Origin of the sequence: Pseudoruegeria sp. SK021, from assembly GCF_002119405.1 — a bacterium.
Taxonomy (GTDB): Bacteria; Pseudomonadota; Alphaproteobacteria; order Rhodobacterales; family Rhodobacteraceae; genus Meridianimarinicoccus.
Genome location: NZ_MTBG01000013.1, coordinates 1 through 93,623, shown reverse-complemented (window position 1 = coordinate 93,623; position 93,623 = coordinate 1). Strand labels below are relative to the sequence as shown.

92 protein-coding genes, 1 tRNA gene and 1 pseudogene are annotated in these 93,623 nt (G+C 60.8%); 59 read left to right on the top strand and 35 right to left on the bottom strand.

The window, feature by feature from the left end:
* A pseudogene (locus BV911_RS19765) lies at window positions 1-202 on the bottom strand (transposase); the annotation flags it as partial.
* A 981-nt stretch (window positions 203-1,183) separates the two neighbouring features.
* On the opposite strand from BV911_RS19765, the gene BV911_RS10155 reads away from it, so the two are divergent.
* From BV911_RS10155 to BV911_RS10110, 10 genes are all read left to right on the top strand, one after another.
* Entirely contained in the window at window positions 1,184-2,287 is a 1,104-nt protein-coding gene (locus BV911_RS10155) for an Mrp/NBP35 family ATP-binding protein (RefSeq protein ID WP_086053498.1), read from the top strand.
* 568 nt (window positions 2,288-2,855) lie between these two features.
* On the top strand, window positions 2,856-3,377 hold the full coding sequence (locus BV911_RS10150) for a division/cell wall cluster transcriptional repressor MraZ (RefSeq protein ID WP_086053497.1): 522 nt from the start codon (window positions 2,856-2,858) through the stop codon (window positions 3,375-3,377).
* A 3-nt stretch (window positions 3,378-3,380) separates the two neighbouring features.
* Entirely contained in the window at window positions 3,381-4,361 is a 981-nt protein-coding gene (rsmH, locus tag BV911_RS10145; RefSeq protein ID WP_086053496.1) for a 16S rRNA (cytosine(1402)-N(4))-methyltransferase RsmH, read from the top strand.
* Between the two features lie 4 nt (window positions 4,362-4,365).
* Entirely contained in the window at window positions 4,366-4,746 is a 381-nt protein-coding gene (locus tag BV911_RS10140) for a hypothetical protein (RefSeq protein ID WP_086053495.1), read from the top strand.
* On the top strand, window positions 4,743-6,575 hold the full coding sequence (locus BV911_RS10135) for a penicillin-binding protein 2 (protein ID WP_086053494.1): 1,833 nt from the start codon (window positions 4,743-4,745) through the stop codon (window positions 6,573-6,575). Before BV911_RS10140 ends, BV911_RS10135 begins: the two co-directional genes overlap by 4 nt.
* Window positions 6,576-6,593: 18 nt before the next feature.
* Window positions 6,594-8,084, top strand: a complete 1,491-nt coding sequence (locus BV911_RS10130; protein WP_205963831.1) for a UDP-N-acetylmuramoyl-L-alanyl-D-glutamate--2,6-diaminopimelate ligase — start codon at window positions 6,594-6,596, stop codon at window positions 8,082-8,084.
* Window positions 8,081-9,520, top strand: a complete 1,440-nt coding sequence (gene murF, locus BV911_RS10125) for a UDP-N-acetylmuramoyl-tripeptide--D-alanyl-D-alanine ligase (protein ID WP_086053493.1) — start codon at window positions 8,081-8,083, stop codon at window positions 9,518-9,520. Before BV911_RS10130 ends, murF begins: the two co-directional genes overlap by 4 nt.
* Window positions 9,505-10,590, top strand: coding sequence for a phospho-N-acetylmuramoyl-pentapeptide-transferase (gene mraY, locus BV911_RS10120; RefSeq protein WP_086053492.1), 1,086 nt, complete (start codon window positions 9,505-9,507; stop codon window positions 10,588-10,590). The genes murF and mraY overlap by 16 nt, the downstream gene beginning before the upstream one ends.
* A gap of 58 nt (window positions 10,591-10,648) precedes the next feature.
* Window positions 10,649-12,067: a UDP-N-acetylmuramoyl-L-alanine--D-glutamate ligase gene (gene murD / locus BV911_RS10115; RefSeq protein WP_086053491.1), complete on the top strand. Its 1,419-nt coding sequence runs from the start codon at window positions 10,649-10,651 to the stop codon at window positions 12,065-12,067.
* Between the two features lie 87 nt (window positions 12,068-12,154).
* Complete coding sequence (locus BV911_RS10110; RefSeq protein ID WP_086053490.1) at window positions 12,155-12,676, top strand: redoxin domain-containing protein; 522 nt, start codon at window positions 12,155-12,157, stop codon at window positions 12,674-12,676.
* Window positions 12,677-12,770: 94 nt separating this feature from the next.
* Here the strand turns inward: BV911_RS10110 and BV911_RS10105 are convergent, their stop codons facing one another.
* Window positions 12,771-13,763, bottom strand: a complete 993-nt coding sequence (locus BV911_RS10105) for a collagen-binding domain-containing protein (RefSeq protein WP_086053489.1) — start codon at window positions 13,761-13,763, stop codon at window positions 12,771-12,773.
* A gap of 440 nt (window positions 13,764-14,203) precedes the next feature.
* Between BV911_RS10105 and ftsW the strand changes: the two genes are divergently transcribed.
* The 13 genes from ftsW (at window position 14,204) to BV911_RS10040 (ending at window position 30,544) form a co-directional block, all read left to right on the top strand.
* Window positions 14,204-15,370 carry a putative lipid II flippase FtsW gene (ftsW, locus tag BV911_RS10100; RefSeq protein ID WP_086053488.1) on the top strand — a complete coding sequence of 389 codons (1,167 nt, stop codon included), beginning with the start codon at window positions 14,204-14,206 and terminating at the stop codon, window positions 15,368-15,370.
* A gap of 1 nt (window position 15,371) precedes the next feature.
* Entirely contained in the window at window positions 15,372-16,472 is a 1,101-nt protein-coding gene (locus BV911_RS10095) for a UDP-N-acetylglucosamine--N-acetylmuramyl-(pentapeptide) pyrophosphoryl-undecaprenol N-acetylglucosamine transferase (RefSeq protein WP_086053487.1), read from the top strand.
* Window positions 16,473-16,489: 17 nt separating this feature from the next.
* Window positions 16,490-17,893: a UDP-N-acetylmuramate--L-alanine ligase gene (gene murC, locus BV911_RS10090; protein ID WP_086053503.1), complete on the top strand. Its 1,404-nt coding sequence runs from the start codon at window positions 16,490-16,492 to the stop codon at window positions 17,891-17,893.
* A gap of 144 nt (window positions 17,894-18,037) precedes the next feature.
* The gene (locus tag BV911_RS10085; protein ID WP_139840065.1) at window positions 18,038-18,919 is read left to right on the top strand and encodes a hypothetical protein; all 882 of its coding nucleotides are present in this window, start codon (window positions 18,038-18,040) and stop codon (window positions 18,917-18,919) included.
* 158 nt (window positions 18,920-19,077) lie between these two features.
* Window positions 19,078-19,977 carry a UDP-N-acetylmuramate dehydrogenase gene (murB, locus tag BV911_RS10080; RefSeq protein WP_086053485.1) on the top strand — a complete coding sequence of 300 codons (900 nt, stop codon included), beginning with the start codon at window positions 19,078-19,080 and terminating at the stop codon, window positions 19,975-19,977.
* Window positions 19,978-20,077: 100 nt separating this feature from the next.
* The gene (locus BV911_RS10075) at window positions 20,078-20,992 is read left to right on the top strand and encodes a D-alanine--D-alanine ligase (protein WP_086053484.1); all 915 of its coding nucleotides are present in this window, start codon (window positions 20,078-20,080) and stop codon (window positions 20,990-20,992) included.
* On the top strand, window positions 20,980-21,879 hold the full coding sequence (locus tag BV911_RS10070; RefSeq protein ID WP_086053483.1) for a cell division protein FtsQ/DivIB: 900 nt from the start codon (window positions 20,980-20,982) through the stop codon (window positions 21,877-21,879). The genes BV911_RS10075 and BV911_RS10070 overlap by 13 nt, the downstream gene beginning before the upstream one ends.
* Window positions 21,876-23,207: a cell division protein FtsA gene (gene ftsA, locus BV911_RS10065; RefSeq protein WP_086053482.1), complete on the top strand. Its 1,332-nt coding sequence runs from the start codon at window positions 21,876-21,878 to the stop codon at window positions 23,205-23,207. The genes BV911_RS10070 and ftsA overlap by 4 nt, the downstream gene beginning before the upstream one ends.
* A gap of 170 nt (window positions 23,208-23,377) precedes the next feature.
* Entirely contained in the window at window positions 23,378-24,949 is a 1,572-nt protein-coding gene (gene ftsZ, locus BV911_RS10060; protein ID WP_086053481.1) for a cell division protein FtsZ, read from the top strand.
* 219 nt (window positions 24,950-25,168) lie between these two features.
* The gene (lpxC, locus tag BV911_RS10055) at window positions 25,169-26,089 is read left to right on the top strand and encodes a UDP-3-O-acyl-N-acetylglucosamine deacetylase (protein WP_086053480.1); all 921 of its coding nucleotides are present in this window, start codon (window positions 25,169-25,171) and stop codon (window positions 26,087-26,089) included.
* Window positions 26,090-26,214: 125 nt separating this feature from the next.
* Window positions 26,215-27,048, top strand: a complete 834-nt coding sequence (locus BV911_RS10050; RefSeq protein WP_256388249.1) for an outer membrane protein assembly factor BamD — start codon at window positions 26,215-26,217, stop codon at window positions 27,046-27,048.
* Between the two features lie 57 nt (window positions 27,049-27,105).
* The gene (gene recN, locus BV911_RS10045) at window positions 27,106-28,761 is read left to right on the top strand and encodes a DNA repair protein RecN (protein ID WP_086053478.1); all 1,656 of its coding nucleotides are present in this window, start codon (window positions 27,106-27,108) and stop codon (window positions 28,759-28,761) included.
* A 172-nt stretch (window positions 28,762-28,933) separates the two neighbouring features.
* Window positions 28,934-30,544 carry a chloride channel protein gene (locus BV911_RS10040; protein WP_086053502.1) on the top strand — a complete coding sequence of 537 codons (1,611 nt, stop codon included), beginning with the start codon at window positions 28,934-28,936 and terminating at the stop codon, window positions 30,542-30,544.
* A 4-nt stretch (window positions 30,545-30,548) separates the two neighbouring features.
* Here the strand turns inward: BV911_RS10040 and BV911_RS10035 are convergent, their stop codons facing one another.
* Window positions 30,549-31,238 carry a TetR/AcrR family transcriptional regulator gene (locus tag BV911_RS10035; protein ID WP_086053477.1) on the bottom strand — a complete coding sequence of 230 codons (690 nt, stop codon included), beginning with the start codon at window positions 31,236-31,238 and terminating at the stop codon, window positions 30,549-30,551.
* Window positions 31,239-31,424: 186 nt separating this feature from the next.
* On the opposite strand from BV911_RS10035, the gene BV911_RS10030 reads away from it, so the two are divergent.
* Both BV911_RS10030 and BV911_RS10025 read left to right on the top strand, forming a co-directional pair.
* The gene (locus BV911_RS10030) at window positions 31,425-32,624 is read left to right on the top strand and encodes an HlyD family secretion protein (RefSeq protein WP_086053476.1); all 1,200 of its coding nucleotides are present in this window, start codon (window positions 31,425-31,427) and stop codon (window positions 32,622-32,624) included.
* Between the two features lies 1 nt (window position 32,625).
* A complete protein-coding gene (locus BV911_RS10025) occupies window positions 32,626-34,173 on the top strand; it encodes a DHA2 family efflux MFS transporter permease subunit (RefSeq protein WP_086053501.1) in 1,548 nt (515 codons plus the stop codon).
* A gap of 32 nt (window positions 34,174-34,205) precedes the next feature.
* Here BV911_RS10025 and dtd read toward each other — a convergent pair whose 3' ends face one another.
* The 9 genes from dtd to BV911_RS09980 all read right to left on the bottom strand — a co-directional run bounded on the left by dtd (window position 34,206) and on the right by BV911_RS09980 (window position 42,060).
* Window positions 34,206-34,655 carry a D-aminoacyl-tRNA deacylase gene (gene dtd / locus BV911_RS10020; protein ID WP_086053475.1) on the bottom strand — a complete coding sequence of 150 codons (450 nt, stop codon included), beginning with the start codon at window positions 34,653-34,655 and terminating at the stop codon, window positions 34,206-34,208.
* Window positions 34,655-35,578, bottom strand: coding sequence for a carbohydrate kinase (locus BV911_RS10015; protein ID WP_086053474.1), 924 nt, complete (start codon window positions 35,576-35,578; stop codon window positions 34,655-34,657). The genes dtd and BV911_RS10015 overlap by 1 nt, the downstream gene beginning before the upstream one ends.
* A gap of 58 nt (window positions 35,579-35,636) precedes the next feature.
* On the bottom strand, window positions 35,637-36,740 hold the full coding sequence (locus tag BV911_RS10010) for a TFIIB-type zinc finger domain-containing protein (RefSeq protein ID WP_086053473.1): 1,104 nt from the start codon (window positions 36,738-36,740) through the stop codon (window positions 35,637-35,639).
* A gap of 51 nt (window positions 36,741-36,791) precedes the next feature.
* Complete coding sequence (locus tag BV911_RS10005) at window positions 36,792-37,916, bottom strand: SPFH domain-containing protein (RefSeq protein ID WP_086053472.1); 1,125 nt, start codon at window positions 37,914-37,916, stop codon at window positions 36,792-36,794.
* A gap of 1 nt (window position 37,917) precedes the next feature.
* Entirely contained in the window at window positions 37,918-38,907 is a 990-nt protein-coding gene (locus BV911_RS10000) for a DUF2927 domain-containing protein (protein WP_086053471.1), read from the bottom strand.
* Between the two features lie 12 nt (window positions 38,908-38,919).
* The gene (locus BV911_RS09995; protein ID WP_086053470.1) at window positions 38,920-40,086 is read right to left on the bottom strand and encodes a toxic anion resistance protein; all 1,167 of its coding nucleotides are present in this window, start codon (window positions 40,084-40,086) and stop codon (window positions 38,920-38,922) included.
* Between the two features lie 17 nt (window positions 40,087-40,103).
* Window positions 40,104-40,979, bottom strand: a complete 876-nt coding sequence (locus BV911_RS09990) for a 5-bromo-4-chloroindolyl phosphate hydrolysis family protein (protein WP_086053469.1) — start codon at window positions 40,977-40,979, stop codon at window positions 40,104-40,106.
* Entirely contained in the window at window positions 40,979-41,152 is a 174-nt protein-coding gene (locus tag BV911_RS19565; RefSeq protein WP_168184030.1) for a hypothetical protein, read from the bottom strand. The genes BV911_RS09990 and BV911_RS19565 overlap by 1 nt, the downstream gene beginning before the upstream one ends.
* A gap of 125 nt (window positions 41,153-41,277) precedes the next feature.
* Entirely contained in the window at window positions 41,278-42,060 is a 783-nt protein-coding gene (locus tag BV911_RS09980; protein WP_086053467.1) for a pseudouridine synthase, read from the bottom strand.
* Between the two features lie 77 nt (window positions 42,061-42,137).
* Here BV911_RS09980 and BV911_RS09975 point away from each other — a divergent pair, with 77 nt between their 5' ends.
* From BV911_RS09975 to BV911_RS09930, 10 genes are all read left to right on the top strand, one after another.
* Window positions 42,138-42,593, top strand: coding sequence for a nucleoside deaminase (locus BV911_RS09975; protein ID WP_086053466.1), 456 nt, complete (start codon window positions 42,138-42,140; stop codon window positions 42,591-42,593).
* A 3-nt stretch (window positions 42,594-42,596) separates the two neighbouring features.
* A complete protein-coding gene (locus BV911_RS09970; RefSeq protein ID WP_086053465.1) occupies window positions 42,597-43,187 on the top strand; it encodes a DUF5671 domain-containing protein in 591 nt (196 codons plus the stop codon).
* An 80-nt stretch (window positions 43,188-43,267) separates the two neighbouring features.
* The gene (locus BV911_RS09965) at window positions 43,268-43,921 is read left to right on the top strand and encodes a ceramidase domain-containing protein (protein ID WP_086053464.1); all 654 of its coding nucleotides are present in this window, start codon (window positions 43,268-43,270) and stop codon (window positions 43,919-43,921) included.
* Between the two features lie 102 nt (window positions 43,922-44,023).
* A complete protein-coding gene (gene alaS, locus BV911_RS09960) occupies window positions 44,024-46,681 on the top strand; it encodes an alanine--tRNA ligase (protein ID WP_086053463.1) in 2,658 nt (885 codons plus the stop codon).
* Between the two features lie 165 nt (window positions 46,682-46,846).
* On the top strand, window positions 46,847-48,478 hold the full coding sequence (locus BV911_RS09955) for an alpha-D-glucose phosphate-specific phosphoglucomutase (protein WP_086053462.1): 1,632 nt from the start codon (window positions 46,847-46,849) through the stop codon (window positions 48,476-48,478).
* Between the two features lie 411 nt (window positions 48,479-48,889).
* On the top strand, window positions 48,890-49,528 hold the full coding sequence (locus BV911_RS09950) for an ATP-dependent Clp protease proteolytic subunit (protein WP_086053461.1): 639 nt from the start codon (window positions 48,890-48,892) through the stop codon (window positions 49,526-49,528).
* Between the two features lie 134 nt (window positions 49,529-49,662).
* Window positions 49,663-50,928, top strand: a complete 1,266-nt coding sequence (gene clpX / locus BV911_RS09945) for an ATP-dependent Clp protease ATP-binding subunit ClpX (protein ID WP_086053460.1) — start codon at window positions 49,663-49,665, stop codon at window positions 50,926-50,928.
* A gap of 107 nt (window positions 50,929-51,035) precedes the next feature.
* Window positions 51,036-51,410 (top strand): NADH:ubiquinone oxidoreductase subunit NDUFA12, encoded by a 375-nt coding sequence (locus BV911_RS09940; protein ID WP_086053459.1) that lies wholly within the window; start codon window positions 51,036-51,038, stop codon window positions 51,408-51,410.
* Window positions 51,411-51,436: 26 nt separating this feature from the next.
* Window positions 51,437-51,880: an outer membrane lipid asymmetry maintenance protein MlaD gene (mlaD, locus tag BV911_RS09935; protein ID WP_086053458.1), complete on the top strand. Its 444-nt coding sequence runs from the start codon at window positions 51,437-51,439 to the stop codon at window positions 51,878-51,880.
* A complete protein-coding gene (locus BV911_RS09930; RefSeq protein WP_086053457.1) occupies window positions 51,877-52,248 on the top strand; it encodes a DUF2155 domain-containing protein in 372 nt (123 codons plus the stop codon). The genes mlaD and BV911_RS09930 overlap by 4 nt, the downstream gene beginning before the upstream one ends.
* On the opposite strand, the gene aat is transcribed toward BV911_RS09930, so the two are convergent.
* The 3 genes from aat to accB form a co-directional block, all read right to left on the bottom strand.
* Window positions 52,212-52,856: a leucyl/phenylalanyl-tRNA--protein transferase gene (gene aat, locus BV911_RS09925; RefSeq protein ID WP_086053456.1), complete on the bottom strand. Its 645-nt coding sequence runs from the start codon at window positions 52,854-52,856 to the stop codon at window positions 52,212-52,214. The two genes, BV911_RS09930 and aat, sit on opposite strands and share 37 nt — an antisense overlap.
* A 99-nt stretch (window positions 52,857-52,955) precedes the next feature.
* Entirely contained in the window at window positions 52,956-54,302 is a 1,347-nt protein-coding gene (gene accC, locus BV911_RS09920; RefSeq protein WP_086053455.1) for an acetyl-CoA carboxylase biotin carboxylase subunit, read from the bottom strand.
* 7 nt (window positions 54,303-54,309) lie between these two features.
* On the bottom strand, window positions 54,310-54,783 hold the full coding sequence (gene accB / locus BV911_RS09915) for an acetyl-CoA carboxylase biotin carboxyl carrier protein (RefSeq protein ID WP_086053454.1): 474 nt from the start codon (window positions 54,781-54,783) through the stop codon (window positions 54,310-54,312).
* 255 nt (window positions 54,784-55,038) lie between these two features.
* Between accB and BV911_RS09910 the strand changes: the two genes are divergently transcribed.
* On the top strand, window positions 55,039-56,397 hold the full coding sequence (locus tag BV911_RS09910) for an NAD(P)-dependent oxidoreductase (RefSeq protein WP_086053453.1): 1,359 nt from the start codon (window positions 55,039-55,041) through the stop codon (window positions 56,395-56,397).
* Between the two features lie 110 nt (window positions 56,398-56,507).
* On the top strand, window positions 56,508-57,812 hold the full coding sequence (gene preA / locus BV911_RS09905) for an NAD-dependent dihydropyrimidine dehydrogenase subunit PreA (RefSeq protein WP_086053452.1): 1,305 nt from the start codon (window positions 56,508-56,510) through the stop codon (window positions 57,810-57,812).
* A 22-nt stretch (window positions 57,813-57,834) separates the two neighbouring features.
* On the opposite strand, the gene BV911_RS09900 is transcribed toward preA, so the two are convergent.
* Window positions 57,835-58,239: a hypothetical protein gene (locus BV911_RS09900; protein ID WP_205963830.1), complete on the bottom strand. Its 405-nt coding sequence runs from the start codon at window positions 58,237-58,239 to the stop codon at window positions 57,835-57,837.
* A gap of 419 nt (window positions 58,240-58,658) precedes the next feature.
* Between BV911_RS09900 and BV911_RS09890 the strand changes: the two genes are divergently transcribed.
* From BV911_RS09890 to BV911_RS09855, 8 genes are read left to right on the top strand one after another with little or no spacing between them, the layout of a single operon-like run.
* Window positions 58,659-59,909: a Zn-dependent hydrolase gene (locus tag BV911_RS09890; RefSeq protein WP_086053500.1), complete on the top strand. Its 1,251-nt coding sequence runs from the start codon at window positions 58,659-58,661 to the stop codon at window positions 59,907-59,909.
* Window positions 59,910-59,919: 10 nt separating this feature from the next.
* A complete protein-coding gene (locus BV911_RS09885) occupies window positions 59,920-60,678 on the top strand; it encodes a class II aldolase/adducin family protein (RefSeq protein ID WP_086053449.1) in 759 nt (252 codons plus the stop codon).
* A gap of 47 nt (window positions 60,679-60,725) precedes the next feature.
* Complete coding sequence (gene hydA, locus BV911_RS09880; protein WP_086053448.1) at window positions 60,726-62,186, top strand: dihydropyrimidinase; 1,461 nt, start codon at window positions 60,726-60,728, stop codon at window positions 62,184-62,186.
* Window positions 62,187-62,193: 7 nt separating this feature from the next.
* Window positions 62,194-62,775, top strand: coding sequence for a hypothetical protein (locus tag BV911_RS09875; protein ID WP_139840063.1), 582 nt, complete (start codon window positions 62,194-62,196; stop codon window positions 62,773-62,775).
* 22 nt (window positions 62,776-62,797) lie between these two features.
* Entirely contained in the window at window positions 62,798-63,565 is a 768-nt protein-coding gene (locus tag BV911_RS09870) for an ABC transporter ATP-binding protein (RefSeq protein WP_086053446.1), read from the top strand.
* A gap of 33 nt (window positions 63,566-63,598) precedes the next feature.
* Entirely contained in the window at window positions 63,599-64,516 is a 918-nt protein-coding gene (locus BV911_RS09865; protein ID WP_086053445.1) for an ABC transporter permease, read from the top strand.
* 13 nt (window positions 64,517-64,529) lie between these two features.
* The gene (locus tag BV911_RS09860; protein WP_086053444.1) at window positions 64,530-65,375 is read left to right on the top strand and encodes an ABC transporter permease; all 846 of its coding nucleotides are present in this window, start codon (window positions 64,530-64,532) and stop codon (window positions 65,373-65,375) included.
* Between the two features lie 6 nt (window positions 65,376-65,381).
* Window positions 65,382-66,377 carry an ABC transporter substrate-binding protein gene (locus BV911_RS09855; RefSeq protein WP_086053443.1) on the top strand — a complete coding sequence of 332 codons (996 nt, stop codon included), beginning with the start codon at window positions 65,382-65,384 and terminating at the stop codon, window positions 66,375-66,377.
* A gap of 73 nt (window positions 66,378-66,450) precedes the next feature.
* On the opposite strand, the gene BV911_RS09850 is transcribed toward BV911_RS09855, so the two are convergent.
* The 6 genes from BV911_RS09850 to BV911_RS09825 form a co-directional block, all read right to left on the bottom strand.
* Window positions 66,451-66,729 carry a hypothetical protein gene (locus BV911_RS09850; protein WP_086053442.1) on the bottom strand — a complete coding sequence of 93 codons (279 nt, stop codon included), beginning with the start codon at window positions 66,727-66,729 and terminating at the stop codon, window positions 66,451-66,453.
* Window positions 66,730-66,837: 108 nt separating this feature from the next.
* Window positions 66,838-67,593, bottom strand: coding sequence for an ABC transporter ATP-binding protein (locus BV911_RS09845; protein ID WP_086053441.1), 756 nt, complete (start codon window positions 67,591-67,593; stop codon window positions 66,838-66,840).
* A 25-nt stretch (window positions 67,594-67,618) separates the two neighbouring features.
* The gene (locus tag BV911_RS09840) at window positions 67,619-68,377 is read right to left on the bottom strand and encodes an ABC transporter ATP-binding protein (protein WP_086053440.1); all 759 of its coding nucleotides are present in this window, start codon (window positions 68,375-68,377) and stop codon (window positions 67,619-67,621) included.
* Between the two features lie 12 nt (window positions 68,378-68,389).
* On the bottom strand, window positions 68,390-69,595 hold the full coding sequence (locus BV911_RS09835; RefSeq protein ID WP_086053439.1) for a branched-chain amino acid ABC transporter permease: 1,206 nt from the start codon (window positions 69,593-69,595) through the stop codon (window positions 68,390-68,392).
* 3 nt (window positions 69,596-69,598) lie between these two features.
* On the bottom strand, window positions 69,599-70,630 hold the full coding sequence (locus tag BV911_RS09830; protein ID WP_086053438.1) for a branched-chain amino acid ABC transporter permease: 1,032 nt from the start codon (window positions 70,628-70,630) through the stop codon (window positions 69,599-69,601).
* A 154-nt stretch (window positions 70,631-70,784) separates the two neighbouring features.
* Window positions 70,785-72,131, bottom strand: a complete 1,347-nt coding sequence (locus BV911_RS09825; RefSeq protein ID WP_086053437.1) for a substrate-binding protein — start codon at window positions 72,129-72,131, stop codon at window positions 70,785-70,787.
* 412 nt (window positions 72,132-72,543) lie between these two features.
* Here BV911_RS09825 and BV911_RS09820 point away from each other — a divergent pair, with 412 nt between their 5' ends.
* The 5 genes from BV911_RS09820 (at window position 72,544) to BV911_RS09800 (ending at window position 78,473) form a co-directional block, all read left to right on the top strand.
* Window positions 72,544-73,869 carry a helix-turn-helix domain-containing protein gene (locus BV911_RS09820; protein ID WP_086053436.1) on the top strand — a complete coding sequence of 442 codons (1,326 nt, stop codon included), beginning with the start codon at window positions 72,544-72,546 and terminating at the stop codon, window positions 73,867-73,869.
* Window positions 73,870-73,933: 64 nt separating this feature from the next.
* Window positions 73,934-74,302, top strand: coding sequence for a response regulator transcription factor (locus BV911_RS09815; protein WP_086053435.1), 369 nt, complete (start codon window positions 73,934-73,936; stop codon window positions 74,300-74,302).
* A complete protein-coding gene (locus tag BV911_RS09810; RefSeq protein WP_086053434.1) occupies window positions 74,299-74,601 on the top strand; it encodes a hypothetical protein in 303 nt (100 codons plus the stop codon). Before BV911_RS09815 ends, BV911_RS09810 begins: the two co-directional genes overlap by 4 nt.
* On the top strand, window positions 74,601-77,294 hold the full coding sequence (locus tag BV911_RS09805) for an ATP-binding protein (protein WP_086053433.1): 2,694 nt from the start codon (window positions 74,601-74,603) through the stop codon (window positions 77,292-77,294). Before BV911_RS09810 ends, BV911_RS09805 begins: the two co-directional genes overlap by 1 nt.
* A gap of 111 nt (window positions 77,295-77,405) precedes the next feature.
* Entirely contained in the window at window positions 77,406-78,473 is a 1,068-nt protein-coding gene (locus BV911_RS09800; RefSeq protein WP_168184033.1) for a FliM/FliN family flagellar motor switch protein, read from the top strand.
* A gap of 75 nt (window positions 78,474-78,548) precedes the next feature.
* On the opposite strand, the gene BV911_RS09795 is transcribed toward BV911_RS09800, so the two are convergent.
* The gene (locus tag BV911_RS09795) at window positions 78,549-78,977 is read right to left on the bottom strand and encodes a TIGR01244 family sulfur transferase (RefSeq protein ID WP_086053431.1); all 429 of its coding nucleotides are present in this window, start codon (window positions 78,975-78,977) and stop codon (window positions 78,549-78,551) included.
* Here BV911_RS09795 and BV911_RS19160 point away from each other — a divergent pair.
* Together BV911_RS19160 and BV911_RS09790 are read left to right on the top strand one after the other, a co-directional pair.
* Window positions 78,976-79,287: a hypothetical protein gene (locus tag BV911_RS19160; RefSeq protein WP_139840062.1), complete on the top strand. Its 312-nt coding sequence runs from the start codon at window positions 78,976-78,978 to the stop codon at window positions 79,285-79,287. The genes BV911_RS09795 and BV911_RS19160 overlap by 2 nt on opposite strands.
* A 24-nt stretch (window positions 79,288-79,311) precedes the next feature.
* On the top strand, window positions 79,312-79,521 hold the full coding sequence (locus BV911_RS09790) for a hypothetical protein (protein ID WP_086053430.1): 210 nt from the start codon (window positions 79,312-79,314) through the stop codon (window positions 79,519-79,521).
* A 3-nt stretch (window positions 79,522-79,524) separates the two neighbouring features.
* Here the strand turns inward: BV911_RS09790 and BV911_RS09785 are convergent, their stop codons facing one another.
* On the bottom strand, window positions 79,525-79,740 hold the full coding sequence (locus BV911_RS09785; protein WP_086053429.1) for a hypothetical protein: 216 nt from the start codon (window positions 79,738-79,740) through the stop codon (window positions 79,525-79,527).
* 122 nt (window positions 79,741-79,862) lie between these two features.
* Between BV911_RS09785 and BV911_RS09780 the strand changes: the two genes are divergently transcribed.
* Window positions 79,863-80,123 (top strand): DUF2312 domain-containing protein, encoded by a 261-nt coding sequence (locus BV911_RS09780; RefSeq protein WP_086053428.1) that lies wholly within the window; start codon window positions 79,863-79,865, stop codon window positions 80,121-80,123.
* A gap of 147 nt (window positions 80,124-80,270) precedes the next feature.
* Here the strand turns inward: BV911_RS09780 and BV911_RS09775 are convergent, their stop codons facing one another.
* A complete protein-coding gene (locus tag BV911_RS09775) occupies window positions 80,271-80,486 on the bottom strand; it encodes a DUF1127 domain-containing protein (protein WP_086053427.1) in 216 nt (71 codons plus the stop codon).
* A gap of 177 nt (window positions 80,487-80,663) precedes the next feature.
* Here BV911_RS09775 and BV911_RS09770 point away from each other — a divergent pair, with 177 nt between their 5' ends.
* On the top strand, window positions 80,664-81,920 hold the full coding sequence (locus tag BV911_RS09770; RefSeq protein WP_086053426.1) for a sodium:proton antiporter: 1,257 nt from the start codon (window positions 80,664-80,666) through the stop codon (window positions 81,918-81,920).
* A gap of 144 nt (window positions 81,921-82,064) precedes the next feature.
* The gene (locus tag BV911_RS09765; RefSeq protein WP_205963832.1) at window positions 82,065-82,667 is read left to right on the top strand and encodes a YceI family protein; all 603 of its coding nucleotides are present in this window, start codon (window positions 82,065-82,067) and stop codon (window positions 82,665-82,667) included.
* 74 nt (window positions 82,668-82,741) lie between these two features.
* Here BV911_RS09765 and BV911_RS09760 read toward each other — a convergent pair whose 3' ends face one another.
* Window positions 82,742-83,971 carry a cytochrome b/b6 domain-containing protein gene (locus BV911_RS09760; RefSeq protein ID WP_086053425.1) on the bottom strand — a complete coding sequence of 410 codons (1,230 nt, stop codon included), beginning with the start codon at window positions 83,969-83,971 and terminating at the stop codon, window positions 82,742-82,744.
* Window positions 83,972-84,148: 177 nt separating this feature from the next.
* On the opposite strand from BV911_RS09760, the gene fabD reads away from it, so the two are divergent.
* From fabD to BV911_RS09745, 3 genes are all read left to right on the top strand, one after another.
* Window positions 84,149-85,087, top strand: a complete 939-nt coding sequence (gene fabD / locus BV911_RS09755; RefSeq protein ID WP_086053424.1) for an ACP S-malonyltransferase — start codon at window positions 84,149-84,151, stop codon at window positions 85,085-85,087.
* A 53-nt stretch (window positions 85,088-85,140) separates the two neighbouring features.
* Window positions 85,141-85,878, top strand: coding sequence for a 3-oxoacyl-[acyl-carrier-protein] reductase (fabG, locus tag BV911_RS09750; protein WP_086053423.1), 738 nt, complete (start codon window positions 85,141-85,143; stop codon window positions 85,876-85,878).
* 198 nt (window positions 85,879-86,076) lie between these two features.
* Window positions 86,077-86,310 (top strand): acyl carrier protein, encoded by a 234-nt coding sequence (locus tag BV911_RS09745; protein WP_086053422.1) that lies wholly within the window; start codon window positions 86,077-86,079, stop codon window positions 86,308-86,310.
* A gap of 298 nt (window positions 86,311-86,608) precedes the next feature.
* On the opposite strand, the gene BV911_RS09740 is transcribed toward BV911_RS09745, so the two are convergent.
* The 8 genes from BV911_RS09740 to BV911_RS09705 all read right to left on the bottom strand — a co-directional run bounded on the left by BV911_RS09740 (window position 86,609) and on the right by BV911_RS09705 (window position 92,287).
* Window positions 86,609-87,715: a 2'-deoxycytidine 5'-triphosphate deaminase gene (locus BV911_RS09740; protein WP_168184032.1), complete on the bottom strand. Its 1,107-nt coding sequence runs from the start codon at window positions 87,713-87,715 to the stop codon at window positions 86,609-86,611.
* A 76-nt stretch (window positions 87,716-87,791) separates the two neighbouring features.
* Window positions 87,792-87,868 (bottom strand) — tRNA-Pro (locus BV911_RS09735).
* Window positions 87,869-87,940: 72 nt separating this feature from the next.
* On the bottom strand, window positions 87,941-88,870 hold the full coding sequence (locus BV911_RS09730; protein WP_086053420.1) for a MerR family transcriptional regulator: 930 nt from the start codon (window positions 88,868-88,870) through the stop codon (window positions 87,941-87,943).
* A gap of 17 nt (window positions 88,871-88,887) precedes the next feature.
* Window positions 88,888-89,190: an integration host factor subunit alpha gene (gene ihfA / locus BV911_RS09725; RefSeq protein WP_086053419.1), complete on the bottom strand. Its 303-nt coding sequence runs from the start codon at window positions 89,188-89,190 to the stop codon at window positions 88,888-88,890.
* 94 nt (window positions 89,191-89,284) lie between these two features.
* Complete coding sequence (locus tag BV911_RS09720) at window positions 89,285-90,256, bottom strand: beta-ketoacyl-ACP synthase III (protein WP_086053418.1); 972 nt, start codon at window positions 90,254-90,256, stop codon at window positions 89,285-89,287.
* Entirely contained in the window at window positions 90,253-91,368 is a 1,116-nt protein-coding gene (gene plsX, locus BV911_RS09715; protein WP_086053417.1) for a phosphate acyltransferase PlsX, read from the bottom strand. Before plsX ends, BV911_RS09720 begins: the two co-directional genes overlap by 4 nt.
* 23 nt (window positions 91,369-91,391) lie before the next feature.
* Window positions 91,392-91,598: a 50S ribosomal protein L32 gene (gene rpmF, locus BV911_RS09710; RefSeq protein ID WP_086053416.1), complete on the bottom strand. Its 207-nt coding sequence runs from the start codon at window positions 91,596-91,598 to the stop codon at window positions 91,392-91,394.
* 161 nt (window positions 91,599-91,759) lie between these two features.
* On the bottom strand, window positions 91,760-92,287 hold the full coding sequence (locus BV911_RS09705) for a DUF177 domain-containing protein (RefSeq protein ID WP_139840061.1): 528 nt from the start codon (window positions 92,285-92,287) through the stop codon (window positions 91,760-91,762).
* A 130-nt stretch (window positions 92,288-92,417) separates the two neighbouring features.
* Here BV911_RS09705 and BV911_RS09700 point away from each other — a divergent pair, with 130 nt between their 5' ends.
* Window positions 92,418-92,897, top strand: coding sequence for an outer membrane protein assembly factor BamE (locus BV911_RS09700; protein WP_168184031.1), 480 nt, complete (start codon window positions 92,418-92,420; stop codon window positions 92,895-92,897).
* A gap of 13 nt (window positions 92,898-92,910) precedes the next feature.
* Here the strand turns inward: BV911_RS09700 and msrB are convergent, their stop codons facing one another.
* Window positions 92,911-93,306, bottom strand: coding sequence for a peptide-methionine (R)-S-oxide reductase MsrB (msrB, locus tag BV911_RS09695; RefSeq protein WP_086053413.1), 396 nt, complete (start codon window positions 93,304-93,306; stop codon window positions 92,911-92,913).
* Between the last annotated feature and the right edge of the window lie 317 nt (window positions 93,307-93,623).

Sequence of the window (93,623 nt, the reverse complement as noted above, 5' to 3'; positions counted from 1 at the left end):
GGTACGGTTCCAGCTTGCCACGCCCCGGCGGACATCCCTGGGGTGCAGGCGAGGCGTGCCCTGTCGTCCTGACCTGCCGCGCCCAACGCGCGCCCGTCGCGGGCGAAAGTTTCAGACGCAAAGCCGCCGCACGTCCGCTTAACCCTTCTTCAATGTAACTCTGAAACCGCGCCCGAAGCGCAGATGGCAAAGGTGCTGACATGATCCATCCTCCAAAATAGGATGAATCACAAACACGACCCTATAGAAACCACCGATTCAGGTTTTCACAGAAACGCTTTAGGGTGCCGCTGTGCTGGCGCAACCGTTTCCAAAATAAAAAATACACAGATCCCCAGTTTACCCGAAATCCTCGCGCGCATGCCTTTGGGCTGTTGAGAATTTTGGCAAAAAAAAGCGGCGACACCAGGGAGGAGGGTGTCGCCGCCAAAATACAGAAAGCCTGGGGGAGGAGAACGGCTTTCTGAACCTAAAACTACTATCCGCCACAAACACACACGGCGGTTACACATAAACACTCGTTACACGAGCAAGTCGCGGCCAACGATCCCGGCGGGATCATCTGCACCACTCTCGCCTGTTCCTTATTTAGTACTATGCTGCACCTGCACAATAGGGGGGGAGGCATCTTTTTTCGCGACCACTGAAAATGTCACAGAACTGGTACAAATGGGCGGCGCTGTTGGCAGGGCTGATTTTGGCGTGTGCAAAGAAATGAAAAAGCGGCGACACCAGGGAGGAGGAAGATGTCGCCGCTAAACACAGAAAACCTAGGGAGGAGGAGGTTTTCTGATCTTTGTAATCTAAGTCAAATTTCACTCGGTACGTCGCCCCAAACACACGGGGCATTGTGCGATCGCGGCGGGGAGGACACCGGTCACGCGGAACTGTTGCTACGTCTTCAACTCAAACTTGGCAGTCGATGATTTTCTTCTGCCTATGAAATAAAGATAGCAGAATGCTGCGGGAGCACAATGGATTTGCCAGCAATGCTGCTATGCAGCATTTGCATGGGTATGCAGATGACCGTATGTGGTGCTCTGTCGTCCCGCCCGCGCGACCGTCCATGCGACAGCCTCGTGCGGCGCCCCGTGCATTTCCGCCGGGGTCAGACTATCTAAGCCACAAGGTGCCGACCAGACAGTGTGGCGGTCCGATGTTTCGACTCGCTGAAAGGGTATCTATGTCTCTTACCACTGACCAGATCATGTCCGTCTTGTCTAAGATCGCCTTGCCCCAGGGCGGCACGATCGTCTCGCAAGATATGGTGCGCGCTTTGACCGTGCGCGAGGGTGCTGTGTCTTTCGTGCTTGAGGTGGCCAGCCCCGAACAGGCGCAGGCGATGGACCCGGTCCGTCAGGCGGCAGAGGCCGCCGTGCGCGCGGTGCCCGAAGTCACGTCAGTTTCTGTGGTTTTGACCGCGCACGGTCCGCAATCCCGTCCCGCCGCGCCCGCACCGCGCACCGCGCCTGACGGTGCTCCGCCCAGTCTGAAGATTGGGCAGCACCCGAAGCCGCAGGCCGGGCCGCAGCACGTCTCTGGGGTGGACCGGATTTTGGCGATTGCTTCGGGGAAGGGGGGGGTGGGGAAATCCACGGTGTCCTCCAACCTCGCCGTGGCGTTGGCGCGTCAGGGGCGGCGGGTCGGGCTTTTGGATGCGGATATCTACGGCCCATCGCAGCCGCGCATGATGGGGGCCAGTAAGCGCCCGGCCTCGCCCGATGGCAAACTGATTATCCCGTTGCAGGCGCATGGGGTGACGATGATGTCCATTGGCTTGATGGTAGACCCAGATCAGGCCGTGGTCTGGCGTGGCCCGATGCTGATGGGGGCGTTGCAGCAGATGCTAGGGCAGGTGCAATGGGGCGAGCTTGACGTCCTGCTGATCGATTTGCCCCCGGGAACGGGCGACGTGCAGCTGACTTTGTGCCAAAAGACCCATCTGACCGGCGCATTGGTGGTGTCGACGCCGCAGGATGTGGCGCTGATGGATGCGCGCCGCGCGCTGAACATGTTTGACCGCCTGAAAACGCCGGTTATCGGGCTGATCGAAAACATGAGCATGTATGTCTGTCCCAGTTGCGGCAATGTCGACCACATCTTCGGTCATGGCGGCGTCGCGGATGAGGCGAAAAAGCTGGGGGTGCCGTTCCTTGGCGAACTGCCCTTGAATATTGACGTGCGTCTCGCTGGAGACAGTGGAACCCCGATCGCCGCTGGGGATGGTCCGCTGGCGGCGCCCTATGCGGCACTGGCTAAGCGCCTGATTGACGGTGGGCTGGCCTGAGCCTTCCCTTTGACGGTGGCAGGTTCGCTGCCGCCGTCACGTGCCAACCGAATCCCTGCGTGCGATTCGTCTTCTTCCTCTCATTTGCGTGAGCTTTCTGTGATCCGAGGGCGCGTTCCGTCGGTCAACGGCGCAGTTTTGTCTGACCTGTGCTTCGCGTAGGGGACGGCGTTAAAATCAACATATCGTGTCGAATTATGACTCTATGCCAATATGTGGGAAGGTTACATTAAACATTAACGCCAGATGTCCGCAAGTTCACAGAAATTCCATGAAAGACCATGAAAATCCTTGATCTGAGGGCGACCTCGTGGCACTTAATGATCACGGAAGAAACGAGAAAGGCTCCAACGAGGGCCGCGACTAAAACTAAATAAAAGACGGCAGTTTCATACAGGCAAATCGGTTCATCCGAACAAAAACGATCCACCGCGCGCACAAGCAGTCCCCCAAGGAAAGCGCGCAGGTGGGCATCCCCTTCGAGGGACAGAAAACGGCGGATTGAGCAGTGGCAGCGGCTTAATCCGCCGCTTTCATATTTGGGGCACAGGCAGTTGGGGCCAAGAATTTGGGTCGCAGGTTCAGAGGTGAACATACCCAGAAAGTTGATGCCAAGGGGCGCGTCTCGATCCCGGCCAGCTTTCGCAAGGTGATCGAGCAGTCGGATCCCGACTGGGTTGAAGGCCGTGCAGCGACCCTGATCATTGTCTATGGCGCTGCGAACCCCCGTGTGAACCGCAATTTCTTGGAATGTTACACAGTCGAAGCGATGGAGCAGATCGATGCCCTCATCGACAAGATGCCCCGTGGTTCGGAAGATCGCAAAATCGCGGAAGATTTCTTCAGTTCCAAAGCCGAAGAGGTCACGGTCGATGGGTCGGGCCGGTTGATCTTGCAAAAGAAATTGCGCGACAAAATCGGGATCGACGGCGACGATATGATGGTCTTCAAGGCCAGTGGCGACACCTTTCAGGTTTGGCGCGAAACCGTCTATCTGGCTGAACAAGAACAAACAATGTCGCGGATTTACGACGCGCTTCCCGAAGGCACTGACCCGTTGTCCGTGCTCGACAAGTATCAAGGTCTATGAGCGATGTCCGCCGGTGATCCCCCCCATATTCCCGTCTTGCTGGCGCCGCTTCTGCGCGCGGTTGCTCCCGTGTCCGGCGTCTGGCTGGATGGCACCTTCGGGGCAGGGGGCTATGCCAAAGGCTTGCTTGAGGCTGGCGCGGACCGGGTGATTGGTGTCGATCGTGATCCGTTGGCGATTGAAATGGCCGCGCCGCTGGCCGCCCAATGGGGCGACCGTCTGATCCTGAAGCCCGGGGTCTTTTCTGCGCTTGATGTTTTGGCCGATGGCCCGCTCGACGGGGTGGTGCTGGATCTGGGCGTGTCGTCGATGCAGCTTGACCGGGCCGAGCGCGGCTTTTCGTTCCTGCGCGATGGCCCGCTGGACATGCGGATGAGTCAGAACGGGCCATCGGCTGCCGATCTGGTCAACACCGCGTCCGAGGCCGTTCTGGCCGATATCCTGTTCCAATATGGTGAAGAACGCGCCTCACGGCGGATTGCCAAGGCGATTGTTGCCGCCCGCGCGGTCGCCCCGCTGACCACCACGGCAGATCTGGTGGCGGTCATTGCCACCTGTCTTCCCCGCGCCCGCCCAGATCAAAGTCATCCGGCGACCCGGTCGTTTCAGGCCCTGCGCATTGCCGTCAATGATGAGTTCCGCCAACTGATCGCCGGATTAGAGGCCGCAGAGCGCGCGCTGGTTCCGGGCGGGAAACTCGCCGTGGTCACCTTCCATTCCAGCGAGGACCGGGTGGTCAAACGCTTTCTTCAGGATCGCGCGGGCCGCGCCGCACGCGCCAACCGCTTTGCGCCGGAAGCCGTCGAAGAGATTCCGCAATTTACCCTGCCGAAAGGCGGGGCCATCGCCGCCGATGCGGACGAGCTTGATCGCAACTCACGGGCCCGATCCGCGCGGTTGCGTCTGGCGATTCGTACGGATGCGGCCCCAAAACCCGCAGACCGCACGGGCCTGGGCCTGCCCGGGCTCGCATTGAAGGACTAGAGAGATGCGCCTGTTTTTCAGCTTCTTCCTTGGTGCTGCGGTGCTTGCATTGGCGTTTTGGGCCTATCAGGAAAACTATCATACCCGCGAAACCATTGCCGAACAGCGGCGCATCCAAAGTGAAATCGGCAGGTTGCGCGAACAGTTGAGCGTTCTGCGTGCCGAATGGGCCTACCTGAACCGGCCTGAACGGCTGCGCGAACTGACCTCGTTGAATTTCGAGACGCTGCAATTGCTGCCGATGACCCCAGACCATTTCGGACGGCTGGAACAGGTGGCCTTCCCGCCGCGCGCAATTCCCCAAATGGTTGACGGCCAGACCCTGATCGAAGGAATTCTGCCGGTTAGCCAAGCCGAAACGCTTCTGACCGGAGCCGCCCAATGACCGCGCCACACGACCCACAGGATCCGTCTGTCCCGCACACGCCGCCCCGCCGGCCGTTGCGTCCGCTTGCGGCGGTTCTGCGCGCCCGGGAGCGGGGCGAGAACCCCGACCTGATTGAACGGGAAAACCTGCACCGCCGTCACGAGGCGATGCGCGACCGCTCGCGCTTGCAATCCGAGGGGCGGTTGCTGGTCATGGGGCTGTTTTTCGTCGCTGCCTTTACCGTTGTCGGGGTGCGCATGGGGGCCTTGGCGACCTCAATGCCGGAAGAGCCGCGCAGCGCCGGGGCCGCGATGGCGATCAATGGTGCGCGGGCCGATATCCTTGACCGGCGTGGCCGGGTTCTGGCGACCAACCTGACGACAGAAGCGCTGTATGCCCATCCACAAGACATGGTGGACAAGCCCGGTGCGGTGCGCGAACTGGCCCGGATTTTCCCCGATCTTGATGCCCCTGCGCTATTGGCTCAACTGTCTGGGTCGCGAAAATTCGTCTGGATTCGCAAGACCCTGTCGCCCGAGCAGATCCAACAGGTCCATGATATCGGCGATCCGGGGCTGTTGTTTGCCGGTCGTGACATGCGGATTTATCCCAACGGACGGCTCGCCGCCCATATTCTTGGCGGCGCCAGCTTTGGGGATGAAGGGGTCAGCGCCGCCGAGGTAATCGGCGTGGCCGGTGTTGAAAAGGCCTTCGACGAACGGTTGCGGGATCCGGCGCAACTGGATGATCCGCTGGTTCTGTCCATCGACGTGACCGTGCAGTCGGCGATGCGCGAAGTGCTGGCGGGCGGCATGACCTTGTTTAACGCCAAAGGGGCCAGCGCGGTTCTGATGGATGTGCATACCGGCGAGATCGTCTCGATGGTGTCGCTGCCCGACTTCGATCCCAACGACCGGCCGCAGGTGCTGACTTCGGGCGATCAGGCCGATAGCCCGCTGTTTAACCGGGCCGTGCAAGGGGTCTATGAACTGGGATCGGTGTTTAAGATTTTCACCGTGGCCCAAGCGCTGGATATGGGGCTGGTCAATCCTGAGACGATGATCGACACCAAGGGCCCGCTGACATGGGGCAAGTACCGGATCCGCGATTTCCATGATTACGGACCATCCCTGTCGGTCAGCAAGGTGATCGTGAAGTCGTCGAACATCGGCACGGCCCGGATCGCGCTTCAGGTCGGCAGTGACAACCAGCGCCAGTTCCTTGACAGTCTGGGTTTTCTGGAAGCGACACAGGTTGAACTGTCCGAGGCGCCGTCAGGCCGTCCGCTCCTGCCTGCCCGCTGGAACGACATCGCCACCATGACCATTTCTTACGGTCACGGCATTTCCACCAGCCCGGTGCATCTGGCAACGGCCTATGCGTCGCTGCTGAATGGCGGCACCCGGATTAACCCGACCCTTCTGAAGCAAGAAGGCATGGTCATCGGACCTCGGGTGGTGACACCAAGCACCTCGCTGGCGGCCCGCAAGATGCTGCGCGAGGTCGTGGAAAAAGGCACCGCGTCCTTTGGCGATGTCAAAGGTTATGCCGTTGCGGGCAAAACCGGCTCGGCTGACAAGCCAAAACCAAATGGCGGCTATTACCGCGACAAGGTTCTGGCCACCTTTGCCGGGGTGTTTCCGGCCCATGATCCGAAATACGTCTTTGTGCTGACCCTTGATGAAGGCGTCGAAACCACCGGGTCGATCCCGCGCCGGACTGCCGGTTGGACGGCTGTTCCGGTCACCGCTGAAATGATCCGCCGCGTCGCGCCGTTGCTGGGGGTCCGTCCCGAGATTGAACCCTTGGCCGCAATCGGGGTACGAGAAGCACGGAACGGCGGATGACAGAACAGGAACATGGGTATGGATACCGATCAGGCGGCGCGCACGATGACAGAGCTTGGTCTGCATCCCCATTCGGGCGGTGAGACCAAGATCACCGGGCTGGCCATTGACAGCCGGTCGGTCAAGCCGGGCTTTCTGTTTGCGGCCCTACCGGGCAGCAAGGTGCATGGCGCGGAATTCGTGACCTATGCCTTGCGGATGGGATGCGCTGCTATTTTGACTGACCGCGATGGCGCGAAAATTGCCGCTGAAGCGGTACAGGCCGCGCCGGTTCCGGTGGTCATCGCCGAGGACCCGCGCCAGACCCTGTCCTATGCCGCGGCGCTGTGGTTCGGGGCGCAACCGGAAACCTGCGTTGCGGTGACCGGCACCAATGGCAAGACCTCAGTCACCAGTTTCGCCCGTCAACTGTGGACCCTGCTGGGCCGGGACGCGGTGAATTTGGGAACCACCGGAATTGAGGGGGCCTACGCCGCGCCGCTGCATCACACCACACCGGACCAGATCACCCTGCATCGCCATCTGGCCGCCATGGCCCGCAACGGCGTCACCCATCTGGCGATGGAAGCCTCGTCGCACGGGCTGGATCAAAAGCGTCTGGATGGGGTGCGGCTGGCGGCGGCCGGCTTCACCAATTTCAGTCAGGACCATCTGGATTATCATCACACCTTCGAAGCCTATCTGGCGGCGAAATACGGTCTGTTCGACCGCATCCTGTCCGAAGACGCCATCGTGGTCACCAATCTGGATGACCCAAAAGGCCGGATGCTGGCGGATCTGGCCGAGGAACGTGGACAAGAGGTGATCGGCATTGGCCGCCACCCGGACGCGGCCCTGCGCATCGAAGGCCAACGCTATGATGCCAGCGGGCAGGACCTGCGCTTTTCGTGGCAGGGGCGGCCCTATCAGGCCCGGCTGGGGCTGATCGGCGGCTTTCAGGGGGCGAATGCCTTGATGGCGGCGGGGTTGGTGATCGCGGGCGGCGAAGACCCGGACGAGGTGTTCTCGCGGCTCAAGCTTCTGACCACGGTGCATGGCAGGATGGAACTGGCCGCAACCCGCGCCAATGGCGCGACGGTGTTTGTCGATTACGCCCATACGCCTGATGCCATCGCCACGGCGCTTCAGGCTTTGCGCCCGCATGTGATGGGGCGGCTGGTCATCGTGTTTGGGGCCGGGGGCGACCGCGACACCGGCAAACGGGTGCTGATGGGCAAGGCTGCCGCTGAATTTGCCGATGTGGTGATCGTAACCGATGACAATCCTCGCTCCGAGACCCCGGCAACGATCCGCGAAATGGTACGCCAAGGCTGTCCCGAGGCCAGCGATGTGGCCGACCGGGCCGAGGCAATCTTGCGCGGCGTCGATGCGCTGGGGACGGGCGATGCCTTGCTGATTGCGGGCAAGGGCCATGAGACCGGCCAGACCATCGGCGATGCAATCTTTCCGTTTGATGATGTGGAACAGGCCAGCGTCGCGGTCGCCGCGCTGGAAGGGCGCTGGACATGAGCGCGCCGCTTTGGACCTCGGCGGCGGCCGTCGCGGCCACCGGTGGCCATGCCACCACCGCGTGGCAGGTCGACGGCTTGTCGATTGATACCCGCAGCCTGCAACCCGGCGATCTGTTCGTCGCCCTGACCGATCAACGGGACGGCCATGATTTCGTGGCTGATGCGTTGCGGGCCGGGGCCGGGGCGGCGCTCGTGTCGCGGGTGCCCGAGGGCCTGCCGCCCGATGCGCCGCTGCTGGTGGTCGGCGATGTGCTGCACGGCCTCGAAGATCTGGCCCGCGCCGCCCGCGCCCGCACGCAGGCAAAGGTCGTGGCGATTACCGGGTCGGTGGGCAAGACCTCGACCAAGGAAATGCTGCGCACCGCTTTGGCTCCGCAAGGCCGGGTCCACGCCGCCGAAAAGAGCTTTAACAACCATTGGGGGGTGCCCCTGACGCTGGCCCGCTGCCCCGAGGATGCCGATTTTGCGGTGATCGAGATCGGCATGAACCATCCCGGCGAAATCGCGCCGCTGGCAGAATTGGCCCAGCCCGATGTCGCGGTGGTAACCATCGTCGCCCCGGCGCATTTGGCCGCTTTCGACGATCTGGCGGGCATCGCCCGCGAAAAGGCCAGCATCTTTTCCGGCCTGATGTCCGGCGGCACCGCCATTGTGAATGGCGATCTTCAGACCAGCCCGATTCTGACCGAAGCCGCAGGCGCGGCAACCGATCATGTGGTGGTTTTTGGCGCCGATGCCGCCGCGCAGGCCCGGTTGATCCGCGCCACGGTCACCCCGGACGCAACGGCGGTCGAGGCGGCGCTGAACGGGGCGCCGCTCAGCTTCACCCTATCCACGCCGGGGCGGCATTTCGCCATGAACGCCTTGGCCGCCCTCGCGGCGGTGGCGGCCCTTGGCGGCGATCCGGTTCAGGCGGCGGCAGCGCTGCGTGACTGGACCCCGCCGGAAGGGCGCGGCACCCGGGCCTCCTTTCCCCTTGGTCCCGACGGCGGCGCGACGTTCGATCTGCTGGACGACGCCTATAACGCAAACCCCACTTCCATCGCTGCCGCCCTTGATGTGCTGGCCGCTTGCACCCCCACCGGGGATCGCATCGCCGTGCTGGGGGACATGCTGGAACTGGGCCCGGACGAGGATGCCCTGCACCGCGGTCTGGCGTCGCATCCGGCGATGGCCGCCATTGCCCGGGTCCATTGCGTTGGACCCCGGATGCACCACCTTTGGCAGGCCTTGCCTGCTGCACAGCGCGGCCTCTGGGCACCGCAAGCCGTCGATCTGGCCGCACAGGTCACACAACTGGTCGGGCCGGGCGATACGGTGCTGGTTAAGGGCTCTTTGGGCTCAAAGCTGCGTCTGGTCGTTGACGCCCTCACGAAAATGGGCCATCGGCCTGACGACAACTTACAAGGACCCGGGGAATGTTCTACTGGCTGACCGCCTTCTCTGATGGCGGCGACGTTTTCAACCTGTTTCGTTACATCACATTTCGGGCCGGGGCGGCGTTCTTCACGGCGCTGGTGTTTGGCTTCCTGTTTGGTCGCCCACTGATCAACCTGCTGCGCAAGCGTCAGCGGTTCGGTCAGCCGATCCGCGAGGACGGACCCCAAAGCCATCTGGTCACCAAGGCCGGCACCCCCACCATGGGCGGCGTGCTGATCCTTGGGGCGGTGGTGGTGTCGACCCTGCTTTGGGCGCGGCTCGACAACCCCTATATCTGGATGGTGCTGATCGTCACCATGGCCTTCGGCGCCATTGGCTTTGCCGATGATTATGCCAAGGTCAGCAAGAACAACCACAAAGGCGTCTCTGGCCGGACCCGAATGGCACTCGGCCTTGCAATCTCGGCGGTGGCTGCCCTGTGGGCGGCGCATTTCCACCCGGCTGAACTGACCAACGAATTGGCCGTGCCGGTTTTTAAGAACGTGCTGATCGATCTGGGCATTCTGTTCGTGCCATTCGCCATGCTGGTGATCGTCGGGGCCGCAAATGCGGTGAACCTGACCGACGGGCTGGACGGGCTGGCGATCATGCCGGTGATGATCGCGGCCTCGGCATTGGGCGTTATCGCCTATGCGGTGGGGCGGATCGACTTCTCGGAATATCTGGACGTGCATTACGTGCCCGGCACCGGCGAGATCCTGATCTTCGTGGCCGGGCTGGTTGGCGGGGGCTTGGGTTTCTTGTGGTACAACGCACCGCCCGCCGCCGTCTTCATGGGCGATACCGGATCACTGGCCTTGGGCGGGGCGCTTGGGGCCATCGCGGTCGCCACCAAGCACGAGATCGTGCTGGCCATCGTCGGCGGCCTGTTCGTGGTGGAGGCCCTGTCGGTGATCATTCAGGTCGCCTATTTCAAACGCACCGGCAAACGGGTCTTTCTGATGGCCCCGATTCACCACCATTTTGAGAAAAAAGGCTGGGCCGAGCCACAGATCGTGATCCGATTCTGGATCATCTCGCTGATCTTGGCGTTGATTGGTCTGGCCACGCTGAAAATTCGGTGATTGGCTGGCGGGGCGGCGCCGCTGCCCCGCTGCTGATCCGGCCTGAAGGAGGGCTGCGATGATCCCTGTACGTGGATATGACGGTCGGACCGTTGCGGTCCTTGGATTGGGCCGGTCGGGCCTGACCGCCGCCCGGGCCTTGCGGGCTGGCGGCGCGGAACCCGTGGTCTGGGATGACAGCCTAGAGGGCCGGGCGCGCGGCATGTCCGAGGGCTACACCCTGCGCGATCTGACCAAGCCGGACGCGTTCAGCGATGTGGCCGCACTGATCGTCTCGCCGGGGATACCGCATCTCTATCCGACCCCCAATCCGGTGGTGGCGGCGGCCTTTGCGGCTGGGGTCCCGGTGGACAATGACATCGGTTTGTTTTTTCAGTCCTTCGCGGCCCCCGATTGGGACCAGCTTGAGGTGGTGCCCCGGGTCATCGCCGTGACCGGGTCGAACGGCAAATCCACCACCTCTGCCTTGATCCATCACTGCTTGCTGGAGGCCGGCAAGCCCAGCCAACTGGCGGGCAATATTGGCCGTGGCGTGCTCGACATCGATCCTCCCGGTGAAGAGGCGTTCGTGGTGCTGGAATTGTCCTCGTACCAGACCGAACTGGCCCGGGCGCTGACCCCGGATGTGGCGGTGTTTACCAATCTGACACTGGACCATCTGGATCGCCATGCTGGCTTGGGCGGCTATTTCGCGGCCAAACGGCGGCTCTTTGCCGAAGGCGGGCCGGACCGGGCCGTGATCGGCGTGGATGAGGCCGAGGGCCGGTTTCTGGCCGGTCAACTGGCCGAAGGTCCGACTGATCTGCGCGTCATCCGGGTGTCGGCGCAGCACAAACTGACCGGACCGGGCTGGTCGGTTCATGCCCATAAGGGGTTCCTGTCGGAAACCCGCAAGGGCAAACAGGTGGCCAGCATTGATCTGCGCCCGATCCGGGGTTTGCCGGGGCGTCACAACCACCAGAACGCCTGCGCCGCCTTTGCTGCGCTGCGGGCCGTCGGCCTGTCGCCCCGGATCATCGCCCAAGGCTTCGCCAGTTTCGGCGGGCTGCCCCATCGCAGCCAGATCGTGGCGGAACGGGACGGGGTCACCTACGTCAATGACAGCAAGGCCACCAATGTCGACAGCGCCGCCCAAGCGCTTCAGGCCTTTGCCAAAATCCGCTGGATTGCCGGTGGCTTGGGCAAGGATGGCGGCATCGCCGCGCTGGAGCCGCATCTGGGCGCGGTCGCCAAGGCCTATTTGATCGGGCATTCCGCCCCGGATTTCGCGCTGCAACTGGGCGAAACCCCCTATTCGATCTGCGAGACAATGGAACGCGCCGTGGCCCTTGCCGCTGCCGAAGCCCAGTCCGGCGATACGGTGCTTCTGGCCCCGGCCGCCGCCAGTTTCGACCAATATCCGAACTTCGAGAAGCGCGGCGATGATTTCATGGCCATCGTGGCGCGACTGGACGCGGTGCCTGATCCCGGGGCCTGATGCCTCCCTTCCGACCCCCCCCTTGCGACCAGCGGGTCGCCGTGACAGCATCGGCAGGCAATTCAGATCATCTTCAAAGGACCGATCATGCCGAAGAAACTGACCGCGGGCACTGCCCTTCCTGCCATGACTGTCCCGCGCCTTGGCGGCGGCGACCTGACTTTGGGGACCGGCAGTCCCGACTGGCAAATGGTGGTGGTCTATCGCGGCAAACATTGCCCGATCTGCCACACCTACCTCACCGGCCTGCAAGAGCTGCTGCCCACCTTCGCCGCGGCCGGGGTTGAGGTCGTGGCCGTTTCCGCCGATCCCGAAGACAAGGCGCAAGCGATCGTGGATGAGCTGGGGCTGACCCTGCCTGTGGGCTATGGCCTGACCCCGGCGCAGATGATCGAGCTGGGCATTTATGTCTCGCAGTCGCGCAAGGACAGCGACCCGGGCTGGCCCTTTGCCGAACCGGCGCTGTTCGTGGTCGATCAAAGCGGTGCGCTGAACATGATCGATCAGTCGAACATGCCGTTCGCGCGGCCCGATCTGGCGGCGATGGCCAAAGGCATCGCCTTCGTTCGCAGCGCCGACTACCCCCTGCGCGGCACCTATCCCGACTAAGCACACCGCCTGATCGGTCTGCCCATACGAAAAAGGCCGGGGATAATCCCCGGCCTTGTCGTTATATGCGGCCCCCGAATGGGGGCGTGCCGGATCAGGCGGCCTTGCGACGCGAGCGGCGCAGGGCGCCCAAAGCAATCACGCCGGACAGGGCCAGCGGCAGCGCAGCGGGCAACGGAACCGGGGCGATTTCGCCAGCAGGCAGGGTGCCGGTGAAGACGCTGTTAGACTGGAACGGACGGACCTCGAAGTTGGTCGCGACGAAGTCTTCGACGATGAATGTGCCGCGAACGTCGACGTTGGTTGTCAGCGTCGCATTCGTCGCCATGAGGGACGTGTTCCACGTGCTGTTCAACGACAGGGTGGTCGCCTCAAAGAAGTTGAACATAATGTTCTCAACGCCAGCGTTGTTGTTGAACGACTTGGTGATGTCGAACGCACTGCCCGCAACGTTGATGATGAAGGTCGACACGGAACCGTCGATGTCAAATTTCAGGTCGTTGCTGCCGGTGAAGAAGGCGCCTGCCTCGGTTTCATCCAGGTTGAGAACGGCCAGACCGTTCGCGTCTGCGGCGCCGGACACGAAGTTGTATTGGGCGTTTTGATCGCCGTCGAAGGACGCGCCGGTGGAGTCGCCCATTCCGGACAACGCTGTCGCCGTGGCGTTGAAGGCCGCAGAGACGCCGGCTGTGTCGATGGTGGCACCGGTGGTCAAAGGCACAGTGAGGTTCGATGTGTCACCGTTAACGGTGCCGCCGACAACGATGGACCCAAATCCGCCGGAATTCAGGTCACCGTTGTAATCGCCACCGACGACAAGTGCACCGGTAACATCGCCCACGGCAACATCTGACAGGTTCTTGTCGTTGAACGTCATGGAATTGGTGCCGGAGGCATTGCCGCCTGCGTAAACCGGGCCTTCAATGTGATTGATGCTGGTCGAGGTAAAGCTGTTCAGCGCGATAACGCCGAAACCATTTGCCATCGTGTTGATGTCAATGCTGGCAGCACTTGCGGCCAATGGGAAAGCAACAGGGGACAGGGCAACGCCGGCAATCAAGCCGGTAAACACGCGAGAGAAAGACATATGAATTTGGTACCTTCGAACTGAGTGGCCTAGAGATGTAGGGGTGTCGCTTGCCTCACAGGTTTAAGCACGAGTAAGGCTTTCGCTAGCGTCAACCATAGCAGGAAATAGCCCGAATTGTTGCGTTTCTAGGCGACAATTTCGCACATGCAGCGATCGTTGTGGAATATCCCGGTAACTATAGGAAATTCCTTCGAATTGTCGCGCGGTGGCCATCATCGGCCTGTGTCAGCATTTTATTTCCGTGATTTGGGCAAAATTTTCCGACCTGATTCGCGCATAGCGCAATCTGCGCAAAAAGCCGCTGATTGCTGGGCTTTCGCCCTCGGCCAAGGCGATCGGTCCCCGTTGTTTTACTGGCGCAGACACCGAAGATGCGCTACCGTATTCTCAGATCCGGTCAACCGGACAGGGCAGAACGAACAGAGACAGGCACTCTCATGACGGAAATGGTTCATGGCGCGCTTCCGGTTAATCGGGGCGAGCCGGTGCTGCCAAAGTGGTGGCGCACCATCGATCGCTGGACACTGGTTTGCGCCGTTGGGCTGCTGGCCGTTGGCCTGTTGCTGGGACTGGCCGCGTCGCCGCCTTTGGCGCAGCGCAATGGCCTTGATGCCTTCTATTACGTTCAGAAGCAGGCGATTTTCGCCGCGCTTGGCTTTATGGCGATGATCCTGTGTTCGATGCTGTCCACCCTTCAGGTGCGCCGGATCGGGGTGATGGCCTTTGGCGTGACCTTCGTGGCGCTGATCTTGCTGCCGGTCTTCGGGACCAATTTCGGCAAGGGCGCCATTCGCTGGTATTCGTTGGGCTTCGGCAGTCTGCAACCGTCAGAGTTCCTGAAACCGGCCTATGTCTTGCTGGCCGCGTGGCTGATGGCCGCCAGCCAAGAGGTCAACGGACCGCCGGGGAAATTTCTGTCGTTCTGCGTCGCGCTGATCGTGATCGGAGTTCTGGCAATGCAGCCCGATTTCGGACAGGCCAGCCTCATCGTGTTCTCGTGGGGGGTGATGTATTTCGTCGCCGGTGCGCCGCTGACCCTGATGGTTGTGGTCGCGGCGCTGGTCGCGGCAGGGGGCTTTGCCGCCTATAATTCCTCCGACCACTTCGCCCGCCGCATCGACGGGTTTCTGTCGACGGAAATCGATCCGACCACCCAGATCGGCTATGCCGCCAACGCCATCCGTGAAGGCGGGGTTTTCGGGGTCGGGGTCGGCGAGGGCGAGGTCAAGGTGTTCCTGCCCGACGCCCATACCGACTTCATCATCGCGGTTGCGGCAGAAGAATATGGCCTCGTGCTGGTCCTGTGTATCATCGCGCTCTACGCCACCATCACTGTGCGCTCGTTGCTGCGGTTGCTGCGGGAACGCGATCCGTTCGTGCGGATCGCCGGGACCGGGCTGGCGGCGGTGCTGGGGATGCAGGCGATGATCAACATGGGCGTGGCGGTGCGGTTGCTGCCCACCAAGGGCATGACCCTGCCATTCGTGTCCTACGGTGGTTCTTCGGCAATTGCCGCGGGGATCACGGTGGGGATGCTGTTGGCGCTGACCCGGACCCGTCCGCAGGGCCGGATGGCCGATCTTCTTCGGCGCGCGGCGAACTGAGATGACACAGCCATTGTTGATCATGGCCGCCGGTGGCACCGGCGGTCACATGTTTCCCGCACAGGCCCTGGCCGAAGCGATGATTGCCCGCGGCTGGCGGGTCAAGCTGTCTACCGACGCGCGCGGCGCGCGATATACCGATGGCTTCCCGCCGCAGGTCGAGGTGGCACAAGTCGCGTCGGCCACCTTCGCGCGTGGCGGGGCTTGGGACAAGGTGCGCACCCCGATGCGGATCGCCCATGGCGTCTGGTCCGCGCGGTCGCAGATGCGCGCGGATCGCCCGGCGGTCGTGGTGGGCTTTGGCGGCTATCCGTCGATCCCGGCGCTGGCAGCCGCAACCTTGCTGAAATTGCCCCGGATGATCCATGAACAGAACGGCGTGCTGGGCCGGGTCAACCACCTGTTCGCCACCCGCGTCGATGCCATCGCTTGCGGCACCTGGCCAACCGCCTTGCCTGATGGGGTCCGCAGCGTCGCCACCGGCAACCCGGTTCGCCAGTCGGTGCTGGACCGCGCCGGGGCACCCTATATCCCGCCCGGTGACTACCCGATGAGCCTGCTGGTCATCGGCGGCTCCCAAGGCGCGCGAATCCTATCGGACGTGGTGCCCGCAGCCATCGCGCGCCTGCCGCAAGACCTGCGCCGCCATCTGCGCATCTCGCATCAGGCCCGGGCCGAGGATCACGAGCGGGTCACGGAGGCCTATGCCGCCGCCGACCTACAGGCCGATGTGCAGCCGTTCTTCACCGATCTGCCCGCCCGGATGGCCGATGCGCAGCTGGTGATCTCGCGCTCGGGGGCGTCCTCCATCGCCGATATCAGCGTGATCGGGCGTCCGGCGATCCTCATCCCCTTCGCAGCGGCGGCTTCGGACCACCAGACCGCCAATGCCCGCGGTCTGGTTGCGGCCAACGCGGCCATCTTGATCCCCGAAGATCGCCTGACCCCTGACGCCCTCTCCGCTCAGATCGCCACCGTGCTGCAACATAAGGGCGGGGCGGTGAAAATGGCCCACGGCGCTTTGGAGCAAAGCCGGCCAGACGCCACCGCCCAATTGGTCGCCATGGTCGAAGACCTGGCCGCGACAGGACCCAACGCATGAAACACATGGATATCCGTATGAACGCTGCCACCAAATTGCCGCTGGAACTTGGCTCCATTCACTTCGTCGGCATCGGCGGCATCGGCATGTCCGGCATCGCCGAAGTGCTGCTGAACCACGGCTATACCGTGCAGGGCTCTGACGCGAAAACCAGCAAGATCACCGACCGCTTGGCCGCCCTCGGGGCGAAAATCTTCGAAGGCCAGCGGGCCGAGAACCTCGCAGATGCCGAAGTCGTCGTGATCTCCTCCGCGATCAAACCGGGCAACCCTGAACTGGACGAGGCCCGCCGCCTTGGCCTGCCGGTCGTGCGCCGCGCCGAAATGCTGGCCGAACTGATGCGCCTCAAGTCCAACATCGCCGTTGGCGGCACCCATGGCAAAACCACCACCACCACCATGGTCGCCACCCTGCTGGACGCGGGCGGCATCGACCCCACCGTGATCAATGGCGGCATCATCCACGCTTACGGCTCCAACGCCCGCATGGGGCAGGGCGAATGGATGGTGGTCGAGGCCGACGAGAGCGATGGCACCTTCACCCGCTTGCCCGCCACCATCGCCATCGTCACCAATATCGACCCCGAACATATGGAACACTGGGGCACGATTGAGGCCCTCCGCGCCGGTTTCCTGACCTTCGTCACCAACATCCCGTTCTACGGTCTCGCCGTCTGCTGCACCGACAATGCCGAGGTCCAAGCCCTCGTTGGCCGCGTCACCGACCGCCGCGTCCGCACCTTCGGCTTCAACGCGCAGGCCGATGTCCGCGCCGTCAACCTGACCTATTCCGGCGGGGCGGCGCATTTCGACATCAAACTGCAAACCGAAGACACCGTCATCGAGGGCTGCGTGCTGCCAATGCCCGGCGACCACAACGTCTCGAACGCGCTGGCCGCCGTCGCCATCGCCCGACACCTCGGCATGAAGCGCGATGAAATCCGCGAGGCGCTGGCCAGCTTCAAGGGCGTCAACCGCCGCTTCACCAAGGTGGGCGAGGTCAACGGCGTCACCGTCATCGACGATTACGGCCACCACCCGACCGAAATCGCCGCCGTCCTGAAAGCCGCCCGCCAAGCCACGGAAGGCCGGGTCATCGCCGTGCACCAGCCGCACCGCTATTCGCGCCTGCATTCCCTGTTCGAGGACTTCTGCACCTGCTTCAACGAGGCCGACGTGGTCGGCATCACCGATGTCTACGCCGCCGGGGAAGACCCGATCGAGGGCGCAACCCGCGAAGACCTCGTCGCGGGCCTGATCCAACATGGCCACCGCCACGCCCGCGCCGTGGTCTCCGAGGACGACCTCGAACGCCTCGTCCGCGAACAAGCGCGGCCAGGGGACATGGTGGTGTGTTTGGGGGCAGGGACGATCAGCGCTTGGGCGAATGCGCTGCCAGAGCGGTTGGCGAAGGGGGCCTGAAGCCCCCCGAAGCTGGCGCTGGTCAAGGGCCTTGCGACGCCAAACGCAACGGCGCGCCCAAGCGCCTAAGCTTTCGAATGGCACGCATCACGCCGACGTTGCCTTGTGCTTTTAGAGGATTTCTAACGGAGTGAGTGCATCGATATGCCGCTACTGAATGAACTTAGCGACAATCAATTACTGCGCCTTGTTGACCGAATAGATAGAGAAGAATTGGCTAACGGAGTGTCAATCAGAAACCGAGGATTTGCTGTTACAAGGCGAGTAATATCAGAATGCGGTGGAGTATTCATTCTTGGTGCTGATCGCAATCCAGACGTGGAAAGGGTCAGAGCAGCTCATCGCGCTTTCTATCGCTCCCACGACACCGGAGTGGGTGCCGTGAACACGGGGGTCGCGGTACACCTAGACATATTTTTTCGTGTGCATTTGCCGATGGTTTTTGGAGAAATTTGTGTGGATCCCTTCGGCTGGACCGACATGACGGATATGCAGAAGGCACGATTGGCGGCGGTGGAGGGGGAGGCCCAAGAGGTCCTTCAACAGATCATCGACGTGATCGATATCGGTTCCACACTCGGGCGTTTTGAGGGTTTCCAGAAACCGCCTGAAGTTGCTTCGCCATACTTCTCGATGGCAGCCTTTCATAACCAAGCTGCCGCGGCGATCTGCACAAGCGCTTTTGACCTGCGAGGTGCAATTATGTCGTCGCTACTTTGCGCAGAACTCGCCGCAAAGTCACTCGCGCTCGCTAGCGGGACAAGTAAAGAAAGACTTGAGAGAAAAATCGGTCACCACCTCCAAAAGTTAAGACCAGACCTTGAGAGGCTTGGTAGTTTCGATACTGAAGCATTTCTTGCTTTAGCAAAAAAGCTCCCAAATTTCGTGCAAAGCCGGTACGCGGAGAGGCGTTGGTCGCGAAGCGAGTGCGCGGAGGTTGTACTTGCTGCGCAAAAAATGCTCGCGATGACAGCGCGGCATTTCGCTCAAAACACATTTGCGAATTCAGTAATTCAGCAGCAGTAGGGACAGCGTCCCTACTGCTGCTGAATCATCACCTGAACGTTTATCGATGGTGCTCTACTGCCAGCAACTAGCCGCAGATGCACGGGCATCAATCGTTGCGCCTCCCCCCATTACACCGCCCCCTTGATGGTCCGACGAAAGTCCGACAAAAGTCCGACATGGTTCCGACGCAGCAAAAACTCCTTTCCGACCTGACTTGGCTCCGCGTTGGCGGCCCGGCAGAGCGATTCTTTCAGCCCGCAGATACCGCCGATCTGGCCCGGGAACTGGCCGCACTCGATCCTGCCGTGCCGGTGTTTCCGCTGGGCATGGGGTCGAACCTGATTGTCCGCGATGGCGGCATCCGGGGGCTGGTTGTCCGGCTGGGGCGCGGCTTTAATGCCATTGAAATTCAAGGGGATACAGTGATCGCCGGGGCGGCGGCGCTGGACGCCCATGTCGCCCGCAAGGCGGCTGACGCGGGGCTTGATCTGACCTTCCTGCGCACCATTCCCGGCGCGATTGGCGGCGCGATTCGGATGAACGCTGGCTGCTATGGCACCTATGTCGCGGATATTTTTCAATCCGCCCAAGCGGTTACCCGAGATGGTCGCGAAATTACCCTGACCGCCGCCAATCTGGGCTTCGCCTATCGCCACTCGAACCTGCCCGACGGCTGTGTCATTACCCAAGCGACCTTCAAGGCCCCGCGCGGCGAACCTGCTGATCTTGTTCAAAAAATGGACGATCAACTGGCCCGCCGGGACGCCACCCAGCCGACCAAGGACCGCTCGGCCGGGTCCACCTTCCGCAACCCGGCTGGGGCCAGTTCCACCGGCCTCGCTTCGGATACCCATGATCTGAAAGCGTGGAAGCTGATCGACGATGCCGGCCTGCGCGGCACCCGCCTTGGCGGTGCCCAAATGTCTGAAAAGCATCCGAATTTCCTGATCAACACCGGTGGCGCAACTGCCGCAGATCTGGAAGAATTGGGCGAGAGGGTGCGAAAAAGGGTTTTCGAGACGAGTGGCATCACGCTAGAGTGGGAAATTATGCGCATTGGTGAACCGGCCCTATAATCCGGACCCAAACGCAGGGGGCAACCCCAACATAACGCCGGGAAATTCCGGCATCGAGCAGGCAACGGGTCAGAGCAGACCCCGAAAGTTGAGGCAGGGTATGTCGCCAAAGACAGATCCCTTGGTCGCGGTCCTTCTCGGAGGTCCGTCCGCAGAGCGCGAGGTGTCGCTGTCGTCTGGTCGCGAATGCGCCAAGGCATTGCGGCAGGCGGGCTATGCCGTGACCGAGATCGACGCAGGTCCAGATCTGGCCGCGCAATTGCGCGCCGCCGGCCCTGATGTGGTGTTCAACGCCTTGCATGGTCGCTGGGGTGAGGATGGCTGCGTGCAAGGGCTGCTGGAATGGATGGGGTTGCCCTATACCCATTCCGGAGTGCTGGCATCGGCCTTGGCCATGGACAAACAACGCAGCAAAATGGTCTTTTCCGAGGCCGGACTGCCGGTGGTCGACAGTTGTATCGTCGCCGCGTCCGAGGTCCGCAAATGCCATGTTCTAGACCCGCCCTATGTGGTGAAGCCCAACAACGAAGGCTCGTCCGTCGGCGTCTATTTGGTGCAAGAAGCTGCCGACGCGCCGCCCCAGCTTGGGGCCGAGATGCCCGAAATGGTCATGGTGGAACGGTTCGCGCCGGGGCGCGAGCTGACCACCACGGTGATGGGGGATCGGGCCTTGACCGTCACCGATATCCTGACGGATGGCTGGTATGACTATGATGCCAAGTACAAACCGGGCGGATCTCGGCATGTGGTGCCTGCCGCGGTTCCTGAGACCATTCGCAACGCCTGTCTCGACTACGCCTTGCGCGCCCATGTGGCCTTGGGTTGTCGGGGGGTCAGCCGTACCGATTTTCGATGGGATGAGGCCCGCGGGCTGAGCGGATTGATCTTGCTGGAAACCAACACCCAGCCGGGCATGACGCCGACCTCTTTGGCACCTGAACAGGCGGCCCATTGCGGCATCGGGTTCGCAGACCTCTGCGCTTGGATGGTGGAGGACGCCTCATGCAACCGCTGAGGCGCGCCGGCATTCCGGCCCCGGAGGTGCGTCATGATCCGGCCCCTAGCCGAATCTCATATCGCTTGAACCGGATCTGGTTGTCGCCGGTGCTGCGCCGCATCATCACCTTCGTCGTGCCCTCGGTTCTGGTGATTGGTTTGATTGGGCTCTACATCTCCAACCCCAACCGACAGGCTGTGTTGCGCGGCTGGGTGGCCGATATCACCAGTTCGATCGAGGCGCGCCCGGAATTCCAGATCCGGCAGATGTCGATCACTGGCGCGTCTCCTGTGCTGGCCAATGCGATCCGCGAGCGGGTCGAGGTTGATTTTCCGGTCAGCTGGTTCCGAATCGAGCCGGCGGACATTCAGGCCCGGATCGCCGGTTTGGATGCGGTCGCCGACGTTCAGGTGACGGTGGAATTGGGTGGGGCGCTGAATCTGCGGGTGACCGAGCGGGAACCGGCCGTGATCTGGCGGCGTGCATTCTCTCTAGAAATGTTGGACGAAACCGGCGTCCGGATCGCCTATATCGACCGCCGTGATGGCCGCCCGGACCTGCCTTTGATTACCGGTGACGGCGCGGATGCTGCTGTCTTCGAAGCCATGACCCTGTTCGAAGCTGCCGCCCCGATCAACGATCGGCTGCGTGGGTTGACCCGTCGGGGCGAGCGGCGCTGGGACGTGGTTCTGGACCGCGATCAGGTGATTCAGTTGCCAGAGCAGGAGCCGCGCGTGGCACTGGAGCGAGTTTTGGCAATGCAGGCAGCGCAAGACATTCTCAATCGCGACATTCCCGTCATCGATATGCGCGACCCAGAGCGGCCGATCGTGCGTCTTGGGACTGAAGCCATCGACTATTTGCGTCTGACCAGAGCCTTTGAAAAAGGATTGGCGAAGAAATGAGTGACCTATACGAAACCCAGCGGGGGATGCGTCAAATCCGCAAGGCGGCGATGCAGCGCGGTATTGTGGCTATCCTCGATCTCGGGACATCCAAGGCAACGTGCTTGGTGCTGCGCTTTGATGGCGATGTGGGCGACATGGGCGACGGGGTTGGCCCCATGGCCGGTCAGTCGCAGTTCCGAATTATCGGTGCCGCCACGACCCGGGCGCGCGGGATGCGCCATGGCGAAATTGAAGTGATGCAGGAAACCGAACGTGCCGTGCGCACGGTGGTTCAGGCGGCACAGAAAATGGCGCAAGTGCGGGTCGATCACGCCATCGTCAGTTTTTCAGGGGCCAACCCACGATCCTATGGACTGACGGGTGAGATCGACATCAACGGTCAGGAAGTGACCGAAAGTGACGTGGCTGGCGTGCTGGGCAGTTGCGACATGCCTGATATCGGCAGCCACCGCGCCGTGCTGCACGCCCAGCCGGTGAACTTTGCGCTGGATCATCGGTCGGGGTTAAGCGATCCGCGCGGCCAGATTGGCAACAGCCTGACGACGGATATGCACCTTCTGGCCGTAGACCGGGATGTGGTCCGCAACATCCTGCATTGTATCAAGCGGTGTGACCTTGAATTGGCGGGGCTGGCGTCGTCGGCTTATGTCTCGGGCATCGCCGCTATGGTTGAGGACGAGCAAAAGCTGGGCGCGGCCTGTATCGATCTTGGCGCGGGCACGACCGGGGTGTCGATCTTCCTGCGCGGGCATATGATTTACGCCGACACCGTTCGGATCGGCGGTCTTCACGTCAGTCAGGACATCTCGCGCGGGTTGGGCATTCCGATGACCTTGGCCGAGCGTATTAAAACCGTACACGGTGGTCTGGTTGCCACCGGGCGTGACGACCGGGACATGATTGAACTGAGCGGCGAGACCGGCGATTGGGAGCATGATCGCCGTGAGATTTCGCGCTCCGAGTTGATCGGGATCATGCGTCCCCGGGTCGAAGAAATCCTTGAAGAAGTGCGCGAGCGACTAGACGTTGCGGGCTTTGACGATCTGCCAAGTCAGAAGATCGTGCTGACAGGTGGCGCCTCTCAGGTGCCGGGTCTTGCGGGTCTTGCGGCGCGAATCCTCGGCCAAAATGTGCGGCTTGGGCGGCCCTTACGGGTGCAGGGGCTGCCTCAGGCGGCGACCGGTCCGGGCTTCTCGTCGGCGGTTGGTTTGAGCCTGTTTGCCTCGCATCCACAGGACGAATGTTGGGATTTCGAGATCCGCGATGGGCGCTATCCCGCCCGCTCGCTGCGCCGTGCAGTGAAATGGTTCAAGGAAAACTGGTAACCACGGCGGATTTCTTCCTACTATTGTGTCTTTTTTGCCTTTGACGTCCATTTTTGGCGTGACCGAAGGCTATGGCATTGCTACAATTCCATCCAATGAGCAGCCGCGGGCGCAAAGTCCGCACGTACAACAGCGGACCGAATGTCCGCATACCCACAGGCGGACTTAAGATGGCATTGACTCTGACTATCCCAGATCAGGATGACCTGCGACCGAAGATCACCGTTTTCGGCGTCGGTGGCGCAGGCGGCAACGCGGTCAATAATATGATCGAGAAGCAGTTGGATGGCGTCGATTTCGTGGTTGCGAATACCGACGCGCAGGCCCTGTCGCACAGCCATTCGAAAGCGAAGGTCCAGATGGGGGTCAAAGTCACCGAAGGCTTGGGCGCGGGGGCGCGTCCAGCTGTTGGTGCTGCGGCTGCTGAAGAATCAATTGAAGAAATTGTCGATCATCTGGTCGGCAGCCACATGTGTTTTATCACTGCCGGAATGGGCGGCGGTACCGGGACGGGCGCTGCGCCGATCATCGCGCAGGCCGCACGTGAGCTTGGGGTTCTGACTGTCGGCGTCGTGACCAAACCGTTCCAGTTCGAGGGTGCCAAGCGCATGCGCAAGGCCGAGGACGGTATCGAGGCGCTGCAAAAGGTCGTCGATACGCTGATCATCATTCCTAACCAAAACCTGTTCCGGTTGGCCAACGAGAAAACGACCTTCACCGAGGCGTTTTCTCTGGCCGACGACGTGCTGTATCAGGGCGTCAAAGGCGTGACGGACCTGATGGTTCGTCCGGGTCTGATCAACCTCGACTTTGCTGACGTTCGTGCCGTGATGGACGAAATGGGCAAGGCGATGATGGGAACCGGCGAGGGCGAGGGCGAAAACCGTGCGCTGCAAGCGGCTGAAAAGGCCATCGCCAACCCGCTGCTCGACGAAATCTCACTGAAAGGCGCGCGCGGCGTGCTGATCAACATCACAGGCGGCTACGATCTGACCCTGTTCGAACTGGACGAGGCCGCAAACCGAATCCGCGAAGAAGTCGACCCGGATGCCAACATCATCGTCGGGTCGACCCTCGATCCCGAGATGGAAGGCCGGATGCGTGTCTCGGTTGTCGCAACGGGAATCGATGCGGCCCAAAATGTCGAAGAAGTTCCAGTACAGCGTCGCCGTCTGGCCGAGCCGCTGACCAATACCGTGCATGTGGAAGTGTCCGCTGAAGTCGCCGCGAAGGACTATCGCAGTGAAGATGCAGCGCAGACTCCCGCGGCGCAGAAACCTGCCGCCAAGGCCGAAGAACCGGCGATGTTCCACGATCTTGATCCGCTTCCGGCCGCGCGTCCGACCGCGGCGGATGACGATCTGCCGCCTCCGGCCTACATGCCGCAACCGGCTGCCCCGGCCATGGCGCAGCCCACGGCAGCCCAGCAACGGTCCGGTTTGGCTGGGTCTCCAACCCCGGAAACCCTGCGCCGCTTGGAAGCTGCTGTGCGCAAATCCCCCGAGGGTGGCGCGTCGTCCGGGTCGGACAACGCCTTCGGCTCGACTCAGCCGGCGGCAGACAAATCGCGGTTTGGCATCAACTCGTTGATCAACCGGATGACCGGCCATTCGCAAGACCCGCGCGCACAGGCCGGGCGGTCGCAGCCGCCGGTACAATCCTTGCCGCAAGAGAACCCGGAAGATGACGCCGAACTGGACCGGATCGAAATCCCGGCATTTCTGCGTCGCCAAGCGAATTAATTTACATTAATAAATGTGATCTGAAAGAGCCGGCGAACAGCCGGCTCTTTTCGTTTATAATCAACGGATTAACCCAATCTTTTGTCCCAAGGGGCGGATTTGCGCCGGTGGCCGAATTCGCATGTTTCAGACCGTTGTAATCTGTGTGTTGTGATGACGCAGGCCCCCGATTAGCTAAGGATCAACGCAGCGTTTCTGCGCAGAAAGTTGAGGGACGTCATGCAAACCACACTGAAAACATCGGTGGAATTCAAGGGGATCGGTCTTCATTCCGGTCGTCCTGTTCGCATGACCGTTCGGCCTGCTGCTGTGGATCATGGCATTATCTTTCACCGGACCGATGCGGCTGGCGACGACGCTTATCTGCCGGCTTTGTGGCACATGGTGGATCAGTCGCCGCTTTGCACCAAGCTGCGCACCGAAACTGGCGTGACGGTATCGACCATTGAGCATTTGATGGCTGCCCTTGCCGGTCTTGGGGTGCGCAATGCGCTGATCGATATCGACGGCCCCGAAGTTCCGATTCTTGATGGCAGCGCGGCACCCTTCGTGCGCAAGATCTTGCAATCAGGTCTTGAGGCGCAGTCTGGCGCAAGCTTGGCGATCAAGATTCTGCGCCCGGTCGAAGTTGCCCATAATGGCGCTGTCGCCCGGTTGGAGCCCGATAGCGGCCTGTTCATCGATTTCAGCATTGCGTTCGAGGACGCCGCCATCGGGACTCAGAGCCGCAGCCTGAACATGCGCAATGGCGCGTTTGTCCGGACGCTGTGTGACAGCCGGACGTTCTGTCGCCAGTCCGACGTGGATGCGATGCGCGAAGCCGGGTTGGCCCTTGGCGGAACGACGGCGAACGCGGTTGTGTTCGATGGCGATCTGGTCGTCAGCCCTGGCGGCCTGCGCCATACGGATGAACCGGTTCGCCACAAGATGTTGGATGCCTTGGGGGATCTGGCATTGGCAGGGGCCCCGATTCTTGGCCGCTACATTGGCGTCCGTGCCGGGCACACTATGACGAACCGGCTTCTGCGTGCGGTCTTCGCCGATCCGACGGCCTATGAAATCGTCGAATGCGATCCGGAAACGACGTATTCCTTGCCCGGTGCGGGGGTCAGTCAAGGTGATCTGGCTCTCTGTGCGTAGTCGGCGAAAACCCGTTCAACAATCATTTGATCCAGAAAAACCGGGAAAGGGCATTTTTCCCGGTTTTCTTTCATGCTAGTCCAACCCTGACGGGTAAGGAACCTCGTGATTTGGCAGGGTCTTCAGTGAATAAAGCCGGGCGATTAAAGCGAGTCGTTGCAGCAGGGTGTCTTGCCCTGCTTGTCGCTGGCTGTGGTGATGACAGCCCGCCGCCACTGGAGAACTTTACGCCCAAGGAAATTTATGACCGGGCGGAGTACGAGTTGGAGGTCGGCAACTACGTCGATTCCGCCAAGTACTTCAGCGAAGTCGAACGGCTGTATCCCTATTCTGAGTGGGCGAAGCGGGCGTTGATTATGCAGGCTTTTGCGTTGCATCGTGACAAGCTGTACGACGAAAGCCGGGCGGCAGCGCAACGCTACATCGACTTCTATCCCGCCGACGAAGATGCGGCTTATGCGCAGTATCTTTTGGCGCTTAGCTATTACGATCAGATCGACGACGTTGGCCGGGATCAGGGTCTGACCTTTCAGGCCTTGCAAGCCCTCCGGACAGTGATCGAACGCTATCCCGACAGTGAATATGCACGGTCGGCGATTCTGAAGTTTGATCTGGCCTTCGATCACCTTGCGGCCAAAGAGATGGAAATCGGGCGCTATTATCTCAAGCGGGGGTATTACGCAGCGGCCATCAACCGGTTCCGGGTCGTGGTTGAAGACTTCCAGACCACCAGCCAGACCCCAGAGGCGCTTCATCGCTTGGTGGAAAGCTATCTGTCGTTGGGCTTGGTGAATGAGGCGCAGACAGCCGGGGCGGTTCTGGGATACAACTACCAGTCTTCCGAATGGTATCAGGACAGCTTTACGTTGCTGACCGGGCAGGGGTTGTTGCTGGAGCCGGTGGGCGAAAGCTGGATCCGCGCCGTCTATCGGCAGTCGGTCAAGGGCGAGTGGATTTAATGGACGCACGGGCCCGATAAGGGCGCGTGGCGGTGTGGGAAGGGTTGGCGGTCGGAGATGCTCCGGGGGCTAGAGATTCGCGATATCCTGATCATTGAGCGGCTGGATCTTGAATTCCAGCCGGGCCTGAATGTGTTGACCGGCGAAACCGGCACAGGAAAATCCATCCTACTAGATTGTCTGGGATTCGTTCTGGGGTGGCGGGGGCGGACCGATCTGGTCCGGCACGGCACCAAGCAGGGCGTGGTCTCGGCCAGCTTCGATCTGTCAGCGGATCACGCGGCGCATGCGATTTTACAAGAAGCCGGATTGCCGGATGGCGATGAGCTGGTTCTTCGTCGCAGCATCGCACCCGATGGCCGGAAAACCGCTTGGGTCAACGACCGGCGCTGCACCGGAGAGGTGTTGCGCGGGTTGTCCGATTGTCTGGTCGAACTGCATGGCCAACACGATGACCGGGGCTTGCTGGATTCCCGTCAGCATTTGGCCCTTCTGGATAGCTTTGCCGCGCATCCCGATCTGCTGGACCGTGTGCGCGTTGCGTGGCGGCGGGTGGCTGCCGCCCGCAAGGCCCGCACAACTGCCGCAGAGACCTTAGAGGCCGCGCGTCAGGAAGAAGAGTTCCTGCGCCATGCCCTTGTCGAACTTGCTGCCCTGAACCCGCAACCGGGCGAGGATGCGGTGTTGGACAAGGCGCGGCGTCGGATGCAGGCGGCGGAGCGGTTGGGTAAAGACGTGCAGCAAGCGGCTGAGGCCCTTGGACCGGCTGGGGTAGAGCGGCTGTTTGCCGATGCGGCCCGGTGGCTGGAAGATGCGGCGCGTGGGCTGGAGGACCAGCTTCAAGCTCCGATTGCGGCGCTGGACCGTGCGATGGCGGAACTTGCCGAGGCACAATCCGGGATCGACGCCTGCCTTGACGCGATCAGCTATGATCCCTTCGAGTTGGAAAATACTGAAGAGCGGTTGTTCGCCCTGCGTGCCTTGGCGCGCAAGCATGATGTGTTGCCTGATGATCTGGCCGCTTTGGCGAATGCTTTTTCGGCACGGATCGACGGAATTGACCAAGGTGCCGACACGTTGACAGCGCTGGATGCGGACTTGGCGGCAGCACGGGCTGATCTGGACGCGGTTGCGGACGCGTTGACCCTGTCGCGGCAACAAGCGGCACGCCGGCTTGATGCGGCGATGATGGCCGAACTGGCCCCGCTTAAGATGGACCGTGCCGTGTTTACCACGGTGGTGGACCCTGGCCGGGACGGTCCCGATGGGCGCGATGTCGTGGCCTTCCGCGTGGCGACGAACCCCGGCGCTCCGGCGGGGGCATTGGAAAAGATCGCCTCTGGGGGCGAGTTGTCTCGCTTCCTGCTGGCGCTCAAGGTTTGCCTGACCTCGGACAGTTCCGGCGTGACCATGATCTTCGACGAGATCGACCGCGGCGTCGGCGGGGCCACGGCGGATGCGGTGGGACGCAGACTGGCGGCGTTGGCCAATGACAGTGGCGGTCAGGTTCTGGTCGTGACCCATTCGCCGCAGGTTGCCGCCTTGGGCGCGCATCATTGGCGGGTTGAAAAACGGGTGACGGATGGCGTGACAACCTCGACCGTTGTGCCATTGGCGCCGCAGGACCGCATTGATGAAATCGCCCGGATGATTTCTGGGGATCAAGTGTCGACGGAGGCGCGTCACGCCGCACGTGCGCTGCTGTCGGCATGATGCATGTCGGATGCGTCAGGATCGCGTCGGGCAGGAAAGGGCGGGGCAACGGGGTGATGAGCGCGAGTGGTGTCAGTGCGCCTAAAGGGTCTGCGTGACCGGCGCGAAGAACCTTGGCCCTGCCGAGACCCGGCCTGGAATCGGGTCGGTCGTGGTGCGGAATTGGCGGCGTATGCGCGTGCGATGGCCCGCCAAGCTGTGGTTTTGGTGTCTTGCATTGGTGATCGGCGCCGCAGCCGGGTTTGCAGCTCTGTTGTTTCGGCTCAGCATTGATCGGCTAACCTTGCTTGTCTACGGGACCGATGGCCGAACGCTGGCAACCGTCCTCAACGGTTTGCCGTGGTGGTGGCTGATCACGGTGCCGGTGGTGGGGGGGCTTGTTGTTGGGCTGATTTTGGATCGGTTCACCCCGAACGGGTCGGTTCACACGGTGGCAGATGTGATCGAAGGCGCGGCCCTGAATGGGGGCCGGGTGGCGGTCAAGGAGGGGGTCGCCTCGGCGGTGGCCTCTTTGATCACGGTGTCGACCGGTGGCTCCACCGGACGCGAAGGCCCGGTTGTGCATCTGGCGGCGACCATCTCAACCTGGGTGTGTGTGCGGCTGCGCTGCGATGGGGTCACGGGCCGCGATCTTCTGGGCTGTGCCGTGGCCGGTGCGGTTTCGGCGTCGTTCAATGCCCCGATTGCGGGGGCGCTGTTTGCGCTGGAGGTGGTGCTACGCCACTTCGCGCTGAACGCCTTTGCCCCGATTGTGATCGCGTCGGTAGCAGGAACCGTGATCAACCGGCTGGAATTTGGCGGCGTAACCGAGTTTGTCCTGCCAGAGCCGGGCAGTCTGGACTTTTACGTCGAACTGCCGGCGTTTCTTGTTCTTGGCTTGGTGAGCGGCTTGATTGCCATTGCTTTGATGCTGGCAGTGTTCTGGGCCGAGGATGTGGGTACCTACATCACCCGGCGGACCGGGATGAAACGCTGGTTGCGGCCCGCGTTCGCCGGATTGTTGATGGGGTTGGTTGCGATCTGGTTCCCGCATGTGATCGGGGTCGGGTATCAGACGACGGCCTCGGCCCTGACCGGGCAGTTGACCTTTCACGATGCGGTTCTGTTTGCGGTCATCAAATGCGTCGCTGTGGCCATCACGTTCGGCGGGCGTATGGGCGGCGGCGTGTTCTCACCGTCGCTGATGGTGGGGGCGTTGTCCGGTCTGGCCTTCGGAATGGTGGCCACCAGCATCTTCCCGCACGTCTCTGGCTCTGAGACGCTCTATGCGCTGGCAGGCATGGGCGCGGTCGCTGCGGCGGTGCTGGGCGCACCGATTTCGACCACGCTGATCGTGTTTGAACTGACCGGGGACTGGCAAACAGGACTTGCGGTGATGACAGCCGTGTCTTTGTCGACGGCGCTGGCCAGCCGGGTCGTCGAGCGCTCTTTCTTTTTGACCCAACTGGAACGGCGCGGGGTCCGCTTAAGCGCCGGTCCGCAAGCCTATCTCCTGGCAACCGTTCCGGTCTCTGAGGTCTTGCGCAAACGGTCCTATCCCGGTGCGCCGTTTCCGCCTGAAAGCGCTGCGTTGATCGGCGCGGGCCAATCTGTGGCGCCGGGCGCAACCTTGGAACAGGCTATGGTGCTGTTCCAACCGGATAGCGCGGATTACTTGCCGGTCATCGCTGCGCCCGCGCAGGGGGTGGGGCCACCGGTCTATGTGGGCACGCTGTACCGGGCGGATGCGTTCATGGCCTATGCGAACATGCTGGCCGCGACCGCCGCCGAGGAACATCGCTAACCGGTTAAACCGCGCCGGTGCCGCCCTGCCTGTCACCCACGGCATAGGCGGTGAGAAACATTGTGACCGCACTGTCGACCGTCGCCGCTATCCGGTCCGGGGCGGGGGGCAGCGGAGCTTTGCCGAGCAGCCGTTGCCGAAACGTCCCGGCAAGGCACAATTCAAGAAACTGCGACGCGCCAAGGGCGGGATCGGGAATGCGCAGATGGCCCAGTGTGATTTCGCGTTCGAGAAGCTTCAACAACCCCGCCTGACCACGGCGCGCGCCGGAATCGTAGAACCGAACCCCTAGTTCCGGAAGGGTCTCGACCGCACCGATCACCATGCGGTGGGTGCGGATCACCCGGTCGGAGCCAAGACTTTCTGCCACCTGTCGGCCAAAGATGGTCAGTTTCTCGGCCAAGGGTCGATCCGAGGTCAGCGTCGCCTCTAATCCCAGAAACAACCGGTCCCGTTCGCGCGAGACCATGGCTTCGAACAGTGCCACCTTGTCGGCAAAATAGACGTAGAGCGTCCCCTTGGATACGTTCGATGCGCGGCAGACATCGTTCATGCTGGTGCCGTCAAAGCCGCGACTGAAAAACGCGGTGACCGCACCATCAAGAATCTGGTCGCGCTTCGCCGGGTCAGCGCCGGCTGCATGGCGGCGCTTTTGTGGGATGTGGTCCGGCCCGGTGCAATCTAACTTATTCATTCAAGGCGAGCTCCAACAATTTCGCACAGGGACCTGTGCAGCATAATCGAACCAACCGGTTCGGTGAAGTCTTGATCGGCACGGTCGGCTGGCCTAAGTCGATCCTCGAACCAATCGGTTCGATCCGGCTGATCGCCAGCCCGCCCGCAGATGTACCCATCCGGGGATGCCGCAAGGACCACACAAATGACCCAAGACCCGACCACGACAGAGACACCGCGCGCCAGCTTGCCGCCGGTCAGCACGATCCGGGTTCCGGTCTCGCAGCCTCATGCCCGCCCTGAGGCGGCTTCGGTCAAACGCCGAGGCCTGAAACCGGTGATCTTCGGTCTGCTTGCCGCCGCCGTGATCGGGGCAGGTGGATATGAGGGGTATCAGTGGTGGACGACGGGCCGGTTCATGGTTTCGACCGATGATGCCTATGTCGACGCCGACATCACCCTGATTTCCAGCCGGGTCCAAGGCTATGTGACCGACCTTGCCGTACAGGCCAATGACCGAGTGGCCGCCGGTGACGTCTTAATCCGATTGGACGATGGCGATTACCGCAATGCGCTTGAAACGGCGAAAAGCCGGGTGGCGACGGCGGGTTTGACCTTGCAGCGAATCGACGCCCAGATCACCGCCGCCAAAGCCAGTGTGGCCGAGGCCGAGGCGATGCGCGATTCGGCGCAGGCGCAATTGCGAAACGCCCAGACCACTTTAACCCGGGTCCAAGGCCTGTCGGATCGCAAGGTGGTGGCGCAGGCGCAATTGGATGCCGCGATTGAGGATTTCGAGACCGCGACCGCCGAGATGGCCAAAGCGCGGGCCTTTGTCGCCAGTGCCGAAGCGCAGGTCGCGGTCTTGCAAGCGGAGCGGGCGGAATCAGACGGTGCACGGCGCGCGCTGGACATCGCGGTGGATCAAGCACAACGCGATCTTGATCTCACTGTCCTGCGCGCCCCTGTTGACGGCGTGATTGCCAATCTTGCCATCGAGACCGGCGATCTGGTCTCTGCCGGGGTGCGGTTGGCCGCGTTGGTCCCGCAAGACGGTCTCTATGTCGAGGCAAATTTCAAGGAAACACAGATGGATGGCATTGTGCCCGGCTCCACCGTGCATCTGTCGTTCGACGCCCTGCCGGGGCAAGACTTTGCCAGCACGGTGGCGTCGGCGTCCCCGGCCACCGGGGCGGTGTTTTCGCTGTTGCCAGCGGACAATGCCACCGGCAACTTCACCAAGGTGGTGCAGCGCGTGCCGGTGCGGATCAATGTGCCCGATGCGGCGCTGGCGACTGGCGGTATCCGCGCGGGCTTGTCCGTGACCGTCGAAGTTGACAGCCGGACCGGTGGGGCCGCTGCGACAAAGACGGCCGATATCGCCGCGCTTGCTGCGGCCCAGTGAGATGTCCGCCGAACCAGAGATGACACCGCGCCGACTGATCGCCTTTTTGGTGATGGTCGTCGGCATGTTCATGGCCATTCTCGACATTCAGATCGTGTCGGCGTCTTTGCCCGAAATTCAGGCGGGGTTGGCCGCCAGCCCGGATGAGATCAGCTGGGTTCAGACCAGTTACCTGATCGCCGAGGTTATCATGATTCCGCTGTCGGGGTTTCTGGCACGGGCGATGTCAACGCGGCTGCTGTTTTCCATCTCGGCTGCGGGATTTACTGCCGCCAGTTTCATGTGCGCGACTGCGGGATCGATCAATGAGATGATCCTTTGGCGCGGGGTGCAGGGCTTTCTGGGCGGCGGCATGATCCCAGCAGTCTTTGCGGCGGCATTTACGATCTTTCCACCCTCCAAGCGCAATCTTGTGTCGCCAATGATCGGGTTGATTGCGACTCTAGCGCCGACCGTTGGTCCGACCGTGGGCGGATATCTGAGTGCGACCCTGTCATGGCATTGGCTGTTTCTGGTCAATGTTCCACCGGGAATTGCCGTGGCGATCGGGGCTTATCTGTTGATCGACTTTGATAAGCCGGATTGGCCGCTGCTCAAACGCTTTGACTGGATCGGTCTGGCGGCGCTGGCCGGGTTTCTGGGCGGCATGGAGTATGTGCTGGAGGAAGGCCCAAACAACGACTGGTTTCAAGATCACCTTGTGGCCATTTTGGCCGGGGTGATGGTGGTCGGCGGTGTTGTCACCTTCTGGCGGGCCTTGACCCGTGATGAGCCCATTGTTGATCTGTCGGCCTTTACCAACGCCAACTTTTCCGTCGGCTCGCTGTTTTCGTTCGTGATGGGGATCGGGCTTTACGGGCTGACCTATTTGTACCCGCTCTATCTGTCGTCGATCCGGGGCTATGACAGCCTGATGATTGGACAGACGGTGTTTGTGTCCGGGCTGGCGATGTTCGCCTCAGCGCCGCTTGCTGGGATGTTGGCGTCGAAAATTGACCTGCGGCTGATGTTGCTGCTCGGATTTCTGGGGTTCGCCACGTCGACATGGATGCTGACGGGGCTAACCGCGGATTGGGATTTCAACGAATTGCTGGTGCCGCAAATCTTGCGCGGGTTGTCGTTGATGATCTGTATGGTGCCGATCAACAACCTTGCCCTTGGCACCTTGCCGGCCTCGAAAATGAAAGGGGCATCGGGCCTGTACAACCTGATGCGCAATCTGGGCGGTGCTGTGGGGCTTGCGGTCATCAACACCCTGCTGTCGAATCGCAATGTCCTGCATGCCGAGCGCCTGTCTGAGCATCTGAATTGGTCAAACCCGGAAGTGTTGCGGCAATTGTCGATGATGGAGGCAAACCTCGACGCACAGGGTCTGGAAGGGGCCACCGGCGCGTTGATGCAATTGAGCCTGCGGGTTCAGCAGCAAGCCACGGTCATGTCCTTCGTCGACATTTTCCTATTGATCACGGTTCTGTTTGCGGGATTGGCGATGGCGGCGCTGTTGATGAAGGTGCCCCCGAAGGACAAGACAGTTGATGCGCATGGCTAGGCCGGTACGGGAAATCTGTAAAGGCGCTGGGATCAGGCAGGCTTGGCGGTATCCATCCAGATGGTGACCGGTCCGTCATTGATCAGGTGCACCGCCATGTCGGCGCCGAATTCTCCGGTCTCGACCGGCACTGATAAGTCAGAAAGCGCGTGGACGAACGCCTCATAGAGCCGTTTGCCATCGGCGGGGGCGGCCGCATGGGAAAACCCGGGCCGGTTGCCGCTGCGGATGTCGGCGGCAAGGGTGAATTGGCTGACGACAAGGACCGCGCCGCCCGTGTCCAACACCGAGCGGTTCATCTTGCCGGCCTCGTCGCTGAAAATCTTCAGTTTGGCGATTTTGGCCGCCAAGGGGGCAACCGTGCTGTCACTGTCACCGGCCATGGCGCAGACAAGGATCACAAGGCCGGGACCGATTGCGCCGATGCAGGTATCTGCAACCCGGACCTCAGCAGAGCTGACCCGCTGAATCAACGCCCGCATCAGGCCAGTTCAGATCGGCGTGGTGGATTGGCCCCCTCGCGGGATACGGTAACGGCGGCCGCGTGGGTCGCCAGACGCACAGCGTCGCGGATGACCTCTTCGGACAGGGTGGCAAGCGTGCCACCGGCCAACGCCCCCGCCTCATGCAGCGCGGCCAGCACGCCTGCGTTGAAGGTGTCGCCGGCCCCGACAGTATCGACGGGCGTGACCTTGGTTGCGTTGACAAAAACGTCATGGTCGGCGGTGATGCCCCACGCACCCTTGGCGCCCTCGGTGATGCAGACCAATCGCGGGCCCATGGCCAAGACCTTGCGTGCCAGCTCACGACTATCGCCGATGCCCACCAGCCAATGCAGATCCTCATCTGACAGTTTCACGATGTCGGCTGCACGGATCATCCGGTCCAACCGCGCCCGATAGGCGCTTTCATCCTTGATAAAGCCGGGGCGGATGTTGGGGTCGATCATGGTGACCCGGGTTGTGCCCTCGGTCAGCATCAGATGCTCGTAGGTGGCGCCACATGGTTCGACCGCCAAGCTGATCCCACCGAAAAAGAGGGTGCTGACATCGGCAGGGATCGGGGGCAAGTCATCGACCGACAGCATCCGGCCAGCGGTGTTTTCGTCATAAAACGCATAGCGCGCCTGTCCGTCGGTCAATTCCACGAAGGCAAGGGTTGACGGGCGGTCGCTGCGCACGGCCAAATCGGTGTCGACGCCGCTATCGGTCAGGGTGGCGACCAATTGCGCACCAAACAGATCGTTGGACAGACCAGAGAACAGGCCCGCAGGCGCGCCCAAGCGGCCAAGGGCGATGGAGGTGTTGAACACCGCGCCGCCCGAGAAGGGTTGAAAACAGGCTCCGCCAGTGGTGGCTTGACGTGGCAGCATGTCGATCAGGGCTTCGCCGCAGCACAGGATCATCCGTTTCTCCCCTCAGATAGTCTGGGCGCACGCCGTCGCGGGTGCGCCAAGGTCGCCGCTATTGGCTGATAGCGTTAACATACGCGATGCCGCCAGCGATCAAAAGGCCCACAATCACGGCTGCCGCAATCTTCCAGACCGAGTAGGGGCGTTCGCCTTGGACCCGCCCGGTTTGCCCGTTCACGACAAACCGATAGCTTTTGCCGTTGTATCGGTAGGCCGCCACCCAGATCGGCAGCAAGACGTGTTTGAAGGTCACATCCGAGACCTGCGTGTCGATGCTGGTCACCCGCTGTCGGTCGCCGCCGATGTCAAAGCGCACGTCCCGCTCAATGGTGCGGTCCATCTCGGCGCGGGCGGTTCCAAAGGCTTCGTCAAGCTCGATCATATAGGCTTCAGCCCGCAACCCGGCCAGATATTCTGGCGCGTAGGGTTCAAGTTGCGACAGATCCCACGGCATCAGCCCATCAGTAAACTTGCGCGGCAACGACCGGCTGGCCAGCACCAGAACATCGTCGAACATCCGCGCAACTTGGCCCCGCGCTGAACGCCAGCGCACTTTCGCGACCCTTTCGGTATGCAACTTGCCGTCCCGACGCACAGTTCGGGTCTCATAATACACCGTGCCGTGCTGACCGGTATAGCGGCTGCGGGTCCTGGCATCGAAGGTCCAGTAGGGGACATAAATGCCGTCAAGTCGGCGGCCCTTGCGGGCATAATCTGCCAGTCCGGACGGGGCGAACCACAGGCGCCCCAACCAGTCGGTCATCGCCGATTTGGCGGCATTCTGATCCATCGCAAAGGGCAGCAGGCCCTTGGGTTTGATGTGGCGGCTGATGCCGGTATCGGTCACGACCGGAGTGGCGCAGAACGGGCATTCGGCGGCATGAATGCCCGGTTCAAATTCGACCTGCGCGCCGCAATTGCTGCAATTCAGGACCCGGGTTTCTTCCAGATCGACCTCGGGCAAGCGCCCGTCGAGGGCCGTCTTGAAATCCATCTCCCTTAGGGTGGTGCTTCCCCACGGATTGTTGCTGCGGTCGGTCAGCTCTTGCGTGTGGCCGCAATGGTCACAAATAAGCTGGCCCTGACCGGGATCAAACCGCAAGTCGGCACCGCATTGTTCGCACGGAAACTTGTGCTGTTCCATCTCGGTTGACATCACAAGTCCCGGTCGTAAACGAAAGGCAAGTTACGGCGCATCAAGGATCGCTCAGGCACCGGGTGGTGGCGGCGGCATCACCGTGAAAAGCTGCGCCAGTTCTGTGACGTCCTCGGCACGAATCCAGCCGTCCTGTCCCGCGGTCCAGACATGAGTTTCCCGCGTCAGCGCGCCATCCGTGACCATGCGGCCCATGGCGGCCTTTGAGAATGGCCCTTTGGTCGCGCCGCCTTCGGCAATGTGCCAGACATGTTCCACTGGCGGTGGCGGCGGGGGCTGCATCGGGGCAGCTTGGGCTGCGGGTTGTTGCGGGCGGGCGCCCCACGGGCCGGGCTGCGTCATCTGTGCCCCCATGCCCATGCCCATGCCGGCCCCGATTGATGCGCCCATGGCACTGCCGGGGGTGGCGGCTGCGGCGGTCATTGCCTCGGCGGCGGAATATTGGGTAAAGCGGCCCAAATCACCGGCAAGTCCCGCCGATGTGCGTTTGTCGAGCGCGGCCTCGACCGCTTCGGGCAGAGAGATGTTTTCGATATAGAGTTCGGGCATGGTCAGGCCATAGCCGGTCAGGGTCGCGCTGATTTCGGTTGCGATCAGCTTGCCAAGGTCGGCGGTGTTTGCCGCCATGTCCAGCACCGGAATGCCGGACGCGGCGATCACCCGGCTGAATTCCTGAACGATGATATTGCGGACCTGAAAGCTGATCTCATCCATGGTGAACTCACCGTCGGTCCCGACGATTTCAACCATGAACCGTGCCGGGTCAGACACGCGGATCGTGTAGGTGCCGAAGGCGCGGACCCGTACCGGACCGTATTCCGGATCGCGCAGAATGATCGGGTTCTTGGTGCCCCATTTCAGATTGTTGAACCGGGTCGTGTTGACGAAATAGATTTCGGACTTGAACGGCGAGCGAAAGCCATGATCCCAGTGCTGAAGCGTCGTCATCACCGGCATGTTGTTGGTTTCCAACATGTAAAGGCCTGGTGTGAACACGTCGGCAATCTGCCCCTCGTGGACGAATACGGCTGCTTGTCCCTCGCGGACGGTCAGCTTAGCCCCGTATTTGATCGCGTGGCCCTGACGTTCAAACCGCCACACCATGGTGTTCCGGGTGTCGTCGGTCCAATGGATGACGTCAATGAACTCTCCCGAGAGGAAATTAAATATGGACATGTTAGCTTTCTCTCGCCTCGTGGAAACTTGAAAGAGTTTGGGGTGGCAGTAGTTCGTTTGCAATCTGTTTGACGATCGGTTCCGCTTGCGCACGGGTCATGCCCGGAGACAAGCGCGGATCGTAGAGGATCGTCAACATCAGCCGGTCCTGCTTGGTCAACAGCGCGAATTCTTCGTCATCGTTGAAGATTGACGGTCGCGCCACCGGGCTGTCATTCGCTAGACCCATGCCTTGCGTGATCTCTTCGTGAAAGCACGAGGCCCGCAATTTCGACGGATGTTCGGCGCGCACAATGCTGACGGCGCGGCGGTAAATATACGGACTGTCGTCGCTGGAAAAGGCGATGACCATGCAGAACGTCGTGGGCGGCATGGTGGTGACCGTCTGAATGACGTCCGCGCTGATCCCCGGTATCAAAGCCCGCAGTCGGGGCGCAATCGCCTGCCGTTCGTCCTCGTTGATGACCAACACCACGAAATTTGGCTGATCGTCGGAGACCGAGATCGGGTGATCGGACGCCGAGACCAGATCCCTGACCAGCGCTTGAACGTCGGCCATATCCTTGCGCTTTTGCGTGTCGGGCACGGTGCTGCCAAATTCCATGGACAGGCGCACCGGGTCTTGCCAGCGGCGCAGACGACTGGCGGTTTCGCGTGCGATTAGCCCGCTACTACCCGGAACATATTCGTCATACAGCGCCACTTGGATAAAATTCTTGGCCAAAATGCGCGCGTCGAACGGAGTGTCAATGCCGCCGCCATCAGTGCGCAGCAGGCCGCGGGACAACAGATCTGATTCCAGCCCGGAATACCGCGCGGTCAGCGCTTTGCTTTCGTCCGATGCCTGAGGTGCCGGGCGCGGAATGGCCTCGGGTGGGGCCACAGGGACGGGCGCCGCAGGCGGCGCAATGCTTGGGGTTGTGCAAGCCGCGAGGCCCGCCATGACAGCGGCCCCCGTGACCCGTCGAAACAAAGCTGCGCCGGGGCGCATGGGATCACCTCACTATGCGGGCGGGTTGGATGCGGATGACGCCTTCGCGGCGGACAGGGTATCGCGCAAGTCGTGCTCCATCTTGACCAAGTCCTGTTCAGCCGCCTTGCGCTTGGCCTTGCCTTCGTCGGCAATGCGCAGGCTGTCTTCGATCGTGCCGATCAGATCGGCATTTGCCGCTTTGACCGCTTCAATATCAAACACACCGCGTTCCATTTCCTTGCGGACGGTGGCGTTGGCCTGCCGGAGGTTCTTGGCGTTGGCAGTGAGCAGCTCATTGGTCAGATCGCTGGCTTCTTTGACGGCCGACGCCGCTTCGGAGGAGCGCTGGATCGTCACGGCTTGTGCCAGTTGGGTTTCCCACAGCGGCACAGTGTTGACGAGCGTCGAGTTGATCTTGGTGACCAGCGACTTGTCGTTTTCCTGCACCAACCGAATTGAGGGCAGGCTTTGCATTGTCACCTGACGGGTCAGGCGCAGGTCGTGGACCCGCCGTTCCAGATCGTCCCGTGCGGCCCGCAGATCGCGCAGTTCTTGCGCAGCCATCACTTGCTGTTCCGGGGCTTGGGCGGCCACCGCGGCCTCTTTGGCAGGGATGTCGGTGCTGTCTAGCGCCGTCAGTTTCGCGTCACCTGCCGCGATATATACCGCCAACTCATCGTAGAAGGCCAAGGTCTTGGCGTAGAGCAGGTCGAGCGACTTGATGTCTTTCAACAGCTTATGCTCGTGCCCCAGCAGCGTATCGGTGATCTTGTCGATCTGGTCCTGAACATTCTCATACCGGGCCATGAATTGGGCCACGGGGGTCATCTTGCCAGTCAGCTTGTCCCACCAGGACCGCTTGCGATTCGGGTCTAATTCTTCGACGGAAAACCCACGAATGGTGGACACGATTTCCTTCAGGCTGTCGCCCGCCGGGCCGACATCCTTGTTGCGCACATCGGCCAGCATCGCCTGACTGATCTGCTGCAATTCGGCCTGCGCGCCCGATCCGAACGCGATGATCGAGCCGGTATTGGTCAGATCGATTTCGTCCATCCGGCGCCGGATTTCGTCGGCAACCGGCGCCTCGGCCTGATCCAGCGTCACGAGGTCGTTCTTTGGCATCGGCAAGGGAAGGGCGGCCTCTTCGACCTGAGTGATGGTCTGGGCAGCCTTCGCTTGGATCGTTTGGGACATGGAGGTTCTCCGGTAAGTCAGGTTTCGCGGTCCAGACGTTCGCGCAAGACCTCAATCTCAATGTTCAGATCGGTGCGGTTGTCCAGCAGAAGTGTCTCTGTTTTGGCGGCAAAATTGCGATCTAGATCATCCAAAAGCGCGACATAGTCGGTTCTGGCCTGCGGGTCGCGGTTTCGGGTGTAGAGATCGGCAAATTTCACGGTCGCGTCCCGTGCGCCTTGCAAATAGACGCCAAGGAACTTGCGGGCTGCCGTCAGGTCGCGCGGATCGTCCTCGACGGTGCGGAACATCTTGCGGGCCGTTGCCTTGAACTGGTCGACCCGACTTTCAAGGGTCCGGTCCCGGGTTCGACTGATCGCCTCGGACATGGCCGACAAATGGCCTTCTGCGCCGGTGATCGCCCGGGCGACCCGTTCAGAATCGTGCCGGTTGGCGCTGTCCATGCCTTTGTTAACCAGAGGATCGAGGCCGAAAGAAAACCCATGCAGCACGGCCCCAAGCCCACCGAAAATCACGGCATTGGACAGGCTGCCATCGGCCAGACCGGCCAGCGCCAGCCCCAGTCCGGTCAGCACCGACCCAAAGATTTTGCGGGGAATCGCGGGTTTGCGGGCGACTTTGCGGGCGTCATACGCGTCTTCGGCGCGCAACCCGTCCCGGGTCAGCCACGCCGCAAGGATCAGCAGCCCAAAGCAGCCGAGGTTCAGCGCAAGGCCGGTCGGCTCACTGCGGAAGGCTGAAATCAGAAACGGAAAGGGCAGTAGGAACAATGCGTTCGACCGAAACCCGGCACGGGCGACGGTTTTTCCGGCGAACGGACGCTCTGACGTCGCCTGCGAAGCATCGGGCCCGTTGCTGTCGGGGCTATACTTGCCGCCAAATCGTTGTGCCATCAAACCCCTCCGGTCACGGCGGCATAGAGCATCAGTCCAACAAGCAATGCGAAGGACAGCTTTTGCAGGCCCGTTCCCGACATAACGTCTCCTCTGCTTCCGGCCCATCGCACAAGCGACACGGCACCATAGACCACGGCGGCCACGACCATGAGGAACATGAGCAATCTCATGGCCAATAGCATTCTGGCGTGTCCCTTCGTGTTCGACCGTTTCGAGTATTAGGGCATCATGTGGGTGCTGCAAGCAAAGATGCTATGACAATGCCGGAGAAAACGGCCCCGCACGGGGAAATACCTTAGTTTCTGGTGCGTTTCGGGCGGGCTTTGGGATCTTGCGACGGGGTGGCGTTGCCCAGACCCAACTGATCACGCAGCACGCGGGCCTTCACCTCTTCCACAGCGCCGGGTTCCATATCGCCCAGACGGAACGGGCCATAGCTGACCCGGATCAGCCGGTTCACAACCAGTCCGATGCTTTCCATGGCGCGGCGCACTTCGCGGTTCTTACCTTCACGGATGCCAATGGTCAGCCACGCATTCGCCCCTTGCATGCGGTCTATGCCGATATCCATCGGCGCAAAGCGTTCCCCATCCACGACCACGCCTTTGCGCAAACCGACGAAATCGTCGTCTTTTGGATTGCCTTTGACCCGGACCCGGTATTTGCGCACCCAACCGGTGCTGGGCAGTTCCAGCCGCCGCTTGATCCCGCCGTCATTGGTCAGCAGCAACAGGCCTTCGGAATTGATGTCCAGCCGTCCGACGCTCAGCACCCGGGGCATATCTTCGGGCAGGCTGTCAAAGACGGTTTCGCGGCCCTTTTCATCTCGGGCGGTGGTGACCAGCCCGAGCGGCTTGTAGTACAGCCACAGACGCGGCGCTTCCGGCTCGGCCAAAGGTTTGCCGTCCAAGGTGATCTTGTCGCCGGGGCCGACATTCAGGGCCGGGCTGTCGATTCGCTTGCCGTTTACCTTCACTCGCCCTTCGGCGATGATGATTTCTGCACCGCGACGCGAGGCCACTCCGGCGCGCGCCAGCACTTTGGCGATCCGCTCGCCCGTATGTTCTTTATCGGTCATGTCTCAGGCTGTATCCGGTCCTGCGACAAAGCGAAAGCCTGTTGCGTGGCGGCGTCGATCCGGGCCATGACCGCTGTATGAAGCCGTTCGTCAGCCATATGGACCGTGCGCTGGGTCAAGCCCGCGCCGCCGCCGCCCGCGGCGAGGTGCCGGTCGGGGCTGTTCTGCTGGACCCCAAGGGGCAGGTGGTGGCCGAAGCTGGCAACCGCACCCGCGAATTGTCTGATCCGACCGCTCATGCCGAAATGCTCGTTATTCGCGCGGCCTGTGCAGCGCTGGGGTCCGAACGACTGATCGGTCATGCGCTTTATGTGACCTTGGAACCTTGTGCCATGTGCGCGGCGGCCATTGCTGCCGCCCGTATTCCGCGCTTGTATTATGCCGCCTCCGACCCCAAATCCGGCGGAGTAGCACAAGGGGCGCGCGTCTTTAGTCATGCGCAATCCCACCATGTGCCCGACATCTATGACGGAATTGGTGGGGTCGAAGCTGAGATGCTTTTGCGGGACTTCTTCCGGGACAAACGGAGATAGACCATGGCCCGCGAGCTTGCAGAATTTGTTCGTCACGGATTGATGGCGGGGCATGATCGCGGGGCGCTGCGCACCGCCATGATTGACGCCGGGTGGTCGGACAGTGAGGTCACCGAAGCGTTGGGCGCTTGGGCGGAGACGCCGTTCACGCCCCCGGTGCCGCGCCCGGGCAAGATCCTGTCGGCGCGGGATATGTTCACCTATGCGCTGATTACCGTCGCGCTGGCGATTTCGGTTGCCGATATCGTGCTGATTGCCCATCGGCTGATCGATTATTGGCTGCTGGATGGTCGGTTGCGCATCAGCTATCCGCTGTCGTCGCTGATTATCTTTGCGCCGTTGTTTGTTGTTCTGCAAACGCGTGAGACCCGATCCCGCCGGGCCGATCCGGCCCGGGACCGGTCGCTGGCCCGGGTCAGTACTGTGTATCTGGTGCTGTTCGTCGCGGCGATGGCACAACTGAGCCAGCTTACCGTGTTGGTTGAAGCGATCCTTGCTAGCGGGCTTAGTCTGGCCGTTGCCTTGAAGGCGGCGGTGGTGCTGGTCATGGGGGCAGCAGTCTTTATGGGCTTTTTGCCGCGTAACACCGACTGACACGTCGGGGCCGCCCTTGACGGGCTATGATGGTGCCATGGCGTGAAATGTGATGACCCAGCGACCCGGAGACGACCATAATGGACCTGACCACCGCGATTGATGGCTATTGCGAACGGCTTGATCCGTCATACTGGGCCGAGCCGGTGAACGCGCTGTCCAATGTGGCCTTTCTGGTTGCCGCTGTCGTGATGTGGCGGCGAACGCGGGGACTTGGGTCGGGCCTTGCCAACACGCTGGTCGGGCTTCTGGCGGCGATTGGCATCGGCAGTTTTCTGTTTCATACCCATGCGCAAGTCTGGTCCAGCTTTGCCGATGTGGGCTTTATCGCCCTCTTTGCCGTAGTCTATGTGTTTGTCGCGCATCGTGAGTATTGGGGGCTTGGCCTGTGGGCCGCGCTTGGGGCGACGGCCTTGTTCGTGCCCTATGTGGCGTTGACGGTGCCGGTCTTTCAGGCACTGCCGTTCTTTCAAGTATCCGCGATGTACTGGCCATTGCCGCTTCTGATGGTCGTGTACGGGGTGCTGTTGCGCCGCAGAGCGCCGGAAACGGCGCAGGGATTGTTGGTCTCGGCGGCTCTGCTGACAGTGTCGCTGACCTTCCGGTCGCTGGACCGGACGCTTTGCGGTCAGATCCCCTTTGGCACCCATTTCCTTTGGCACCTGCTGAACGGGGTGCTGTTGGGCGGCATGATCGAGGTCTATCGGCGGCACCGCCTGCGCCCTACAACCTGACGTTTGGTCGCGTCGCGATTCTGGACACCTCGCGCCCAGACCGCTACACGAACCCAGTCCCGATGCCAGAACGCTCCGAAAGCCCCAGAAAGTCCCGAAGCCATGGTCAGCCTGAACGATATCCGCTCTACCTATCTTGATTACTTTAACCGGAACGATCACCGGGTCGTGGACAGCTCTCCGCTGGTGCCGCGCAATGACCCGACCTTGATGTTCACCAATGCCGGTATGGTGCAGTTCAAGAACGTCTTTACCGGCGTTGAAACCCGCGACTATACCCGCGCCGTCACCAGCCAGAAATGCGTGCGGGCCGGGGGCAAGCACAATGACCTCGACAATGTGGGCTACACCGCGCGGCACCACACTTTCTTTGAAATGCTCGGCAACTTTTCCTTCGGCGATTACTTCAAGGACGAGGCGATCCCGTTCGCATGGGACCTGCTGACCAAGGAATTCGGGATCAACAAAGATAAGTTGCTGGTCACCGTCTATCATGACGATGACGAAGCCGCGAATATCTGGAAGAAATATGCTGGACTCAGCGATGACCGGATTATCCGCATCGCGACCGATGATAATTTCTGGTCCATGGGCGCCACCGGTCCCTGCGGGCCGTGCAGTGAGATTTTTTATGATCACGGCGATCACATCTGGGGCGGCCCTCCGGGCAGCGCCGATGAGGATGGTGACCGGTTCATCGAGATCTGGAACCTTGTCTTCATGCAGTTCGAGCAGTTCGAGGGCGGCCGTCGCGAGAATCTGCCCCGGCCATCGATCGACACCGGCATGGGGCTGGAGCGGATCGCGGCCTTGCTGCAAGGCAAGCACGACAATTACGACACCGATTTGTTCCGGGCCCTGATCGACGCCTCGGCGCAGGCCACGGGCGCGGATCCGGATGGGCCGGGCAAGATTCACCACCGGGTGATTGCCGATCACCTGCGGTCGACCTCGTTCCTGATCGCGGATGGGGTGATGCCGTCGAATGAAGGCCGCGGCTATGTGCTGCGCCGGATCATGCGCCGCGCCATGCGCCATGCGCATCTGCTGGGTGCCACCGATCCGCTGATGTATCGCTTGGTGCCCAAACTGGTGCAGCAGATGGGGCAAGCCTATCCTGAACTGGGCCGGGCGCAGGCGTTGATCGAAGAAACCCTGCGATTGGAAGAAACTCGCTTTCAGACCACGTTGGATCGCGGCTTGCGGTTGCTGGAGGATGAACTGGCCGGACTGCCAGACGGGTCCGACCTGCCCGGTGCGGCGGCGTTCAAGCTGTACGACACCTTTGGCTTCCCATTGGACCTGACGCAGGACGCGCTGCGGGAAAAAGGCCGTGCGGTGGATACCGCTGGCTTTGATGCGGCCATGGCGGCGCAAAAGCAAAAGGCGCGGGCCGCGTGGTCCGGCTCGGGCGAAACTGCCGATGCTTCGATCTGGTTTGATCTGGCCGAGACCCACGGCGTGACCGAATTCCTTGGCTATGACATGGAAGCCGCTGAGGGGCAGATTCTGGCCCTTGTGCAGGACGGCGCGGAAACCAAAGAAGCCGCCGCAGGCTCCAGCGTGCTGATCGTCGCGAATCAGACGCCGTTCTATGCCGAATCGGGCGGGCAGGTGGGTGACACCGGCCTGTTGAAAACGGCGACCGGAACAGCGCAGATCAGCGATACCCGCAAAACTGCCGGGATTGTCTTTCACGTCGCCGAGGTGACCGACGGGACACTGACCGCCGGCCAAGGCGCTGAACTGATCGTCGATCCCACCCGGCGCGGCGCGATTCGCGCCAACCACTCGGCCACGCACTTGCTGCACGAAGCGCTGCGCGAGGCGCTGGGCCCGCATGTAGCGCAGCGTGGCTCGTTGAACGCGCCGGACCGGTTGCGGTTTGATTTCAGCCATTCCAAGGCGCTGAGCCGCGAGGAACTGCGCAAGGTCGAAGCCGATGTGAATGCCTATATCCGTCAGAACGCCGCCGTTGATACCCGGATCATGACCCCCGATGACGCGCGTGCCTTGGGGGCGCAGGCGTTGTTTGGCGAAAAATACGGCGATGAGGTGCGGGTGGTGTCCATGGGGCAGCAGCCGGGCTCTGGCAAAGGTGCCGATGGCGAGACCTATTCGCTGGAACTGTGCGGCGGGACCCATGTGGCCCGCACCGGCGATATCGGCATGTTCGTGACGTTGGGCGACAGCGCGTCCTCGTCGGGTGTCCGGCGCATTGAGGCCCTGACCGGGGCAGCGGCGTTTGAGTACCTGTCAGCGCAGGACCACCTGTTGGCCGAGGTGGCGTCGGCGCTGAAGACCCAGACCTCTGAGGTGCCCGAGCGGATCAAGGCGCTGCTGGACGAGCGGAAGGCGTTGTTGTCCGACGTGGCCAACCTGCGCCGGGAATTGGCGATGTCGGGCGGCAGTGCGGCTCCGGCAGAAGCCAAAGTCATCGGCGGCGTGCCCTTCCTGGGCCAGGTCCTGTCGGGTGTAACTGGCAAGGATCTGCCGGGCTTGATCGATGCGCATAAGACGCAAATGGGATCGGGCGCTGTGCTGTTGATCGCGGATGCGGGCGGCAAGGCGGCAATTGCGGCGGGTGTCACGGCTGACCTCACAGGCCGGATCTCGGCGGTAGAGATGGTCAAGGCTGCGGCCGGTGTTCTGGGTGGTAAAGGCGGCGGTGGGCGCCCGGATATGGCCCAAGCCGGTGGACCCAGTGTGGACGGGGCCGACAAGGCCATCGCAGCGGTCGAGGCGTTGCTGCAAGAGTAAGCCTTGGGCGGTTTGACCGGAGAGTTCCGGGGCGTTGGACGGGGGGAGACCCCGGCCAGCGCCCTTTTTTTATCTGGACCGACTGCGCTGATATGATCGGTTTACCAAACGCGGTAGACTTGCCAGACCGATAAAGCAAATGGCTGCATCACCTTGGGGGATCGAATGGAACGCGTCACCGTACAGACTGCACCGATTGACGGGCAGAAGCCCGGCACGTCGGGATTGCGCAAGAAAACCCGCGTCTTCATGGGGCCGCATTATCTTGAGAATTTTATCCAGTCGATCTGGATCGGAATCGGCGGCGTCGCGGGTAAAAACTTGGTTCTGGGCGGCGATGGCCGTTATTTCAACACCAACGCGGCGCAGGTGATCTTGCGGATGGCCGCGGCCAGCGGTGCCGCAAAGGTGATCGTCGGGCAGGGGGCGCTGCTGTCTACGCCTGCCGCGTCCCATGTCATTCGGCAGCGCAAGACCGATGGCGGCATCATCATGTCGGCCAGCCACAATCCCGGTGGGATCGAAGAAGATTTCGGCGTGAAATTCAATATGCCAAATGGCGGACCAGCCCCGGAAGAGGTGACCAATCGGATGTTGGAGGCCACCAAGTCCCTGACCTCGTATGACATTCTTGAGGCGCAAGATGTCGATCTTGGCACCATCGGCACCCAGATGCTGGGCGAGATGGAGGTCGAGGTGATTGATCCCGTGACCGAGTATGTCGCGCTGATGGAGACCCTGTTCGACTTCGATAAACTGCGCCGCTTGATCGCATCGGGGTTCCGGATTCGGTTTGATGCCATGCACGCCATCACTGGCCCCTATGCGACGGCGATTCTTGAAGAGGCGCTTGGTGCACCCAAAGGTACGGTCGTGAATGCGGTGCCCAGCCCGGATTTCGGCGGCGGCCATCCTGACCCTAATCCGATCTGGGCGCATGAGCTGATGTCGACGATGATGGCGGCGGATGCGCCCGATTTCGGCGCGGCCTCGGATGGGGATGGCGACCGGAACATGATCGTCGGTCGCGGCATCTATGTGACGCCGTCCGACAGTTTGGCGGTTCTGGCGGCCAATGCCCATCTGGCTCCGGGATACGCGGCGGGCTTGGCGGGGGTTGCGCGCTCCATGCCAACCAGCCGGGCGCTTGACCGCGTCGCTGAGGCGCGTGGGCTGGCTTGCTATGAGACGCCCACCGGCTGGAAGTTTTTCGGCAACCTTTTGGATGACGGGCGGATCACCCTTTGCGGCGAAGAAAGTGCTGGCACCGGGTCGGATCACGTGCGCGAGAAAGACGGGCTGTGGGCAGTTTTGTTGTGGCTCAGCATTCTGGCTGAGACCGGAAAGTCAGTGTCGGATCTGTTGACCGCGCATTGGGCTGAATATGGCCGGAACTATTATTCGCGCCATGATTACGAAGCTGTGGACGCCGTTAAAGCGGAAGAGCTGATGGCCGGGATCCGATCCCGGCTAGGCAGTCTACCGGGGCAAACCTTTGAAGGCTTGACCGTGGTTGAGGCAGATGAGTTTTCCTATGACGACCCGGTTGATGGCTCGCGGTCAGAGGGTCAGGGCCTGCGGATCGCCTTCGAGGGCGGCGCGCGCGCGGTGTTCCGTCTGTCGGGTACCGGGACGGTCGGGGCAACTCTGCGGGTCTATCTGGAAGATGTCGAAGCCGACCCGGCCCGCCAGCATGCGGATCCGCAAGAGGCGCTTGCCACGATCATCGCTGCTGCGGATGCGATTGCGGACATCAAGGGCAAAACCGGGCGGGATGCGCCAGACGTGCGGACCTGAGGTAAGCGTGACACAGGTGGGCTCCGTCGTCTGCCGTCGGCGCTGAGCCTCAATTAGCCTCCACCATCGCCCGAAACGATCCTCGGGCGATGGTGCGATCCATATGAAACCACTCGACAAATGCCATTCAACACGCGGATGGCCGCGCCGTGCGTCGCCAGCGCTGCAACAGAATCCGGCGCCACGCGATCCCTCGGGGTGGACTGCCTCTTGAATATTCTCTCGCAGAGACCATCTGGAGAGAACCCGATGACAACGCCGTGTTTTTTGTTGTCCATTCCGTAATCTCCTGACGCTAGGACCATATTGCGCCGTAGGACAGAGTGCCTTCGGCCCCTTGCAGCCCCCTAGAGGGCAGACTAAGACTCAAGCCACAAGGCGCGAGACGCTCAGGACAAGAGGCAGACCGAGATGAATGACCCCCTCGATACATACATGAATACCCTGGTCCCGATGGTGGTCGAACAGACGTCGCGTGGCGAACGGGCCTACGACATTTTTTCGCGGCTGCTGAAAGAACGGATCATCTTTCTGTCCGGTCCCGTGCATGATGGCATGTCGTCATTGATCGTGGCCCAGTTGCTGCATCTTGAGGCGGAGAATCCGAAAAAGGAAATCTCTATGTACATCAACTCGCCGGGTGGTGTCGTGACCTCCGGTCTGTCGATTTACGACACGATGCAATATATCAAGCCGGCGGTTTCGACCCTGGTGGTTGGTCAGGCGGCGTCCATGGGATCGCTGCTGCTGACCGCCGGTGCCAAGGGCATGCGGTTCTCGCTGCCCAACAGCCGGATCATGGTGCACCAGCCCTCGGGTGGCTATCAGGGTCAGGCGACGGATATCATGATCCACGCCCGCGAGACCCAAAAGTTGAAAGACCGGTTGAACGGCATTTATGTCAAGCATACCGGGCAGTCGCTGGAAGCGGTTGAAGATGCTCTTGAGCGCGATAAGTTCATGGATGCGGAAGATGCAAAAGCGTGGGGGCTGATCGACCAAATCGTCGAGAACCGCGATGCGCTAGAGAAGCCCAAGGCGGAAAAATGACGCTAGGACCAAACCCCGATGGGGCCTTCAATTTGACATTGTCGGTCCTGTCATGCTCCCCTAAAGTGGCGAATAGCTTTTCGTGGGCAGGCGTAAACGAAAGACGGGCAGACTTGCCGCTTTGGAGGTGATGAATGGCGAACAACTCAAGCGGTGACGGTAAAAACACGCTTTATTGCAGCTTTTGCGGCAAAAGTCAGCATGAGGTCCGCAAGCTTATCGCGGGTCCGACCGTGTTTATCTGCGATGAATGTGTTGAACTCTGCATGGATATCATCCGTGAAGAGACCAAGACGGCCGGGCTGAAATCTTCTGAAGGTGTGCCGGCGCCCCGTGAAATCTGCGATGTCCTTGATGACTATGTCATCGGTCAGTCCCACGCTAAGCGGGTGCTGTCAGTGGCGGTGCACAACCACTACAAACGTCTGAACCATGCCGGAAAAACCGGCGAGGTTGAACTGGCCAAGTCGAATATCCTGCTGATCGGGCCGACCGGTTGCGGGAAAACGCTTCTGGCACAGACGCTTGCACGTATTCTGGATGTGCCGTTTACCATGGCGGATGCAACCACGCTGACCGAAGCCGGCTATGTCGGTGAGGACGTGGAAAACATCATCCTGAAGCTGTTGCAGTCCAGCGAATATAACGTTGAGCGCGCGCAGCGCGGCATCGTCTATATTGACGAGGTCGACAAGATTACCCGCAAGTCGGACAATCCGTCGATCACCCGCGATGTGTCGGGCGAGGGCGTGCAGCAGGCTCTGCTGAAGATCATGGAAGGCACGGTTGCGTCGGTGCCGCCGCAAGGCGGGCGCAAGCATCCGCAGCAGGAATTCCTGCAAGTGGATACGACCAACATCCTGTTTATCTGCGGGGGGGCGTTTGCCGGTCTCGACAAGATCATCTCGCGGCGCGGTAAGGGGTCGGGCATCGGTTTCGGTGCCGATGTGAAGGATGTCGATAGCCGGGGCGTCGGTGAGGTCTTCACCGAGTTGGAGCCTGAGGATCTGCTGAAGTTCGGTTTGATCCCGGAATTCGTCGGACGTTTGCCCGTGATCGCCACCCTGCGCGATCTCGACGAAGACGCGCTGATCACGATTCTGACGCAGCCGAAGAATGCCTTGGTTAAGCAGTACCAGCGTCTGTTCGAACTGGAGGACACCAAGTTGACCTTCACCGACGACGCCCTTGCGGCGATTGCGCGGCGGGCGATTGCACGCAAGACAGGCGCGCGGGGGCTGCGGTCCATCATGGAAGACATCCTGTTGGATACCATGTTCGATCTGCCAACCGCTGTTGGGGTTGAAGAAGTGGTGGTCAATGTTGAGGCCGTTACATCCGAAGCCTCGCCGCTTCTGATCTATGCGGATCGCAAAGGCGAACCGGTCAGCGCAAGCTGATCGGCCAATGCCGCAGGCTTCCCTGCGGCATTGGGGATTTTCTGCGCACTGGACGTTCTGGCAGGAATGCGGGATATCAAATCTAACGAGTAGCAGGAGCCGCCCCTATGAACATGCTTATCCGTGCCGTGACCTGGTGGAACAGCCAAACCCTTGGCACGCAATGGTTCACCAGCCGCAAGGGTGTCCGGGTCGGGGAAGATGATCAGGGCAATATCTACTATGAGACGCGGGACAAGGTCCGGCGCTGGGTGATCTTTAACGGCGAATGCGAAGCGAGCCGGATTTCCCCCGATTGGCATGGATGGCTGCACCACACGTGGGATCAGCCGCCGACCGCTCAACCGCTTGTTCACCGCACGTGGGAAAAACCCCATCAGGAAAACCTGACCGGAACCGCGTTGGCCTATGCGCCGGCCGGATCGATTCGCCGTGTCGCCCCGGCGAAACGGGCGGATTACGAAGCCTGGACGCCCGAGTGAGCGATCCCGGACGGAAAGGGTAGTCCATGGCCGAAAATAAGGCGGAACTGTTGGTCGGAGGGTTGGTGATTCTGGTTGCCGCCGGGTTCCTGACCTATGCCAGCCGCAGCGTCGGAGGCATGAGTGCGTCCAGCGGCTATGAACTGACGGCAAGTTTTCGCTCGGCACAGGGTATTTCTGTCGGCACGGATGTCCGTTTGGCTGGGGTCAAAGTGGGCACGGTCGCCGGACTAAGCCTGAACCCCCAGACCTTCCGCGCCGATGCGACAATCTCTGTCGCCGACGGGATCGTGTTGCCGGACGACAGTTCGATCATCATTGCATCGGAAGGCCTGTTGGGCGGAAATTTCGTCGAACTTCAGCCCGGTGGATCGCTCGATAACTTTAATCCCGGTGATGAAATTGAAAGCACGCAGGGCTCAATCAGCTTGATTGAACTGCTGTCCAAATTTGTTGGTGGTTCGGGATGATGAAGCCCCTCGGGCTTGGTTTGGCCGCACTTGCAGCCGCTCTGTCAGTGTCATCGGTGCTGGCCGAGGACGTGGCCGCCGGACGCGGGGCCAGTTTGCGTGTGCTGGACCGCATGTCCGGTGAATTGACCGATCTCGACGTTGCCGTTGGCGGCAGTGTCACTCTCGACCGGTTGGCGATCAGCTTGGTCGAATGTCGATACCCGGTGGAAAACCCCGTCGGCGATGCCTATGCATTTCTGCTCATCGATGAGCCAAGCAGCCCAAGACCGTTGTTCGAAGGCTGGATGGTCGCGTCATCACCCGCGCTGAATGCGTTTGACCATATCCGCTATGATGTCTGGGTATTGCGCTGCAACAACGCCTGAGGCGATGCAGGCAGGGGGGGCGTCGTGAAATCGGCCTTTGTGGCGATCGCCTCTTCCAGATAGTCATGAAACGTGCTGCGCGGGATTTCTATTCCGCCGAGCCGCTGAAGATGTGGCGTGATGAACTGGGTGTCGAACAGCAAAAATCCCGCCTGCTGGAGCCGGTCCATCAGATAGGCGAGGGCGATCTTCGAGCCATCCGTCCGGCGTGAGAACATGCTTTCCCCAAAAAACGCCGCGCCCAGCGTGACCCCGTACACGCCACCGATCAGCCCGCTCTCGTCGCGAATTTCCATCGAATGGGCATGGCCCAAGGCATGAAGCTGGGCGTAAATATCGAAAATCGTCTCACTGATCCAGGTCTCCGGCCGGTCGGCGCAGGCTTGCATCACCCCAGCGAAGTCTTCGTTGACGGAGACGCGAAAGCCGCCCTTGCGGATTCGACGGGCGAGGGATCGTGAAAAATGGAATCCACCGATTGGAATGATCCCGCGTTTGCGCGGATCGACCCAGAAGACGTCGGTATCGTCGCGCGATTCGGACATCGGAAAAACGCCGAGTTCATAGGCCTTCAGCAATACATCGACTGTAAGGGTTTCGCGGTCCATTCAGTAGCACCCAGCCTTTGTATCCTGATTGCTGACGCAGCCCCTGCCGTTCGTGAAGATCGGCAGGGGCTGCGCAATGCGATCATGCGGGCCGGCGACTTAGGCGCGCTTGGTTTTCAGCCACTCTTCCAGCCAGTGGATGTCATAATTACCGGTCAGAATATCGGGCTCTTCCAGCAGCGCGCTGAACAGTGGGACCGTGGTGTCGATGCCATCGACGATCAACTCTCCCAGCGCACGCTGCAGGCGGGCCAACGCCTCGGGACGGTCGCGCCCATGCACGATCAATTTGGCGATCAAGCTGTCGTAGTAGGGCGGGATTGAGTAGCCGTTATACAGCGCCGAATCCATCCGCACGCCCAGCCCGCCTGGGGCATGGTAGGCGCTGATGCGGCCGGGGCAGGGGGCGAAGTCGGGCAAACGTTCTGCGTTGATCCGGACCTCGATGGCATGACCGTTGACGCGCAACTCGTCCTGCGTAACCGACAGCGGCAGTCCAGCGGCGACGCGGATTTGTTCGCGGACCAAATCGACGCCGAACACGGCTTCCGTCACCGGATGTTCCACCTGCAAGCGAGTGTTCATCTCAATGAAGTAGAATTCACCGTTTTCGAACAGAAACTCGATGGTGCCTGCGCCGCTATATTTGATCTGCGCTATGGCATCGGCACAAACTTTGCCGATTCGCGCCCGGGTTTCTTCATCGATGGCGGGACCGGGGGCTTCTTCCAGAACTTTCTGGTGTCGGCGCTGCAACGAGCAATCCCGTTCGCCCAGATGGATCGCCCCACCTTTGCCATCGCCGAAGACCTGCACTTCGATATGGCGCGGCTGTCCGAGATACTTCTCAAGATAGACTTCGTCATTGCCAAAGGCGGATTTTGCTTCGGATCGGGCGGTTTGAAATGCGATGTCCAGATCGGCGGCGGTTTCGGCCAGTTTCATGCCGCGTCCACCGCCACCGGCAGTTGCCTTGACGATCACAGGAAAACCGATTTCGGCGGCCACCGTGCGTGCCGTTGCCAGATCCGGAACGCCGCCGTCAGAGCCGGGGACGCAGGGCACGCCAAGCGCCTTCATGGTTTCCTTGGCTGTAATCTTGTCGCCCATCATCCGGATATGCGCCGCCGACGGCCCGATGAAAGTCAGATCATGATCTTCGACCACCTGCACGAAATTGGCGTTCTCGGACAGAAAACCGTAGCCGGGATGAATGGCTTCTGCGCCGGTAATCTCGCAGGCAGAAATTAGGGCCGGCACCGACAAGTAGCTTTGGTTGCTGGGCGGTGGGCCGATGCAGACGGCCTCGTCGGCCATGCGCACATGCATGGCGTCGGAATCAGCCGTTGAATGGACCGCGACACTGGCGATCCCCATTTCGCGGCAGGCGCGGACGACGCGCAATGCGATCTCACCGCGATTCGCAATCAGGATTTTCTTGAACATGTCCGGCCTATTCAATGATCACAAGCGGCGCGCCAAATTCCACAGGCGAGCCATCTTCGACCAGAATGCGGGCAATACGTCCGGCTTTGGGGGATGGGATCTGATTCATCGTCTTCATCGCTTCGATGATCAGCAGCGTCTGCCCCTCAGTTACCGTGGCCCCAACCGCGATGAACGGCGTCGAATCCGGCTCGGGCTGCAGATAGACAGTGCCCACCATCGGCGATGTCACGGCGCCGGGATGCGCGGCGGGATCTGCCGACGGCGCCGATGCGGCAGGCGGCGCAAAGGTGATTTGCGCCGGTGCGCTGTGGGCAGGGGCGACCGATGCCGCGACGCCGCCGCGGCTGACGCGGACGTTCAACGCGCCTTCTTCGCCAAATTCGCGCTTGACGTGCAACTCTGTCAGGTCGTTTTCCCTCAGAAGTTCCGCCAACGCACGGATGAATGCGACATCATCGCTGTGGGACTTGTTGCTCATTTCAGCCTCGCTCGTGCTTGTTCGTCGCCAGCCGTATTTAGGGACGGTTATGACCCTTCTCTACATCGGATGATAAACGGTGAAAAGCGATGCAGACATAGAATTCATGATCCGTGAAGTTATCGTCAGGTGCGGTCAGGCCTTGATTTTTATAATTTGTGCGGCAAACCTTTGATTTCCGATGCGTGACAAAGCCAGAACCACCTGCGCGGCCTCTGCCATCGGACCAGACATCTAAGGTAGCAGGGGCAGGCCATGGCACATTCACCGACGACTCCGGGTATTGCGGCAGGACGTCTTGCCAAGGATGCCTATCGCGGCAACTTTGCGGATCTGTATGCGCCGCTTGGCCCGCATGAGGCAATCGTTGCGGCTGACCGCTGTTATTTCTGCCATGATGCACCTTGCATTACAGCGTGCCCCACTGAAATTGATATCCCCTTGTTTATTCGGCAAATTCAGACCGGTACAGCGGATGCCGCCGCCCGGACCATTTTCGATCAGAATATTCTTGGCGGCATGTGTGCCCGGGTGTGTCCGACAGAGACATTGTGCGAAGGGGCCTGTGTGCGCGAGGCGGCCGAAGGAAAGCCTGTTCAGATCGGCCAATTACAACGATTTGCGACGGACAGCCTGATGGCTGCGGACACCCATCCCTTTGTCCGGGCAACGCCGACCGGACGGCAGATCGCCGTTGTTGGAGCCGGTCCGGCTGGATTGGCTTGTGCGCACCGGCTGGCCCTGCGCGGGCATGACGTGGTGGTGTTCGACGCACGAAAAAAACCGGGTGGCCTGAACGAATATGGTATCGCGACCTACAAAGCGGCGGGAAATTTTGCCCAACGGGAAGTGGCGTGGCTGCTGTCCATCGGGGGGATCACCCTCAGAACCGGGGTGCGGCTGGGTCGGGAATTGTCCTTAGCAGAGCTTCAGGATGATTTCGATGCGGTCTTTCTTGGGGTCGGTCTGGCGGGGGTGAATGGCCTACAGATCGAAGGTGACGACTATGACAATGTTCATGACGCCGTCGATTTCATCGCGCGTCTGCGGCAGGCAACCGACAAATCGAAACTGCCGGTCGGACGGCATGTGCTGGTGATCGGCGGGGGCATGACGGCGGTGGATGCTGCGGTTCAGTCCAAGCTGCTCGGGGCGGAACATGTCACCATGGTCTATCGGCGCGGCCGCGACCGTATGGGGGCGTCCGACTATGAGCAAACCCATGCGACCTCGACAGGGGTTCGGATCATCACAGGTGCAAGCCCGGTTCGCATCTTGGCGCGGGACGGCAAAGTTGACGCGGTTGAGTTTGCCTATACTGAAGAAGACCGCTCGGGGATGCGCTTGGGCGATGAAACATTCTGCATTCCCGCCGATCAGGTTTTCAAGGCCATCGGGCAACGTCTGGACGACGCGCCTGCTGGTTTGACGCTGGACGGTGCGAAAATCGGAGTTTCTGCGGGCGGGCGAACATCTCTTCCCGGGGTCTGGGCTGGTGGTGATTGCGTGTCCGGGGGCGAGGATCTGACTGTGACAGCGGTGGCTCAAGGGCGCGACGCGGCAGAAGATATCCATGCCGCCCTGATGGGCTTGAACGCCTTGGCCGCCGAATAAACGATGCGACGGGCGCCGGAGTAACGCGGATCCTCCGCCCGGTGCCGTACCACCATCACCTGCAAACGTGCAGACACAGCCGGCGACGCCGCGCAATAGGGAGACCACCCATGGCAGATCTTTCCTCGGACTTTGTCGGGATCAAATCTCCCAATCCATTCTGGCTGGCCTCAGCTCCGCCGACCGATAAGGAATACAACGTGCGGCGAGCGTTCGATGCCGGTTGGGGCGGGGTGGTTTGGAAAACCCTGGGGCAGGACCCGCATGTCGTGAACGTCAATGGCCCCCGCTATGGTGCGATCTGGGGGGCCGATCGGCGGTTGCTGGGTCTGAACAATATTGAATTGATCACCGACCGGCCGCTTGAGGTAAACCTGCGCGAGATCAAGGCGGTTAAGCGCGACTATCCTGATCGCGCTATGGTCGTTTCACTGATGGTTCCGTGCGAGGAGCAGGCTTGGAAAGAAATCCTGCCTTTGGTGGAAGCCACTGGCGCTGATGGGATCGAGTTGAATTTTGGCTGCCCGCACGGGATGAGCGAACGGGGAATGGGGGCCGCGGTTGGGCAGGTCCCCGAATATATCGAAATGGTGGCACGCTGGTGTAAGCAGACGACCCGGATGCCGGTGATCGTCAAGTTGACCCCGAACATCACAGATATTCGCTATCCGGCAAGGGCGGCAAAAGCGGGCGGGGCCGATGCGGTCAGCCTGATCAATACGATCAATTCCATTACCAGCGTGAATCTGGACACCATGTCGCCGGAGCCAAGCATCGATGGCAAGGGATCGCACGGTGGGTTTTGTGGTCCGGCTGTCAAACCGATCGCCCTGAATATGGTCGCCGAAATCGCCCGCGATGCTGAAACGGCTGGCATGCCGATTTCAGGGATTGGCGGGGTCACCACATGGCGCGATGCGGCTGAATTTCTGGCGCTGGGATGCGGCAATGTTCAGGTCTGCACTGCGGCGATGACCTATGGCTTTAAGGTGGTGCAAGAGATGATTTCGGGGCTGTCTGAGTGGATGGACCAGAAAGGCTATGTCTCTGTCGCCGAAGTGTCCGGGCGTGCGGTGCCCAATGTGACCGACTGGCAGTATCTCAACCTGAACTACGTCGCCAAGGCGCGAATCGATCAGGCGGCGTGCATCAAGTGTGGGCGCTGCTATGCCGCTTGCGAAGACACAAGCCATCAGGCCATCGCGATGTCACCCACACGGGTCTTTACCGTCAAGGATGACGAATGCGTTGGCTGCAACCTGTGCGTCAACGTTTGCCCGGTCGAAGATTGCATCACCCTTGAGCCGCTTTCGGCAGGAACACTGGACGAGCGGACCGGCGAAGCCGTCAAACCGGGCTACGCCAACTGGACCTCGCATCCGAATAACCCGGCCTCGACCACCGCCGCGGAATAGGCTTGGCCGGGATTCTACCCCGCTATAAACGCCGGTCCAGCCGGGCGGTGGTATTCACCGCTGCGATCGCGGCGCCTTGCGCCGTGGCAGAGGTCAACGGCGCGCCGGTATTGTTCAAGCTGGTCTGGATCGCGGCAAGTTCTTGCATGATCCGGCCGAGCCGCGCCCTTTGGCTGAAAATCTCGGACATCTGGTGGGGGTCGGATGTGGGTGTCTGTGCGGGGGGCGGTTCAGCCTGAAGGCCGATCGCATGCCCCTCCGACAAGGCGCGACTGTTGGCAGTGACCTGCGACGGTTCTGACCCTTCGTGCGATTTGGCGTTGGCAAACGATTGGGACCAGCCACGCGACGGGTTCTGACCAGAGGTGTTGCCGGTGTCAGGACTGACGGCGGGCGCAAGGGCGACTTGGGTGTTTGGTGCGGACACTTCCATGGGCGGGGCAGGCGGTGCCGCCGCTGTTATAGGACTGATTAACGACATGTGTTCCCCCGCTTTTGGGGCCCCCACACAGGAACCGTCGACGAAAGGTCTTGCGATTGTGTTAATTCGGGCCGCGAAGATGACGCTGGCAGGGGCGGACGGCACGACATTTGGACCGGGGGCCGTCCGGTCGGGTCGCGTTGCGCCGGACGGGACAGGGTTGGGGTGTGATCGCCGGAATTTCCTGTGAGCGTCGGTGCTTGACTGTCTGGTCGCCTCTGTTAGCGTTCCCAAGAACAAGCTGCAGTCGTGGCAAGGATGTGCTCGTGGGGGGATGCCTTGTCTGGCCTGATCACAGATCAGTCCGCGCGTGCTGACCTATGGCTAAGCCGACTATTTTTAAGGAGCAACCCATGACCGCCGCAATGACCGCCCCCGGTGAGAATCTGAAGATTGACAGCGGGCGTCTCTGGGATAGCCTGATGCAGATGGCCAAAATCGGACCGGGCGTAGCAGGCGGCAATAACCGGCAAGCCCTGACTGACGAGGACGCCGAAGGTCGCGCCTTGTTCCAGCGCTGGTGTGAAGATGCGGGTCTGACCATGGGCCTTGATCAGATGGGCACCATGTTCGCCCGCCGCGAAGGCACCGATCCTGACGCCCTGCCAGTCTATGTCGGCAGCCACCTGGATACCCAGCCTACCGGCGGAAAATATGATGGGGTTCTGGGCGTATTGGGCGGGCTGGAGCTGATCCGCACCCTGAACGACTTGAACATCAAAACCCGCCATCCGATCGTGGTTACGAACTGGACCAACGAAGAAGGGTCTCGGTTTGCGCCGCCGATGCTGGCCTCCGGGGTATTTTCCGGGATGCATGAACAGGAGTGGGCCTATACCCGCACAGATGCAGACGGGCTGAGCTATGGCGACGAATTGGTGCGGGTCGGCTGGAAAGGTGACGAACCGGTGGGCGCCCGCAAGATGCATGCGTTCTTTGAACTGCATATCGAACAGGGCCCGATTCTCGAAGCCGAGGGCAAGCAGATCGGGGTTGTGACCCATGGGCAGGGTCTGTGGTGGCTAGAAGTCACCCTGACCGGGAAAGAGGCGCATACCGGCTCTACCCCTATGAATATGCGGCTGAATGCGGGTCTTGGCATGGCCCGGATCACCGAACTGGTACACCAGATTGCGATGGCGGCGCAGCCGAACGCGGTCGGCGCGGTGGGGCAGGCAAACGTCTATCCGAACTCCCGCAATGTGATCCCCAGCAAGGCGCTCTTTACCATCGACATCCGCTCGCCCGACCTGGAAAAATTGACCGAAATGCGGGCCCAGATCGAAGCCGAAGCGCCAATCATCGCACAAGAGCTTGGCCTTGGCATCAGCATCAAGCCGGTCGGCCATTTCGATCCGGTGACGTTTGATGCCGGTTGTGTCACGGCCGTGCGTGCCGCCGCAGACCGCCTTGGGTTGAGCCATATGAACATCGTCTCAGGTGCCGGGCACGATGCCTGCTGGATCAATCGTGTGGCCCCGACTGCCATGGTGATGTGTCCGTGCGTCGATGGGCTCAGCCATAATGAGGCCGAAGAAATTAGCCAAGAATGGGCTGCGGCTGGCGCCAATGTGTTGTTTCACGCGGTCGTCGAAACAGCCGGAATTGTAGAATAAGGTGGGAATTATGACCAATGAAATACGCCCGTCATCGGATGAAATCGACGAGCGTCAACTGCGCATCGACCTAGCTGCCGCACTACGCTTGGCGGCGCGCAATGATTGGCACGAGGGGGTGGCGAACCATTTCTCGGCTGCCGTGTCTCCGGACGGACGGCGCTTTCTCGTCAACCCGCGCTGGCGGCATTTTTCGACGGTTCGGGCGTCGGACTTGATCCTTGTGGATGCCGACGATCCAGACACCATGACCCGCCCGGATGCGCCGGACCCTTCTGCGTGGTCGATCCATTCGGCTTTGCACAAGCACGTGCCGCAAGCGCGTGTGGCCCTGCACATTCACCCCCCTTATGCCACGGCGATCGCTTGTCTGAAGGACCCGGTGATTAAGCCGATTGATCAGGTCACGGCGCGGTTTTTCAATCGGATGGGCTATGATCTGGATTTCGGCGGCGTCGCGATGGAAGAAGAAGAGGGCGCGCGGATCGCGGCTTCGTTCGGCAATCATGGCGCGGTGATGATGGGCAATCACGGGGTGACCACCGTTGCGGCCACCGTCGCCGAGGCGTTTGATGCGCTGTATCATCTTGAACGCGCGGCCCGGACCTTGTGGTTGGCCTATTCCACCGGCCAGCCGCTGTCGATCATTCCCGACAATGTGGCCGAGCAGACCGCCCAATCTTGGGAGGAAATGAAAGCCGCCGAATTCGTCCATTTCGACGAGATGAAGCGCATTTTGGATCGCGAGGATCCCAGCTACGCAGACTGACATGGGGCGTGCGCCTAGATGATCAACAGAACGGTAGGAGAGTACGGATGAGCAAGGTCATCAAGGGCGGCACAGTCGTCACCGCGGATCGACAATTTGTGGCAGATATCCTGATCGAGGACGAGAAGATCGTCGAGATCGGGCCAGATCTGTCCGGTGACGAGGTGATCGACGCCAGCGGCGCCTATGTCGTTCCGGGGGGGATTGATCCGCATACCCATCTGGAAATGCCGTTCATGGGCACCACCGCGGATGAAAGCTTTGAATCCGGGACTTGGGCGGCGGCAACCGGCGGCACCACTATGGTGGTGGATTTCTGTCTTCCCGGTCCGGACGGGTCGATCAAGAACGCCATCAACGACTGGCACCGGAAGTCTGCGCCGCAGATCTGTTCCGATGTCGGCTATCACATGGCGATCACCGGCTGGAATGAGACCATCTTCAACGAAATGGAAGATGCGGTGAAGATGGGCGTCAATTCGTTCAAGCACTTCATGGCCTACAAGGGCGCCTTGATGGTGCATGACGATGAAATGTACGCGTCGTTCAAGCGCTGCAAGGAATTGGGTGCGCTGCCCATGGTCCATGCCGAAAACGGCGACATCATCGCGGAATTACAGGCCAAGTATCTTTCCGAAGGCATGACCGGGCCAGAGGGTCACGCCCATTCCCGCCCGCCCGAATTGGAGGGCGAGGCGGCCAACCGCGCGATCATGATTGCCGATGCCGTGGGGACGCCGCTTTATGTGGTGCATGTGTCCTGCGAACAGGCGCATGAGGCGATCCGCCGGGCCAGACAAAAGGGGCACCGGGTCTATGGCGAGCCGCTTATTCAGTTCCTGACGCTGGACGAGTCTGAGTATTTCAACAAGGACTGGGTCCACGCCGCCCGCCGGGTGATGTCGCCGCCGTTCCGGTCGAAGGCGCATCAGGACGGCCTTTGGGCCGGGCTGTCAGCGGGTTCGTTGCAGGTGGTTGCCACCGATCACTGCGCGTTTGGCACCGAGAAAAAGAAGATGGGTCTGAACGATTTTACCCAAATTCCCAACGGCACCGGTGGGCTTGAAGACCGTATGGCGATGCTGTGGACCTTTGGGGTGGAAACCGGACGGATTACACCGGAAGAGTTTGTCGCCGTGACCTCGTCCAATATCGCGAAAATCCTAAATATTTACCCGACCAAGGGGGCGCTGGTGCCCGGGGCTGACGCGGATATCGTGGTGTGGGACCCCAAGATCAGTAAGACGATCTCGGCCAATTCGCAAAAGAGCATTATTGATTACAATGTGTTCGAAGGAATCGAGGTGACGGCACAGGCCCGCTATACCCTCAGCCGGGGTGAAGTGATCTGGTCGTGGGGTCAGAATAGCCAGCCGCAGCCGGGCCGGGGTCGGTTCGTGCCCCGCCCGGCATTCTCGTCGGCAGCCAAGGCCTTGAGCCAGTGGAAATCCCTCAATGCACCGCGCCGGGTTGAGCGGGACCCGCTGAACATCCCGTCCGGCGTTTGAGAGTGGAGTGTTGAATTCTAGAAAATCCGCGCTTATGGAAGTAGGCGCGTTTATACAACTGGCGGCACAGGTGGAATGTGCGATCGATAGAATTGCATATCTTTCACTTGATGTATTTGAAGAGTTTACTCTAGAGTTTTTCCCGCGATTTCCGCAGAATTTTCCTGATAAGATTAAGTTAATACAGAACCTATTGTCTGATGATGCGGCGTCACCTCTCGCTTCATTCGACATTAAAGGGGGGGCTGCTCTTCCAAAGCTGTTGGAGTCGATCATTGACCGCCGAAATTCAGTTTGTCATGGAAAGATGGCCAACTTTATAGACGGAAATGTAACGTACTCGGTTTCTTTTGTTAGAATTGGACGGGTTAGAAAAGGTACGGATGGGCGAAGTTATACGCCGAAAATAACGCAAAATTTTGATAGAGACGATATCTTTTCAGCAATGAAAGACTGTGGCTCTGCGCTCCATTCTTTAGAAGAATGTCGGATTGCGATTTGGCAGAGCAGCGAAGGGTGGCCTATGTCGCTTGCTAATCTTGAGGTCGGGGAGGGGCAAACTTTTGATGTGTTCGCAGCGTTGGGGTGATTGATATTTTGGTGGAAAAGCTGTGATAGACGCCCAAGGCCTGCAGTTGGTGTTCCCGTCGCAGGACGGGCCGGTCGAGGCTCTGAAGGATATCGATCTGACGGTGTCTCGCGGGGATTTCGTCAGTTTCATCGGACCGTCAGGCTGTGGCAAGACCACGCTGCTGCGGGCCATTGCCGGATTGGAACAACCGACAGGCGGTACGCTGACCATCAACGGCATGAGCCCCGACGCGGCCCGGAAATCCCGCGCCTACGGTTACGTGTTTCAGGCAGCGGGGCTGTATCCGTGGCGCAGCATCGCCCGGAACATCTCGCTTCCCTTAGAAATCATGGGGTTTTCTAGGGCCGAGCAGAATCGCCGGGTGGCCGACGCGCTGGAACTGGTTGAACTGGGCGGGTTTGGCCGGAAGTATCCGTGGCAGTTGTCGGGCGGTATGCAGCAACGCGCCAGTATCGCCCGGGCGTTGGCCTTTGATGCCGATATTCTGCTGATGGATGAACCCTTCGGGGCGCTGGACGAGATCGTTCGTGACCATCTGAACGAACAACTTCTGGAACTGTGGAAGCGTACCGGAAAGACCATCGTCTTTGTCACCCACTCTATCCCGGAAGCGGTGTTTCTAAGCACCCGAATTGTGGTCATGAGCCCCCGTCCGGGACGGATAACCCAAGTGATCGACAGCCCGTTGCCTCGGGATCGGCCCTTAGATATCCGCGATACGCCTGCGTTTCTGGACGTCGCGCATCAGGTCCGCGACGGCTTACGTGCCGAGCATGCCTATGACTGATCCGAGGCCTGCCAGCGCGACGGGGTCACGCCCATGAGATCGATCCTGCCGGTGCTCACTGTGGTCGCGGCACTTTTGGCGCTGTGGTATGCGGCGGTGGTGCCCATGAACATCAAGGCGGCGCTGACCGATGCCGAGCGGGCGGGCATGACGGTGCAGCCCGAGGGTGCAGCCGCCCGGCGCGACCTGTCGGCAATTCAACTGGTGCTGGACAACCCATCGGTGATTTCAGCGACGTTTCAGCAGGCCCGACCCCGACTGCCCGCGCCGCATCAGGTGGTGGTGGAACTGTGGAACACGACTGCCGGGCAAAAGGTGACTTCGAAACGCAGCCTGATCTATCACGGCTGGGTCACCCTCAGCGCGACCTTACTGGGTTTCGCCATCGGGACCATCGCGGGCGGCCTGTTGGCGGTGGGGATCGTCCATAACCGGGCGATGGACATGAGCGTGATGCCGTGGGCCATTGCCAGCCAGACCATTCCGATTTTGGCGATCGCGCCGATGATCATCGTGGTCTTGAACTCCATTGGGGTGCAAGGCCTGCTACCAAAGGCGATTATAAGCGCCTATCTGTCGTTCTTCCCAGTAGTGGTCGGCATGGTGAAAGGGCTGCGCAGCCCTGAGGCGGGGCAATTGGACCTGCTGAAAACCTATCACGCCAGCGCCGGACAATCCCTGTGGAAGTTGCGGCTGCCAGCGTCGCTGCCGTATCTTTTTGCCTCGTTGAAGGTGGCGATTGCAGCGGCATTGGTCGGGGCCATTATTGGTGAACTTCCCACCGGCGCGGTCAGCGGCCTTGGGGCGCGGCTGCTGGCGGGGAGCTATTACGGGCAGACCGTGCAAATTTGGGCCGCGCTGTTCGGCGCAGCGATTGCAGCGGCTGGGCTGGTCGGGCTGGTCGGATGGATCGAGCGGTTGGTGCTAACGCGCATGGGAATGGCCAAATGACCGGAGGCGACACATGATTTTGGTCCTCGGCGCATTGGCATTCTGGGTGCTGGCTTGGCTGGTGAATGTCGCGATCGCCAATAGCGGCTGGGCCGAGACCCGGATCGGGCGCTTGGCGGTCCCCATCCTATTCGGCCTGACATTGTTGGTGGTCTGGGAGGGGCTGGTGCGCGGCTTGAACGTGCCCGGTGTGATCCTTCCGGCGCCGACCGATATTGCGACGCGGATGGCCAGTTCGACCGGTATTCTCTGGCAGGACTTTCATCAGACTTTCCTGCGCGGCGCTTTGCGCGGCTATGCCATCGGCTGTGCCGCTGCCGTGCTGACTGCCATCGCCGTGGATCGGATTGATTTCCTGCGGCGCGGGTTGTTGCCGGTGGGCAGCTTTTTGGCGGCCCTGCCGATTGTCGGCACTGCGCCCATTTTGGTGATGTGGTTCGGCTTTGACTGGCAAAGCAAGGCGGCGGTGGTCGTGGTGATGGTGTTCTTCCCGGTCTTGGTGAACACGGTCGCGGGGCTTCAGGCTGCCGATTTGGCGCAACGCGATCTGATGCGGACCTATGGGGCGGGTTATTGGCCGACGCTGATCAAGTTGCGCTTGCCTGCGGCCATGCCGTTTCTCTTTAACGGGCTGAAGATCGCAACGACCCTTGCATTGATCGGGGCCATCGTTGCCGAATTTTTCGGCTCGCCGACGATGGGAATGGGCTTTCGCATCTCAACCAGTGTTGGCCAGCTTGCTTTGGACATGGTCTGGGCTGAAATTGCAGTAGCGGCAGTGGCCGGATCGCTGTTCTATGGCGTGGTGGCATTGATCGAACGACAGGTGACTTTCTGGCATCCATCACAACGGGGATAGAAAAAAATGACAATCAGACATTTGACGACCACGGCGCTGGCCGGTGTTTTTGGGCTGGTGGCAGGGGTTGCACAGGCCGCCGATGACGTGACGCTGCAGTTGCAGTGGGTGACGCAAGCGCAGTTCGCGGGCTATTACGTGGCGCTGGATAAAGGGTTTTATACGGACGAGGATCTGAACGTCACGATCAAGCCCGGCGGCCCGGACATTGCGCCGCCGCAGGTTCTGGCCGGTGGCGGGGCCGATGTGATGCTGAACTGGATGCCAAGCGCTTTGGCCGCGCGCGAGAAGGGGTTGCCAGTGGTCAATATCGCCCAGCCGTTCACAACCTCGGGGCTGATGCTGACCTGTTGGAAAGATACCGGCATCACCGGTCCGGAGGATTTCAAAGGCAGGACCATCGGGGTCTGGTTCTTCGGCAATGAATATCCGTTCCTAAGCTGGATGAGTCAGGAAGGGATTTCAACGGATGGGGGCGCTGACGGCATCACTGTGTTGAAGCAGGGCTTCAACGTCGATCCGCTCTTGCAACGGCAAGCCGACTGCATCTCGACCATGACCTATAACGAATATCTGCAAGTCCTCGAGGCCGGTGTCGACGCCGACGAATTGATCACGTTTAAATACGAGGATGAAGGCGTGGCGACGCTGGAAGACGGCATGTATGTGCTGGAGGACAATCTGAATGATCCAGCCTTCGCCGATAAGATGGTGCGGTTCGTTCGCGCGTCGATGAAGGGATGGAAATACGCTGAAGAGCACCCCGACGAAGCTGCGGACATTGTTCTGGATAATGACGCGACCGGCGCGCAGAGCGAAGCGCATCAGAAGGCGATGATGGGCGAAGTTGCCAAACTGACCGCCGGATCGAATGGGGCGTTGGATGAAGCTGCTTATCAGCGGACCGTCGATACCCTGTTGGCTGGTGGGTCGGATCCAGTGATTTCGAAGACGCCCGAAGGCGCGTGGACCCATGTCATCACCGACAAGGCGTTAAATTAAGCCATAGCCGACGGTCGGGTCGGATGCCCGGTCCCGGAGCAGGGTGGTACCTGCACCGGGACCGGGGTGGTTATCAGCAGTCTTTGACAGTCACAGTTTCGCCGTCACCGGTGTGGTAGGCGCATTCGTTCGTCTGTTCGTTACGTGCATAGAGCGCGCCGGCTGCGCCTGCCGCTGCGGCAGCGGCCAAGGTCCAGCCTGCATTGGCGCCAAGGGCTGTTGCCGCAATCGCGCCGATCGCTGCGCTGGCAGCACCGGTGCCAACCATGTTCTGGGTATCAGTGCTCGTGTTGCAAGCGGACAGGCCGAGCGTTGCGGCAAGCACGAGGCCGGCAAGAGGGCGAAAGGTCATAGAAGGCTCCTGTTAAATTGTGTTGTGGCAGACTAACGGTGCGTCAGGCTACCGCAAGCTGAATTGCCGCCGCAAGGGATGAGATAGGGCGTTTGGTGGCGAAGTTCCTTAAATCGCGAGGTATTCCGCCCGCAAGGCTTCGTTTTCCAGAACCTCTTTGGCGCTGCCATCGTAGACAACCTGACCGGTATCCAGGATCACGGCCCGATCCGCCAGTTTCAGCGCGGCAATCGCGTTCTGTTCGACGATGATCGTGGTGATGCCTTGTTCCTTGATCAGGTTGAGGGTCCGTTCGATTTCCTGAACGATGACCGGGGCCAGCCCTTCATAGGGTTCATCCAATAGTAACAGCTTGATGTTGCGGGCCAGCGCGCGGGCAATCGCCAACATCTGCTGCTCGCCGCCTGAGAGGGTGACCCCTTCTTGGGTGCGGCGTTCGCGCAGGCGTGGGAACAACTCATAGATACGCTCAAGGGACCAGCCGATCGGCGGCGCGATCTGGGCGAGTTTCAGGTTCTCTTCCACCGTCAGACCGGCAATGATCCGGCGATCTTCGGGCACCAGCGCACAGCCAGAGATGGCCGCCTGATACGAGGACATGTCGTGCAGCGGCTTCCGGTCCAGCCAGATCTCGCCATGCCGGGTTTGCGGGTTGTCCAGACGGGCAATGGCGCGCAGGGTCGAAGTCTTGCCCGCGCCGTTCCGGCCCAGCAGTGCCAAAATCTCGCCTTCATGGACGTTAAAACTGATGCCTTGAACGATATAGCTTTCACCGTAATAGGCATGCAAATCCCAGACCGAGAAAAAGGCGGGGGCGGTGGCTGCCTGATTGGCATTCTTCGAAAAGTCGGGCTTGATCGTCATTTGTCAATTCCTTGCGGCGTGGGGATCAGACCTCGGCGGTGCCGAGATAGGCTTCCATGACTTTGGGGTGGCCCTTGATCTTGGCGGGGATGTCTTCGACCAGTGGTGTGCCTTGTGCCAGAACGGTGATCCGCTCGGCCAGACTGAAGACCACATGCATGTCATGTTCGATGATGGCCATGGTGATCGGGCGCGTGGCCTTGATCTCTTTCAGCAGATCGATGGTGTTGTTGGTATCGGCCCGCGCCATGCCTGCGGTGGGTTCGTCCAGCAGTAACAGCTTGGGCTGCTGGACCAGACACATGGCCATTTCCAGCCGCCGCTTGTCACCGCGGGACAATGCGCTGGCCTGCATCTTTCGCTTTTCCAGCATATGCACATCGCCGAGCATCTGTTCGGCCATCTCGACCATTTCGGTTTCATTTGTCACGGTCTCAAAGGCGTGCATCCGAAAAGGCCCATCCCGCCGTGCGAAGCAGGGGATCAGGACGTTTTCCAATACTGACAAATCGCCGAAAATTTCAGGGGTCTGAAAGACCCGGCTGATCCCCATCTGGTTGATCTCGTGCGGGGCGCGCCCCAGCACCGACTGGCCATCAAACATGACCGACCCTGTGTCCGGGATCAGCTTGCCCACCAGCACATTCAGCAGGGTGGATTTGCCCGCCCCGTTCGGGCCGATGATGGCGTGAACGGTGCCCTCTGCGATTGACAGGTTCACATCAGAGAGGGCTTTCAGCCCGCCGAACCGCTTGCTGACATTCTTGATATCGAGAAGTCCCATTGGCATGGCTCCTTATTCGGCTGGGGTGGATGACGGGGCGGAATCGGGCGCGGGCTTGGCGGTGCGGCGACGAAACAGCCGCCCGATCCGTTGTCCGCCCTCGATCAATCCGCCGGGCAGGAAGATGACCACCAGCATGAAGGTAATGCCCAAGGTCAGCGACCAGCCCTTGCCGATGAAGGGATGCACCAAAAAGACCATCGCATCCTCAAGCCCATCGGGCAGAGCCGAAAACCATTGGTGCAGGATGGTGTCGTTGATTTTCGAGAAGATATTCTCGAAATACTTGATGAAACCCGCGCCCAGAACCGGCCCCAGCAAGGTGCCTGCGCCGCCAAGGATGGTCATCAGAACGACTTCGCCCGAAGCGGTCCATTGCATCCGTTCGGCCCCTGCCAGAGGGTCCATACAGGCCAGCAAGCCACCCGCCAGACCGGCATACATCCCCGAGATGACGAATGCGGCAAGGGTGTAAGGTTTGGTGTTCAGACCAGTATAGCGCAAGCGGTTCTGGTTCGATTTCACGGCCCGCAGCATCATTCCGAAGGGGGACCGGAAAATGCGGATCGACAGATAGAACCCCAGCAGCATCAAGACGGCGCAGAGGTAATAGCCGGTGTTGAACTGAAACAGCCAGCTTCCCACATGCATCTCATAGGTGCTGCGCATCTCAGCCCCGAACAGGTTGGTCACAGGGATGCCGCCGCTTTCGGTGCGGCTGACGCCAAGAATGCGCGGGTCATCGAGGGTGATTTGCAAGCCGGTTTCGCCGTTGGTAATCGGGGTCAGAACCGAATAGGCGAGGTTGAAGCTCATCTGTGCAAAGGCCAGCGTCAGGATTGAGAAGTAGATCCCCGAGCGGCGCAAGCTGATGAACCCGATCAACAGCGAGAACAGCGCCGCCACGATGACCGACAAGATGATCGCCGGGATCACGTTCATGCTGAGCAGCTTGAACATCCAGACCGCTGAGTAGGAGCCAACCCCAAGAAATGCGGCATGGCCGAAGCTGAGATAGCCGGTCAGTCCGAAGAGCAGATTGAAGCCGATGGCGAACAGGCCGTAAATCACGAACCGTTGCATCAGGTCAGGATAGCCGGCGTTGAACTGGGCCATGGCCGAGCCGCTTGGAAACGGGTTCAGCAGGAATGGCGCGGCCATGGTCAGGATCGCCACAACGATCAGAAGCAGGGTGTCTTTTTTGGTCAAACCGAACATGGCTTAGTCCTCCATCACGCCTTTGCGGCCCATCAGGCCACGGGGACGGGTCAGCAAAATGATGATCGCAACGAGATAGATGATGATCTGGTCGATGCCGGGAAGGATCGACTTGATCTCGTTCATCGATGCGAAGGATTCCAAGATCCCCAGCAGGAAGCCGGCCAGAACAGCGCCGGGCAGAGAGCCCATGCCGCCGACGACCACAACAACGAAGCTGAGCACCAGAAAATCCATGCCCATATGGTAGTTGGGCGAATTGATCGGGGCGTACATTACCCCCGCGACTCCGGCGACGGCGGCGGCGAGGCCGAACATAATGGTGAAGCGCTTGTCGATGTTGATGCCCAACAGGCCAACGGTTTCGCGGTCGGCCATGCCCGCGCGGACCACCATGCCGAAGGTGGTGAATTGCAAGAAGGCAAAGACGCAGCCGATAATCACCGCCGAGAATGCGAAGTAGACCAGCCGCCAGTAAGGATAGATGATCACGTTTGGATCAAAGCCAAGCAGGACGCCGAAATCGAACGATCCGGTGAAGGCGGGGGGGGCCGGGGTCGGGATCGGGTTGGCGCCGAAGAAATACTTGATGATTTCCTGAAGCACGATGGCCAGACCGAAGGTCACGAGAATTTGGTCGGCATGGGGGCGCTTGTAGAAATGCTTGATCAACCCGCGTTCCATGGCGAAACCGATGGCGATCATCACGGGAATGGCGAACAGGATGGCAAGCGGTACAGACCAGGCGATGATGCCATTGCCCGCGGCCTCGCCGAACCAAGAGACGACGTAGGGCGTCTTAACCTTGAGGGGGTTGCCAAGGAAATCCAGCCGGGTCGGGTCGACCACTTCAAAGCTGATGGTGAGGATCTTTTGCAGGGTGACGGCGCAGAACGCACCGAGCATGAACAGCGCCCCATGTGCGAAGTTCACGACACCAAGGGTACCAAAGATCAGGGTCAGTCCAAGGGCAATCAGCGCATAGGCCGACCCCTTGTCGAGACCATTGAGAACCTGAAGTAGGATTGCGTCCATCGGGGTCACTTTCCGGAAGGCATGAGGCCACAGGCCCCCGGCGGATCGGGGGAGGAAATGGCATTGTCCGGTGCCGGGTTGCCCAGACCGGAGGATGTTAGATTGAGAAGGACGCGATCCGGCCCGAAGGCCGGATCGTCAGTCCTGTCCCGGCTTAGGCGCCAGGGTTGCAGGACCCAAGTTCGCCGCCCGCGAACATCGGATGTTCGGGCGAATACTCGACCTGCGCACGCGGGGTCACTTCCACGATCTCCAACGCGTCGTATTCCGAGGTTGGATCTTGTTTGCCTTGCATCACCAGTACGTCTTTGAAGCACTGGTGATCTGCGGCGCGATAAAGTGTCGGGCCGTTGCCAAGGCCATCAAACTCAAACCCTTCCAGCGCCGCGCCAAGACCGCAGGGATTGAAGGTTCCGGCGCGCTCGGCTGCATCGGCGTAGAGCAGGGTTTGGGCATAGCAGGTCTGGGCCGCGTTCGATGGTGGGAAGCCGTATTTGGTGCCGAAGGATTTCACGAAGGCCTTGGTGCCCTCGTCCTGCAGCGTCCACGACCAGTTGGTCGAACCCAGAATGCCCTTGATCGACGCGCCGGCGCCTTTGGCCATCAATTCGGAATACAGCGGCACGACAATTTCGAACTGCTTGCCGTTGACCATCTTGTCCTTCAGGCCGAACTGCACCGCTTGGGTCAGCGAGTTGACCATGTTGCCGCCGTAGTGATTCAGGACCAGCACATCCGCGCCCGAGTTCAGAACCGGCGCGATGTAGGATGAAAAGTCCGTCGAGGCCAGCGGCGTCAGCACATTATTGACGGTCGACCAGCCAAGCGCCTCGGTTGCGGCCTGGATCGATTCCTGTTGGGTCCAGCCCCAGGTGTAGTCGGCGGTCAGGTGATAGGCGTTGCGATCCGCGCCGTAGTTCTTGACCAGCACAGGGGCGAGGGCGGCACCCGACATGAACGCGTTAAAGAAGTGCCGGAACCCGTTCGCCTTCTTGTCCTTGCCGGTGGTGTCGTTGGAATGGGTGAGGCCAGCCATGAAGATGACGCCAGCTTCTTGGCACAGGCCTTGTACCGCAACAGCAACGCCCGAGGACGAGCCGCCGGTGATCATGATCGCACCATCTTTTTCGATCATCGACTTGGCCGATGCCCGGGCGGCGTCGGATTTGGTCTGGGTGTCACCAGTGACGAACGCCACCTTTTTTCCCAAAATGCCGTTTCCGGTCAGCGCTTTGGACGTAAAGGTGTTCAGCATGCCGCCGTCGCCTTCACCGTTCAGGTGCTCAACGGCCAGCTCATAGGCGCGCAATTCGTCTGCGCCTTCGTCGGCGTAGGGGCCCGTTTGCGGCACGTTGAAGCCCAAGGTCACGGTGTTGCCGGTCGGCTCATTGGTATAGGCGGCCGCGGATGAGGCGGTGAAAATCGTCGGCACGGCAAGTCCAGCGCCGGCTACACTGCCGGTCTTAAGGACGCCGCGCCGAGTCAGGTGCGATTTAATCATGTAATCCTCCCAGATTGTGAGTCGGAGGCAGGCTTTCACCGGCATCCAAACCTTCGCAAAGGTGCTATGACTATCGCGCGTAACTGTAAAATCAGGCAACAACTATATATATAGAAACGATTTTACTGTAAATAACGCTACAAAAGGTGCCAATTATGTGTGAATTTATTTTCACGCAGGCGCAGAAAGCGTTTGAATTGGCGCGATAAAACAGCGCTGCGGTGGGTGCGTTTGTTGCGTGCGTACGGGTGTCGGCAAGGTCGCGGTCTCTTCCACGCCACGGATAAGGCCCGATTTCCTGTGACAGCTTTTGTAAATTCAGTCGCCACGCTGAAAATTTTCTGGCAAGTGTCTGCCATCCATATTCTGTTTTCGTCAGCGCTTGCAGCGAAAGCCGCAGGAGGAGCCCTTGATGCCACGCACTGCCCTGACCGGATCCCGCATTCGGGAAAGACGGACCATGTTGGGGCTCAAGCAGGCGGATCTGGCACGGATCGCAGGAATATCGCCGTCCTATCTGAACCTGATCGAACATAACCGTCGTCGGATCGCCGGAAAGCTTTTGGGCACGATTGCGCAGGCCTTGTCGGTGGACCTGTCCCTGTTGACGCAAGGTGCGGAAGCCGAGCATCTGGCCCAACTGACTGAAGCGGCGGCCAGCCTTCCCGATACAAACGCCGAAGTGGACCGGATCGACGAATTTATCGGCCGGTTCCCGGGATGGGCCGGGTTGGTCGTTGGACAACAGCGCCGGATCGCGGGTTTGGAGCAGCGGGTGGCGGGGCTGGCAGACCGGCTGGCGCATGACCCCTTTTTGTCAGCGTCCTTGCATGAGGTTTTATCGAAGGTCTCGGCGATTCAGTCGACGGCCTCGATTCTGGAAGAGACCGAGGATCTGGATCTGGTTTGGCAAAAGCGGTTCCACCGCAACCTTCATGCCGACAGTCAGAAATTGGCTGAAGGGGCCGCATCTCTGGTGGACTATCTGGAAACCGAAGGTGAACCGGATTTGGGGATGGTCAGCCCGCAGGAAGAACTCGAGGCCAGCCTGAACCGAACCGGCTTTCACGTCGCCGCGTTGGAGCGGGCCTTGCCTGACTCGATCGACCGGATCATCGCCCATGATCCACGTCTGAAATCGGACGCCGGAAAAGACCGGGCACGGGCCTATCTGGAACAATATCGGCGGGACGCGACGCAAATGCCGCTGGCCGCCTTCAGCGATGCCGCGGCGGCGGCGCGTTATGATCCGGCCGTCCTGTCGCACCGCTTCGGGACGGATGTCTTGGCGGTGTTTCGACGTCTGGCATCCTTGCCCGAAGTGGCAGGCGTCGGGCGGATCGGACTGGTGATTTGTGACGGGGCAGGCGCGTTGACCCTGCGCAAGGCGACCGAGTTGATGCCGTTGCCACGCTTTGGCGCTGCCTGCGCCCTCTGGCCGCTCTATCAAGCCATGAGCCGTCCAATGGCCCCTGTGCGGGCGGCGTTGGAGCATGCGGGGCGTCCGGGCCAACCGTTTCTAAGCTATGCCATCTCGCACCCCAGCTATCCGGGCGGCTTTTCCGGACCGGCGGTGTTTGAGGCCGCCATGTTGATCCTTCCCCCCGGACTGGTCGAGCCTGATGCAACTGTGGGGGTGCCGCAACTGGTCGGAACGTCCTGCCGGGTCTGTCCGGCGGTTGACTGTCCGGCCCGGCGTGAACCGTCGGTTTTGTCCGAAGGTTTTGACACCCGTTGAATTTGTGGTGATACTTACGTCCGGGTGCCCGGGTCTCGCGCACCGGCGCGGGGGGAAACGCGGAATGGGCCAGCACGTTCTTCTGATTGAAGACGAGCCAAATATCATCGAAGCCATCAGGTTCTTCCTGTCGCGAGACGGCTGGAAGGTCTCTTGTCACTCGGACGGGGCGTCTGCGGTCGCCGAGGTGGCAAGGGTGTCTCCTGATGTGGTGGTTCTGGATGTGATGCTGCCTAATCGCAGCGGTTTCGATATTCTTAAGGACCTGCGTGCCGATCCGGCGACGCAGGCCACGCCGGTTTTGATGCTGACGGCCAAAGGTCAAACCAAAGACCGAGAACGGGCGGCGCATCTGGGGACCAGCGCCTTTATGACCAAACCGTTTTCCAATGCCGACCTGCGCGAAATGCTGCGCAGTCTGATCCAGGCATGATCGACCGTCGAAAGCCGGTCTTTCTGGAACGCCAGACCTATCGCCGGCACCGTCTGATTGATGCCTCCCGGTTGGTGCCGCTGGCGGGGGCCTTTTTGTTCTTTGTACCGCTGTTGTGGGAATACAAAGTGGTCGCCCCGGACGAGCAGGGCTTTCTGGCCGAGCGCATGGTTTATCTGTTTGCGGTATGGTTCGGCCTTGTCGTTCTTGCCGCGCGCATCGCCGCCCGGTTGCGCCCCGAAGACTTTGACCGGGATCATGAGGTGGATGTGGACCCAGACAGCCGGGATCGCGGCTAATGCTGCCCTATAACATTCTGGTCGAGGTCTGTGTGATCTATGCGGCGCTGCTGTTCGGGGTGGCCTTTCTGGCCGAACGTCGGGCCAAGCGCGGCAAGCTGAGTTGGCTACGCTCGCCCTTAGTTTATACCCTGTCCTTGTCGATCTACTGCACCGCATGGACGTTTTACGGTGCGGTCGGTTATGCGGCGCGCTCGGGTCTTGAGTTTCTGACCATCTATCTCGGCCCGACCCTTGTCATGGTGGGCTGGTGGTGGGTGCTGCGCAAATTGGTGCGGATCGGGCGGCGTCAGCGCATCACATCGGTGGCCGATCTGATTTCCAGCCGATATGGAAAATCTGCGGTGTTGGGCGGGGTCGTGACTTGTCTGATGGTGGTCGCAACGACGCCTTACATCGCGCTTCAACTGCAATCGGTGACGCTGTCGTTTGGGGTCTTCGCCCGGCCCGCCCCCGAAGGGTTGGCGATGCCCACCCAATCGGTCACCACGATCTGGGTTGCGATTGGTCTGACCGTCTTTACCGTGTTGTTCGGCACCCGCAATCTGGATGCGAATGAGCGTCACCACGGCGTTGTCACGGCCATTGCCGTCGAGGCACTGGTCAAACTGGCAGCATTGCTTGCGGTGGGAGCATTCGTGGTCTGGGGGATTGCGTCGGGGCCGTCCGAGATCATGGCGCGGATCAATGCCTCGCCCATCGCCAAGGTTCCTGCCGATGGCAGCCGATGGTTCGCGCTGATTTTTCTGTCGGGGGCCGCGTTCTTATGTTTGCCGCGGATGTTTCAGGTCTTGGTGGTCGAAAATGAGGACGAACGCCATCTTGCCACCGCGTCTTGGGCCTTTCCGCTGTACATGGCGTTGATGAGCCTCTTTGTCCTGCCGATAGCGGTGATGGGCTTGGCGGTACTTCCTGCGGGATCAAACCCCGATCTGTTCGTGTTGACCCTTCCTCTCTCTATGGATCGGAACGCGTTGGCGATGCTGGCGTTTCTGGGGGGGTTTTCGTCGGCGACATCGATGGTGGTGGTCGCCTCGATTGCGCTGTCGACCATGGTGTCGAACCATCTGGTCATGCCGCTTTGGCTGGGGTTTCGGCGGGGCGGGGCCTCGATGTCGGGGGATGTTCGGCAGTTGGTTCTGATGTCGCGGCGGCTGAGCATCGCCGGGGTGCTGGCGCTGGGCTATACCTATTATCGGATTTCTGGCGGCGGCGAAGCCTTGGCTGCGATCGGCCTGATCAGTTTCGTGGGCGTTGTGCAGGTTTTGCCGGCGATGATTGGCGGCATCTTTTGGCGCGGCGCGACCCGGATCGGGGCCGCAGCCGGTATCCTGTCGGGCTTCGCGATCTGGCTTTATACCCTGTTTCTGCCCAGCTTTGGCCCCGATGTGCTGCTGTCGGCCGCTCTGTTAGATCACGGCCCAGGCGGGTTTGGCTGGCTGACACCGCAGGCGTTGTTCGGGCTCGGCAATCTTGATCCGGTGGTCCATGCCGTCATGTGGAGTCTGGTGATGAATACGACCGCCTTTCTGGTCGGCTCTCTGGCCAGTTTCCCGCGCCCCTTGGAGCGGCTGCAAGGGGCGCAGATCGTCAATGTGTTCGACTATTCGACGGGGCGGCACGGCTGGGCCCGCAGTTTTGTCGAGGCCGAGGATCTGCTGGTCATGTCGCAACGCATATTTGGCCCCCGTGAGGCGCAGGCGTTGTTCCTGACCGAAGCCCTCGCGCAGGGTAAGGATGGCTATCTACCCGATCCGACGCCGGAATTCATCGACCGGCTTGAGCGAGAGCTGGCCGGGTCCGTGGGCGCGGCCACCGCTCATGCCATGATTGGTCAGATTGTGACCGGCGCATCTGTCTCGGTGCAAGATTTGATGGCGGTGGCAGATGAAACGGCGCAGATCATGGAATATTCCAGCCAGTTGGAAACCAAGTCGCAAGAGCTGGCCCGAACGGCCCGGCAGCTGCGGGACGCCAACCAAAAACTGACCGCCCTGTCGGTGCAGAAAGACGCGTTCCTCAGTCAGATCAGCCACGAGTTGCGCACGCCGATGACTTCCATCCGGGCGTTTTCGGAAATTCTCATGTCTGAGGCCGATCTGACCGATGCGGACAAGGATCGCTATAGCCGAATCATCCATGACGAGGCGTTGCGGCTGACCCGGCTGTTGGATGCGTTGCTCGATCTCAATGTGCTGGAGCATGGTCAGGCAACTTTCAGGCCCGAGACGGTGGTTCTGCGCGACATGATCGACCGCGCGATCCTGTCAACATCGGGCGTAAGATCGGCACAACCGATCACGATTGTCCGCAACGATGCCAGCGAGGCGGTGATTCTGCACACGGATGTCGATCGGTTAAGTCAGGTTTTCATCAACCTCATCGCTAACGCGCGCAAGTATTGCGTCGCGCCTCAGGCCCGTCTGACCATTCGGGTGGTTCGGGTCGATGGCCAGACCGCGATTGATTTTATCGACAACGGGGCCGGGATTCCGATCGTCAGTCAGGGATTGATCTTTGAAAAGTTCTCGCGGCTGTCGGATCAATCGGCGGCAGGCGGGGCGGGCTTGGGGCTGGCGATCTGCCGTGAAATTATGGTGCGATTGGGGGGATCAGTTTCGTATCTTCCCGGGCAGGGCGGCGCGGCCTTTCGGGTGCTCTTGCCGCAAACTGCGATCATCCGTGCCGCCTGATTTCCGTCGGTGCATCGGCGCAAATCCTGTGTGGGCGTCGCCGAATTTCAGGATTTCGTAACCCTCGGCAGGTCAAGTAGATGTGATGTCGATAAGGTCTGGTTGATGCCCATGCAGGATCCTTCCCTTTCCATTTTACGCCGCAAGGTCGGCGCGGGGCGGGCCGAACCCGAATTCGGGATGGTGTCGCCCGCGAAAGCGTTGCGCCTTGGGGTGTCCAAAGCAGCCCAAGACGTTTTACGGACGCCGATGGCGGTGGATGGCGTCGATGAGGAGCGCGCGACCTTGCAAAGCATGGCGGCGATGTTTCCGGATCGGGCGCTGAATGTCCTGCTGCATGGCCCTGGCGACGCCCGCGGTGTCCTGTCGTTGGATCAGGCCTGTTTGGCCTCGGTTCTGCAAGCGCTGACGCTCGGGCGGTTCTCAGATGGGCCAGTGCAGGATCGTCCGCCAACGTCGACAGATGCCATGCTGACGCGGCGGTTTGTGGCTGTCCTGTTGCAGGCGTTCGGGGCGGCGTTGGCGGGGCGACCTGATGCCGCTTGGGCAACAGGGTTTGGCCCGCGGGACCGGATCGATGATCTGCGCCGATTGCCGCATTTGCTGGCCGATGTCTCGTTCCGGCTGTTTTCGATCACCATCGACATCGGCAGCGGCTTGCGAAACGGGCGAATCTGTCTGGCCTTGCCAGCAGACGGCAACGGGGTGGCGGACACCCCGCAACAGGACGTGGATGCGCGGGCGGACTGGTCCGGCCGGATCGAACGCAAGGTATTGGACAGCCCCGCCAATCTGGACGTGATTCTGGGGCGAGTGGTTTTAACCCTGTCCGACGTGGCGGCGTTGCGGCCCGATGATGTGCTGACATTGCCCGCGCGCTGTGTCGGCGAACTTTCACTGGAAACGGATGCGGGCGAGCCGGTCGGCTTCGCCCGGTTGGGGCAATTGGACGGAAGCCGGGCGGTCTGTCTGACCGGTCTCGCCCTACAAGAGCCGGTCACTCAGATGGATTCGGTCGGCCCCGAGGTGCGTGACAAAGCCATGCCGCCGGATGGGCCTGCACCGGAAGGACGTCTTAGTGCTGTCGCCGTAGGTCCAATGACGAGCGTGCCAGCCAGTGCCGTGCCACAATTGACGGGCGTGGAGACGCCCGCAGATCGTGAGGTACCTCATGCGTGACCGCTATGTCCGCATGCGCCTGCGCCGCCGAGCAATCTTAAATTTCGGCGGTTGGGCGGCGCGGCTGGCATCGTGTCAGCGGGCTTTGGCTGCCGCTTCGAAGCCAGCGCGCAATGGGCTGTGATCATAACCGGCGTTGCGGGTGGCTGTCAGGACCCCGTCCACGCCAAGGGTGGCTGCGTTCAGCATCGACCACACAATCGCCGACCGGTTGCCCGAGGCGCAATAGGCAAGGACCGGGCCATCAGAGCCGCCGATCGCGGCCTCCTGAGCATCCAATAACGCGGGCGAGAAACTGCCGGGAACGACGGGGTTCACCACGAAACGCAAGCCCTCGGCTTCGGCTGCAGCCCGGATTGCGTCGGCCTGCAACTCGGCCGGGACTTCTGGATCGGGGCGATTGCAGATGATTGTGGTAAATCCTGCTTGGCGGATTGCGGGCATGTCCTGAACCGCGATCTGCGGCGAGACGGCATAGGCGGGGGTGAGGGGGCGTATATCCATGGCGACCGGATTAGCCGCTTTGGGCCAAGGCGTCCAGATGGTGCCTGAGGGGCGGTATCACCCCGATTGCGGCTATCGTGGACGAGGTGAACTCCGACGCGGGACAGTGATCCGTGGCGGCATTCGTCCGAAAGGGCAGCCATCTGCGGCAATGGCCTCGGTCAGACACTATGTGTTGAGGGATCGCCCGTTGGCCGATGACTTGATTCATCGCAAGGCAGGGACCGGTGAAAAGATTTATCCTCAAGAAGCCGGACCCGGTGTCGTTGCACATTTCGCATACATCGCGATGGCGCAGGATCGCACATAGGCCAGACATGATTGGGGGGAAGCGATGACTGACACTGTTGCACGGTGGATCCGCGCGCTGAAGCACGAGGCCGCGCAGCCGGACGCCGATATCAAACGGTTACACGATGACCTCTGCGCTTTTGTGGCGCGCCTGCGCGCGGCGAACGTCCGGATTCCCGCGGCGCTGAAAGCTCTCGACGATGATTTGGAAGCGGAAATCGAAGAATCGCTGTACGATAACCTGCCTTTGTAAGCGTCAGCCGAGCGTGATGCCGAGGATGACGCACATCAGACCCAGCGCCGAGACCATCAGCGCGGCCAGATTAAGGGCGACCACTGATTTCAGTTTGGCGCGCAAGGCCTCATCACCAAGACCGGCCTTCTTGGCGCGGGTGGCGATCACGATGCAGGCGATGACGCCGCCAAGTCCAGCCAGCGAAATCGCGGCTCCGATCCAGATCAACACGTCCATAGGTGGTTCCCTCTGCTTTCCGCTGCCCTAGCCTGCAAGACGCCGTCCTGCAAGCCGCGAGACAGGCTTGCGACCGGGGGGAGGGGCGGTTAGGACATCGGCACAACCGAACAGGGGACCTCATGGACCAGATCGACACTGACAGCACCTATCGCGTGACTGCCGACGAGTTGCGGCAATTCATCGAGCGCATCGAACGGCTGGATGCGGAGAAAAAGGACATTGCAGAGCAGCAAAAAGAGGTGATGGCCGAAGCCAAAGGGCGCGGTTACGACACCAAAATTCTGCGCAAAGTGATCGCCCTGCGCAAGCGCGACAAGGATGACATTGCTGAAGAAGAAGCGGTGTTGGAACTGTACAAAGAGGCGCTGGGGATGGAGTGATCCATCTTCCCGCGGGCTGCGGTCCTGATGGTGCGTTCGGCCAAATCGACGGCTGAAGCGTGAGGTCAGGACGCGCCCAAGGGGGCAAAGTGAACTAGGGTGGGGACTGGCGGCACCGATTTGGTGCGGGTCCCGCGCCCGAAAGCATTAGCCTTCAAACGCGTGCCGACGTGCGATTTCTGCGATATCCGTGCGGTGGATGCCGATATCAGTAAGCTCACGGTTGGAAAAAGAATTCAGCTCATTGACGGTCTTGTTATAGGCTGCGACGCGCGAACGGCGCTCTTTGATGTTCGAGAGAAGGCCGCGAATCCGACCACTAAAACTTGAATCATACGCGCGAAAGTCATTGGCGAGTGCCATGGGGGAAGTCCTTTGGTTGCGCCGTCGACAAAGATGCGGCGGCATTCTGTTCTGTTGTTGGGTATTTATGAAAATGCTGCGCCTGCACAATAGGCGGAATGGAAACCCCGGCATGACTTGACTGCATGGCTTGGCCCGGTCCAAAGGACAATGCAGGCGAGCGGGGCGCGTAACGATATGACCGGATTTTTCATTCTTTGCTTGATTACGGCGCTTTATAGTTTGTTTGCTGAGCGTCTGTCTTCAAGCATGCTGACGGCACCGATGGTGTTTTTGGCGCTAGGGGCGGGCCTGTCGGTCTCGGGCCTCTTGCCGCTCGGAGACATCGAACACTTGTTGGACCCCGTGGCCGAGTTGGCGCTGGTGGTGCTGTTGTTTCTTGATGCGGCCAAGCTGGATGTTGCCGCATTGCGCAACAGTCACGCTTGGCCGGTGCGGATGCTACTGCTGGGTTTGCCGTTGGCAATTTTGCTGGGTTGTGTGACCGCCGCGGTCCTGTTCCCCGACTGGCCGTGGGTTGTCGCGGCGTTGGCGGCGGCCATTCTGGCGCCGACGGATGCCGCACTGGGGCAGGCCGTGGTGAGCAATCCTGACATGCCGGCACGTCCGAAGCGCGCCCTGATCGTCGAATCGGGCCTGAATGACGGCTTGGCCTTGCCAGCGATTTTGTTATTTGCCAGCCTCACGGCGGAAGTCTCGGACCAGACGGGGCGGGATTGGGCGCTGTTTGCGGCGATGCAGCTTGTGCTGGGGCCGTTGGCGGGGATCATCGTGGGCGCCTTGGGGAGTCGGGCGTTATTATGGGCCCGAGATCGCGGGATGACCACCGACACCTATGAGGGCATCGCGACCCTGACTTTTGCCGGCGGGTCTTATTTGCTGGCTGAATTGATTGGTGGCAACGGTTTCATCGCGGCTTTTGTCGCTGGTATGAGCTTCGGCAGCGTCATCAAGGGACGGATCCGCTTCGTCTATGATTTTACCGACAGCGAAGGGCAATTGCTGGCTTGGGCCGCGTTCTTCTTGATGGGGGCGGCGCTGATTCCCGAAGCGCTGATGGCGCTGACCTGGCCGATGCTTGGGCTGATCCTTGCCAGCTTGTTCTGCCTGCGGCCTCTGGCGATTTGGCTGTCGTTGCTGGGGACCGACGCGGCCCCGGTCACGCGGCTGTTTTTCGGCTGGTTCGGACCGCGAGGCTTGGCGACGGCGCTGTTTGCGCTGGTGGTGGTAGAGCAGATCGACCACGTCTACGGCGATGTCATTTTGCATCTGGCGGTCAATACGGTTTGGATCAGTGCGCTGTTGCACGGCGCATCGGCCGCATTCGGGGCCCGTTGGTACGGTGAACGGGTGGCGCGAATGGCGCCCTGTGCCGAATCCGCCGAAGTGACGCACCGGGCGGTGCCGCGGCCGCACCCCCGTCATCGCCAGTGATCGCAAGCACGGCCTCAGCCGACCTGTTCATTCCCGAAGGTGTCCTGTTGGGTGGCGCAGGATTGATTGCGCCTGCAATGCCGTTACCTGTACCGCGACTGGCAGGCCGATGTGGTCTGTGTGTTTTCTAGTTTGGAGCCGAATATGAACAAGACCTTGCGTGCTGTTGTCTGTGGTCTGACCGCTGCTTTAACCACCACTGCGGCCTTTGCCGAGCCTGCGACCTATACGATCGATCCGAGCCACAGTCAGGCGATCTTTACATACAATCATATCGGGTTTTCGAACACCTCGGGCATGGTGTCCGGCTTTGAAGGCGACATTCAACTCGACGCCGAAAACCCCGCCAATTCTGCGGTCTCGGTCACAATTCCGATGAGCGCGTTCACCACCGGATGGGATGCCCGCGACGAGCACTTTCTAACCACCGGTGAGTTCTTCACGCCGGATGCCACGGTAATCTCGTTCCAATCGACGGGGGTTGAGGTCACGGGCGATACGACGGCGTTGATTACCGGCGATCTGACCTTGAATGACATCACCAAGGAAATCGTCTTGGACGCGGTTCTGAACAGCACCGGCGAGTATCCGTTCCCGCCTTACGCCGGACGCCCCGCAGCCGGTTTTGACGCGACCACAACGGTGTTGCGCAGTGATTTCGGTCTGGGCCTCTATGCGCCCTACATTTCGGATGAAATTACGGTGAAGATTTCCCTCGAAGCGATGCAGATCGAAGATCCGGCCTAAGCCACTTCCATCGACGGTTCGAACTAATCTGGCCGCCGGGGGTTCCCGGCGGCCAGTGTCGTAAGGGGAGCAGGCTATGGCGCGGTTTCGGTGGCCGTCAGCGCTACGGAGACATCCACTTGAAACGCCACCGTCTTTTCATCGCCGTAAGCGTCAGTTCCGATGAGAAAATTGCGTCGGTCAACCGTGGTGGTCCCAGTCATCGCTGCAACGCCGCCCGTGAGTGTTAGGGTGAACGGCAACGTCAGGGGGACCTCACGGCCTTTCAGGGTCAGGGTGCCGTCGGCCAGATAAGCATCCGGTGTAGACGGGTCCGCAATGATCTCGGCGTGGAAGGTGGCGGTGGGAAAGGTCGCGGCATCGAAGAATTCATGTTTAAGCGCTTCTGTCGTGACGGTGCCCAAGGTGAGTGAACCGATAGCGATATCCACCGCGACAGTGCCCTTTATCGATCCCGCAGCCTCAGGGTCGAAGGTGATGGCCGCCGACCAGTCAGAAAAGCTGCCGTCAAGAATCGCCCCGAATTGGGTCACGCTGATGCCGAGATGGCCCTCTTGTACCGTCCAACCCGAAGGTTGGGTGGCAGGGGATGGTGCGGTCGGCGCGCGTATTGCCGAGGTCTCGGGCGCGGTTAAACTGAGCCCCGCTGCAATTGCAATGGCGACGCCATAGATCACTACAGCGGCAAGGATCGGAGACTTATGGTGCGGGGCCGGTGTGCCGCCAGCCTCGGTGTGCCCCGGCAGCATCCGGGTCAAGGTGAGGTCGCGGTCGATCACATGGTGCTTCAAGGCACCTATGATGTGCAGCACCACCGACGCCGCCAGAACCTTGGTGAACACCTCATGCAAACCCCCGAAAAAATGCGACAGGGTCGGGTCCTGCGGCACCAGCGGCAGGCCTTGTCCGAACGGCCACCAGATCGGGGCAAAGCCGGCTGAGGCCGCGTGACTGATCCAGCCTGACAGCGGGACGATTACAAGCGAGATGTAGAGCAGCCAATGCACCGTTTCGGCAAGCCAGCTTTCGATTCTCCGATCCGGATGTAGCAGGACGGGTTTCGGCTGGGTGATTGCCCACAGGATCCGAAGTAAAGCGACCGCGAAAATCGTAATGCCAATCGTCTTGTGCAGGCTGAACAACGTGCCCTTCAAGGCCAAGGCGTTGGATGTGTCATAGGCCATGTCATTGGCGATCAGGCCGAGGGGCAGTTCGGTCAGGATCAACAGCGCGGTCAGCCAGTGAAAGGTCTTGGTCACAGCACCATAGCTGCGCGGGGTGTTGCGGAAACGGGATGTGGCCATTGTGGGCTCCGGAATGAGGGTGTCGCGACTTTAGCCGAGGCCGGGCCGACACGATATGGCAGGCACCGCACAGGTCCCGTGCACCGCTGCGCGTGATTGCAACAGGGGATATTGCACGGTATTGCAGGGGGATGGATCACGAAGGCCCGCCGATCCGGGCCCGTTGAAGGAGGTGCCATGACCCGCGCATTCGTATTCCCCGGCCAAGGGGCGCAGACCATCGGTATGGGCAAGGCGCTGGCCGATCATTATCCCGCCGCGCGTGCGGTATTCGACGAGGTGGATGACGCATTGGATGCGCGGCTGTCGGATCTGATCTGGACCGGAGAGATCGAGGCCCTGACCTTGACCGAAAACGCCCAGCCCGCGTTGATGGCCTGTTCGCTGGCTGTGGTCCGAGCATTGGAAGCCGAAGGTATTCAAATTGCCGACGGCGCCTTTGTGGCCGGGCATTCGCTGGGGGAATATTCGGCTCTGGCCGCGGCACGGGCGCTGACCATTGCTGATACGGCGCGGCTGTTGCGGCAACGGGGCCAAGCCATGCAGGCGGCAGTGCCGGTGGGCGTTGGCGCGATGGCCGCGATCCTTGGTCTGGATTTTGATGCCCTGACTGAGGTTGCTGCCGAGGCGGCCGAGGCCGAGGTCTGTCAGGCCGCAAATGACAACGATCCGGGGCAGGTTGTGGTTTCGGGCCATGCCGCCGCGGTCGAACGTGCTGTGGCGCTTGCCAAAGCCAAAGGGGCCAAGCGGGCCGTTCTTCTTCCGGTCTCGGCGCCGTTTCATTGCTCCCTGATGCAGCCTGCCGCCGAAGCAATGGCGCAGGCCTTGGCCGATGTGACGATCGCCGCGCCGGTCGTGCCTTTGGTGGCGAATGTGACCGCCAGCGCCACCAGCGACCCCGAAACCATCCGGGCGCAACTGATCACGCAGATCACCGGGTCGGTGCGGTGGCGCGAGAGTGTCCTGTACATGGCCGGGCAGGGCGTGACCGAGATTTGGGAGCTGGGCGCTGGCAAGGCGCTGTCGGGCATGGTGCGCCGGATTGACCGGTCTGTGACCTGCACGGCCATTGCCTCGCCCGACGATATTTCCGCCCTGTTGGCGGCCCAAGCCTAAGGCGTGGCCCAACGGGACCATCACCGCACTTACGAAAAGAGAAACGGGACTTCATGTTTGATCTGACTGGAAAAACCGCGCTGGTCACCGGCGCTTCGGGCGGCATTGGCGCCGAGATTGCCAAGACGCTTCATGCTGCGGGCGCGACCGTGGCCTTGTCAGGAACGCGGATCATGCCGCTGGATGCCTTGGCCAAGGAACTGGGCGAGCGGACCCATGTCCTGCCGTGCAACCTGTCGGATGCCACTGCGGTCGAAGCTTTGCCAAAGCAGGCGATCGAAGCAATGGGCGGCATCGATATTCTGGTGAACAATGCCGGGGTCACCCGGGACAATCTGTTCATGCGGATGTCGAACGATGAATGGGCCGAGGTGCTGGAGATCAACCTGACCGCCACGATGCGGTTGTGTCGGGGTGTGCTGCGCGGAATGATGAAAAAGCGCTGGGGCCGGATTGTGAACATCAGCTCGGTGGTTGGCGCGACGGGCAATCCGGGGCAGGGCAACTACGCGGCGGCCAAGGCCGGGATGGTCGGCATGTCGAAATCGCTGGCCTATGAGGTTGCCAGCCGTGGCATCACAGTGAACGCTGTGGCCCCGGGATTCATCACCACTGCGATGACGGACAAACTGACCGACGATCAGAAGTCCGCGATTCTTGGCAATGTTCCGACCGGACGGATGGGCGAACCTGCCGAGATCGCGGCGGCGGTGCTTTATCTTGCCAGCGCAGAAGCCGGATATACCACCGGCACGGTCTTGCATGTGAACGGCGGCATGGCCATGATTTAACAACGGGTCCTAGCTGTGGGGGATGTGGCGAAAGCGTTTGCCTTCAGTTTCCCATATGCTATAGGCCACGCAGCTTTGCCGGGGTCAGGGGATCATTCCCGCTGCTAGGCAGGACGATGGGCTGAAGAGCCCGGTAAGACCCGGACGGGTCAGAATTCGAAAACGGGCAAGACCCCCGAAGACCATAGAGGAACGAACATGAGCGACATCGCAGATCGCGTTAAGAAGATCGTCGTCGAGCACCTGGGTGTGGACGAAGCGAAAGTGACCGAGAACGCATCCTTCATCGACGATCTGGGCGCAGACAGCCTTGATACCGTTGAGCTGGTTATGGCCTTCGAAGAAGAGTTCAGCATCGAGATTCCCGATGATGCGGCTGAAACGATCCAGACTTTCGGCGACGCGGTGAAGTTCATCTCCGAAGCGGTCTGATCTACATCATTCGCGACATAACAAAGAATTGGCGTCCTTCGGGGCGCCTTTTTTATGGTCGATCCTGTGCGGCCCAGCCGCGGTCCTCGCCGTCTGGCGCCGGTCCGCAAGGCTGGACGCGATCCCGTAGGGCGGGCCCAAGACTGCTGAACTTGCGGCGGCGTCGAGCGGAGCCACGCGCGGTTGAATTCGGGCCATCCGGCTCTGATCCGATTGAACGGTGTGCACGGCACAACTGCGCTTCCCCAACAGGGGCGCGAGGTCAGATCAGTGAGCGTGGAATGCGCAATGCCTTTGGCTAAACGCCGTGGAAATGCTTGGACAGCTTCAGGCCCTGGCCCTGATAGTTGGACGCGCTGGCCGATCCGTACAGCCGCTCTGGCGGGGTCCGCATATGTTCATACAGCAATCGTCCCACCCGCTGGCCATGCTCTAGCAGGAACGGCGATTCGTGACAGCGGACTTCTAAAACACCGCGGGACCCGGTGCCGCCGGCCTGTGCATGGCCAAAGCCGGGGTCGAAAAAGCCTGCGTAATGGACCCGAAACTCGCCAACCAACGCCATATACGGCGCCATTTCAGCGGCATAATCCGGGGGAATGTGCACGGCTTCGCGGCTGACAAGGATATAAAATGCGCCGGGATCAAGAATCAAACCGCCATGGTCGCTGTGTAGGGGATCCCAGAAATCCGACACCGCATAGGCCCCGATCCTGTCCATGTCGATGACGCCGGAATGAGGTTTGGCGCGGTAACCGACAATGCCGTCGCTTCGCGGTTCCAGATCGACCGAGAAGCCGAGGCCACCGTCGATGTGGGGCGGGGTGTCCACCAGCCCGACCTGCTCATGCAAGGCGCGCAACGCGTCATCATCAAGACCGGCTTCCCCGTTGCGGAACCTGATCTGGTTCAGGCGCATGCCGGGGCGCACCAGAACGGAAAAGCTGCGCGGGCAAATTTCGGCATAAAGCGGGCCGTGATAGCCTGCCGGGATCCGATCAAATTCGCTGCCTTGGTCGATGATGGTCCGGGTGAGAAGATCCAACCGCCCCGTCGAGCTTTTGGCATTGGCGACGGCCTGAACATCCTCGGGCAGGGCGAGATGTTCCATCAACGGGACCACATAGACGCAGCCCTTTTCAAGAACGGCCCCCGGACCCAGATCGACCTTGTGCATCTGAAACTCGGCCAGACGGTCGGCGACGGTCTTTCCCGAACCGGTCAGAAAGGACGCCCGTACGCGGTAAGCCGTATGGCCAAGCCGCAAGTCAAGCGACGCCGGTTGAAACTGAATTTCCTCGACCGGAGAACTGCCCGAAATCTGGCCCGTTGCAACCATCGTGCGCAGGTCCTGAATAGGCAGGACACCGCAACGATCTGAGGCGTAAGATTGGTCTATGGTCATCGAGGCCCTCTCCATCCTGGGACGGCTTGAAATGCAAAAAGCCCGCAGCCCCTTTATAGGGTGCGAGCCTTGCAACTGGTCGGGCCAGCAGGGTTCGAACCTGCGACCTCCCGTCCCCCAGACGGACGCGCTACCAGGCTGCGCTATGGCCCGACCGGAGGCCTATTTAACAGGTCTATGGGGCAGGGCAAGGCACAAACCGCAGGAATTTCGGGTTTTTGTCTGTCACTCTGGCGGGGTGTGGAGGGCGGATAGGCGCGCATATAGATCGGACAGAGCCGCGCGTGCGGCGGGCTGCGGAAACGACGCCGGAGAGAGGGCCCGCAGGCAGGCGGACAGTGGAATGGCCCTGCCCGGAAGCCGTGCATCATCATCGGGATCGTCGGGATTTTGGTCGTCTGATGTCGATGAAAGCGGGAGGGTAATCACAGAGTCCGCCGCCGTGACCGCAGGCGAAATGGCTGCGTCGTCGTCTTGCCCGAGATCAGGTGTGTCGGCGCCCATAGGGACGTCGTCTTCATCGAGGTCCGACTCGACGCTGTCATCGAAAAAGAAGCCAATCGGCGGGGGGGCTATCTCGCTCCCGTGCGAAGACAAGTCGTCTGCGTCTTCAGTGGCTTCAACGGCGGCGGGGTGGGGGGCGGCGGACCGGATAAAAGCGGGCGTCGGCCCGGTCTCGGCCGCATCGGGGGGCGTCGAAACTTGATCTTCTGCCGCGTCGTCCGGGTGATCTTCGGGTTCGGCCATGGGGCCGCTTTCGGAAGGCGGGGGCGCATCTTCAACCACAGAGACGTCGGGCGAGGTCGTGACGTCCGACTGGTCGGGCGTATCTGCGAGGGCGGGGTCTTCGGCTTCTGGCTCTGCCGACTGCGCACCGAACGTCATTGGCGGCGAAAAGGCGGCGACGGCCTCTGAACCTTCTGCTTCCAGTTTAGACTGAACCGCCTTGATGGTGTGACCCTCAGTGTGCAGCAGGTGTTTGATCCCACCCAATAACTGCATGTCTTCGGGGCGATAATACCGCCGTCCGCCCGCCCGCTTGACGGGGGCGATTTCGGGAAAGCGGCTTTCCCAAAAGCGCAGCACATGGGCGGGCGTCTCAAGCCAATGCGCAACTTCGCTGATCGTCCGGAAGGCTTGGGGCGATTTTTTCATCTCTGTGCCGGTTCGGCTCAGCTTTTGTTGCCTTGGGCAACACGCTCTTTCATCAGATGGGATGGGCGGAAGGTCAAAACCCGGCGGGGGTGGATTGGCACTTCTTCTCCGGTCTTGGGATTCCGGCCAACGCGGGCTGCCTTGTCGCGGATATTGAAGGTTCCGAAAGACGAAATCTTGACGGAATCGCCACTGGCAAGCGTGTCGCTTAGATGCGCCAGAACCGATTCAACCAATTGCGACGATTCATTTCGGGAAAGTCCGACCTCGCGAAAAACAGCCTCGCTCAGATCCATTCGGGTTAAAGTCTTGCCACTCATTGATCGTCTCCAAAACGTCAGCGTCAGGATAGTGCTAGCACGATTTTTCTGTCAATGGGCGTTTCGATGTCGCAAATGCCCATTTTTGTTCAGGTTACCAGCGCAGAACCACGGATCCCCACGCCAAACCGCCGCCAATCGCTTCGACAACCAGAAGATCGTTGGCTTTGATCTGCCCGCGTTGTTTGCCAACCGACAAAGCAAGGGGAATCGATGCGGCAGAGGTATTGCCATGATCCTGAACCGTCAGGACGACCCGCTCCATCGGCACATCCATCCGCTGGGCGGTTGCCTTGATGATTCTCAGGTTGGCTTGATGCGGAACAATCCAGTCCACATCGGCACTGGTCAGGTTGGCTTTGTCGAGCGCCGCTTCCGCGGTCTCGGCCAGCTTTTCGACGGCATGGCGAAAGACCTCGCGGCCCTGCATTTTGAGGTGCCCGGTGGTGCCGGTCGAGACCCCGCCATCAACATAAAGAATATCGCGGTGGCGTCCGTCAGAATGTAAATCGGATGAAAGAATGCCGCGATCCGCAGAGGTTCCTGCCCCTTCGGCCCGTTCCAGAATCACGGCGCCGGCGCCGTCGCCGAACAACACGCAGGTGGTGCGGTCGGTCCAATCAAGGATGCGGCTGAAGGTTTCGGCGCCGATCACGAGGATGCGGTCCGCCTGACCCGATAGAATCATGCCGTTGGCATTCGCCAGAGCAAACACAAATCCGGCGCAAACAGCCTGAACGTCAAAGGCAAAGCCCGACGTCATGCCCAACGCATCCTGAACCATGGTCGCAGCTGACGGGAAGGTCAGATCGGCGGTCGAGGTGGCCACAACGATGGCGTCAATGTCGTCAATTGTCAGGCCGGCATCGATCAGTGCCGCACGCGCGGCCCTTGCGGCCAGATCAGAGGTGGTCTGACCTTCGGCTGCGAAATGCCGTCGCTCGATCCCAGACCGCGACCTGATCCAGTCGTCACTGGTTTCAAGTTCGGCAGGAAAGTCATTGTTTTCAACAACTCTGTCCGGAAGGTAGTGACCTACTCCCCGTATCACAGCACGTATTGTCATTCTTTGGTACCGACCGGTTGGCTTGGGTGAGAGCCACCTTGGACCGGGGTGGACAGGGATGCAACCCGTGCCGCAATCCGTTCCGGAATATCCGCCTGACCCAGTTCGAAGGCCAGTTTGATCGCCGCCGAGATGCCGGTCGCATCTGCCGATCCGTGCGATTTCACGACCGAGCCGTTCAAACCAAGGAAAACGCCGCCGTTGACCCGGCGGGGGTCGATTCGTTTCGCCAAACGCCGCAACGAGGTCAGGGCCAACAGGGCCGCCACGCGGGACATCGGAGAATATTTGAAGGCGTCACTCAGCAGGTCGCGGATCAATTTGGCAGTGCCTTCGCCGGTCTTTAGCGCGACGTTGCCGCTGAATCCGTCGGTGACCACCACATCCACCCGGTCCGAGAGTAAGTCACCCCCTTCCACATATCCAATGAACTGGAAGTTGGCGGATTGGGAGGCGGCGGAAATCATGTCGAAAGCGACCTTCAACTCGGCGCGGCCTTTATGCTCTTCTGTGCCGACGTTCAGCAGGCCGACGCGCGGACGCTCCAAATTCAGGCCGACCCGGGCATAGGATGCCCCCATCAGTGCGTATTGCAAAAGGTCTTCGGCGTCGGCGCGAATATCAGCGCCGGCATCAAGCATCACGTTGAACCCTGAGGGATTTCGTGACGGCCACAGACAGGCAATTGCCGGCCGGTTGATGCCTTGAATTTTGCGCAGACGCAGCATCGACATCGCCATCAGCGCGCCGGTGTTGCCACAGGACACACAGACCGAGGCTTCACGGTCGCGAACAGCCTCAATGGCCGCCCACATGGACGTGTCTTTGCCGTGGCGCATTGCATTGCTGGGCTTGGTGTCCATTGTCACGACGCCGGGGGCGTCGCGCACAATGCATCGATCTCGCAACGCCCGCTTGCGGGCGATCAGTGTGTCCAACTCGTCTTTCTTGCCGAACACAATGAAGCGTATATCGGGATTTTTAGCGGCTGATTGTTCCATCCCCGCAACCACTGGCGCGGGGCCGGAATCGCCACCCATAGCGTCGATCGAAATTACGACAGTTTTCGTGAGGGCGCGGTGCGTGACCGTGTCAGACTCCCGTGCCATCATGAAATACCGCGCGCGTCAGATCTTCAAGCCGCGTCTTCGTCCAGATCGATATCCTCGACCATCGCGATGACTTCACGATCGGCATAGTGACCGCAGGACGGGCAAACGTGGTGCGGACGCTTCAGTTCACCGCAATTGGTGCACTCGTTGGGATTTCCAGCGACCAACGCATCGTGCGAACGGCGCATGTTCCGGCGCGACCGGGTGATCTTACTCTTTGGGACAGCCATGTGACAACCTCGGATGGTGGGCGCATGGCCCTTTGGCAGACTTGCGGGTCAGTAGGCCCCCCGAAAGAGGGTCAAGACTCGCGTTAAAACGGAACCGGAGTGATAGCGGTTTTATATCAGGGTGCAAGTGGTTTTTTGGGCGCGTGGGGGCCAAGTCGAGGTTAGGTGTCGTCTGAGCTGCCCAATTTACGTTTAAGATCGGCCAAACCGGCAAACGGGCGCAGATCTTCGTCCCGCAATGGGGTTTTGCCTGGTTCAGTGAAATTGGTTTCGTCCAGCGCGGCCCCTTCGACGCGCGGGTAGGGCGGCAGCGCGAGGGAAAGTCCTTCCAGTAGAATCGCAGTCAGATCGAGTGACGTTGGCAGCGGCTCAAGCGAGTCGTCATCGGGCATTTCCATTTCGCTGTCCGTAACGGTGTCATCAACACCGGCGCGAAACCGCAATTCCAAACTGTCTTCGATCCGCGTGCGCACGGGGGCGAGGGTCGCCACGCAAGCCTGCGTCACGGTTGCGGCGAATTTGGCGGTCAGGTCCCAGTCTCGGTCGCCGACCGCAGTCAGCTTTCCGTCCATTCGGGCCTTCTGGACGTCGAGAATATCCAGGTCCTTGGCCATTTGGCGCAGGGTTTCAGTGTCGGGCACGAACGAGACGGGCACCGGTTTGCGTCGCGAGAGATCAGATAGGCGCAAGCGCGATCCGTGATCACCGGCGGCGGAAGAAGATGGTTTGCTTGGGGCCAATCCGGGTATCCATTCTTGTACAAAAGCGATGTCTTAGGTAATCGGGTGCCAGATGTCGTCCCGACAGGCAAGGAAGAAGATGGCGAACGCGTCCAGCAAAACGAATTTCCGGGTTCGATCCGGCAGCCGGATTCTGGGCTTAGTGATCGGGATGTCGGTTCTGTCTGCGTGCAATCCGACCATCGACAACCACGGTTATGTGCCGCCCCCCAGCGAACTTGCCAAGGTTGTGGTCGGCACGGACACGCGGGAAACCGTGGTGGAAAAGATCGGTGCGCCGATCAACACCGGTTTCGATAACAATAACGCGTGGTACTATGTGTCCTCCCGCCGTCAGAACCGGGGCATCCTGCCGCCCAAGGAAATTGAGCGTCAGGTTTTGGCCATCGATTTCGCTGATGCCGGGCAAGTCACGGACATTCGCCGTTATGGCATTGAGCACGGGCAGTTGGTTGTTTTGACCGGCCGCACAACGAATCCTCCGGTTCGCGATATCGGGTTCCTGCGGTCGATCTTTGGCAATATCGGCACGCCTACGGCAGCGGAAGTCCTGCAATAGGCCGGCATCCAGTTTAGGCGTCAGGTTCAAACTCTAACGCCACACCATTCAGGCAATAGCGCAGACCGGTCGGCTTCGGGCCGTCCGGGAAGACGTGACCCAGATGGGCATCGCAGCGATTGCAGTGCACCTCGGTCCGCCGCATGAACAACGTCCGGTCCACCTGTTCGCCGACCAAATCATCGTCCAGCGGAGCATAGAAACTTGGCCAACCGGTGCCGCTGTCGAATTTGGTGTCCTGCCCGAACAACGGCGCGCCGCAGCAGATACATAGAAATGTGCCAGGGTCTTTCGGAAAGTTGTCATGACTGAACGCGCGTTCAGTGCCGTGCTTGCGGGTGACCTTGTAGGCAAGTGGCGACAATTGCGCTTGCCATTCCGCATCAGATTTCACGATTTTGTCGGTCATTGAGGGGGTCCTTTCGGTTGTCGTGGTGTCCGCGCTGCGCCGCGCCCGCCAGTCTTGATCGTGGCGCGCAAACCGGAACGCTGGTGTCGCAGGCGACCTTCACCCTTATCTAGGCCTTGGATCGACACGCGCCAACCGAGAAACAACCGTGACCGCTGGGCTTGGGTTCCCCGAGCACCTGCTGGCGTGCGGAAGGTCAGGGGCTGCCCGCCGAATCAGTGCCGGTCGTCGGGCCGATATCCGGCAGGGCGATCACGTCCGGTTTCTTGCGAAAGCCGCACGGCGGTCGGATCGCAGGGCCGGGAAGGGGGGGGGCG

Coding starts and splice junctions, on each gene's coding strand:
- clpX (WP_086053460.1), top strand. CDS start 49,663: ATGGCGAACAACTCAAGCGGTGACGGTAAAAACACGCTTTATTGCAGC.
- BV911_RS09740 (WP_168184032.1), bottom strand. CDS start 87,715: ATGACCATAGACCAATCTTACGCCTCAGATCGTTGCGGTGTCCTGCCT.
- BV911_RS09730 (WP_086053420.1), bottom strand. CDS start 88,870: ATGAAAAAATCGCCCCAAGCCTTCCGGACGATCAGCGAAGTTGCGCAT.
- BV911_RS10000 (WP_086053471.1), bottom strand. CDS start 38,907: ATGCGCCCCGGCGCAGCTTTGTTTCGACGGGTCACGGGGGCCGCTGTC.
- BV911_RS10015 (WP_086053474.1), bottom strand. CDS start 35,578: ATGATCCTGTGCTGCGGCGAAGCCCTGATCGACATGCTGCCACGTCAA.
- ftsA (WP_086053482.1), top strand. CDS start 21,876: ATGAGTGACCTATACGAAACCCAGCGGGGGATGCGTCAAATCCGCAAG.
- BV911_RS09820 (WP_086053436.1), top strand. CDS start 72,544: ATGCCACGCACTGCCCTGACCGGATCCCGCATTCGGGAAAGACGGACC.
- accB (WP_086053454.1), bottom strand. CDS start 54,783: ATGAGCAACAAGTCCCACAGCGATGATGTCGCATTCATCCGTGCGTTG.
- BV911_RS10110 (WP_086053490.1), top strand. CDS start 12,155: ATGCCGAAGAAACTGACCGCGGGCACTGCCCTTCCTGCCATGACTGTC.
- BV911_RS09760 (WP_086053425.1), bottom strand. CDS start 83,971: ATGGCCACATCCCGTTTCCGCAACACCCCGCGCAGCTATGGTGCTGTG.
- BV911_RS10035 (WP_086053477.1), bottom strand. CDS start 31,238: ATGAATAAGTTAGATTGCACCGGGCCGGACCACATCCCACAAAAGCGC.
- BV911_RS09700 (WP_168184031.1), top strand. CDS start 92,418: ATGGCGAACGCGTCCAGCAAAACGAATTTCCGGGTTCGATCCGGCAGC.
- ftsW (WP_086053488.1), top strand. CDS start 14,204: ATGACGGAAATGGTTCATGGCGCGCTTCCGGTTAATCGGGGCGAGCCG.
- ftsZ (WP_086053481.1), top strand. CDS start 23,378: ATGGCATTGACTCTGACTATCCCAGATCAGGATGACCTGCGACCGAAG.
- BV911_RS09815 (WP_086053435.1), top strand. CDS start 73,934: ATGGGCCAGCACGTTCTTCTGATTGAAGACGAGCCAAATATCATCGAA.
- BV911_RS09835 (WP_086053439.1), bottom strand. CDS start 69,595: ATGTTCGGTTTGACCAAAAAAGACACCCTGCTTCTGATCGTTGTGGCG.
- murC (WP_086053503.1), top strand. CDS start 16,490: ATGAACGCTGCCACCAAATTGCCGCTGGAACTTGGCTCCATTCACTTC.
- BV911_RS10005 (WP_086053472.1), bottom strand. CDS start 37,916: ATGTCCATATTTAATTTCCTCTCGGGAGAGTTCATTGACGTCATCCAT.
- fabG (WP_086053423.1), top strand. CDS start 85,141: ATGTTTGATCTGACTGGAAAAACCGCGCTGGTCACCGGCGCTTCGGGC.
- BV911_RS10025 (WP_086053501.1), top strand. CDS start 32,626: ATGTCCGCCGAACCAGAGATGACACCGCGCCGACTGATCGCCTTTTTG.
- BV911_RS09865 (WP_086053445.1), top strand. CDS start 63,599: ATGAGATCGATCCTGCCGGTGCTCACTGTGGTCGCGGCACTTTTGGCG.
- BV911_RS09720 (WP_086053418.1), bottom strand. CDS start 90,256: ATGACAATACGTGCTGTGATACGGGGAGTAGGTCACTACCTTCCGGAC.
- dtd (WP_086053475.1), bottom strand. CDS start 34,655: ATGCGGGCGTTGATTCAGCGGGTCAGCTCTGCTGAGGTCCGGGTTGCA.
- BV911_RS09850 (WP_086053442.1), bottom strand. CDS start 66,729: ATGACCTTTCGCCCTCTTGCCGGCCTCGTGCTTGCCGCAACGCTCGGC.
- mraY (WP_086053492.1), top strand. CDS start 9,505: ATGTTCTACTGGCTGACCGCCTTCTCTGATGGCGGCGACGTTTTCAAC.
- BV911_RS09795 (WP_086053431.1), bottom strand. CDS start 78,977: ATGGATATACGCCCCCTCACCCCCGCCTATGCCGTCTCGCCGCAGATC.
- BV911_RS09885 (WP_086053449.1), top strand. CDS start 59,920: ATGACCAATGAAATACGCCCGTCATCGGATGAAATCGACGAGCGTCAA.
- BV911_RS10070 (WP_086053483.1), top strand. CDS start 20,980: ATGCAACCGCTGAGGCGCGCCGGCATTCCGGCCCCGGAGGTGCGTCAT.
- aat (WP_086053456.1), bottom strand. CDS start 52,856: ATGGACCGCGAAACCCTTACAGTCGATGTATTGCTGAAGGCCTATGAA.
- hydA (WP_086053448.1), top strand. CDS start 60,726: ATGAGCAAGGTCATCAAGGGCGGCACAGTCGTCACCGCGGATCGACAA.
- plsX (WP_086053417.1), bottom strand. CDS start 91,368: ATGATGGCACGGGAGTCTGACACGGTCACGCACCGCGCCCTCACGAAA.
- msrB (WP_086053413.1), bottom strand. CDS start 93,306: ATGACCGACAAAATCGTGAAATCTGATGCGGAATGGCAAGCGCAATTG.
- BV911_RS10155 (WP_086053498.1), top strand. CDS start 1,184: ATGTCTCTTACCACTGACCAGATCATGTCCGTCTTGTCTAAGATCGCC.
- BV911_RS09800 (WP_168184033.1), top strand. CDS start 77,406: ATGCAGGATCCTTCCCTTTCCATTTTACGCCGCAAGGTCGGCGCGGGG.
- preA (WP_086053452.1), top strand. CDS start 56,508: ATGGCAGATCTTTCCTCGGACTTTGTCGGGATCAAATCTCCCAATCCA.
- BV911_RS09855 (WP_086053443.1), top strand. CDS start 65,382: ATGACAATCAGACATTTGACGACCACGGCGCTGGCCGGTGTTTTTGGG.
- BV911_RS10085 (WP_139840065.1), top strand. CDS start 18,038: ATGCCGCTACTGAATGAACTTAGCGACAATCAATTACTGCGCCTTGTT.
- BV911_RS10040 (WP_086053502.1), top strand. CDS start 28,934: ATGCGCGTGCGATGGCCCGCCAAGCTGTGGTTTTGGTGTCTTGCATTG.
- BV911_RS09970 (WP_086053465.1), top strand. CDS start 42,597: ATGGCCCGCGAGCTTGCAGAATTTGTTCGTCACGGATTGATGGCGGGG.
- BV911_RS09770 (WP_086053426.1), top strand. CDS start 80,664: ATGACCGGATTTTTCATTCTTTGCTTGATTACGGCGCTTTATAGTTTG.
- BV911_RS09840 (WP_086053440.1), bottom strand. CDS start 68,377: ATGGGACTTCTCGATATCAAGAATGTCAGCAAGCGGTTCGGCGGGCTG.
- rpmF (WP_086053416.1), bottom strand. CDS start 91,598: ATGGCTGTCCCAAAGAGTAAGATCACCCGGTCGCGCCGGAACATGCGC.
- BV911_RS09745 (WP_086053422.1), top strand. CDS start 86,077: ATGAGCGACATCGCAGATCGCGTTAAGAAGATCGTCGTCGAGCACCTG.
- BV911_RS10010 (WP_086053473.1), bottom strand. CDS start 36,740: ATGTCAACCGAGATGGAACAGCACAAGTTTCCGTGCGAACAATGCGGT.
- BV911_RS09775 (WP_086053427.1), bottom strand. CDS start 80,486: ATGGCACTCGCCAATGACTTTCGCGCGTATGATTCAAGTTTTAGTGGT.
- BV911_RS09845 (WP_086053441.1), bottom strand. CDS start 67,593: ATGACGATCAAGCCCGACTTTTCGAAGAATGCCAATCAGGCAGCCACC.
- BV911_RS19160 (WP_139840062.1), top strand. CDS start 78,976: ATGGCGACCGGATTAGCCGCTTTGGGCCAAGGCGTCCAGATGGTGCCT.
- BV911_RS09780 (WP_086053428.1), top strand. CDS start 79,863: ATGGACCAGATCGACACTGACAGCACCTATCGCGTGACTGCCGACGAG.
- BV911_RS09830 (WP_086053438.1), bottom strand. CDS start 70,630: ATGGACGCAATCCTACTTCAGGTTCTCAATGGTCTCGACAAGGGGTCG.
- recN (WP_086053478.1), top strand. CDS start 27,106: ATGCTCCGGGGGCTAGAGATTCGCGATATCCTGATCATTGAGCGGCTG.
- accC (WP_086053455.1), bottom strand. CDS start 54,302: ATGTTCAAGAAAATCCTGATTGCGAATCGCGGTGAGATCGCATTGCGC.
- BV911_RS09860 (WP_086053444.1), top strand. CDS start 64,530: ATGATTTTGGTCCTCGGCGCATTGGCATTCTGGGTGCTGGCTTGGCTG.
- BV911_RS09910 (WP_086053453.1), top strand. CDS start 55,039: ATGGCACATTCACCGACGACTCCGGGTATTGCGGCAGGACGTCTTGCC.
- BV911_RS09990 (WP_086053469.1), bottom strand. CDS start 40,979: ATGGCACAACGATTTGGCGGCAAGTATAGCCCCGACAGCAACGGGCCC.
- lpxC (WP_086053480.1), top strand. CDS start 25,169: ATGCAAACCACACTGAAAACATCGGTGGAATTCAAGGGGATCGGTCTT.
- BV911_RS09785 (WP_086053429.1), bottom strand. CDS start 79,740: ATGGACGTGTTGATCTGGATCGGAGCCGCGATTTCGCTGGCTGGACTT.
- ihfA (WP_086053419.1), bottom strand. CDS start 89,190: ATGAGTGGCAAGACTTTAACCCGAATGGATCTGAGCGAGGCTGTTTTT.
- rsmH (WP_086053496.1), top strand. CDS start 3,381: ATGTCCGCCGGTGATCCCCCCCATATTCCCGTCTTGCTGGCGCCGCTT.
- BV911_RS09765 (WP_205963832.1), top strand. CDS start 82,065: ATGAACAAGACCTTGCGTGCTGTTGTCTGTGGTCTGACCGCTGCTTTA.
- BV911_RS10095 (WP_086053487.1), top strand. CDS start 15,372: ATGACACAGCCATTGTTGATCATGGCCGCCGGTGGCACCGGCGGTCAC.
- fabD (WP_086053424.1), top strand. CDS start 84,149: ATGACCCGCGCATTCGTATTCCCCGGCCAAGGGGCGCAGACCATCGGT.
- BV911_RS09810 (WP_086053434.1), top strand. CDS start 74,299: ATGATCGACCGTCGAAAGCCGGTCTTTCTGGAACGCCAGACCTATCGC.
- BV911_RS10030 (WP_086053476.1), top strand. CDS start 31,425: ATGACCCAAGACCCGACCACGACAGAGACACCGCGCGCCAGCTTGCCG.
- alaS (WP_086053463.1), top strand. CDS start 44,024: ATGGTCAGCCTGAACGATATCCGCTCTACCTATCTTGATTACTTTAAC.
- BV911_RS09955 (WP_086053462.1), top strand. CDS start 46,847: ATGGAACGCGTCACCGTACAGACTGCACCGATTGACGGGCAGAAGCCC.
- BV911_RS10075 (WP_086053484.1), top strand. CDS start 20,078: ATGTCGCCAAAGACAGATCCCTTGGTCGCGGTCCTTCTCGGAGGTCCG.
- BV911_RS09950 (WP_086053461.1), top strand. CDS start 48,890: ATGAATGACCCCCTCGATACATACATGAATACCCTGGTCCCGATGGTG.
- BV911_RS09980 (WP_086053467.1), bottom strand. CDS start 42,060: ATGACCGATAAAGAACATACGGGCGAGCGGATCGCCAAAGTGCTGGCG.
- mlaD (WP_086053458.1), top strand. CDS start 51,437: ATGGCCGAAAATAAGGCGGAACTGTTGGTCGGAGGGTTGGTGATTCTG.
- BV911_RS09965 (WP_086053464.1), top strand. CDS start 43,268: ATGGACCTGACCACCGCGATTGATGGCTATTGCGAACGGCTTGATCCG.
- BV911_RS09805 (WP_086053433.1), top strand. CDS start 74,601: ATGCTGCCCTATAACATTCTGGTCGAGGTCTGTGTGATCTATGCGGCG.
- murF (WP_086053493.1), top strand. CDS start 8,081: ATGAGCGCGCCGCTTTGGACCTCGGCGGCGGCCGTCGCGGCCACCGGT.
- BV911_RS09930 (WP_086053457.1), top strand. CDS start 51,877: ATGATGAAGCCCCTCGGGCTTGGTTTGGCCGCACTTGCAGCCGCTCTG.
- BV911_RS10135 (WP_086053494.1), top strand. CDS start 4,743: ATGACCGCGCCACACGACCCACAGGATCCGTCTGTCCCGCACACGCCG.
- BV911_RS09975 (WP_086053466.1), top strand. CDS start 42,138: ATGAAGCCGTTCGTCAGCCATATGGACCGTGCGCTGGGTCAAGCCCGC.
- BV911_RS10105 (WP_086053489.1), bottom strand. CDS start 13,763: ATGTCTTTCTCTCGCGTGTTTACCGGCTTGATTGCCGGCGTTGCCCTG.
- murD (WP_086053491.1), top strand. CDS start 10,649: ATGATCCCTGTACGTGGATATGACGGTCGGACCGTTGCGGTCCTTGGA.
- BV911_RS09825 (WP_086053437.1), bottom strand. CDS start 72,131: ATGATTAAATCGCACCTGACTCGGCGCGGCGTCCTTAAGACCGGCAGT.
- BV911_RS10130 (WP_205963831.1), top strand. CDS start 6,594: ATGGATACCGATCAGGCGGCGCGCACGATGACAGAGCTTGGTCTGCAT.
- murB (WP_086053485.1), top strand. CDS start 19,078: ATGGTTCCGACGCAGCAAAAACTCCTTTCCGACCTGACTTGGCTCCGC.
- BV911_RS10140 (WP_086053495.1), top strand. CDS start 4,366: ATGCGCCTGTTTTTCAGCTTCTTCCTTGGTGCTGCGGTGCTTGCATTG.
- BV911_RS09995 (WP_086053470.1), bottom strand. CDS start 40,086: ATGTCCCAAACGATCCAAGCGAAGGCTGCCCAGACCATCACTCAGGTC.
- BV911_RS09790 (WP_086053430.1), top strand. CDS start 79,312: ATGACTGACACTGTTGCACGGTGGATCCGCGCGCTGAAGCACGAGGCC.
- BV911_RS19565 (WP_168184030.1), bottom strand. CDS start 41,152: ATGAGATTGCTCATGTTCCTCATGGTCGTGGCCGCCGTGGTCTATGGT.
- BV911_RS09940 (WP_086053459.1), top strand. CDS start 51,036: ATGAACATGCTTATCCGTGCCGTGACCTGGTGGAACAGCCAAACCCTT.
- BV911_RS09890 (WP_086053500.1), top strand. CDS start 58,659: ATGACCGCCCCCGGTGAGAATCTGAAGATTGACAGCGGGCGTCTCTGG.